Annotated in this window: 108 protein-coding genes and 1 other annotated feature (2 of these 109 cut by a window edge); of the genes, 17 read left to right on the forward strand and 91 right to left on the reverse strand. The window is 41.1% G+C overall.

Going from position 1 to position 115,343, the window contains the following annotated elements; genetic code table 11:
• The 5 genes from DWX96_RS02895 to DWX96_RS02915 form a co-directional block, all read right to left on the reverse strand.
• Window positions 1-471, reverse strand: partial view of an ABC transporter ATP-binding protein gene (locus DWX96_RS02895; RefSeq protein WP_117840987.1) — the 5' portion only. 471 nt of this gene lie to the left of the window's left edge; only the first 471 of its 942 coding nucleotides appear in the window; it begins with the start codon at window positions 469-471; the stop codon falls past the left edge of the window.
• A 113-nt stretch (window positions 472-584) separates the two neighbouring features.
• Window positions 585-1,232, reverse strand: a complete 648-nt coding sequence (locus tag DWX96_RS02900) for an HAD family hydrolase (protein ID WP_118056748.1) — start codon at window positions 1,230-1,232, stop codon at window positions 585-587.
• Window positions 1,233-1,242: 10 nt separating this feature from the next.
• Window positions 1,243-3,012, reverse strand: a complete 1,770-nt coding sequence (argS, locus tag DWX96_RS02905) for an arginine--tRNA ligase (protein ID WP_022242603.1) — start codon at window positions 3,010-3,012, stop codon at window positions 1,243-1,245.
• Between the two features lie 67 nt (window positions 3,013-3,079).
• Window positions 3,080-3,928, reverse strand: coding sequence for a diaminopimelate epimerase (gene dapF, locus DWX96_RS02910; RefSeq protein WP_118056749.1), 849 nt, complete (start codon window positions 3,926-3,928; stop codon window positions 3,080-3,082).
• 65 nt (window positions 3,929-3,993) lie between these two features.
• Entirely contained in the window at window positions 3,994-4,443 is a 450-nt protein-coding gene (locus DWX96_RS02915; RefSeq protein ID WP_118540617.1) for a hypothetical protein, read from the reverse strand.
• Window positions 4,444-4,617: 174 nt separating this feature from the next.
• Between DWX96_RS02915 and sigG the strand changes: the two genes are divergently transcribed.
• Window positions 4,618-5,403: an RNA polymerase sporulation sigma factor SigG gene (sigG, locus tag DWX96_RS02920; protein WP_022242606.1), complete on the forward strand. Its 786-nt coding sequence runs from the start codon at window positions 4,618-4,620 to the stop codon at window positions 5,401-5,403.
• Here the strand turns inward: sigG and DWX96_RS02925 are convergent.
• Complete coding sequence (locus tag DWX96_RS02925; RefSeq protein ID WP_117840983.1) at window positions 5,382-5,921, reverse strand: biotin transporter BioY; 540 nt, start codon at window positions 5,919-5,921, stop codon at window positions 5,382-5,384. The two genes, sigG and DWX96_RS02925, sit on opposite strands and share 22 nt — an antisense overlap.
• A 211-nt stretch (window positions 5,922-6,132) precedes the next feature.
• On the opposite strand from DWX96_RS02925, the gene DWX96_RS14170 reads away from it, so the two are divergent.
• Window positions 6,133-6,327, forward strand: a complete 195-nt coding sequence (locus tag DWX96_RS14170) for a hypothetical protein (RefSeq protein ID WP_147337963.1) — start codon at window positions 6,133-6,135, stop codon at window positions 6,325-6,327.
• A gap of 258 nt (window positions 6,328-6,585) precedes the next feature.
• On the opposite strand, the gene trpD is transcribed toward DWX96_RS14170, so the two are convergent.
• The 7 genes from trpD to trpE are packed head-to-tail and all read right to left on the reverse strand — an operon-like array spanning window position 6,586 to window position 13,007.
• A complete protein-coding gene (gene trpD / locus DWX96_RS02930; RefSeq protein WP_118056750.1) occupies window positions 6,586-7,599 on the reverse strand; it encodes an anthranilate phosphoribosyltransferase in 1,014 nt (337 codons plus the stop codon).
• 14 nt (window positions 7,600-7,613) lie between these two features.
• The gene (gene trpA, locus DWX96_RS02935) at window positions 7,614-8,405 is read right to left on the reverse strand and encodes a tryptophan synthase subunit alpha (protein ID WP_118056751.1); all 792 of its coding nucleotides are present in this window, start codon (window positions 8,403-8,405) and stop codon (window positions 7,614-7,616) included.
• A 10-nt stretch (window positions 8,406-8,415) separates the two neighbouring features.
• Window positions 8,416-9,603: a tryptophan synthase subunit beta gene (gene trpB / locus DWX96_RS02940; protein ID WP_118056752.1), complete on the reverse strand. Its 1,188-nt coding sequence runs from the start codon at window positions 9,601-9,603 to the stop codon at window positions 8,416-8,418.
• Window positions 9,596-10,207: a phosphoribosylanthranilate isomerase gene (locus tag DWX96_RS02945; RefSeq protein ID WP_118056753.1), complete on the reverse strand. Its 612-nt coding sequence runs from the start codon at window positions 10,205-10,207 to the stop codon at window positions 9,596-9,598. The genes trpB and DWX96_RS02945 overlap by 8 nt, the downstream gene beginning before the upstream one ends.
• An 11-nt stretch (window positions 10,208-10,218) precedes the next feature.
• On the reverse strand, window positions 10,219-11,031 hold the full coding sequence (gene trpC / locus DWX96_RS02950; protein WP_118056754.1) for an indole-3-glycerol phosphate synthase TrpC: 813 nt from the start codon (window positions 11,029-11,031) through the stop codon (window positions 10,219-10,221).
• Between the two features lie 3 nt (window positions 11,032-11,034).
• Window positions 11,035-11,604: an anthranilate synthase component II gene (locus DWX96_RS02955; protein ID WP_118056755.1), complete on the reverse strand. Its 570-nt coding sequence runs from the start codon at window positions 11,602-11,604 to the stop codon at window positions 11,035-11,037.
• On the reverse strand, window positions 11,601-13,007 hold the full coding sequence (trpE, locus tag DWX96_RS02960; RefSeq protein ID WP_118056756.1) for an anthranilate synthase component I: 1,407 nt from the start codon (window positions 13,005-13,007) through the stop codon (window positions 11,601-11,603). The genes DWX96_RS02955 and trpE overlap by 4 nt, the downstream gene beginning before the upstream one ends.
• A gap of 79 nt (window positions 13,008-13,086) precedes the next feature.
• Window positions 13,087-13,389, reverse strand: a binding site (T-box leader).
• A gap of 183 nt (window positions 13,390-13,572) precedes the next feature.
• On the opposite strand from trpE, the gene DWX96_RS02965 reads away from it, so the two are divergent.
• Entirely contained in the window at window positions 13,573-14,997 is a 1,425-nt protein-coding gene (locus DWX96_RS02965; RefSeq protein ID WP_118056757.1) for a hypothetical protein, read from the forward strand.
• Window positions 14,998-15,121: 124 nt separating this feature from the next.
• On the opposite strand, the gene DWX96_RS02970 is transcribed toward DWX96_RS02965, so the two are convergent.
• The 7 genes from DWX96_RS02970 to DWX96_RS03000 form a co-directional block, all read right to left on the reverse strand.
• Complete coding sequence (locus tag DWX96_RS02970; RefSeq protein WP_117697112.1) at window positions 15,122-15,379, reverse strand: HPr family phosphocarrier protein; 258 nt, start codon at window positions 15,377-15,379, stop codon at window positions 15,122-15,124.
• A gap of 111 nt (window positions 15,380-15,490) precedes the next feature.
• The gene (locus DWX96_RS02975; RefSeq protein WP_118056758.1) at window positions 15,491-17,401 is read right to left on the reverse strand and encodes a PTS fructose transporter subunit IIABC; all 1,911 of its coding nucleotides are present in this window, start codon (window positions 17,399-17,401) and stop codon (window positions 15,491-15,493) included.
• Window positions 17,402-17,419: 18 nt separating this feature from the next.
• The gene (gene pfkB / locus DWX96_RS02980; RefSeq protein ID WP_118056759.1) at window positions 17,420-18,334 is read right to left on the reverse strand and encodes a 1-phosphofructokinase; all 915 of its coding nucleotides are present in this window, start codon (window positions 18,332-18,334) and stop codon (window positions 17,420-17,422) included.
• On the reverse strand, window positions 18,331-19,080 hold the full coding sequence (locus tag DWX96_RS02985; RefSeq protein WP_118056760.1) for a DeoR/GlpR family DNA-binding transcription regulator: 750 nt from the start codon (window positions 19,078-19,080) through the stop codon (window positions 18,331-18,333). The genes pfkB and DWX96_RS02985 overlap by 4 nt, the downstream gene beginning before the upstream one ends.
• A 284-nt stretch (window positions 19,081-19,364) precedes the next feature.
• Complete coding sequence (locus tag DWX96_RS02990) at window positions 19,365-19,865, reverse strand: GreA/GreB family elongation factor (protein WP_022242620.1); 501 nt, start codon at window positions 19,863-19,865, stop codon at window positions 19,365-19,367.
• Window positions 19,866-19,890: 25 nt separating this feature from the next.
• Window positions 19,891-20,874 carry a phosphate acetyltransferase gene (gene pta / locus DWX96_RS02995; protein ID WP_117697104.1) on the reverse strand — a complete coding sequence of 328 codons (984 nt, stop codon included), beginning with the start codon at window positions 20,872-20,874 and terminating at the stop codon, window positions 19,891-19,893.
• 115 nt (window positions 20,875-20,989) lie between these two features.
• Window positions 20,990-21,664, reverse strand: coding sequence for a Crp/Fnr family transcriptional regulator (locus DWX96_RS03000; protein WP_118056761.1), 675 nt, complete (start codon window positions 21,662-21,664; stop codon window positions 20,990-20,992).
• An 86-nt stretch (window positions 21,665-21,750) separates the two neighbouring features.
• Here DWX96_RS03000 and DWX96_RS03005 point away from each other — a divergent pair, with 86 nt between their 5' ends.
• Entirely contained in the window at window positions 21,751-22,530 is a 780-nt protein-coding gene (locus tag DWX96_RS03005) for an ATP-binding protein (RefSeq protein ID WP_118056762.1), read from the forward strand.
• Between the two features lie 29 nt (window positions 22,531-22,559).
• Here the strand turns inward: DWX96_RS03005 and DWX96_RS03010 are convergent, their stop codons facing one another.
• Complete coding sequence (locus DWX96_RS03010; RefSeq protein WP_118056763.1) at window positions 22,560-24,257, reverse strand: alpha-glucosidase; 1,698 nt, start codon at window positions 24,255-24,257, stop codon at window positions 22,560-22,562.
• A 78-nt stretch (window positions 24,258-24,335) separates the two neighbouring features.
• Window positions 24,336-24,638 (reverse strand): hypothetical protein, encoded by a 303-nt coding sequence (locus DWX96_RS03015; protein WP_117840969.1) that lies wholly within the window; start codon window positions 24,636-24,638, stop codon window positions 24,336-24,338.
• 300 nt (window positions 24,639-24,938) lie between these two features.
• Here DWX96_RS03015 and DWX96_RS03020 point away from each other — a divergent pair, with 300 nt between their 5' ends.
• Window positions 24,939-25,880, forward strand: a complete 942-nt coding sequence (locus DWX96_RS03020) for an AraC family transcriptional regulator (protein WP_117840968.1) — start codon at window positions 24,939-24,941, stop codon at window positions 25,878-25,880.
• 85 nt (window positions 25,881-25,965) lie between these two features.
• Here DWX96_RS03020 and DWX96_RS03025 read toward each other — a convergent pair whose 3' ends face one another.
• The 3 genes from DWX96_RS03025 to DWX96_RS03035 form a co-directional block, all read right to left on the reverse strand.
• Window positions 25,966-26,718, reverse strand: a complete 753-nt coding sequence (locus DWX96_RS03025) for a DUF6033 family protein (protein WP_118056764.1) — start codon at window positions 26,716-26,718, stop codon at window positions 25,966-25,968.
• Window positions 26,719-26,819: 101 nt separating this feature from the next.
• Window positions 26,820-27,650 carry an undecaprenyl-diphosphate phosphatase gene (locus tag DWX96_RS03030; protein ID WP_117946872.1) on the reverse strand — a complete coding sequence of 277 codons (831 nt, stop codon included), beginning with the start codon at window positions 27,648-27,650 and terminating at the stop codon, window positions 26,820-26,822.
• Between the two features lie 90 nt (window positions 27,651-27,740).
• Window positions 27,741-27,998, reverse strand: coding sequence for a heavy-metal-associated domain-containing protein (locus DWX96_RS03035; protein WP_118056765.1), 258 nt, complete (start codon window positions 27,996-27,998; stop codon window positions 27,741-27,743).
• Between the two features lie 168 nt (window positions 27,999-28,166).
• On the opposite strand from DWX96_RS03035, the gene DWX96_RS03040 reads away from it, so the two are divergent.
• Genes DWX96_RS03040 through DWX96_RS03050 form a run of 3 tightly spaced genes read left to right on the forward strand, consistent with a single transcriptional unit; the run spans window position 28,167 to window position 30,589 of the window.
• Window positions 28,167-29,138: a TAXI family TRAP transporter solute-binding subunit gene (locus DWX96_RS03040; RefSeq protein ID WP_118056766.1), complete on the forward strand. Its 972-nt coding sequence runs from the start codon at window positions 28,167-28,169 to the stop codon at window positions 29,136-29,138.
• Window positions 29,139-29,149: 11 nt separating this feature from the next.
• Window positions 29,150-30,340: a sodium/glutamate symporter gene (gene gltS / locus DWX96_RS03045; RefSeq protein WP_118056767.1), complete on the forward strand. Its 1,191-nt coding sequence runs from the start codon at window positions 29,150-29,152 to the stop codon at window positions 30,338-30,340.
• A 15-nt stretch (window positions 30,341-30,355) separates the two neighbouring features.
• Window positions 30,356-30,589, forward strand: coding sequence for a hypothetical protein (locus tag DWX96_RS03050; protein ID WP_117697081.1), 234 nt, complete (start codon window positions 30,356-30,358; stop codon window positions 30,587-30,589).
• Between the two features lie 152 nt (window positions 30,590-30,741).
• Here the strand turns inward: DWX96_RS03050 and DWX96_RS03055 are convergent, their stop codons facing one another.
• The 18 genes from DWX96_RS03055 to leuB all read right to left on the reverse strand — a co-directional run bounded on the left by DWX96_RS03055 (window position 30,742) and on the right by leuB (window position 53,762).
• Window positions 30,742-32,100: a DUF5808 domain-containing protein gene (locus tag DWX96_RS03055; protein ID WP_158561811.1), complete on the reverse strand. Its 1,359-nt coding sequence runs from the start codon at window positions 32,098-32,100 to the stop codon at window positions 30,742-30,744.
• A gap of 5 nt (window positions 32,101-32,105) precedes the next feature.
• Window positions 32,106-32,471 (reverse strand): GntR family transcriptional regulator, encoded by a 366-nt coding sequence (locus DWX96_RS03060; protein WP_117697075.1) that lies wholly within the window; start codon window positions 32,469-32,471, stop codon window positions 32,106-32,108.
• Window positions 32,472-32,611: 140 nt separating this feature from the next.
• Window positions 32,612-33,427, reverse strand: coding sequence for a hypothetical protein (locus DWX96_RS03065; protein ID WP_117840962.1), 816 nt, complete (start codon window positions 33,425-33,427; stop codon window positions 32,612-32,614).
• 896 nt (window positions 33,428-34,323) lie between these two features.
• On the reverse strand, window positions 34,324-36,960 hold the full coding sequence (gene ppdK / locus DWX96_RS03070) for a pyruvate, phosphate dikinase (RefSeq protein ID WP_117840960.1): 2,637 nt from the start codon (window positions 36,958-36,960) through the stop codon (window positions 34,324-34,326).
• Window positions 36,961-37,165: 205 nt separating this feature from the next.
• Window positions 37,166-38,563 (reverse strand): glycine--tRNA ligase, encoded by a 1,398-nt coding sequence (locus DWX96_RS03075; protein WP_022243038.1) that lies wholly within the window; start codon window positions 38,561-38,563, stop codon window positions 37,166-37,168.
• An 18-nt stretch (window positions 38,564-38,581) separates the two neighbouring features.
• Entirely contained in the window at window positions 38,582-39,193 is a 612-nt protein-coding gene (locus tag DWX96_RS03080; RefSeq protein WP_118056769.1) for a hypothetical protein, read from the reverse strand.
• A 103-nt stretch (window positions 39,194-39,296) separates the two neighbouring features.
• Window positions 39,297-40,037, reverse strand: a complete 741-nt coding sequence (gene recO / locus DWX96_RS03085; protein ID WP_022243040.1) for a DNA repair protein RecO — start codon at window positions 40,035-40,037, stop codon at window positions 39,297-39,299.
• Complete coding sequence (locus DWX96_RS03090) at window positions 39,982-40,227, reverse strand: YqzL family protein (RefSeq protein WP_199535182.1); 246 nt, start codon at window positions 40,225-40,227, stop codon at window positions 39,982-39,984. Before DWX96_RS03090 ends, recO begins: the two co-directional genes overlap by 56 nt.
• Window positions 40,228-40,248: 21 nt before the next feature.
• Complete coding sequence (gene era, locus DWX96_RS03095) at window positions 40,249-41,160, reverse strand: GTPase Era (RefSeq protein ID WP_022243042.1); 912 nt, start codon at window positions 41,158-41,160, stop codon at window positions 40,249-40,251.
• A 45-nt stretch (window positions 41,161-41,205) separates the two neighbouring features.
• Window positions 41,206-44,124 (reverse strand): insulinase family protein, encoded by a 2,919-nt coding sequence (locus tag DWX96_RS03100; protein WP_330416137.1) that lies wholly within the window; start codon window positions 44,122-44,124, stop codon window positions 41,206-41,208.
• Between the two features lie 151 nt (window positions 44,125-44,275).
• Window positions 44,276-44,476, reverse strand: a complete 201-nt coding sequence (locus DWX96_RS03105) for a cold shock domain-containing protein (RefSeq protein WP_022243044.1) — start codon at window positions 44,474-44,476, stop codon at window positions 44,276-44,278.
• A 120-nt stretch (window positions 44,477-44,596) separates the two neighbouring features.
• Window positions 44,597-45,508 carry a mechanosensitive ion channel family protein gene (locus DWX96_RS03110; protein ID WP_118056771.1) on the reverse strand — a complete coding sequence of 304 codons (912 nt, stop codon included), beginning with the start codon at window positions 45,506-45,508 and terminating at the stop codon, window positions 44,597-44,599.
• Between the two features lie 31 nt (window positions 45,509-45,539).
• Window positions 45,540-46,778, reverse strand: coding sequence for a DUF1015 domain-containing protein (locus DWX96_RS03115; RefSeq protein ID WP_118056772.1), 1,239 nt, complete (start codon window positions 46,776-46,778; stop codon window positions 45,540-45,542).
• A gap of 120 nt (window positions 46,779-46,898) precedes the next feature.
• Entirely contained in the window at window positions 46,899-48,062 is a 1,164-nt protein-coding gene (locus DWX96_RS03120) for a phosphoglycerate dehydrogenase (protein WP_022243047.1), read from the reverse strand.
• Window positions 48,062-49,144, reverse strand: coding sequence for a 3-phosphoserine/phosphohydroxythreonine transaminase (gene serC, locus DWX96_RS03125; protein WP_022243048.1), 1,083 nt, complete (start codon window positions 49,142-49,144; stop codon window positions 48,062-48,064). Before serC ends, DWX96_RS03120 begins: the two co-directional genes overlap by 1 nt.
• Window positions 49,145-49,196: 52 nt before the next feature.
• Window positions 49,197-50,870, reverse strand: a complete 1,674-nt coding sequence (gene ilvB, locus DWX96_RS03130) for a biosynthetic-type acetolactate synthase large subunit (protein ID WP_117840957.1) — start codon at window positions 50,868-50,870, stop codon at window positions 49,197-49,199.
• A gap of 58 nt (window positions 50,871-50,928) precedes the next feature.
• Window positions 50,929-52,611 carry a dihydroxy-acid dehydratase gene (ilvD, locus tag DWX96_RS03135; protein WP_117697041.1) on the reverse strand — a complete coding sequence of 561 codons (1,683 nt, stop codon included), beginning with the start codon at window positions 52,609-52,611 and terminating at the stop codon, window positions 50,929-50,931.
• A gap of 50 nt (window positions 52,612-52,661) precedes the next feature.
• A complete protein-coding gene (gene leuB / locus DWX96_RS03140; RefSeq protein ID WP_022243051.1) occupies window positions 52,662-53,762 on the reverse strand; it encodes a 3-isopropylmalate dehydrogenase in 1,101 nt (366 codons plus the stop codon).
• 545 nt (window positions 53,763-54,307) lie between these two features.
• Here leuB and DWX96_RS03145 point away from each other — a divergent pair.
• Window positions 54,308-54,649, forward strand: a complete 342-nt coding sequence (locus tag DWX96_RS03145) for a phenylpyruvate tautomerase MIF-related protein (protein WP_022243052.1) — start codon at window positions 54,308-54,310, stop codon at window positions 54,647-54,649.
• An 86-nt stretch (window positions 54,650-54,735) separates the two neighbouring features.
• Here DWX96_RS03145 and DWX96_RS14495 read toward each other — a convergent pair whose 3' ends face one another.
• The gene (locus tag DWX96_RS14495; protein WP_118056773.1) at window positions 54,736-55,113 is read right to left on the reverse strand and encodes a hypothetical protein; all 378 of its coding nucleotides are present in this window, start codon (window positions 55,111-55,113) and stop codon (window positions 54,736-54,738) included.
• 28 nt (window positions 55,114-55,141) lie between these two features.
• On the opposite strand from DWX96_RS14495, the gene DWX96_RS14865 reads away from it, so the two are divergent.
• A complete protein-coding gene (locus DWX96_RS14865) occupies window positions 55,142-55,264 on the forward strand; it encodes a helix-turn-helix domain-containing protein (RefSeq protein WP_334294266.1) in 123 nt (40 codons plus the stop codon).
• A gap of 70 nt (window positions 55,265-55,334) precedes the next feature.
• On the opposite strand, the gene DWX96_RS03160 is transcribed toward DWX96_RS14865, so the two are convergent.
• The 4 genes from DWX96_RS03160 to tgt all read right to left on the reverse strand — a co-directional run bounded on the left by DWX96_RS03160 (window position 55,335) and on the right by tgt (window position 57,646).
• Window positions 55,335-55,718, reverse strand: a complete 384-nt coding sequence (locus DWX96_RS03160; RefSeq protein ID WP_118056775.1) for a PAS domain-containing protein — start codon at window positions 55,716-55,718, stop codon at window positions 55,335-55,337.
• Between the two features lie 46 nt (window positions 55,719-55,764).
• The gene (locus DWX96_RS03165; protein WP_118056776.1) at window positions 55,765-55,983 is read right to left on the reverse strand and encodes an aspartate dehydrogenase; all 219 of its coding nucleotides are present in this window, start codon (window positions 55,981-55,983) and stop codon (window positions 55,765-55,767) included.
• A 78-nt stretch (window positions 55,984-56,061) separates the two neighbouring features.
• Window positions 56,062-56,397 carry a preprotein translocase subunit YajC gene (gene yajC, locus DWX96_RS03170; RefSeq protein WP_022243061.1) on the reverse strand — a complete coding sequence of 112 codons (336 nt, stop codon included), beginning with the start codon at window positions 56,395-56,397 and terminating at the stop codon, window positions 56,062-56,064.
• A 97-nt stretch (window positions 56,398-56,494) separates the two neighbouring features.
• A complete protein-coding gene (tgt, locus tag DWX96_RS03175; protein ID WP_117697028.1) occupies window positions 56,495-57,646 on the reverse strand; it encodes a tRNA guanosine(34) transglycosylase Tgt in 1,152 nt (383 codons plus the stop codon).
• A gap of 145 nt (window positions 57,647-57,791) precedes the next feature.
• Between tgt and aroC the strand changes: the two genes are divergently transcribed.
• Window positions 57,792-58,895 (forward strand): chorismate synthase, encoded by a 1,104-nt coding sequence (gene aroC, locus DWX96_RS03180; protein ID WP_118056777.1) that lies wholly within the window; start codon window positions 57,792-57,794, stop codon window positions 58,893-58,895.
• A 96-nt stretch (window positions 58,896-58,991) separates the two neighbouring features.
• Here the strand turns inward: aroC and coaBC are convergent, their stop codons facing one another.
• The 12 genes from coaBC to mtaB form a co-directional block, all read right to left on the reverse strand.
• Window positions 58,992-60,185 carry a bifunctional phosphopantothenoylcysteine decarboxylase/phosphopantothenate--cysteine ligase CoaBC gene (coaBC, locus tag DWX96_RS03185; protein ID WP_118056778.1) on the reverse strand — a complete coding sequence of 398 codons (1,194 nt, stop codon included), beginning with the start codon at window positions 60,183-60,185 and terminating at the stop codon, window positions 58,992-58,994.
• Window positions 60,186-60,190: 5 nt separating this feature from the next.
• Window positions 60,191-61,036, reverse strand: a complete 846-nt coding sequence (locus DWX96_RS03190) for an ECF transporter S component (RefSeq protein WP_022243065.1) — start codon at window positions 61,034-61,036, stop codon at window positions 60,191-60,193.
• Between the two features lie 235 nt (window positions 61,037-61,271).
• Window positions 61,272-62,324, reverse strand: a complete 1,053-nt coding sequence (locus tag DWX96_RS03195) for a lactonase family protein (protein WP_118056779.1) — start codon at window positions 62,322-62,324, stop codon at window positions 61,272-61,274.
• A gap of 3 nt (window positions 62,325-62,327) precedes the next feature.
• A complete protein-coding gene (locus DWX96_RS03200; protein WP_022243067.1) occupies window positions 62,328-63,554 on the reverse strand; it encodes a peptidase U32 family protein in 1,227 nt (408 codons plus the stop codon).
• A 35-nt stretch (window positions 63,555-63,589) separates the two neighbouring features.
• Window positions 63,590-64,231 carry an O-methyltransferase gene (locus tag DWX96_RS03205; protein ID WP_118056780.1) on the reverse strand — a complete coding sequence of 214 codons (642 nt, stop codon included), beginning with the start codon at window positions 64,229-64,231 and terminating at the stop codon, window positions 63,590-63,592.
• Window positions 64,228-64,617 carry an endolytic transglycosylase MltG gene (locus tag DWX96_RS03210; protein WP_118056781.1) on the reverse strand — a complete coding sequence of 130 codons (390 nt, stop codon included), beginning with the start codon at window positions 64,615-64,617 and terminating at the stop codon, window positions 64,228-64,230. The genes DWX96_RS03205 and DWX96_RS03210 overlap by 4 nt, the downstream gene beginning before the upstream one ends.
• A gap of 15 nt (window positions 64,618-64,632) precedes the next feature.
• Window positions 64,633-64,977, reverse strand: coding sequence for a YlbF family regulator (locus DWX96_RS03215; protein ID WP_022243070.1), 345 nt, complete (start codon window positions 64,975-64,977; stop codon window positions 64,633-64,635).
• Window positions 64,978-64,992: 15 nt separating this feature from the next.
• Window positions 64,993-66,657: a ribonuclease J gene (locus DWX96_RS03220; RefSeq protein ID WP_022243071.1), complete on the reverse strand. Its 1,665-nt coding sequence runs from the start codon at window positions 66,655-66,657 to the stop codon at window positions 64,993-64,995.
• A gap of 66 nt (window positions 66,658-66,723) precedes the next feature.
• Window positions 66,724-66,984, reverse strand: coding sequence for a DUF1292 domain-containing protein (locus DWX96_RS03225; protein ID WP_022243072.1), 261 nt, complete (start codon window positions 66,982-66,984; stop codon window positions 66,724-66,726).
• Between the two features lie 8 nt (window positions 66,985-66,992).
• Window positions 66,993-67,424: a Holliday junction resolvase RuvX gene (gene ruvX, locus DWX96_RS03230; RefSeq protein ID WP_118056782.1), complete on the reverse strand. Its 432-nt coding sequence runs from the start codon at window positions 67,422-67,424 to the stop codon at window positions 66,993-66,995.
• 10 nt (window positions 67,425-67,434) lie between these two features.
• Window positions 67,435-67,698, reverse strand: a complete 264-nt coding sequence (locus DWX96_RS03235) for an IreB family regulatory phosphoprotein (RefSeq protein WP_022243074.1) — start codon at window positions 67,696-67,698, stop codon at window positions 67,435-67,437.
• A gap of 136 nt (window positions 67,699-67,834) precedes the next feature.
• A complete protein-coding gene (gene mtaB, locus DWX96_RS03240) occupies window positions 67,835-69,187 on the reverse strand; it encodes a tRNA (N(6)-L-threonylcarbamoyladenosine(37)-C(2))-methylthiotransferase MtaB (RefSeq protein ID WP_118056783.1) in 1,353 nt (450 codons plus the stop codon).
• An 89-nt stretch (window positions 69,188-69,276) separates the two neighbouring features.
• On the opposite strand from mtaB, the gene DWX96_RS03245 reads away from it, so the two are divergent.
• Window positions 69,277-69,507 carry an HPr family phosphocarrier protein gene (locus tag DWX96_RS03245; RefSeq protein WP_022243076.1) on the forward strand — a complete coding sequence of 77 codons (231 nt, stop codon included), beginning with the start codon at window positions 69,277-69,279 and terminating at the stop codon, window positions 69,505-69,507.
• Between the two features lie 182 nt (window positions 69,508-69,689).
• Here the strand turns inward: DWX96_RS03245 and thiI are convergent, their stop codons facing one another.
• From thiI to gpr, 15 genes are all read right to left on the reverse strand, one after another.
• Window positions 69,690-70,877 carry a tRNA uracil 4-sulfurtransferase ThiI gene (gene thiI, locus DWX96_RS03250; protein WP_118056784.1) on the reverse strand — a complete coding sequence of 396 codons (1,188 nt, stop codon included), beginning with the start codon at window positions 70,875-70,877 and terminating at the stop codon, window positions 69,690-69,692.
• Window positions 70,878-70,894: 17 nt separating this feature from the next.
• Window positions 70,895-72,061 carry a cysteine desulfurase family protein gene (locus DWX96_RS03255; RefSeq protein WP_118056785.1) on the reverse strand — a complete coding sequence of 389 codons (1,167 nt, stop codon included), beginning with the start codon at window positions 72,059-72,061 and terminating at the stop codon, window positions 70,895-70,897.
• Window positions 72,062-72,091: 30 nt separating this feature from the next.
• A complete protein-coding gene (locus DWX96_RS03260) occupies window positions 72,092-72,832 on the reverse strand; it encodes a 16S rRNA (uracil(1498)-N(3))-methyltransferase (RefSeq protein ID WP_118056786.1) in 741 nt (246 codons plus the stop codon).
• 5 nt (window positions 72,833-72,837) lie between these two features.
• The gene (prmA, locus tag DWX96_RS03265) at window positions 72,838-73,794 is read right to left on the reverse strand and encodes a 50S ribosomal protein L11 methyltransferase (protein WP_117840942.1); all 957 of its coding nucleotides are present in this window, start codon (window positions 73,792-73,794) and stop codon (window positions 72,838-72,840) included.
• A 240-nt stretch (window positions 73,795-74,034) separates the two neighbouring features.
• Window positions 74,035-74,565, reverse strand: a complete 531-nt coding sequence (locus tag DWX96_RS03270) for a molecular chaperone DnaJ (RefSeq protein ID WP_242986051.1) — start codon at window positions 74,563-74,565, stop codon at window positions 74,035-74,037.
• A gap of 280 nt (window positions 74,566-74,845) precedes the next feature.
• Window positions 74,846-76,021 carry a molecular chaperone DnaJ gene (gene dnaJ, locus DWX96_RS03275; protein ID WP_117697001.1) on the reverse strand — a complete coding sequence of 392 codons (1,176 nt, stop codon included), beginning with the start codon at window positions 76,019-76,021 and terminating at the stop codon, window positions 74,846-74,848.
• A gap of 77 nt (window positions 76,022-76,098) precedes the next feature.
• Entirely contained in the window at window positions 76,099-77,979 is a 1,881-nt protein-coding gene (gene dnaK / locus DWX96_RS03280; RefSeq protein WP_118056787.1) for a molecular chaperone DnaK, read from the reverse strand.
• A gap of 18 nt (window positions 77,980-77,997) precedes the next feature.
• Window positions 77,998-78,651, reverse strand: a complete 654-nt coding sequence (gene grpE / locus DWX96_RS03285) for a nucleotide exchange factor GrpE (RefSeq protein WP_022243084.1) — start codon at window positions 78,649-78,651, stop codon at window positions 77,998-78,000.
• Between the two features lie 20 nt (window positions 78,652-78,671).
• Window positions 78,672-79,715: a heat-inducible transcriptional repressor HrcA gene (gene hrcA / locus DWX96_RS03290; RefSeq protein ID WP_022243085.1), complete on the reverse strand. Its 1,044-nt coding sequence runs from the start codon at window positions 79,713-79,715 to the stop codon at window positions 78,672-78,674.
• Window positions 79,716-79,921: 206 nt separating this feature from the next.
• A complete protein-coding gene (gene hemW / locus DWX96_RS03295) occupies window positions 79,922-81,109 on the reverse strand; it encodes a radical SAM family heme chaperone HemW (RefSeq protein WP_118056788.1) in 1,188 nt (395 codons plus the stop codon).
• Between the two features lie 17 nt (window positions 81,110-81,126).
• A complete protein-coding gene (gene lepA / locus DWX96_RS03300; protein WP_022243087.1) occupies window positions 81,127-82,938 on the reverse strand; it encodes a translation elongation factor 4 in 1,812 nt (603 codons plus the stop codon).
• A 4-nt stretch (window positions 82,939-82,942) separates the two neighbouring features.
• Window positions 82,943-83,830 carry a GDSL-type esterase/lipase family protein gene (locus DWX96_RS03305; RefSeq protein WP_118056789.1) on the reverse strand — a complete coding sequence of 296 codons (888 nt, stop codon included), beginning with the start codon at window positions 83,828-83,830 and terminating at the stop codon, window positions 82,943-82,945.
• Between the two features lie 12 nt (window positions 83,831-83,842).
• Complete coding sequence (locus DWX96_RS03310; protein ID WP_117696991.1) at window positions 83,843-85,177, reverse strand: MBOAT family O-acyltransferase; 1,335 nt, start codon at window positions 85,175-85,177, stop codon at window positions 83,843-83,845.
• A gap of 116 nt (window positions 85,178-85,293) precedes the next feature.
• A complete protein-coding gene (locus DWX96_RS03315; RefSeq protein WP_242988716.1) occupies window positions 85,294-86,607 on the reverse strand; it encodes a stage II sporulation protein P in 1,314 nt (437 codons plus the stop codon).
• A gap of 60 nt (window positions 86,608-86,667) precedes the next feature.
• Window positions 86,668-87,615 (reverse strand): GPR endopeptidase, encoded by a 948-nt coding sequence (gpr, locus tag DWX96_RS03320; RefSeq protein ID WP_117696988.1) that lies wholly within the window; start codon window positions 87,613-87,615, stop codon window positions 86,668-86,670.
• Window positions 87,616-87,807: 192 nt separating this feature from the next.
• Between gpr and rpsT the strand changes: the two genes are divergently transcribed.
• The gene (gene rpsT / locus DWX96_RS03325; RefSeq protein ID WP_022243092.1) at window positions 87,808-88,071 is read left to right on the forward strand and encodes a 30S ribosomal protein S20; all 264 of its coding nucleotides are present in this window, start codon (window positions 87,808-87,810) and stop codon (window positions 88,069-88,071) included.
• Window positions 88,072-88,144: 73 nt separating this feature from the next.
• Here the strand turns inward: rpsT and holA are convergent, their stop codons facing one another.
• The 12 genes from holA to argC form a co-directional block, all read right to left on the reverse strand.
• Window positions 88,145-89,122, reverse strand: a complete 978-nt coding sequence (gene holA / locus DWX96_RS03330; RefSeq protein ID WP_118056790.1) for a DNA polymerase III subunit delta — start codon at window positions 89,120-89,122, stop codon at window positions 88,145-88,147.
• Window positions 89,123-89,165: 43 nt separating this feature from the next.
• Window positions 89,166-91,544, reverse strand: coding sequence for a DNA internalization-related competence protein ComEC/Rec2 (locus DWX96_RS03335; protein WP_158561812.1), 2,379 nt, complete (start codon window positions 91,542-91,544; stop codon window positions 89,166-89,168).
• 218 nt (window positions 91,545-91,762) lie between these two features.
• Window positions 91,763-92,725, reverse strand: a complete 963-nt coding sequence (locus DWX96_RS03340; protein WP_117696980.1) for a GerMN domain-containing protein — start codon at window positions 92,723-92,725, stop codon at window positions 91,763-91,765.
• Window positions 92,726-92,735: 10 nt separating this feature from the next.
• Window positions 92,736-94,184 (reverse strand): sensor histidine kinase, encoded by a 1,449-nt coding sequence (locus DWX96_RS03345; RefSeq protein WP_118056792.1) that lies wholly within the window; start codon window positions 94,182-94,184, stop codon window positions 92,736-92,738.
• A gap of 33 nt (window positions 94,185-94,217) precedes the next feature.
• On the reverse strand, window positions 94,218-94,907 hold the full coding sequence (locus DWX96_RS03350) for a response regulator transcription factor (protein WP_118056793.1): 690 nt from the start codon (window positions 94,905-94,907) through the stop codon (window positions 94,218-94,220).
• Window positions 94,908-94,915: 8 nt separating this feature from the next.
• Complete coding sequence (locus DWX96_RS03355) at window positions 94,916-95,491, reverse strand: ComEA family DNA-binding protein (protein ID WP_118056794.1); 576 nt, start codon at window positions 95,489-95,491, stop codon at window positions 94,916-94,918.
• Window positions 95,492-95,597: 106 nt separating this feature from the next.
• Window positions 95,598-96,743 carry a hypothetical protein gene (locus DWX96_RS03360; RefSeq protein WP_117947637.1) on the reverse strand — a complete coding sequence of 382 codons (1,146 nt, stop codon included), beginning with the start codon at window positions 96,741-96,743 and terminating at the stop codon, window positions 95,598-95,600.
• Window positions 96,744-96,752: 9 nt separating this feature from the next.
• Window positions 96,753-97,946 carry an aspartate aminotransferase family protein gene (locus tag DWX96_RS03365; RefSeq protein WP_118056795.1) on the reverse strand — a complete coding sequence of 398 codons (1,194 nt, stop codon included), beginning with the start codon at window positions 97,944-97,946 and terminating at the stop codon, window positions 96,753-96,755.
• On the reverse strand, window positions 97,939-98,838 hold the full coding sequence (gene argB, locus DWX96_RS03370; protein ID WP_022243101.1) for an acetylglutamate kinase: 900 nt from the start codon (window positions 98,836-98,838) through the stop codon (window positions 97,939-97,941). Before argB ends, DWX96_RS03365 begins: the two co-directional genes overlap by 8 nt.
• A gap of 65 nt (window positions 98,839-98,903) precedes the next feature.
• Window positions 98,904-100,127, reverse strand: a complete 1,224-nt coding sequence (gene argJ / locus DWX96_RS03375) for a bifunctional glutamate N-acetyltransferase/amino-acid acetyltransferase ArgJ (RefSeq protein WP_118056796.1) — start codon at window positions 100,125-100,127, stop codon at window positions 98,904-98,906.
• A 63-nt stretch (window positions 100,128-100,190) separates the two neighbouring features.
• The gene (locus DWX96_RS03380; RefSeq protein WP_117696967.1) at window positions 100,191-100,652 is read right to left on the reverse strand and encodes a GNAT family N-acetyltransferase; all 462 of its coding nucleotides are present in this window, start codon (window positions 100,650-100,652) and stop codon (window positions 100,191-100,193) included.
• 12 nt (window positions 100,653-100,664) lie between these two features.
• Window positions 100,665-101,720, reverse strand: a complete 1,056-nt coding sequence (gene argC, locus DWX96_RS03385) for an N-acetyl-gamma-glutamyl-phosphate reductase (protein ID WP_118056944.1) — start codon at window positions 101,718-101,720, stop codon at window positions 100,665-100,667.
• A 315-nt stretch (window positions 101,721-102,035) separates the two neighbouring features.
• Between argC and DWX96_RS03390 the strand changes: the two genes are divergently transcribed.
• Window positions 102,036-103,262 carry an argininosuccinate synthase gene (locus tag DWX96_RS03390; RefSeq protein ID WP_118056797.1) on the forward strand — a complete coding sequence of 409 codons (1,227 nt, stop codon included), beginning with the start codon at window positions 102,036-102,038 and terminating at the stop codon, window positions 103,260-103,262.
• A 70-nt stretch (window positions 103,263-103,332) separates the two neighbouring features.
• Here DWX96_RS03390 and pdxR read toward each other — a convergent pair whose 3' ends face one another.
• The 4 genes from pdxR to DWX96_RS03410 form a co-directional block, all read right to left on the reverse strand.
• Window positions 103,333-104,742 (reverse strand): MocR-like pyridoxine biosynthesis transcription factor PdxR, encoded by a 1,410-nt coding sequence (gene pdxR, locus DWX96_RS03395; RefSeq protein WP_118056798.1) that lies wholly within the window; start codon window positions 104,740-104,742, stop codon window positions 103,333-103,335.
• A 12-nt stretch (window positions 104,743-104,754) separates the two neighbouring features.
• The gene (locus DWX96_RS03400) at window positions 104,755-105,606 is read right to left on the reverse strand and encodes a DUF2225 domain-containing protein (RefSeq protein WP_118056799.1); all 852 of its coding nucleotides are present in this window, start codon (window positions 105,604-105,606) and stop codon (window positions 104,755-104,757) included.
• A 15-nt stretch (window positions 105,607-105,621) separates the two neighbouring features.
• The gene (locus DWX96_RS03405; protein ID WP_022243108.1) at window positions 105,622-107,292 is read right to left on the reverse strand and encodes a glutamine--tRNA ligase/YqeY domain fusion protein; all 1,671 of its coding nucleotides are present in this window, start codon (window positions 107,290-107,292) and stop codon (window positions 105,622-105,624) included.
• Window positions 107,293-107,412: 120 nt separating this feature from the next.
• Window positions 107,413-108,273: a hypothetical protein gene (locus tag DWX96_RS03410; protein ID WP_117699271.1), complete on the reverse strand. Its 861-nt coding sequence runs from the start codon at window positions 108,271-108,273 to the stop codon at window positions 107,413-107,415.
• A 250-nt stretch (window positions 108,274-108,523) separates the two neighbouring features.
• Here DWX96_RS03410 and DWX96_RS03415 point away from each other — a divergent pair, with 250 nt between their 5' ends.
• From DWX96_RS03415 to htpG, 3 genes are all read left to right on the forward strand, one after another.
• Window positions 108,524-112,771: a 2-hydroxyacyl-CoA dehydratase gene (locus DWX96_RS03415; RefSeq protein ID WP_118056800.1), complete on the forward strand. Its 4,248-nt coding sequence runs from the start codon at window positions 108,524-108,526 to the stop codon at window positions 112,769-112,771.
• Window positions 112,772-112,778: 7 nt separating this feature from the next.
• Window positions 112,779-113,735: a glycosyltransferase family 2 protein gene (locus DWX96_RS03420; RefSeq protein ID WP_118056801.1), complete on the forward strand. Its 957-nt coding sequence runs from the start codon at window positions 112,779-112,781 to the stop codon at window positions 113,733-113,735.
• Window positions 113,736-113,952: 217 nt separating this feature from the next.
• Window positions 113,953-115,343: the 5' portion of a molecular chaperone HtpG gene (htpG, locus tag DWX96_RS03425; protein ID WP_118056802.1), read on the forward strand. Its footprint extends 721 nt past the window's final position; only the first 1,391 of its 2,112 coding nucleotides appear in the window; its start codon is at window positions 113,953-113,955; its stop codon lies off the right edge, out of view.

Genomic DNA, 115,343 nt, shown 5'->3' on the forward strand with positions numbered 1-115,343 from the left:
ATCTAAGATAATAACTTCCGGATAACCTAAAATTGCCTGTGCCAGTCCGACTCTCTGCCGGTATCCTTTGGACAGATTTTTAATCAGTCTGCCTTTCATATCAGTAATCTTTGTGGTTGCCATGGCATCTTCTACATATGGTTTCCGGTTCTCCTTTGGAATCTTCTTAAGTTCTGCTGCAAACAAAAGATATTCTTCTACCGTCATATCCATGTATAAAGGTGGCAGCTCTGGCAAATAGCCAATACATTTCTTTGCTTCCTCCGGCTGTGCCAAAATATCAAATCCATTGATTTTAATGGTTCCCTCTGTTGCCCCCAGATATCCGGTAATCATGTTCATTGTAGTTGATTTGCCTGCGCCATTCGGTCCTAAGAAGCCATAAATTCTTCCCGGCTCAATAGTAAGATTCAAATCATCTACCGCTACATGCGTCCCGTATTTTTTCGTCAAATGACTAATCTCTATCACGTTTCTTCCTCCTTATAACATCTTACCTCAGAAAGTTTATGAGAAAGTTGTGTTAAAAAGACGATGTTTTTGTGATAAAAATGCAGTCAAACTGTGTTTTTTGTGTGACGGAATTAATCTAATAATTCTTCAAAGCTTAGGATATAGCGGTCGGACAGCTGCATGATTTCATTTTTCTCATAGGAGGAATGGATATCTTCCACACCTACCACATAGAAATCATCCATCTTTGCACCTTCCACACCTTTTAAAATATCTTCATATACCACACACTGCTCCGGTTTCAAAGAAAGCTTTTCTGCTGCAAGCTGGTACACATCCGGGAATCCCTTTCCCCGCTTCACTTCCTGCGTCACTGTAAATGCATCAAAATATTTCATGATGCCGCAATGGGTAAGACAGGGACGAAACAGCCTCTCATCGGAAGAAGTTGCTGCTGCAATCTTAATTCCTTCTGCCTTTAATTGCTTCAGGTAATCTATAACACCGGCTTTCAACTTTACTTCATTGGTATAAGATTCAATCGCCATATCAAACCATTCTTTGATAATCTCTTCTTCGGACTCCGGCAGATTAAAACGCTCTTTGGTATATTCTGCTGCCGCATCAAAGTTCTTTGAAGTAATTGCTACCAGATAATCATCCGGCACAATAAATCCTCTTTTGCCAAGAAAATCCTCATCAATTTTCCGCCATACTCCCATGGAGTCTAAAAGAGTGCCATCTAAATCAAAGATGGCACCCATTCTATTGTCAATCATATATTTTCCTTTACATTCTGTCTGGTGCAGAGAAACCTAATACATCGATACAAACCTCTAATGTCCGCCTGGTCAGTGTTAATAAACGAACATAGGAAGCCTGCACTGCCTCGTCTTCTTCTGCCATAATCTTTGTCTCATGATAAAAATGATTCAATGCATTTGCCAGGTCATAGATATAAGAACATACCTTATGTGGTGCTGTCTCTTCGTAGGCATTTTCCATCATGGCATTGAAACGGGTCAGCTCTAACATCAATGCCTTCTCGCTTTCGGAATGTGCCGGAAGAATTGCTGCTGTTCCTGCTTCTTTTCCTGCTTCTTTATATTTGTTCAGAATGGATTTGATTCGGACAATCGTATAAAGAATATATGGGCCTGTGTTTCCTTCAAATGAAGTAAAACGGTCGATATCAAAAATATAATCCTTGGAAGCCTGATTGGAAAGGTCTCCGTATTTTACTGCTGAAAGTGCAACTACTTTTGCGGTTGCCTTTGCTTCCGCTTCTTCTACCGTACGATTCTCTGTAATCTTGCGGTACATCTCATCATTGATGCTGGAAAGCAGTGTCTCTAACCGCATGACACCACCCTCTCTGGTCTTAAATGGTTTTCCGTCTTTTCCATTCATGGTACCAAAACCTAAAAACTGAAGCTCTGTATCATCATCCACAAGATGTGTCTTTCTGGCACAACGGAACACCTGTGTAAAATACAGCTCCTGACGTTTATCCACTACATAGATAATTTTATCCGGATGATAGTCTTTCATACGCCATACAATCGTCGCAAGGTCTGTTGTGTTATAAAGAGAGGCCCCATCGGATTTTAAAATCATACATGGCGGGATCTCTTTCGTATCAGTCTCTTCTTTGACATCTACTACCAGTGCACCATCACTGATATATGCATAACCGTCATCCTTCATCTTCTGTACCATGTCCGGGATATATGGCTGTGCGTCAGACTCACCCTTCCATAATTCAAAAGATACATTTAAATTAGCATAATTCTTCTTTAAATCCGTTACAGATACATTTAAAATATGGGAAAGTAATGCCTGATAGCCTCTTCTTCCATGCTGCAGTTCATAGGTTGCCTGCATGGCAGCTTCTTTATAAGCTGCATCCTCTTTGGATTTTCCGCTGGCTGTCGGATAAATTTCTTCCAGCTCGGAAATGGTAAATGGAGGCTCAACCGGATATTCTCCCTCATAATTTTCATCAAAATAGCAAAGTTCCGGTTTACGGAGCTTTAACTCAGTAATAATCAGTCCCATCTGAAGACCCCAGTCTCCCAGATGCACATCACCAATCATATTGTGTCCCATGAATTTACCAATACGTTTGATGCTTTCACCGATAATAGCAGAACGTAAATGTCCTACATGAAGTGGTTTTGCAACGTTTGGTCCGCCATAGTCAATCATGATGGTCTTTGGATTTTCCACCTTATCACAGCCTAAACGCTCTGTATCCTCCTGCATCTTACTGATATAGGAAGCCACAAATTCATTATTCAGCTTTAAGTTAAGGAAGCCAGGTTTTACAGCTTCTACGGATTCAAACATTGCGTTATCCTTAAGCTGTGCTACTACTTCCTCCGCAATCATAATCGGTGCTTTCTTATATTCTTTTGCAGCAGCCATAGCGCCGTTGCACTGATATTCACATAAGTCCGGTCTGTTTGAAACAGTTACTTTTGCATATTTTGCATCAAGTCCGGCTGCTTCAAATGCTTTCACCATCTCATCTGTTATTAAATCCAGTATCTTTCTCATTCTTTCTCATGTTCCTTTCTGAGCATTCTATTTTTCCATTTTATACTCAAAGACAAGCAGTTGTCAACTACGCCAGAAAGTGTTCTGCCATCAGAATTGTTCCGATTTTCTGCACCTCTCCAGTAAGGAACACGCTGCCATCCTCTCCGATTTCTATCAGTAACTGCCCACCCGGCATCGTGACTTCAATTCTGTCATCCACCAGTCCCAGCTTATGGGATGCTACCGCTGCTGCACAGGCTCCGGTTCCGGAAGCTAAGGTATATCCGGCTCCCCGCTCATAGATTTCCACCCGGATATGACCTCTATCCATTACTTTACAAAGCTGCATATTAATCCGGTTTGGAAAATAAGATGCATTTTCCACATAAGGTCCTAATTCCATTGCCTTTTCTTTACTGATTTCATCTAAATGAATCACGCAGTTCGGATTTCCCATGGAAACACAGGTTGCCCGGTAAGGATGGTCATGAAAAACCAGAGGCCTGTTTATAATTTCCGGAGGCGTACCTACATAAGCAAGTACCCCTCCGGTAAATTGTGGTATTCCCATATTTACTTTCATAAGACTTCCGTCTTCATTTAAAAAATCAATCCTTACTTCGCCTGCCTTGGTATAAAGGCTAAACGGTCTGTGTCTGATATATCCGGCATCTAATAAATATTTTGCAAAAATCCGAACACCATTTCCGCTGCGCTCTGCTTCACTTCCATCCGGGTTAAATATCTTTACATAAAGCTTCTCATCCTGCCATACCGGTCCATATAAAATGCCATCAGCTCCTGCACCAATATTTCTTCTGCATAGCTTTACAATATGACGTTCCAATAAATGTATCTTATTCTTATTCGGGTCGAGTACAAGATAATCATTTCCTAATCCATGATACTTCTGTAACAGCAAGGCATCATCCATACTTATGCTCCAGTTTTACTTCTTATTACAATATATGAATGAGATATTGTCCGTTAGAACCCGACTTATTCCTGTTCTGTTTCAACGGTCGCTTCTATGACCTCAGGCACTTGTTCTCCACTGTCTGTCTGTTTCTCCACCACCTGCGGTGTTTCCACCTCCTGTGACACTTCCGCTGCCTGCGGTGTTTCTTTTCGTTCAGGACTCTTTTCTCCTAAAATAGCAGATAACTTATCATCTGAAATCGTTCCATCTGCTTCTTCTTTCTGTAAACGTGCTCTTTCTTCCTCAATCTGCTGCCTTACTGCCGCATCAATCTCACGCTGCTTTTTTTCTTCTTCCTCTGCAGCCACTCTTGCAAGACGATCAAGAATCTCCTGTGCCCGCTGTTCATCCTGCTGTTTCTTGCGTGCGGCTAAAATCTCTTCTTCCGACATGTAATGAACATTCCAGCGTTTCACAATACTATGAGCAATTCGATCTCTTTCATTTCTCTTATCTATTGCATCCTGCATATTATTCCACTTCCATTTTTTCTCTTTATATATATCATAGCTTTCACTCATTCGTTTTTCAAGATGAAAAATTATTAAATTTTTATTGTTTCCGGCATATTTTTATGTAAATAAGGACATCCTTTCTGTATCAGCCAATGGCTGCAAAAACATTTTAACCCGGAGGTACGCATCATGTCCGTCTACAAAGTTGAAATCTGCGGCGTAAATACCGCAAAGCTTCCAATCCTAAAGGAAGAAGAAAAGGCTGCTCTATTTGCCAGAATCAAACAGGGGGATATGACTGCAAGGGAAACATATATCAAAGGGAATCTTCGTCTGGTCTTAAGTGTGATTAAACGTTTTTCCGGAAATCAGGAAAATATTGATGACCTCTTTCAGATTGGATGTATCGGACTGATTAAGTCCATTGACAATTTTGATGATACACTGGGGGTAAAATTTTCCACCTATGCCGTTCCTATGATTATTGGCGAAATCCGCCGCTATCTGCGGGATAACAACAGCATCCGTGTCAGCCGTTCCCTGCGGGATACTGCCTATAAAGCCATTCATGCCAAAGAAATCCTGATGAAAAATTCCATGCAGGAGCCTACTTTACAGGAAATTGCAAAAGAAGCCGGACTTACCAAAGAGGAAATCGTCTATGCCCTAGATGCCATTCAAAGTCCGGTCAGTCTTTATGACCCGGTCTATACGGATGGTGGTGATACACTCTATGTGATGGATCAGATTAGTGATAAAAAGAATAAAGAAGATAACTGGGTGGAAGGGCTTGCCCTTTCCGATGCAATGAACCGGCTCAACGACAGAGAAAATCATATCGTTAAGCTACGGTTCTTTGAAGGCAAAACCCAGATGGAGATTGCTGATGAGATTCATATTTCCCAGGCTCAGGTCAGCCGTCTGGAAAAAACTGCTCTTAAGACTATGAAAAATTATCTTGCCCTGCATACCTGAGCTCTGATTTTTGGTGCAATTAAAATTGCCAGTGCCATTTTTACCAGGTCACCAGGAATAAAAGGAATTACACCAGCCCATAATGCTGCCATCATGTCCATCTTTGCTTCATAAGCAAGCCATGCTGTTCCTAACGCATAGCAGACAATCGTTCCAATAATCATTGCCAGCAGACATAAAAGCCATTTCTCAGTATATTTATCAATTACAATACCGGCAATGATTGCCATTGGAATAAATCCGATTAAATATCCACCGGTTGGGCCAAAAAGTTTCGCCGGTCCTGCGGTAAATCCTGAAAATACCGGTACACCAACCAGTCCAATCAGAAGGTAAATGACGTAGCTTAACGTTCCAAGCTTCCAACCCAGTAAATACAATGAGAAGTAAATAACCAGATTGGTAAGGGAAATTGGTACCGGACCAATTGGCAATGAAAATGGTGCCAGGATACAGGTCAGTGCTGTCATGATTGCTACCAGTGCCATCTGCTGTGTTGTTATTTTTCTTTTTTCCATAATAATGCTCCTATCATTGTGTTTTTTTCAGGCGATTATGAAAGGAAATACCCTATCATTCACTAAAATTTCAGCTATTCAAAGGACATATCTTTTAAGCCACCAGATGCCGCAATTCTAAACAGCATGTTTTCCTTTTTGCTATGAAAACAGTCTTTCCAATGTTTGACAAGATAGCGGCACTGTCCGTTGAAGGTACGGATGCATTAGAATGACTGTTAGGGGCACTTGGAATTTCGTCTGTCACCCGGCAACGCTGGCACAGGGATGTGCCAGCGAGGCGCATCTGAACATGGATGTGAATATGCGCCGGTTGCCAGACGAATCCATATATGTTCCGAAATTCTTAGTGCCCCTTGCAGACGTTCGGCTGCATCCGTATTCAACGGACAGTGCCGCTATCTAAGTCAAAGCAACGGAAAGACAGTCTGCATTCAAGGAAAACATGCCGCTAAGAATTGCTGACATCTGGTGCCGTATAAAATATAGTCCTTTGAATATCTGAATATTTTATTGGTAATATTGGTATTTCTTTTCACAATCGCCTAAAAATACCCTATAGATTTTATCCATAGGGTATTATATGGTATTCTGGCTTATATTGTCAACCTATATTTGTAAAAGGTTAACATTCCGTTTTTACGGTGCAGATTTATTTCTGTTTTTACGCTTCGTTTGATACCTTCACCAGCTCCGCTAACTTCCCTGCTGCTTTTCCACTGTCGATTGCTTCTTTTGCAAGGGTGATTCCATCTTCAATGGTGGATGCTGCTCCACCAACATACAGGGTTGCACCGGCATTCAGTAATACGATGTCACGTTTTGCGCCTTTTTCTTCTCCGGAGAGAATTTTCTTTGTGATAACGGCGTTTTCTGTTCCATCACCACCACACAGTTCTTCTAAGGAAGCACGTTTTAAACCAAACTGCTCCGGTGTTATGGTAAATGTATTTACTTTCCCGTCCTTGATTTCAGATATTACGGTCTCGGTTGTGGTTGTGATTTCATCCATATTGTCTTTGCCGCTTACTACAAAGGCACGTTCAACGCCAAGCCTGCTCATGGCAAGGGCAATTTTTTCTGTCAGGGCTGCATCATAGACACCTACCACCATATTTTTTGCTCTGGAAGGATTGGCAAGAGGTCCTAAAATATTGAACACAGTACGCACACCCATTTCCTTTCTTGCCTGGCCTACATATTTCATGGATTTGTTAAAGAGCTGTGCAAACATAAATCCGATTCCGGCTTTCTCCACGCAGGCTTCTACTTTTGCAGGCTCTGCCATAATATTTACGCCCAGTGCCTCTAATACATCACCGGCTCCGCTCTTTGAAGAAATGGAACGATTGCCATGCTTTGCTACCGGGAGTCCGGCTGCTGCAACGACAAATGCAGAAGTGGTAGACACATTAAAAGTATAAGTACAGTCTCCACCGGTTCCAACCAGATCCACATAATTAGAAACCTTCGGTGAAATAGTATCTGCCTTATCCCGGAGTACTCCTGCAAACCCGGTTAATTCATCTAAGGTCTCACCTTTCATACGAAGTCCCATTAAAAAAGCACCAATCTGAGCCTGGGATGCTTCCCCGCTTAATAAGATTTCCATTGCTGCTTTTGCCTGTTCTTCTGTTAAATCTTTTCCTTCTGCAACCAGTTCAATATATTCTTTCATCGCAAATTCCTCCTTTACTGATTCAGTTCTTTTTTAAATGTGCCACAATAAGTTTCGATTGCCTGTAAATCATAATTATTTTCTTCCATCAGCTTGATGAAATGTGAGCCTACAATTGCTCCGTCGATAATATTTTTCATCGGTGCAACATCCTCTGCAGTGCGGATACCAAATCCCATCATGACAGGAATTTTTGATACCGCTTTCACACTGCCAAGATAATCTATTACACTCTTATGGAAGGTTGCTTTCTGTCCGGTTACACCCATGGAAGATACGCAGTAAACAAATCCTCTTGCATCCTTTAAAATCTCAGGGATTCTGTCTTTCGAAACCGGAGATACCAGTTGGATAAGAATCGGTGCATTTTCCTTCTGTAAAAATTCCTTTATCTCATCCTGTTCCTCTAATGGCAGATCCGGAATAATCAGTCCGTCTACTCCACTTTCGATACATGCATCCACAAAGGCTTCCACACCATAGTGAAGTATGGTATTGTAATACATCATAAATACGATTGGAATCTCAATTTTTGCACTGCGAAGCTTTTTCATGGCTTCTAATACTTTCTTTAAATTCACACCTTTTAAGATGGCATGATAGGAAGCATCCTGAATAACCGGACCGTCTGCTACCGGGTCTGAAAATGGAATTCCAAGCTCGATGATGTCTGTCCCCGCCTGCTCCTGTGTGCGGATAATCTCCTGCATTTTATCAAAGTCCGGCATTCCTGCTGTCATATATGTAATAAATGCTTTTTTGTTCTGTTCTTTTAACTGTGCTAATTTTTCTTCGATTCTGTTCATGCTGCACCTCCTAGTTTAAATAACCCTTTCCTGCAAGATAATCTGCAATTGTATTTACATCCTTGTCGCCTCTTCCGGAAAGGCAAACCACCATAATATCATCCGGCTTCATTTTCTTCGCCTGCTTCTTTGCATATGCCACTGCATGGGCACTTTCGATTGCCGGTATGATACCCTCTAATTTACAAAGCTCCATTAATGCATCCATAGCTTCATCATCCTTGATTGCAACATATTCTGCTCTGCCGCTGTCCTTAAGATAGGCATGCTCCGGTCCAACCCCCGGATAATCCAGTCCTGCGGAAATGGAATGGGCAAGCTGCACATTTCCATCCTCATCCTGTAATAAATAGGAACGCATACCATGTAATACGCCAGGCTCGCCCAATGCCATGGCACTGGCATGCTCCCCTGTCTCAATTCCCTTTCCGGCAGCTTCTACACCAATCAGTTTTACATCCTTTTCTTCAATAAAATCTGCAAACATTCCGATAGAATTAGAACCTCCGCCAACACATGCCATAACCACATCCGGCAGTCTTCCTTCCTGCTCTAAAATCTGTTTCTTTGCTTCTTTGCTGATGACGCTCTGGAAATATTTTACCATCTTCGGATAAGGATAGGGTCCTACTGCAGAACCGATAACATAGAAGGTATCTTCTGCTGTTTTTGCCCAGGTACGGATTGCTTCATTGGTAGCATCCTTTAAAGTATTGCTTCCGGAAGTAACCGGTACTACTTTGGCACCAAGCATTTCCATACGCATTACGTTAAGCGCCTGACGTTTCATATCCTCTGCACCCATATATACGGTACATTCCATATTAAAAAGAGCTGCTCCGGTTGCAGTTGCCACGCCATGCTGTCCTGCTCCGGTCTCTGCGATTACTTTGGTCTTTCCCATTCTCTTAGCCAGAAGAATCTGACCGATTACATTGTTAATCTTGTGGGCTCCGGTATGGTTTAAATCTTCTCTCTTTAAATATATCTTTGTTCCGTATGCTTCACTTAAGCGGCTTGCAAAGTAAAGCGGTGTCTCTCTGCCTACATATTGTTTCAGATAATAGTCCACTTCCTTTAAAAATTCTTCATCTTTTGTATACTTTTCAAAAGTATCATCCAACTCTTTTAAAGTATTCATCAATGATTCTGCTACATACTGTCCACCAAATGCTCCATAATAACTCTTCTTATTCATGTTCTCTCACCTTTCTTACAAATGCTTCTACTTTTTTATAATCTTTTCCATGTTCTCCTTCTACCGAAGAACTGACATCTACTACATCAGGTTCAAATAACCGGATACCTTCTTCTACATTTTCACTGCTTAAGCCGCCGGCTAAAATAAATGGTATCCTTCTTTCCTGCCATTCCCTTCTTTTTTTCATCGGAAAATCCTGCCAGGAAAAAGTCTTTCCACTGCCATATTCCGGTGCGTCTAATAAAATGCCGGAAGTACCATCCGGAACATTTATTTCTTCTGCTTCTTTCCTGCTTCGCACCTGATATGCTACCCAGACCGGAATTTTAAGATTTTCAGGGAATTCCTGCATCTTATGAATCTGCAGAATATCAAAACCTGCTTCTATGATTTCATCTATCAAATCCAGTGCCGGATTTACAGTAACTGCCACAGTTTTAATAGAAGGCTTCAAATGTTTCTTAATTTCTTTTGCCTGCTCTATCGAAACGTTTCGTTTGCTTTTTTCAAAGAATACAAAGCCTGCATAATCTACCTGCATCCGGTTCAGCACTTCTGTCTCAGATTCTCTTGTGATGCCACAAATCTTAATCTTTGTCATGCCATTTCTCCTTACTTTGCGGCTTCCTTATAAACCTGTTTCCAGTGGGCTGCCAGTGCCTTGGGATTTTCATGTTCCATAAATGCTCTTCCGATTAAGAATCCGCTGACACCGCAATCTGCAAGATATGCCACATCATCATCTCTTACAATTCCGCTTTCTGCGATTAAGAGTTTATCCTTTGGCACCATCTTAGAAAGTGTTTTGGTTCGTTCCAGCGAAATGGTAAAATCTTTAAGATTACGGTTGTTGATTCCAATGATGTCTGCATCCAGCTTCAATGCCCGTTCCATTTCCCATTCATCATGGGTTTCCACCAGTACATCTAACTTTAATTCCTTTGCAAGCTGATAAAAGTCATACATTTCCTTGTCATCTAAGATTGCTGCTATCAGTAATACCGCATCTGCATCAATGGCTTTTGCTTCATAAAACTGATATTCTTCAATCATGAAATCTTTCCGTAACATTGGAAGCGGAGTCAGATTTCTTACTTTCCGGAAATAATCAGTATTTCCAAGGAAATGCTTCTCTTCTGTCAGGCAGGATACCGCATCCACAGAAGCGGTATAATCTTCCATCCGCTCTTCCAATGTAATCCTGCTTTCTATCTTTCCAAGGCTTGGAGATGCATTTTTAAATTCTCCGATAATGGAAAGTCCATCTTTGGCAAGATTCTGATAAAAGCTTCTTACCTTTTCTTTCTTTGCTGCTTCTTCCCTTAACTTCTCTTCTGCCAAAGTCCGCATCACGGTCAGATCTGTTTTCTGCTTATCCCGAAATAGCTGCTCTCTTTTATCTGCAACAATTTCATCTAATATCATGTTCTATATCCTCCCATTCAAGAAATTCTCTATCATACGCTTTCCATGCTGTGTATAAATGGATTCCGGATGGAACTGTAATCCAGCTACCGGATAATCTTTATGGCGCATTGCCATGATTTCTCCATCCTCTGTCTCCGCCGTTACCACAAGGCACTCTGGAAGACTATCTTTCTGAACAGCCAGGGAATGATATCTTGCCACCTGAATCGGGCTTTCAATTCCCTGAAAGATTCCTGTGCCGTCATGGACAATCAGGGACTGTTTTCCATGATATAATTCCTGTGCATAGCTCACTACGCCGCCAAAGGCTTCCCCGATACACTGATGTCCTAAGCAGATGCCAAGGATTGGAATTGTCTTATAAAATTCCTTCACCACATCCATACAGATGCCGGCATCCTTCGGTGCTTTTGGTCCCGGAGAAAGAATGATGCGTTCCGGGTTTATGGTGCGGATTTCTTCTATTGTAATCTTGTCATTCCGTTTTACGATAATGTCCTTCGTAAAAGTTCCTATATACTGATACAGGTTATAGGTAAATGAATCGTAGTTATCAATCAGCAGTATCATAAGTTCTCCTCCTCAACCAAAGTCTTTGCCAATGCCATTACTTTATTGCAGCATTCATAATATTCATTTTCCGGTACGGAATCTGCTACGATTCCGGCTCCTGCCTGAAGGTATACCTCATTTCCTTTCTTTACCATGGTCCGGATTGTAATACAGAAATCCATGTCTCCACCGAAATCAATATATCCGGTTGCTCCACCATATAAGCCTCTTCGTACACTTTCTAATTCATCAATGATTTCCATGGCTCGAATCTTTGGTGCTCCGCTTAAGGTTCCTGCCGGAAGGAAGGATGCCACCAAATCTAATGGATGGGATTCTCCTTTCTTGCGTCCCTCTACCTGGGAAACAATATGCATTACATGGGAATAATTCTGTACTTCCATAAACTGTGTTACCTTTACGGTTCCAAATTCACTGATTCTTCCCATATCATTTCTTGCAAGGTCTACTAACATAACATGTTCTGCCCGCTCTTTTTCATCGGAAAGTAGTTCATCCCGTAGCCGTTTGTCTTCTGCTTCATCTTTTCCTCTCTTCCGGGTTCCTGCAATCGGACAGGTGAACACTTTATTTCCCTGCTTCTTTACAATCATCTCCGGTGAACTTCCGATTACTTCAAAGGTTCCATAATTAAAATAATAAAGATATGGAGAAGGATTTAATTCTCTTAATTCCTTATATAATTCAAAACCGGTCTGTCTGGTTTCAATCGTCCAGCGCTGTGACAATACGGTCTGGAACACATGGCCTTCTCTGATATAATGTTTGATTTTCTCTACCTTTTTGCCATATTCTTCGATACTGTCTGACTTCTTAATAATTTTTCCATCGTGGTAGAAGTTCCGTTTGCATTCCTTCTTCTCCATGGCTTTCTTTATCATCTGTCCTGCCTTTTCCATTGCCTGCTCTCTTCCTTCTTCCGAAGGCTCTTCTAATACTACAGCAGTCAGTGTTTCTGCTACATGGTCTACCATAAGGAAAGAAGTCATCAACATCATCTGTATGGTTTCGATTCCGATTTCATCCGGGTTATTGTCCGGAAGCACTTCAGAATATCTTACGAAATCATATCCAAGATTTCCAACCAGTCCACCGAAGAAGGACAGCTCCTCATCTTCTTTTTCGATATGAAATTCACTGTAATATTCTTTCAGACGCTCCAGCGGATTTCCTTCTCTTACTTTCTCTGTGCCATCTGCTTTTGTAATCACCAGTGCATTTCCTCTTGATGTTACAATTTCTTCCGGCTCCATGCCAAAGAAAGTATAGCGGTCATAATTCTTATCGTAACTTTCTAACAGGAAGCCTTTTTTATCTCCTACCAGACTTTCGTACATGTCTGTTGATTTTTCATTGACAATGCTCACTGTTTTTTTGAATACTTTTCTGTTTCTTACCATAATCATCCTCCTATAAACCGGCTTTATAAATGCTGCTCGTGCAAAGAAAAAGTCCCTGACCGGAAAATGTTCTTTTCCAGTCAGGGACGCTTATCGCGTGGTGCCACCCATCTTCGCTATGTCTGCTTTTTACCTGTAAGTAACTAAAAAAGCGGATATTTTCAATCAGAAAATATCCGCCACTAATTCAAACATAACCTCTTGGATACAGAAGTCTCCTTCGATATCCTCGTCCCTGTAACGTGGGAAAACGGCATCCGCTACTATTGTTCACTTTGCATCTGACAAATCCATTCCGAATAAACTATCTTACCGGCTTCCACCAACGCCGGCTCTCTGTAAAGAAATCATTTACCGTACTACTTTTGCTCACTGATTTTATTTATTCAGTTCATTAATTGAGCATAGTTTATCACTGTAAAGTGATGATGTCAATGTATTTTTATAAATGTTTTGATTTTTTTCTGCAAAAAAAGCAAAAAAAGAAAAACATTGTCAAGCTGACTTTAATATGATACCTTAATAGAGTACAACCATTCACGTAATATATGAAAAGGAGAAAGTTATGTATAATTTAAATGGAGAAAATGTAAACGACAATCCAAATGGTTTTTCCGGAAATGAACCTGCCGGAACTCCAAACCCAGACAACAATGCTCAGATGAACTATGGTCAGCCGACTCCTGAGCAGCAGGCATTCAACCCGACCGATTATAATCCAAACAGCTTTAATCAGAACGCTTATAATCAGTCGGCTTACAATCAGCCAGATTACGGACAGCAGGCATTTAACAATGGAAGCACCTATAATGGAAACAGCTACAATGCAGCACCTTCCTACAATATCAACGGTGATGCGCCGAAAAAATCCTGTGTTTTTGGTGTCCTTGGTCTGATTCTTGGTATCGCAGCTTTACCTTTCGGATGGTTTGTTCCAATTATCGGAATCATTCTTGGTATTGCTGCTATCATTCTTTCCATTCTTGGAATGGGTAAGAACCGTGACCTTCGTGGTGCAGCAATTGCCGGATTAATCATTTCCATTCTGGCAACCATCTTTTCTATCGGTGTTATTGTATATGCAGTTATCAATGTTTCTAAAACCTTAAGCAATGCTGGAAAAGAACTTTTTGACAACAGTGGTATCACATCTGATCTTGATGACTTTGATTTTGATTCCGATTCAGATGATAGTGATGACTATGATGACAGTGATTACAGCTATGGCGATGACAAAGAAGTTCCTTTAGATAATGTTGTATTATACTCAGCTAATGATGTTACCATTACAGCTACCAGTATTGTATACAGCTACTATGATGATTCTGTAATTCCGGAAATTAAAGTTACTGTTGAAAACAATACTTCTAACGACCTTGGAATCAATGTTGATTATTGTGCAATCAATGGTGTAACCATGTATGGTTATATTTCAGGTGACGTCGCTGCCGGCAAAAAAAGCAACGAAGAACTTAGCATTTCTACTGATGATTTCACTTTAACCGGTTTTGACAGCATTGATAATATTAAACTTCAGGTAAGCTTCTATGATTCTGATACTTATGATACTTTGATTGATGATGGTGTTGTACAGGATATCAATCTTTCCGATTCCTATACCCCATTCTCTATTTCCTCTGTTCCGGGTGCAGTTGCATTAGATTCCTCTAATGGCATCAATGCATATTATGTCGGCACAACAACCGGTTGGGATGATACACTTGTATTTGTATTCTATATTGAGAACACTACAGATAAAACCTGTGTTGCTGAATCCGATGATTTCTCAATCAATGACTTTATGCAGGATGATTACGGATATGGATATCTTCTTCCTGGAACCGGTACCTTTATGTCAATTGAAGCAAATGATGATATTACATCTATTGATGATGTAACCAATGCTTCTATTAAATTTGAAGTACGTGATTATGATTCTTATGAGACATTCTATTCCTCTGATGAATTAACATTTATCTCAAATAACTAAGGAATTTTAAAATAATACAAATCATCATAAAAGGACCTGCCACTTATCATAAGTGACAGGTCCCTTTTCATCGCTGTGAACACCTTTTCCGAAATGCACTTCAGCTTAAATATTCTTCCTGGCTTTACAGATTCTCCTGTAAGAATGCACTTAATTTTTCAATTGCTGCATCTTCATCTTCACCTTCAGCACGAAGTGTGATTTCTGCACCTTTCTTAGCACCCAGCCCCATAACGCCAAGGATTCTCTTTGCATCTACTTTCTTACCATCCTTTTCAATGGTAATTGCACTTGCAAATCCTGCAGCTTCCTTTACCAGTAATCCTGCCGGTCTTGCATGGATTCCCTGCTCATCTGTGATTGTGTAAGTAAATTCCTTCATGTTCTTCCTCCTAAAAAGTTATATTTTTTCCCGTTTTTTATACCATAGTTTTAATTTGCAAGTATGTTGACTCGCTTATGCTCACTATTCGTGAGTACATCACTTATTATATCATACAATCTTCTTTTTTAACAATCCCAAAAGCAGACAAGATACTGCTGAACCTGCAATCAATGATAAAAGATACCAGATTGCATTACCCATTACTAAGAATACGAAGATTCCACCATGTGGTGCCATCAGTGTACAGTTAAATGCCATAGACATTGCTCCTGCAATTGCAGAACCTACCACACAGGCTGGAATCACGCGCAGCGGATCCGCTGCTGCAAACGGTATTGCACCTTCTGTAATAAAGGATAATCCCATAATAAAGTTTGTCGGTCCGGCTTTTCTTTCTTCTGCTGTAAATTTATTTTTGAAAAATAAGGTTCCAAGTGCAATGGCAATTGGTGGTACCATACCTCCAATCATAACGGCTGCCATAATATTATAGTTTCCAGCGGCAATGGATGCAGTTCCAAATACATATGCTGCCTTATTTAAAGGACCACCCATATCCACAGCCATCATTCCAGCTACCAATGCTCCCAGTAATACCGAGCTTACACCATTCATATGTGCCAGTCCTGTATTAATTGCAATATTCAAAGCTCCGACCGGTGGTTCGATGATAAAGGTCATCAATGCACCTATTAACAATACACCAAGCAGCGGATACAGTAGAACCGGTTTCAATCCATCCAGGCCTTTTGGCAGTTTGTCAAAGATTTTCTTTAATAACTGGATGATAAGACCTGCGGCAAATCCGGCTACTAAGGCTCCAAGGAAACCTGATTTTCCATTTGCTGCAATTGCTCCTCCAACGAAACCTACTACCAGTCCCGGACGGTCTGCAATACTCATGGCAATATAGCCAGCCAGTACAGGAAGCATAAAGCCAAATGCCAGTCCTCCAATGGACTTAAAGAATGCTGCTGCCGGAAGAATTGTACCAAAATTAGCACGCTCATCCGTAGGAAGTGATGCAAGGTCTACACCAAAGCTGTCGATTAAAAATGCAATGGCAATCATAATACCACCACCGACAACAAACGGAAGCATATGGGAAACACCATTCATCAGATGCTTGTAAACTTTGTGTCCAAAACTTTCTCCGCCCATGCTTTCACTTTCTGATGCTTCGCCGCTGCCTTTATAAATTGGTGCATCCTTTGCCATAGCGCGCTGTATTAATTTATCTGCTTTACTGATTCCATCGGAAACCTGACAGATGATAACCGGTTTTCCGGCAAAACGATCCATCGGGACTTTGGTATCGGCTGCTACAATAATACAATCTGCCTCTTCAATTTCTTTTGCAGTAAGCACATTTTTTGCTCCGCCGGAGCCTCTTGTTTCCACCTTAATAAAGCAACCTAATTCTGCTGCCTTCTTTTCCAGACTTTCTGCTGCCATGTATGTATGGGCAATTCCAGTCGGACATCCGGTTACTGCAAGAATCTTTTTCTGATTTTCTTCCGGTTCCTTTATTTCTGTTTCCTTCTGTTCTTCCTTTTCTTCCTTCTCAGACTCTGCTTCATCAATGACTTTTAAGAATTCTTCAACCGAAGTAGCCTGTTTTAATCCGTTGGTGAAATTCTCATCCATCAGAAGAACAGACAGACGGCTTAATACGTCAAGATGTACATTATCTTCTGTATCCGGTGCTGCAATTAAGAAGATTAAATGAACCTTCTCTCCATCTAAGGCATCAAAATCTACCCCATTCTTTAATACCATTGCACTTAATCCCGGTTTCTTTACGGCTGCTGATTTGCAATGAGGAATTGCAATGCCCTCTCCAATTCCTGTGGTACTCTCTTCCTCTCTTGCAAAGACTCCTTTCCGGTAAGTCTCTTCATCTGCTATTTTTCCACTCTTTACCATCAGGGAAACCATCTGGTTTAATACATCTTCCTTTCCGGTTGCTGAACCATTCAACTGAATGCTTTCCGGTGCCAGCAAATCTCTGATTCTCATATACCTTCCTCCTTTTTCTTAAAATGAAAATGCATGATTCTTTAATAATTGTTCTACTTCTTCTTTCGTTGCAAGTTCTTCTGAAAATGCACTGGCGCTTCCGGTACAGACTCCCATCTTAAACGCCTGCGCATAATCCTTATTCTTTAAATATCCTGCCAGGAAACCTGCCACCATGGAGTCTCCTGCTCCTACGGAATTCTTTACTTTACCCTTCGGAGCTTCGCTCTCAAAAGCTTTTCCCTCTTCTGTCAAAAGCACAGCCCCGTCACCTGCCATGGAAACAAGTACATTTCTTGCACCCTGCTCCTGCAGCTTCGCTGCGTATTTCTTTACATCCTCTTTGCTGCTGATTGTCACACCAAATAACTGTCCTAATTCATGATTATTCGGTTTAATCAGGAATGGATGAAGCGGAAGTACATTTGCCAGAAGTTCTCTGGTTGCATCTACAGCAATCATGACATCCTTTCCTTCCAGGTATTTCATGATATCCATATATATGGACTGCGGCATAATATCCGGTATACTTCCTGCCAGTACCAGCACATCTCCGGTTTTTAAGGTATCTAATTTAGCATAAAGCTTCCCGATATCTGTGCTGCGGATCATCGGCCCCTGGCCATTGATTTCTGTTTCTTCTGTGGACCGAAGCTTCACATTAATTCTGGATATTCCTTCCTCTACCTGAATGAAATCGGTATTTACACCTTCTTCATCCAGACGCTTGCTAATTTCTTCTCCGGTAAAGCCAGCTAAAAAGCCCCATGCGGTACTCTTTAATCCCAGATGATTCAGTACGATGGATACGTTGATTCCCTTTCCTCCCGGGAACATTTTCTCCTGTTCCGTCCGATTTACCTGACCGGTTTTGAAGGTTTTTACATCCACCACATAATCCAGTGACGGATTAAAAGTTACGGTATAAATCATTCTTCCACCTCCTTTATATTTTTATACTTCCGATAAGACTCCAAGGTAAGACCTGTTGTAATCACATCTGCTGAAGCAAATGGTGCAAATGTCACACTGGATATCTGTGCAAATTTACTCTTATCTCCCAGGATATAACACTGTCTGCAATTTGCCATTGCTTTCTTCTTTACCATAGCCTCTTTCACATCCGGTGTGGTATATCCTTTTTCTACATTAATTCCATTGGTTCCGAAGAAACCTTTTGTAAAGTTATATTTATCCAAGGACTCCACTGCCTCAGCACCTACCACAGCTTCTGTGGATGCCTTGAACTCTCCGCCGATGATATAAACCTCACATCCCAGTTCAGAGAGCCGTTTTGCATGGGCTACTGCGTTGGTTACCACACAAGATGGCTTCACATCCATAAAATCAATCATGCAGTCTGTTGTAGTTCCTGCATCCAGATAAATAAAATCATCTGCTGTAATTAAGGATGCTGCATACTTCGCTATGACTGCCTTCTCATCACGATGCATGTTTCTTCGAAGTGGCACATCATCATCCTGTGTATGAAAAACTGTTCCTCTTAAAATTGCACCGCCATGAACCTTCAAAAGCTTTCCATTTTCGTCTAAAGTATTCAAATCTCTTCGTACTGTTGACTCGGAAGCATCGAAAAGCTGCATCAGCTCAGTTACTTTAACACTGCCCTGTTCTTCCAGCAGGGAAAGGATTTTTCCGTATCTTTCCTCTGTCAGCATATCATCCCTCCCATTCCTATTTTCTTCCTTCTATGGTTTTATTATACGTTCAAAATCCGTCATAGTCAATCATATTCCGTCATTTTCATTCACAAAAATCCATTTCACAATTTGTGCAAAATATACAAAACAGGATACACCTTGGTACATCCTCGCGGAGCGTTTTTTACGTTACAGGAAAGCAATTTCCTGTAACGTAAAAAAGAAGCCTGCAAAAGCATCACCTTTTACAGACCTCTTCTCGCCTTTTTAAACCGTTTTGCGGTTTTAATTCTTATTATCTTTTAGAAGCTTCGGATTTTCTCGTTCTCTTCTCCGGTATTTTCAATTTTACGGATTATAACATCATAACTGTAATCGTCATTTACCTTCACACTGACACGGTCTCCTACCTTATGACCAAGCACTGCTTTCCCCATAGGAGATTCAATACTGATTAATCCTTTCAGCGAATTTCCACGCATGGTAGTCACCAATTTGAAGGATTCTTCCATGTCATCTTCTTCAATATAAACCGTCACCGTATTATTGATACCTGCCTCGTCTTCCTTAGAGTCATCTGACACCACGACTGCAGTACGAATCATGCGCTCTAAATAACGAATTCTGCTTTCGTTTTTATTCTTATCTTTCTTGGCAGCATAATACTCGAAGTTTTCACTTAAGTCACCCTGTTCTCTTGCTTCCTGTACAGCACGGATTGCATTCTTTCGTACCACTAATTTCCGATATTCAATTTCTTCTTCCATCTTCTTGATATCACTTTGTGTTAATTCGTTATGCATACCGTCACCTTTTCATTCTAACAGCTTACGCTAATGCAGCTGTAATAATTGCCATGGAATATACTTCTGATGCATTACATCCACGGGATAAGTCATTGATTGGTGCATTTAATCCAAGAAGAATCGGACCATATGCATCAAAGTTACCAAGACGCTGCGCAATCTTATATCCAATATTTCCTGCATTGATATCCGGGAAAATAAATGTATTTGCATGTCCTGCCACTTTGGATTCCGGACATTTGGTACGTGCAACTCTTGGAGATACGGCTGCATCAAACTGAAGCTCTCCCTCGATTGGAAGCTCCGGATATTTTTCTCTTGTCTTGTTTGCAGCATTACGCATCTTATCTACATCCTCGCCCTTTCCGGAGCCTAATGTAGAATAGCTTAAGAATGCCACCTTTGGATCTACACCGAATATCTTTGCACACTCTGCTGCTTCTCCGGCAATTTCAACCAGTTCATCTTCTGTCGGATGAATGTTGATTGCACAGTCAGCCATTGCCAGTACTTCATTCTCGCCGGTTGCAGAAGGACGTACCAGAATAAAGCAGGATGATACAATGCTGTTACCCGGTTTTGTCTTAATTAACTGTAATGCTGGACGAACAGTATCTGCTGTAGAATAGGTTGCTCCACCTAACAGTGCATCAGCATATCCCATTTTTACTAACATGGTTCCGAAATAATTAGCCTGTGAAAGAATTCCTTTTGCCTGCTCCGGTGTTACGCCTTTGCTCTTTCTTAAATCACAGAACATGGTAACCATTTCATCAAATTTTTCAAAATGTAATGGATCGATAATTTTGGCTCCACGAATATTAAATCCGCTCTCCTCTGCTGCTTTCTGAATCTCAGCCTCATTTCCAACCAGAATCGGGCTTAAGAAATTACTTGCCAGCAGGCGGGATGCTGCCTCTAAAATTCTTGGGTCATTTCCCTCTGTAAACACAATTTTCTTTGGGCTTTTCTTTAAAATATCAATCAGTTGACCAAAACCAAACATATCTTTCTCTCCTCTTTTTCTATGTATTATTTTAACTGCATATTATTGTACCCTCTTTTAAATAAAAATCAAGTTTTGAATTCAGTACAATTTCTCAAGAGTGCATTTTCTTCTATTACAAATATGCATCTCTGTTCAGGCAAAAATGATTCTTCCGGAAAGAAAGCCGTCCCTCATCTCTTAATTTTCCAAGCTCCGTTGACATCGCACTCCGTTCCACAGAAAGATAATCTGCTAACTGCTGTCTGGAAAATGGAATATCAAACTCTGATGTTCCATGCTTCTGTGCCTCTGCTGACAGATAGGACAATAACTTTTCCCTGGTATTGCGTTTTCCCATATGGGTTAATTTTTCATTAAAGCGAAGATTCTTTTCTGCCATATTCTCTAATAAATTCCGAAGCAGAACCAGCTTCCAGCCTTCCGTTTCTCCATCTGCATCCAATATATTCTGAACGTTCAGCCACAGCACATCTGCCGCCTCTTCTGCAATCACATTTACATTAATATTCCGCCTCTGCATACAGGCAAAGGTCTCTGCAAAAACATCCCCTGGACCTATCTTTGCAACCAGATTCCGGTTTCCCCAGAAATCCTCCTGCACAATCAAAAGTCCGCCAGAAACCAGCAGCCCCATTTCTTTTACCTGCTCTCCGCAGTGCAGAATATAATTTTCTTTATCATAAGTCATCTCATGGGCATCTAATCCCTTTAAGACTTTCTCCTCTTCTGTTTCCTCAATTCCTTCAAAAAAAGGTGAATTTTTCATTTCTGCAGGAAATTTTTTCATTTTATAACCTCCGTTGTTTTTCCAACCGATTATTTATTGCTATTATAGTATACTGACCATACAAAATCAACGAGGAGGAATCTAAAATGATTCGTAAAATAATTCATATTGATAAAGAAAAATGCAATGGATGCGGTTTATGTGCATCCGCCTGCCACGAAGGTGCCATCGGCATGGTCGATGGAAAAGCCCAGCTTTTAAGAGAGGATTACTGCGATGGGTTAGGTGACTGTCTTCCGGCATGTCCTACCGGTGCTATTACCTTTGTACAGAGGGAAGCCGCAGCTTATGACGAAGCCGCTGTAAAAGAGCACTTAAAGAACCGTGAAGCGGCTTCGGTAAAACCTGCAGTTTCAGCCAATCACGCAGCTCCGGTTTTCAGCGGATGTCCGGGCAGCCGGATGCGCTCCATGCAGCGTAAAAACACGGAAAATACTTCTGCAGGCTCTAATACCGCATCCGGTACTGCATCCAACGCAGTCACAGCAGGAAACGCACCGGAAAGCCAGCTTACCCAGTGGCCGGTTCAGATTAAATTAGCACCTACAAATGCTCCGTATTTTGACAATGCAAGACTGCTGATTGTTGCAGACTGTACAGCTTTTGCCTATGGCAATTTCCATGAAAAATTCATAAAAAACCACATCACCCTGATTGGATGTCCCAAACTGGATGATGTGGATTACAGTGAAAAGCTTACTGAAATTATCCGTAATAACAATATCAGAGATATCAGTATTGTGCGCATGGAGGTTCCGTGCTGCGGCGGCATTGTAATGGCTGTCCAGAATGCCTTAAAGCAAAGCGGGAAAATGATTCCATGGCAGGTTGTTACCATCTCTGTTGATGGCAAGATTATGGAATAAATTTCCAGATTAAATTGCTTCCACAAATCTTACTTTTCTAATTCTAAGACAACGGTTTCACAGCTGTCTAATGTAATTGTTCCATTTAAGGCTGCCTCAGCATTGATTGCTTCCTGGCGGCCTTCATTGGTTAACAATACCTTGGCAATTCTTTTCTCTAATGTGATGGTATGCTCTTCTGTTCCAAAGTTTGCAAGAATCAAAAGCTTCTGACCGCTTTCTTCATTTACCCGTTCAAAAGCAAATATGTCATCTGCATTTTCATACTTTGGTTTAAAAATACCATAAGTGAAAGTATCTTTGTATTCTTTTGCCTTACGCAGTGCAATTAATTTCCTATAATAAGCCAATACAGAATCTGCCTTATGTTCCTGGGCTGCTACATTGATTTCCATGTAATTCGGATTCATGGCAAGCCATGGAGTTCCATCGGTAAATCCGCCATTTTTTCCATCGGACCACTGCATTGGTGTTCTGGCATTATCACGGCTGTTCTCATAACAGCATTTCAGTGCTTCTTCTTCACTGAGTCCTGCACGCAACGCCTCCTGATACTGGTCGATGGTGCTGATGTCATCATATTCTGAAATATCATTTCGTTTGCAGTTGGTCATCCCGATTTCCTGTCCCTGATAGATAAATGGAATTCCACGCAAAAGAACGGATACGGTTCCAAGCATCTTCTTTCCTGCATCATTTCTGGCATGCTCCGGCAGATAATGAGTTGCTCCTCTTGGTTCATCATGATTTTCAATAATGTTTGCCTTAAAGCATTTTCCCTGTAATTCCTGCTGGGAATCGAAAATTACTTTCCGCCATTCCTCAAAACGTAATGGTTTCTGGTCGTACCAGCCATGCTCACCAAAAGTAAGCACATGGGCGCTGAAATCAAACATCGTAGAGAAATGTCCATCCTCTCCGATAAATTCCAAGAGTTCATCTTCCTTCATATTAAAGACTTCTCCTACTGTAAAGGCATCATACTTTTCAAAAGTCTCATGTTTTAATTCTTCGAGAAAATCTCCTACTCCATTTACCTCTTCTACCATCCTGATGCAGGTTACAAGTCCGTCCGGTCCATCCGGCTCAAAGGACGGGAAGTTAATATCTTTCTTGATATTGATAATTGCATCTATACGGAATCCTGCCACGCCTTTGTCTAACCACCAGTTCACCATTTCATAGATTTTCTGACGTACTACCGGATTCTCCCAGTTTAAATCCGGCTGCTCTTTGGCGAACATATGAAGATAGTATTTATCACTGTTTGGCACCTTCTCCCAGGTACTTCCGCCAAAATAGGAACGGTAATTACTTGGAGCCTTGCCATCTTTTCCTTTCACAAAATAGAAATAATCTGCATACTCTCCATCCGGGTCTGCCAGTGCTTTCCGGAACCACTCATGCTGGTCGGAGCAATGATTTACCACCAGATCCATTACGATATACATATCACGTTTCTTTGCTTCCGCAAGCAGCTCATCAAACTCTTCCATGGTTCCGAATTCTTCAGCAATATTATAATAATCTGAAATATCATATCCCTGGTCTACAAATGGGGATTTATAAATCGGTGAAAGCCATACGATATCGATACCCAGTTCCTTTAAATAATCCAGTCTGGATATGATTCCTCTCAAATCACCGATTCCATCTCCGTTGCTGTCCTGAAAGCTCTTTGGATAAATCTGATATGCCACCTTGTCATGCCACCATTTTTTCTTCATGTTCTCATCCTCCATATTTCCATTATTCCTGTATTTACACTTCGTTCTTTGTATGATACTGTTATTATATACGAAGTTTTAGGAAGTTTCTTCCGTGATATTTGCGTTTTTATTGCACAATCCTGCTCTTTTATGTAAAACAAAATAAACGATATGATTATGGATTTCAGATGCAGACGGTGGAAGGTAGGTTATAGGATACAAAATAGCAGCATTTCTTAGATACATTTTTTCTTGATTATAAACTGTCTTTCCGCTTGCTTTGACGAGGATATCTGCACCGTCTGTCGAGTGTGGATGCTGCATAAAGATAGTAAGGCGCACTAAGAATTTCAGTATTAATATTATTTTATCTGCCAACCGGCGCAAATTCACATCCATGTTCATATGCGCCTCGCCGGCACGTCCCTGTGCCAGCGTTGGCTATTGCTGTATGAAATTCTAAGTGCGCCTAACAATCCTTATCATGCATCCATACTTCGGCGAACGGTACAGATATCTTGTCAAACATTGGAAAGACTGTTTTTATCATAGAAAGAAAAAATGTATTTTAGAAATGCACTGTTTTGCATCAGACCTACCTTCCATCGTCTGCATCCAAAATTCCATTTCTTTCATTTTGTTTGTATAAAAAATCAGGATAAATGCTGTTTAAATAAGCAACATTAAAAGGAGATTCCCATGAAAGATAAAAAACAACTCCCTCTGGAACAAAAAGAAAAGGCCGTTCATGGCGAACGAATTTTTCCATTAAAGAAATATCTTACTACGTTGCAGGAACGGTATCCCATTGTTACGCCACACTGGCATGAAGAGGCTGAATTTACCCTGATTACCAGCGGTGTCTGTACGTATCAGGTTGACCTTGAAAGCTTTCAGGCTATGCCTGGAGATTTCGTTTTCATTCCTCCTCTGGCTCTGCATTCCATTGCCATATTACCTGCCGGGCATATGCATTCGGAAACATATGTCTTTCACCTTGATTTCCTTGGTGCATCCTCTGCAGATATCTGTGCCATGCGATATCTGATGCCCCTTGCCAAGCAGCAGCTGATTCCCCCTTTTCATATAGTAAAAGAGCACCCGGTCTACCCGGATGCCCTCGCATTGTTCTATGAAATCAGCAGCTGTTATTCCGCTGCCCAGCCGGGATATGAACTAATGTTAAAATCCCTGCTGTTAAAGCTTCTTACCCTTCTACTTCCGTACTGCAGCAAAAGTTCTGAGCAGCCACAGCTTCAAAGCGAACATACCCAGAAGATTAAGGGTGTCTTAGAATATATCGGATTACATTATACCGAAAATATTTCTATTGAAAGCCTGGCATCCTCCTGCTATTTCAGCGAATACCATTTCATGCGCTTTTTTAAGAAATATGTCGGAATGTCATGCTTAGATTATATCAAGAGCCTGCGCCTGCAAAAGGCTGCCGACCTCTTAGAACAGCAGGAGCTTTCCATTACAGATGCCGCCATGACTGCCGGTTTCAGCAGCCTTTCCTACTTCTACCGGGAATTTAAAAAACGCTATGGCATGACACCACGCCAGTTTATCCATTCCCTTCCGGAACGTCAGCATACGAATCGTACCTCTACTCCAGGCAGTCCTTTTTCTCCACTTTGATTTCCCAGTGGATTAAGAAAGTCAGGTCTGCCCGGAGTGCAATATATAGGGGTTCTTTTCCATATTGTATCCTGCCTTTTATTAATTATCCACGAAAATCTACATTCCAGCCAACCTGTTTTTCCTGTGGTGTAAATACATAATCGCTCATGCTGTCATATAACATATCCTGGATTTTCTTTTCCAGTTCTTCCAACGAACCAGCAGTAACCGTTACAAGCTCTTCACTCTTACCAGTTTTATCCGTGCTGTCAGTCCTGTCCGATTTCTTAACGGAAGATGTATCTTCATCCTCCTTATTCATTCGTTTCTCATAAGCTTCCTTCTGAGCTTTCTTACGTTCTGCACGGTTTTCTTCCTGTTTCTTTTCGATACGTTTCTTCTGAAGAGATAAAGACTTATCTACAACTGCAAAAAATGATGCATTGCCGCCATCATTTACCTGAATGCCATATGCCTTCACACCACTCTGTCCATTAGCAAACCGACTCTGCATGGTTGCAAGCTGACTGGATGCATTGGCTATGATTCCCTCGTACTGTTTCCGGTAAGACTCATCTTCTGCCATCCGCTCAATCTTCTCTTCATCAATCAGGACCACCATTTTGTTGGCATTGGCATACTGTCCTGCATTGGCTTTTGCTGTCTCTTTCATATCCTTGGATACCAGAATGAAATCCATCGTGCTAAATTTCTTTTTCAGCTTCTCATAATACTCTTTCGCCTTATCCGAAAGCTTTGGCTCTCCAATGGTTTTTCCGGAGACTTTGCTGCTCTTTTCCGATTCCGTATAACCAGAAACGTTTTCTGCCACCTGATTTACTGCGTTTGTGTTCATAAAAATTCCTCCTTGAAAATATCTATAAGCAAATCCTTTTGCTTAAAACAATCTGTTCCATTCTTTATATCGGAAGAATCTCTCATTTTCTTAAGCGGTTCCTATAGTGCAAAATAGCCTAAAACAATGGCTCCAAGAATAATCCGGTACCAGCCAAATACTTTAAAATCGTGTTTTTTGATATAGCCCATCAGAAAACGAATGACTACTACAGATACCGCAAATGCTACCACGCAACCTAAGCCTAAGACACAAAGTTCCTGAGCAGAAAACGCAAAGCCGAACTTAATAAGTTTGATCAGGCTCCAGCCAAACATAACCGGCACAGCCAGGAAAAATGTAAACTCTGCTGCAGCCACACGGGATACTCCGATTAAAAGTGCTCCGATAATGGTTGCACCGGAACGGGAGGTTCCCGGAATAATTGCAAGTACCTGAAAAAGTCCGATAAAAAATGCTGTCTGATAAGTAATATCATTTAAGCTTTCCACCCTTACTTTCCGCTTTTTATTCCAGTTTTCAATCAGAATAAACGCAAAACCATAGAAAATCAATGCAGCAGCAATCACAAGCGGTGTATGAAAATGTGCATCCACATAATCATCAAACAAAAGCGTTACCACAGCTCCCGGTATGCAGGCAGCTACAACCTTAAACCATAAAGAAAAAATATCTTTCCGGATGACCGGCTGTGTCTTGTCTTTAAACTGAAACGGGAACATTTTCTTCCAGAACAAAAGCACTACCGCAAGAATAGCTCCCAACTGTATCACCACGAAAAACATCTCTTTGAATGAATCTGTCATATCAAGCCTGATAAATTCATCCACTAAAAGCATATGTCCTGTGCTGCTGATTGGAAGCCATTCTGTAATTCCTTCTACAATTCCAAGAAAAATAACCTTCAGCATTTCTACAAAATCCAATAACATTTCGTTGTCCTCTTTTCCTATTATTTCCGATTCCTCATTTTAACATACTATGCCGATAATATATATATTATTTTTCTTAAGATATTCTGTTTACTTGCGGAATGCTGAAAATAATCCCTTCTTCTCATATGGTTCTTTTGTTACTTCTAACGCATCATATCCACTGTTTTTAATCACTTCTTTGATTTTTTTCTCTGGAATATCGGTATCGGTAATAATTACGGTCTCTTTTTTACTGTGGGATGAAGTTACTTTCTTTACCGGAAATGCTGCCCGCACTGCATCATTTACATGTGCCTCACACATTCCACACTGCATACCATCTACTTTTACTGTTATTTTCTGCATAAATCCTTCCTCCTTCATTTCATTCCATCACATTATAATCTCTTTTTTTCTAAAAAAATATAGGATTAACGATATTTTTTCTCACTAATTTTTCGCTCTTCCTTTTCTGAAAAAATTATTGTAAAATACTTTACTGGGATTAAATTTTAAAAAGAAAGGATTTTATATATGAAAAAACCATTCCGTCTTCTTCTATGTCTTGCGCTGCTTTTTGTGAGTGGATGCAGTGGTTATCAGAAAACCATCCGCTTTGGTGCCGCTGACATAGGTGGAATCTACTATACCTTTGCCAATACCTTTACCGGGCTTGCCTCCTCGGAGGATGATACCTATCAGTTTGAAGTTAAGACAACCGCAGGCTCTGCTGCCAATCTAAGGCTGCTCTCCGGTGGATATATCGAACTTGGATTAGCCCAGTCTGACCTGATTGCCTCCGCCTATGAAGGCAGTGGAATTTTTGAGGGAGAGCCTTGTCAGGGATATTCCGCTATTGCCGGGCTTTATACGGAAGCCTGTCAGATTGTCGTCCGTGCAGACTCCAATATTCAGACGCTGGATGATTTACAGGGCAAAATCGTCAGCATCGGTGCGGAGGATTCCGGTACTGAACAGAACGCTAACCAGATTCTGACCATGAGCGGACTTACCACTGAGCTGGTGAAAACAGTAAACCTCGATTATACCGATGCTGCTGACCAGCTTATCAATGGAAAAATCGATGCATTTTTCTGTACTGCCGGTATCCAGACAACTGTAATCGAAGAATTAGCCAAAGAATGTGATATCCGTCTTTTGGATATTGATGAGAAATGCAGGAATAAATTGCTGTCTGCTTATCCATCCTATAGTGAATATACCATTCCTGCCAATACTTACACCGGACAGACGGAAGATATCCATACCCTTGGTGTCAAAGCGGTTCTCCTTGCTTCCGACAAGCTCTCTTCCGATACGGTAGAGCACTTGACGGAATGGCTTTTTTCCCATGCGAAGGATTTACAGTATGCAACTTCTTTAAACCTGCAATTAGATGAAACTTATGCTACTGATGGCATACCGATTCCATTCCATCCGGGTGCTGTTGCCTATTATGAGAAACAGGGCATTACGCTTTCTTCCGAAAGCAATACACCAAACTAGAAAGGAACACTATGAATATACATTTAGATATGTACCAGACCTTAGCTGTTGCTGTGCTGGTACTCATGCTAGGGAGTTTTTTACGAAAGAAAATACATTTTCTGGAAAAATTCTGTATTCCGGCACCCGTTATCGGCGGTCTGCTCTTTGCGATTTTCACCTGTATCTGTTACAGCACCGGAGTTGCAGAATTTTCCTTTGATGATACCCTGCGGGAAGTATGTATGGTATTCTTCTTTACTTCCGTAGGATTTCAGGCTAACTTAAAAGTCTTAAAAAGTGGTGGGAAATCCATGGCAGTATTTTTAGGACTGGTCATTACCCTTATTATTACCCAGAACTTTCTTGCCGTTGGATTATCCAAACTATTAGGATTAAATCCATTAATCGGTATGTGTACCGGTTCCATTCCAATGGTGGGCGGACATGGTACAGCAGGTGCTTTTGGACCGGTACTGGAGGATTTCAATATCCATGGTGCCACTACCATCTGTACCGCTGCTGCTACCTTCGGTCTGATTACAGGAAGCCTGATTGGCGGTCCTTTAGGAAAACGCCTGGTAGAAAAGAAAAATCTTCTCTCTACTGTTGCTTCCGAAGATGACAGCCTCTTAGTGGAAGATGAGAAAAAACACGAACGCCATACCAACATGTATGCTTCCGCTGTTTTCCAGCTTATCCTTGCCATTGGACTTGGTACTATTTTCTCCTATTTTCTGACAAAAACAGGACTGACTTTTCCAATTTATATTGGTGCCATGTTAGCAGCCGCACTGATTCGTAATATTGTGGAATACTCCCATGGCAATGCCACGATCCATATGGGAGAAATTAATGACCTGGGTGGTATTTCCCTGTCATTATTTCTTGGTATGGCTATGATTACTTTAAAATTATGGGAACTGGCTTCTCTGGCACTTCCGCTTATCATTTTATTAAGCTCACAGGTCATTCTGATTGCTGTATTTACTTACTTTATTGAGTTCAATATTATGGGGCGGGATTATGATGCAGCAGTCCTTGTTGCAGGTACCTGCGGATTCGGTATGGGTGCCACACCAAATGCCATGGCAAATATGCAGGCTCTCTGCGACCGCTATGTTCCATCCGTCAAAGCATACCTTCTGATTCCACTGGTGGGAAGTCTGTTTGCCGATTTCATCAACAGCCTTGTAATTACATTTTTTATTAATATTTTGTAAATAAAGGAGCACCTTATGTTTCATTTTAAAAATAAAATCAAGAATGCAAGAAAAGAACGTGAAAAGAAAAATTATGATCTGACTTATGATAATGTTGCCATTCCAGAGGTGCACAAGACATCTTCCACTCCGGATACAGCAGAAAATACCACTGCTGCCTTTCCATCTGAATCTTCCGATGAACAGACTTCCAGTGTCAGCTTTGATAATGTTGCGATTCCGGAAATTCATATACGAAAGAAAAACTAATTTCACTTTTGAATACAGACCGCCGGCAGGAAAAACACATTCCTTTCTTATGTGTTTTTCCTGCCGGCCGTTTTCAATCTTTCCTATTTTTTCAATTTTTCTGTTTCTTTCAATTTTTCTGTTTCTTCAATTTTTCTATTTTCAATCTCTTTCTATCTGCTCAGAATTTCCTTATAAATTTCTTCTGTCTGTGCATCATCCACTCCGCTCATATAATATTGTTTTCCATTTGCCGAAAAATGCAAAAATTTCTTATTCTGCGGATTTAAAAACTCCTGACATTCTCCCTGCTCATAAATCTTAAATGTTCCTTTCTCAAGATTATCCATTCCTGTTCCATTTATCTTAGACCTGCGCGGAAGTTCTGTCACCATTTCCACCTCTTCTATGGTATCCAGCGGAAGCTCATAATCGGTGCGGATATGCTCTGCACAAAGATTGCCATTTTCTATTTCCAGATGAATCGGTGTAAACTCTTCTGCAATCACCCAGGCACATAAAATTGGAATAGTAAGAAATACCAGTGCTGTAAATAGCATTGTTGCTTTTCCAGCTTTTGACGCCATATTTACAGTTGTTCCAATGCCGACTTTTTTATCTACCATCGTATGCGGATCATTAGGATTATAATAAAGAACACCGCCTATCCAGTTTCTATCATCTTCTGTTCCATTGCTTAAATCATGTTTGCCTGCATAAGCCTTTTCCACTTTTCCCAGTCTGATAAATACCGGAATGCATATCACCAGCAGGAGAACTGCATACACTATCATGGCAATAAGCATTATGCTTTCTACCTTCTTATCTACGAATGAAATTGCCAGAAGAAATAATATCAATATGGTATTCATCCAGATACAGCAAAGCCAGAAATTTTTCCAGATATTTTTCTTTGCCCTGCTATAATTGATATTAATGTCACTATCTGAACTGATGACCTGTATCGGCTGTCTGTCCATAATAACTGCGACTAGAAAATAAATGAATCCACAGGCAGCTCCAATCAGACAGGATATTCCAACCATTTTATAAACCGGCAGCGCTAAAGCTGCGCCTATAATGCCTATGGCAAGCGGAAGAAAGAATTGGAAAAAATGTATGCACCGAATGGCTCCCGCATTCTTTAGTTCCACATATCGCTCTGTTGACTGTGTCTCATAGTATCCCTTTTGCCGCTTCCATTCTTTCAGCCGGCTATTGGCAAAGACCAATAGCAGCATCAGTAATATAATTGCTCCAAACATCCATACCAGCCAGATCGTCATCTGGATGGAAAAATACGGTGTCAAAAGACTGCTAAAAGGAATTACCGCAAGCAGCAGCCCATACCATCTCATTTCTCTTTTAAACCGCTTCTGAATTGCCTTTACTTCATCCTCTTCGAACCATTCCGGTTTCATATTTACACCAAAAATACTTCCATTCTTCTGTCCGCTTTGCAGCGCCATTACCACATATACAATAAATAATACCGGATACAATGTTGCAAAAAATATAATATTAAGAAACATCTTCATCACCCCTTATACATATTCCTGCATAATGCTAAAAATTCTTCCTGCGTTATGCCACATATCTTTGCCTCGGAAATCACCTGTTGTAATATTATTTTGGATTTCTCCTGCAGTTCCTTTGTCTCAGTAAATTCATTCCGCACATGAGCGCCATTCCGCCGGTCGGTATAAATATATCCTTCCTGCTTTAATAATGCATATGCCTTATTTACTGTCATAGAATTGATTCCTATCTCTCCTGCCAAAGCCCGGACCGTTGGAAGCTGCTCACCTGGCTTTAACCTGCCATCCGAAATTCCCAGTACAATCTGATTACGAATCTGCTGGTAAATCGGCACTTCCGCTGTCTCATCAATCGATATGACCATCTGAAAACTTCCTTTCTAAACTTCCTTTCTAAATTTTCTTTCTAAAATTTTCTTTGTCTCATTTGTGTTATTAATTATAATACAAATGAGACAAAGATGCAAGGAATATATTCACATCATATATCCAATCTGACAGCATATTATTCTGTTTCATCAATCATCATATGTATCATCTTCTTTACACCTGAAATATCAAATGGACTTTCCGAAGATTCATAAGTAAAAATAACATCCCGCCCCGGCATAAGATAATTTTCTATATATAAATTCTGCTTTCGGATAAAATTTCCTACATAAGATATATTATCCATCATTCCCGCATGTTCCCAATAAAGAATCCGCCCGGTTTCCTTATTTAAAATTGTAAAATCCGGATATATTTCTATCTCTTTTCCTTTCTTTTTTAACTTTAATGGGCGTTCATACTTATATAGCAGAATGTCTTTTTTCTGATGCAGCATATTAGCTATAAGCACTTCTGACTTGGAACGCACCAGTTCCCCATGCTCCGTCTCATATCGTAAATTCTCCGGATATTCTATATTCTGCTCATATTTTTCCTCTTCCCATTCCTTCAAAACAACTTCTTCCGGTTTTAGATATGGTGTGATCAGCTTCTTCCTCTGGTATTCCTGCTCCTCATAAATCTCTCTCATCCATCCTATATCATAATCAGCCTCCACCTGCTGAAGTATTTTTAAATTTCTCTCTGCTTTGGTCTTAAGCTTTTTGCAATAGCTCTTCTGTGCCAGAATACGAATAAAATTCATTTCTCTTAGTGGAAGATATTGTTGTATCATCTTCCCTTCTTCATCTTTCATCTGCCTGTAATAATACGTTTTTCCATTTTTATTATGAATTCTCAGCGTACCACTTGGTGCTTTCTCTTCAAAATGCTTTATATCATTGAGTATCTTCTGCAATTCATTTATTTCATTTTGTATCCAATTTTTCATAAGCATTATTCCTTTCTTTTATAAGATTTAAAGTTCTTATATTCTTTACAGTTCTTGTATTCTTCACAGTTCTTATAGCTTTTACAATTCTTGTATTCTTTACAGCTCTTATAGTTTTTATAGCTCTTATATTTTCATATTTAAACAATGATTCCTATTGTCACATACTTCGCATGATAGTCTGCCTTATGCCATAATCATACTTCTTTTTCTTGCAGCATATATCTAGTATGATTTTTTCAACACTTTTTCAGCTTTCTTCATACTAAAAAACTAGATTCTACTGTTTAGTATGATTTTTTTCATTTTTCAGGGATTTTTTTGATATAAATGGAGATTTTTTCATACTAGAAACTTTAAAAGAACTGAATTAGTATGATTAGACTAAACAATATGATTTGACTATATAATATGATTAAACCAAACAATATGATTTGACTATATAATATGATTAAACCAAACAATATGATTTGACCATATAATATGATTAAACTAAATAATATAATTAAACTAAATGATATGATTACTTTCAAAATATAATTACTTGAATATTATGCCTTAACTGAATTTTGTAATTAAATGGAATTTGATAAAGAAACTTAAGATTTTTCAACAAATAAGCGAATGGATTCGTAATAAGAATATTCTGTTATCATCCTGCCAGAAGAATAAGAACCTGGCAGCAAGCGAAATATAAGGTCATATAACAATCATGCTGCACAAGCTAAAAAGCACTATGCAATATAAAAATGCTATGCAATACAAAAATACTATACAATATAAGTACCATTTCACAAGATAGATAAGCCTCACCATACGGTGAGGCTTATCCTGCATATACAGCATTCCCACGATATATGAGATATGCTGTATATTATATTGTTCCTGTCCAATAATTATTTGTTAGCGATTGCTGCCTGAGCTGCTGCTAATCTAGCGATTGGTACACGGAATGGTGAACATGATACATAGTCAAGACCAATCTTGTGGCAGAATTCAACAGATGAAGGATCTCCACCGTGCTCTCCACAGATACCAACGTGAAGGTTCGGATTAACTGGCTTACCAAGTTTCAGTGCCATATCCATAAGTTTACCAACACCAGTCTGGTCTAACTTAGCAAATGGATCGTTCTCGAAAATCTTCTTGTCATAGTAAGCATCTAAGAACTTACCAGCATCGTCACGGGAGAATCCAAATGTCATCTGAGTTAAGTCGTTAGTACCGAAGCAGAAGAAGTCAGCTTCTTTAGCGATTTCATCAGCTGTAAGAGCAGCTCTAGGAATCTCGATCATAGTACCAACTTCGTACTCTAATTTAACGCCTGCAGCTGCGATCTCAGCGTCTGCTGTCTCAACAACTACTTTCTTAACGTATTTAAGCTCTTCAACTTCACATACTAATGGAATCATGATTTCAGGTTTCACATTCCAATCTGCATGCTCTTTCTGAACTTCGATTGCTGCACGGATAACAGCTTTTGTCTGCATCTTAGCAATTTCAGGATATGTTACAGCAAGACGGCATCCTCTGTGACCCATCATTGGGTTGAACTCATGAAGTCCATCGATGATTGTCTTAATCTGCTCAACAGTTTTGCCCTGAGCATCTGCTAATTTCTTAATATCAGCTTCCTCTGTAGGAACGAACTCATGAAGAGGTGGATCCAGGAAACGAATAGTAACCGGGCATCCTTCCAGTGCTTCATAAAGAGCTTTGAAGTCTCCCTGCTGATATGGAAGAATCTTCTCAAGAGCTGCTTCTCTTTCTTCTACAGTGTCAGAACAGATCATCTCACGGAATGCTGCAATTCTGTCTTCTTCGAAGAACATATGCTCTGTACGGCAAAGTCCGATACCTTCTGCTCCAAGCTCACGAGCTTTCTTAGCATCTGCAGGAGTATCTGCATTAGTACGAACTTTAAGTTTTCTATATTTGTCAGCCCAAGCCATAACACGGCCGAACTCACCAGCGATGGTAGCGTCAACTGTCTTGATTTCGCCATCGTAGATGTTACCTGTTGTACCATCGATAGAGATGAAATCTCCCTCATGGAATTCTTTTCCAGCAAGAGTGAATTTCTTATTCTCTTCGTCCATAGCGATATCACCACATCCGGATACACAGCATGTACCCATACCACGGGCAACTACAGCTGCGTGAGATGTCATACCACCACGAACAGTTAAGATACCCTGGGAAGCTTTCATACCTGTGATGTCTTCCGGAGATGTCTCAAGACGAACAAGTACAACTTTCTCTCCGCGAGCGTTCCAAGCTTCTGCATCTTCTGCTGTAAATACGATCTTACCACAAGCTGCTCCAGGAGAAGCTCCTAAACCTTTTCCGATTGGTGTAGCTGCTTTTAATGCTGCTGCATCAAACTGTGGATGAAGAAGTGTATCTAAGTTACGAGGATCGATCATAGCTACTGCTTCTTCTTCTGTCTTATGTCCTTCATCAACAAGGTCACATGCAATCTTAAGAGCTGCTGGAGCAGTTCTCTTACCATTACGGCACTGAAGCATGTATAACTTCTTGTTCTCTACTGTAAACTCCATATCCTGCATGTCATGGTAGTGATTCTCAAGAGTCTCACAAACCTTGATGAACTCAGCATATGCTTCTGGGAATTCCTGCTCCATCTGAGCGATTGGCATAGGTGTACGAACACCAGCAACTACGTCCTCACCCTGAGCATTGATTAAGAACTCACCCATTAATTTCTTCTCGCCTGTAGCAGGATCACGGGTAAATGCAACACCTGTACCAGACTCATCATTTAAGTTACCGAATACCATAGGCATTACGTTAACAGCTGTTCCCCAGGAATATGGGATATCGTTATCACGACGATATACGTTTGCACGTGGGTTATCCCATGAACGGAATACAGCTTCGATAGCTAATTTTAACTGCTCTACAGGATCAGATGGGAAATCGGTTCCTAACTGGTTCTTGTACTCAGCTTTGAACTGCTCTGCTAATTCTTTTAAGTCAGCGGCTGTAAGTTCAACGTCGAACTTAACTCCTCTGTCTGCTTTCATCTTATCGATGAGCTGCTCGAAATATTTCTTACCAACTTCCATAACAACGTCAGAGAACATCTGGATAAAACGTCTGTAAGAATCATATACGAAACGCTCGAATTTAGGATCTGGGTTTCCAGCGATCATTGCTGCAACTACTTCGTCATTCAGTCCAAGGTTTAAGATGGTGTCCATCATACCTGGCATAGATGCTCTGGCACCGGAACGAACAGAAACAAGTAATGGATTCTTGAGGTCTCCGAATTTCTTTCCATTGATCTCTTCCATTTTCTTAACGCCTTCCATAGCCTGTGCCATGATTTCGTCGTTAATCTTGCGGCCATCCTCATAATACTGAGTACAAGCCTCTGTTGTGATTGTGAATCCCTGTGGTACTGGAAGACCGATATCAGTCATCTCGGCAAGGTTAGCACCTTTTCCACCAAGGAGATTACGCATGGACATGTTTCCTTCACTGAACATGTAAACCCATTTGTTTGCCATTTTGAATTCCTCCTAATAAATTTACTTTGGTTTATTGATATGCGAACATCGTCTGTTATCAACAACAATTGATATCCACAATGTCACCCATTATGCGTGCCACTTGTCCACAAGCGCACATATTTATTTTATCATAATTTTATAGTTTCGCAACCATTTTTTCGAAATCAGACCATTCAGTCATGTAAAAAATAAAGTGTTTGATTTAGAAAGTGAATTTTTCTGCAAAATATGTATCTAAATCTTCGATTTTGATACGCTCCTGCTCCATGGTATCACGGTCACGTACCGTAACTGCTCCGTCTGTTTCTGATTCAAAATCGTAAGTTACACAGAATGGAGTTCCGATTTCATCCTGACGACGATAGCGCTTACCGATATTTCCTCTGTCATCAAATTCGCAGTTGTATTTCTTGGAAAGCTGTGTAAATACTTTCTCTGCACCTTCATTTAATTTCTTGGAAAGCGGAAGCACACCAATCTTAACCGGTGCAAGTGCCGGATGGAAATGAAGAACGGTTCTCATATCCGGTTTCTCTTCTGTTCCGATGTTCTCTTCGTCATATGCTGCACAAAGGAATGCAAGTACCACACGGTCTGCTCCAAGAGACGGTTCAATAACGTATGGAATGTATTTTTCATTCTTGGTATCATCAAAGTAAGACATATCCTGACCGGATGTATTCTGATGCTGTGTCAGGTCATAGTCGGTACGGTCTGCAATTCCCCACAGCTCGCCCCATCCGAACGGGAATAAGAATTCAAAGTCGGTAGTTGCTTTACTGTAAAATGCAAGCTCTGCAGGATCATGGTCACGAAGACGTAATTCTTCATCTTTCATGCCAAGGCTTAACAGCCAGTTATGGCAGAAGGTTCTCCAGTACTGGAACCACTCAAGGTCGGTACCCGGCTCACAGAAGAACTCCAGCTCCATCTGTTCAAACTCTCTGGTACGGAAAGTAAAGTTACCAGGAGTGATCTCGTTACGGAAAGATTTTCCAATCTGTGCAATGCCGAAAGGCACTTTCTTACGGGATGTTCTCTGCACGTTTTTGAAGTTAACAAAAATACCCTGTGCTGTTTCCGGTCTTAAGTATACCGTATTCTTTGCATCTTCAGTTACACCCTGGAAAGTCTTGAACATCAGGTTGAACTGACGGATATCTGTAAAGTTATGTTTTCCGCAGGATGGACATGGAACACTGTTATCTTTGATGAAGTTCATCATTTCTTCCTGACTCCAGCCATCTACAGAAGTCTCTAATGTAATGCCATGCTCTTCTGCATAATCTTCAATAATCTTATCTGCACGGAAACGTTCATGACACTCTTTACAGTCCATAAGAGGGTCTGAAAATCCGCCTAAATGTCCGGAAGCTACCCATGTCTGCGGGTTCATAAGAATGGCACAGTCTACACCAACATTGTATGGATTTTCCTGTACGAATTTCTGCCACCAGGCACGTTTCACATTATTCTTTAATTCTACACCAAGGTTACCGTAATCCCATGTATTTGCCAGTCCACCGTAAATCTCGGAACCCGGATATACAAAACCTCTTGCCTTTGCTAAAGCTACAATTTTTTCCATTGATTTTTCCATAAAATTCTTCCTCGCATTCTATTTATAAATAATATATCTTGCTTCTGCTGTCTCACCAGCAGGAATTTCATCCACAGTTGCAGTGTTCTTATCCTTGACGATTACCCCGGATGAAACATACTGCAGTGTTCCATCAACCGTAACATCTACACCCTTGCTTAATACGATAACATGATAGTCATCATTTTTCATGACATCTTTGCTGTCCGCTGCATCTCCGGCAGCTCCATCTGTTACCGCTACGAAATCTGTATTAAAATCATATCCGGCAGCAATTGCCTGTACCACCGTTCCGGTAAATACGGTATCTCCCACAAATGCAGAATATGCTGTGCTGTCACTGTAATGCATACCAAGCTTTGCGACTCCGTCTTTTACGGAAAGATTTTTTAATTTTACTGTCCCGGCGCCATCATTGTCTTCATATTCTTTGATGGAATCCTTTACATACTGTTCTAACTCATTCTCATCATAATTGTCTTTGTCAAAGTCGCCTACTGCAACTTCTGTGATTCCACCCTTTTTCTCCGGAAAGAGTGTCGTGGTATCTGCATCTTTTGTAGCACCGCAGCCGCCAAATATTCCACAGACTAACAGCATTACAAGGAGTGCACTTATCTTTTTCTTCATACGAACCTCCAAATCCCTATATCTCATAATCTCAACAATTATACTATTTTCGGTTTGGTATTTCAAGCGTTACCTCAGGCAAAATGCCCGGCTTCTCCATAAATCAGAAAAGCCCTTCTAAAAATTGCTCTGATTTAAATGTATGGGGTGCATATTTTTCCCGAAATTCCTTCACCGTCCGAATCAGTTCAAACAACACTTTTTCTGATACTGCAAAATGAAAAAGCTTTGCTGATTCCGTGGTAATAATATACTGCATCGTATAAATGGTAGATGCATCTAACCGTCTGCCATGCTCGGTTTCGCTGCAGGAATCACAAAGAAGCCCGGCGCGCTGCACACTGAAAAACTGCATCGGTTCCTTTCTTCCACATTTCTGGCAGGAAAAAAGATTCGGATATACTCCGTTTAGCACCATCATTTTCAGTTCATAAATCACACGGACCAGCCGGTTATCAAAATTCTTCTTTCCAAGTGCCTTTAAGGACTGGTAAAGAAGCTTTAGCATTTCCCGGTCATCACTGTTTTCCTGGGCATAATATTCTGCCATCTCAAGAAAATAAAATCCATAGTATGTATCATTCAAGTCTGTGGTGAGTTCGGTAAAATAATTTTTAATTTCTGCCCGCACCACATTGTAGGAGGTACGGCCCTCATAGACTTCAAACTGTCCGAAGGAAAAGGGATTGCAGGCTGCCAGCAGTGTACTGTTCGGTCTTCTTGCACCTCTGGCAAACGCCGTAATCTTTCCCCTCTCCAGGGTCAGTATCGTAATTCGTTTGTCATATTCACTGATTGGCATTGCGGTAAGCACCATACCCGTAACCATCACGTTTGTGCCCACGGTCCTGTTCACCTCTTACTTTCTCTTTCAGGCTGCCCAATCCATCCTGTTCTTCTTTTTCCTGTTCCTTAAACTTAAGATAATCATCTACACTTCCGGTCAAAGTAAAATGATTCCAGCTTGCTCTTACAATATGCTTCCTTCCTGCCCTTTCTTCATACTTGTATGAAATTAGGTTTTCCAGAAGCACTTAAGATAATACTGTCAATATTTAGAATTCCTCTTCCCGGTATCCGAAGTTCTTAATCATATAATCGCTGTCACGCCAGTCTTTTTTCACTTTTACCCAAAGTTTCAAATTAACCTTGGCATCTAAGAGGTGTTCAATTTCATATCTGGCATTGGTACCAATCTTCTTTAACATGGCTCCCTGCTTGCCGATAATAATTCCCTTGTGGGAATCCCGCTCACAGATAATCGTAGCATCAATATCAAACATTTTCCTGCCTTTGCGTTTCTTCATCTGGTCAATAGAAACGGCAATTCCATGAGGAATTTCTTCATTTAAAGCATGTAAGGCTTTTTCACGAATCAGCTCTGCCACAATCTGACGCTCCGGCTGGTCAGTAATGGTATCCTCATCATAGAACATCGGACCATACGGCAGATATTTAAAAATCAAATCAATGATAACATCCGTATTTTCTCCCCGCAGTGCAGATGCCGGTACGATTTCCGCAAAGTCATAGACTTTACGATAAGTGTCAATGTACTCCAGCATTTTATCCTTGTTATCCAAGGTATCTAATTTATTGATAACCAGAATAACCGGTGTCTTTACAGTTTTTAACTTTTCAATAATATGCTGCTCTCCTGCGCCGATAAAATCACTCGGTTCCACCAGCCATAAAATGACATCCACTTCATTTAATGTGTGTTCTGCCACATTTACCATAAATTCGCCCAGCTTATTCTTTGCCTTATGGATACCAGGTGTATCCACAAAAATAATCTGTCCTCTGTTTTCATCCGTATAAATAGTCTGGATACGGTTTCTGGTAGTCTGCGGTTTATTGGATGTAATTGCAATCTTCTGTCCAATCAGATGATTCATCAAGGTGGACTTTCCTACATTCGGCCGTCCAATCAGTGTTACAAAGCCTGATTTAAAATTTTCCGTCATACTTACTCCTTCTTATGTATGCTGCGGGACTATTACCCACAGCTTTTAATAAAGATTCTTTACTTCTAAGAACATATCTTTTTCTGCTTCTACATTTTCCTCTGCACCGATGACACACAAGGCATCCTGTGCGAGTACCGCTTCAATAAGCACTGCGAGATTTTTAATGTTTTCCGGCTGTGCATCTAAAACTTCATTTCTCTCACGCTGTAATTCCTCATAAGAAATATTGGTAAGATAAGCACTTACGGAACGCATGCCCTTGGCAGCCGGATTCAACGGGGTATCCATATCACTTACTGTTCCGATGATATATTTTGTCATATCACGTTCATCTGCATCAAAGGCTCTTAAATATGCCGGGATACCTTCGTAAATCTCATTGGTGCTCTTAAGGTTCGGGTCACGGTAAGAAGTGAAATATGCATCTCCATTCCGCATAAATCCGCTCATGCAACCATATGCACCACCCTTTACCCGGACATTAATCCAAAGGTAATCATAGCTTAAAATTACTTTTAAGATACGAAGTGCTCCGGTATAGGAATATCCTTTCGATAAATAATTTCCGGCTCTGGATACATACTGTACTTTGGATGCATCTAAGAAACCTTCATTCTTTTTCTCACAATGGAAGGTAACTGCTTCTCCCTCTTTTGCTCCATCCGGTAAAACAGTTAAGAACTGCGGGAATTTTTCTTCTAACAGCTGATATCCTTCTGCGTCTGCCGTCAGGGAAATCAACAGTCTGTTCTTTACAAATATTTTCTCTGTAAGGCTTCTTAATTTATCCATTAAGAACTGCTTCTTTTCTTCAAAATGTTCTTCTAATTCTGCAATCGTCCGGTACAGTGCAATTCCGCCAACCAGGTCATTGAATCGGGCTACCGGTGAGAAATAAGACATTGCCCGCATGGCAGATACGGAATGTCCGGCAGAGCTTAAGGACATCTGCAGTCTCGATTTGATACGCGCTAAAATCTCATAGAGACGTTTTTCATCTGTAATCTGTGTGCCCATCAGAATCTCAGAAAGAAGTCTAAGCCCCTCTTCTAAATTCTGATAAAGAATCTTGGAACGTACTTCGTATTTTGCATGGAAACTGTCTTTTTTCTTAGTATCCGCATAAATATTAATCTGGGAAGAGATACCGCCGGTCATAAGATTAATCTCATTTGCTAAGTCTGCATAATTATAATGCTCTGTATCCATATAACCAAGTACAGCTTTTAACACCCCAAGGTATGGCAGTTCTTCTTCTGTAATATCACTGATATCAAACATCAGATTCAGATAATGAATGCCATTGGAATAAATGTTGGTATGAATGGTTTCGATGCCATTGCAGCTTACCTTTTCATATACCAGCGGCTGCGCTTCACGCTTCATGTCCTGCCGTTTTAACATCGGAATCTTCATCAGGTCTTCCTTTGGTGACGGCTCTTCCTGATACTGTTTTAAATGCTTTGTATCCTCTACTAACTTATCAATCTCTTCTTCTGATAAGTCTCTCTTATAAGCAGCCAGTTTCTCTTCTAATTCTTTTTCCAGCCTGGCATTTAAGCCTTTTTCCGGTTCAATGGATACATAGGATTTATGGCTGTTATCCAAAAGATATTTCTGAATCAGTTCTTCAAAATATCCTGTTTCAATCTTTTCCTTTAATGCTGCAAATACGTCTAATATTTTAAGATATAAGAATGGTTCGTCATCATCATAAAGCCAGCTGTCCATACAGGATAATCCATAAATTAATCCCTTCGGGAAATTACCGTAATCTGCTTCACGGAATTTGAATTCTTCACTGTTGATTCCTGCTAACAGGGATTTTCTATTGAGACCGTCTTTGACGATTTTCTTTAAAGTATCTTCGATAATTCCTACAAACTTCTCTTCGTCTTCTTTATTGGCATTCTTTGCCACCACAGAAAAAATTGGCTGTAAGGTGCTGTTATCAAATCCGCCCATGATATCTTTTCCGATTCCTGCATCAATAAGTGCCTGCTTCAACGGTGCTCCCGGTGCACTTAATAGTGCATAATCCAAGACATCAAATGCCAGAGTCAGTTCACTCTCAAGATTCGTTCCGATTGCCACATTATAGGAAAGATATGCATTATCCTCTAAGCTTTCGGAAGATGCAATGGAATATGGCTTGCTGATGGTTACCGGCTTTTCAAAAGGAGCCTGCAGCTGAATTGCGGAATCTACTTCGATTTTATCATAATGGCTTAAATATTCTTTATCGAGAAACTCCAGTTTTTCGTCCATATCCATATTTCCATAAAGGTAAATATAAGAATTACATGGATGATAGAATTTCCGGTGGAAATCAAGGTACTGCTCATAAGTAAGCTCCGGAATTACTTCCGGGTCACCGCCGGACTCATTGCTGTATGTGGTATCCGGGAACAGGGAATTTAATACTACACGGTCTAAGACACCCTCCGGAGAAGAAAATGCGCCCTTCATCTCATTGTATACCACTCCATTGATGGTAACCGGTGCATCTTTATCCTCTAATTCATAGTGCCAGCCTTCCTGTTTGAAGATTTCTTCTTTCTTATAGATATTCGGATGGAACACAGCGTCTAAGTATACATCCATCAGATTAGCAAAATCTTTATCATTGCAGCTTGCCACCGGATAAACGGTCTTGTCCGGGTAAGTCATGGCATTTAAGAATGTATTTAAAGAACCCTTCACCAGTTCCACAAACGGATCCTTCACCGGAAACTTGTCCGAACCGCACAATACCGTATGCTCAATGATATGTGGTACGCCGGTGCTGTTCTCTACCGGAGTACGGAATCCAATATAAAAGACCTTATTTTCATCATCATTGGAAATAAGGCTGATTTTAGCTCCACTCTTTTTATGTCGAAGCAGATATCCCTTTGCATGGATGTCTGTCAGATTTTCTTCTTTGATTAATTCATATGCTGTTAACGCTGCTAAATTCAAATGTTTTATCCTCCATGTTCTCATAATCTGACTCACAGTCTTTATCAGTATAACACATTTTTTTTACATTTACACCTGATAAACCTAAAAACAGGAAGACGGATATCCATCTTCCTGCTCTGCGCTTATTTCATATTCAACTCTATACGAATTAACCTAAGCGAACTACGTTAGCTGCCTGAGGTCCTTTTTCTCCTTCTACTACCTCAAATTCAACTGCTTCTCCATCTTTAAGCTCTTTGAATCCATCCATATTTAATGCGGAGAAATGAACGAATACATCATTTCCTTCTGCATCTGAGATAAATCCATAACCCTTCTTTGCGTTAAACCATTTTACAGTTCCCTGCATTTCTTTTTCCTCCTAATACACAATAAATCTAAAAAGTTGCACAAAATTGTGCACGACTACATGGCTAACAGTAGCATATTTTCCAATATTTGTCAAACTTTTTCACTTTTTTGCCCGATTTTATACCGGATTCTTTACGTTGACATCAAGCTGCGGGAACGGAATTTCGATTCCATTTTCATCCAGAGCATTTTTCATCTCCTCAGTCAGTGCCCAGCGGATATCCCAGTATAAATCAGTCGGCACCCACACTCTTGCACCAATGGTAACACTGCTGTCTCCCAATTCCGATACAAAGACCTGCACCGCCTCGTCCTTAAGCCGGCGTTCTTCGGAAAGAAGCAACTGCTCTATCACAGCCTTCGTCTTCTTTAAATCCGCCGAATAGGACACCCCTACTTCCAGGTCAATCCTGCGTTTCTCACTGTAGGTTACATTGGTAAGGCTGCTGTTGGCTAAGATTCCATTTGGAATTACGATAATCTTATTGTCAACACTCTTTAACTTGGTGTAGAAAATCGAAATCTCTGTTACCGTTCCTTCGTTGCCATGGCTGTCTTCTACAATATAATCCCCCACTTTAAACGGTTTTAACATCAGTATTAATACGCCGCCGGCAAAGTTGGATAAGCTTCCCTGCAGTGCCAGGCCTACCGTCAGTCCTGCAGAACCTGCAATTGCCATTACAGATGTGGTTGCAATTCCAAAGAGCGAAAGAATGATTACAATCAAGAAGAAATATCCAATGCACTTGACCAGTGCATCCATAAACTGTTTTACACCCTTGTCAGCATCCTTTTTATCCAGCCATTTCCGGACGAGTTTCCGGAAAAGCTTGATTAACTTTACGCCAATGGCATATACCACGCAGGCAATCACCACCTGAAAGAGAAACGCCAGTAAATCCGGCACCAGCCCCTCCAGGTAAGTACGTACCACGCCCGGTTTCTTCATCTGTTCAATAGCATCGCTGACTTCTTCCGCTGTAATGCCCTCTGTGCTGGCTTCTAATGCGGTCAGATAAAATCCCATTTTAATATCCTCCAGTTATTTATGAAAGTTATTATGAAAGTGCATGAATAAATAATCCACTGCGAAGTTTTGGCTCAAACCAGGTGGATTTCGGCGGCATCAGTCTTCCGGCATCTGCTACTGCAAACAACTCTCCGATGCTGGTCGGATACATGGCAAATGCCACTTTACAGTCACTATGTACTCTGCGCTCCAATTCCTCCAGTCCACGAATTCCACCTACGAAATCAATCCGCTTATCGGTCTTCGGGTCTTCAATGCCAAGTACCGGATGCAGTAACACATTCTGTAAAATTGATACGTCCAGCCCATCTACCGGGTCACTGCTTAAATCCGCTTCTTTCATCCGGCAGGCATACCAGTTATCCCCAAGGTACATGCTGAAACTTCCTTTTTCAGCCGGATGAACCGCTTCCTTCTGTGGTGCTCCCACTTCAAACAGGTCGTTCATCTTTCCAAGGAATTCCTCTTCTGTCATTCCATTTAAGTCTTTTACCACACGGTTATAATCCATAATCATAAGCTGGTCATCCGGGAATAATACGGATAAGAAATAGTTAAATTCCTCAGTTCCGTCATAATCCGGATGCTCTGCTCTCCGCATCAGTCCTACCTTTACTGCGGATGCTGCACGGTGATGACCGTCTGCGATATAAATTTCTTTTATCTTTGCAAATGCTTCCTCGATAGCCGCAATATCTTCTGCCTCTGCAATTCTGTATACACGATGTCCGATTCCATCCTCTGCCACAAAATCATAAAGAGGTGCTGTCTTCTTTACCTTCTCTACCACTGCATTGATGGTATCATTGGAACGGTATGCTAAGAAAATCGGTCCGGTCTGTGCATCACAGATATTTACATGGTTGATTCTGTCCTGCTCTTTATCTGCTCTGGTATTCTCATGTTTTTTAATGACCTGATTCTGATAATCATCAATTGAAGCACAGGCTGTAATACCGGTCTGCACCCTTCCGTCCATGGTCAGTTCGTAAATATAATAGCACGGTTTCTCTTCTTTTACGAAATCACCTTCTGCTACCATATCCCAGAGCATGTCATGGGCTTTCTTATATACCTCCGGTGCATAAGTGTCTACGGAATCATCAAACTGTGTCTCGGCACGGTCAATGCGAAGAAAGCTTTTGTCATGTCCTTCTACCGCTTTCTTTGCTTCTTCTCTGTTATATACATCATACGGAAGTGCTGCAATCTCTGCCGCCTCATCCTCTCTTGGTCTGATACATAAAAATGGTCTGATATCTGCCATTATTTTCTCCTTCCTGCGTAATTGCGAAAAACACGCTTTGTGAGTTTCCTGCGTAAGAGAAATGGACTGTCGCGGCGTAACCGGGCAGTCCATATATTATCTTTTTCTCACCTGCATTTATTATTTTACAATACGAACCTTTAATACACCATCTAAGGTCTGAAGTTTCTCTTCTACTTCTTTGGTAACAGGTGCATCTACATCAAGCAATGTACATGCATAATCGCCACGGCTCTTATTGGTCATATCAGAAATGTTGATATTTGCATCTCCTAAAATAGAAGTATAGCTGCTGATCATTCCCTTTACGTTACGGTGTAACAGTAACAGTCTTCCTGCACTCTTGCACTCGCCCATATTGCAGTCCGGATAGTTTACAGAATGTGTAATATTTCCATTCTCTAAGAAATCACGAATCTCTTTTACTGCCATTACTGCACAGTTATCTTCGGATTCTTCGGTAGAAGCTCCAATATGAGGAGTTACGATACAGCCTTTCTTTCCAACTGTGGTTGGATTTGGGAAGTCGCTGACATATTTTGCAATCTTTCCTTCCTCTAATGCTGCTACCATTGCCTCTTCATCAACCAGTAAGTCTCTTGCAAAGTTCAATACTACAGTGGTAGGTTTCATCATTGCAATTGCTTCTGCATTAATCATTTTCTTGGTAGAATCTAAAAGCGGAACATGAATTGTGATATAATCACAGTTCTTGTAAATTTCTTCTACAGCATTTACATGATTTACATTGCGTGATAAGCTCCATGCAGCATTTACAGAAATGTATGGGTCATATCCGTATACTTCCATACCAAGATGTGTTGCAGCATTTGCTACTTTAACACCGATGGCACCAAGTCCGATAACGCCAAGCTTCTTTCCTGCAATTTCGCTTCCGGCAAAGTTCTTCTTCTGTTTCTCAGCAAGTTTTGCAACATCTGCATTGCCTTCCTCGCCTTTTACCCATTCGATTCCACCGACTACGTCACGGGCTGCCAATAACATTCCTGCAAATACCAGTTCCTTTACACCATTTGCGTTTGCACCCGGTGTATTGAATACTACGATACCTGCTTCTGCACATTTATCCAATGGGATATTATTTACACCTGCACCTGCTCTTGCAACAACTTCTAAAGTCTTTGGAAGTTCCATATCATGCATTGCTGCACTTCTTACCAGGACTGCCTGTGCATCTTTGATATCATCTACTTTGTTATATTCATCTGACAAAAGGTCTAAGCCTACACCAGCGATTGGATTTAAACATGTATAGTTAAACATTATGCGTTCTCCTCCTCAAACTTCTTCATAAATGCCACCAGCTTCTCAACGCCTTCTTTTGGCATTGCATTGTAAATGCTGGCACGCATACCGCCAACGGTTCTGTGTCCCTTTAAGTTTACAAAACCAGCTTCGGTTGCTTCTTTGACGAATTTTGCATCTAAGTCAGCATCACCGGTAACGAATGGTACGTTCATAAGAGAACGGTCTTTTGGAACTACAGTTCCCTTGAATAACTTGCTCTGATCTAAGAAATCATAAAGAATCTTAGCTTTCTCTTCGTTACGCTGTTTCATAACTTCAAGTCCGCCCATCTTCTTTAACCATTTGAATACTTTACCACAGATATAAATGCCGTAGCATGGTGGTGTATTGTAAAGAGAATCTGCATCTGCCTGAGTCTTGTATTTTAACATTGTAGGTGTTCCCGGAAGAACATCATCTGTAATTAAGTCTTCACGAATGATTACGATTACAACACCTGCAGGTCCAACGTTCTTCTGAACGCCGCCGTAGATTACTCCGTATTTGGTTACATCAACCGGTTCTGATAAGAAGCAGGAAGATACGTCTGCAACAAGTGTATGTCCTTTGGTATTTGGAAGTTCTTTGAACTTGGTTCCATAAATCGTATTGTTTTCACAGATATATACATAATCTGCATCTTCCGGAATATCCAGATCTGAACAATCCGGAATATAAGAGAAGGTCTTATCTGCTGAAGATGCTACTTCTACTGCATCCCCATACATTTTTGCTTCCTGGTAAGCTTTCTTAGCCCACTGTCCAGTTACAATATATGCAGCTTTCTTATTTTTCATCAGGTTCATTGGAATTGCAGCGAACTGCTGGGAAGCTCCACCCTGTAAGAATAATACCTTGTAATTATCCGGGATATTCATTAAGTCTCTTAAATCAGCTTCTGCCTCTTTGATGATGTTGTCATATACTTTGGAACGATGACTCATCTCCATTACGGACATTCCACATCCTCTGTAGTCTAACATCTCATCTGCTGCTTCCTGTAAAACTTCTTCCGGTAATACTGCCGGACCTGCAGAAAAATTATATACTCTGCTCATTTTCTAATTCCTCCTCACTTCTTACACATATCTTTCTATATGTAATGGCTTATTATTTTAAATCTTCCTCGGTAAACACCTCAGATATAGCTGCCCCCGGTGCTACCATTGGCCACACCTTATCATCACTATCAATTATACAGTCTATAACAACTGGTGTACTACTTGCAAGTGCTTTTTTCAAAATATCGACAAATTCTGCCTGACTGGTTGCCCGATATCCCGTTGCTCCCATGGCTTCTGCCAGTTTTACAAAATCTACTCCATCGTCTAAAACAGTTGCAGAATAATGCTTCTCATAGAAAAGTGTCTGCCACTGTCTTACCATTCCAAGCACATGGTTATTAATGATAACTTCGATTAACGGAAGCTTCTGACGGACTGCTGTTGCAATCTCATTCATATTCATACGGAAACATCCGTCACCGGCAATATTGATAACCTGTTTATCCGGATTTGCTATCTGCGCACCGATTGCTGCCCCCAGTCCATAACCCATGGTTCCAAGTCCGCCGGATGTCAGAAGTGTTCTCGGCTGTTTGTATTTATAATACTGTGCTGCCCACATCTGATGCTGTCCGACCTCCGTTACCATGATAGCATCTCCGTTGGTCTGACGATAGATTTCTTCGATTACGAACGGACCGCTTAATCCTTCCGGATGATAGCTCAATGGATATTCTTTCTTGTATTCCATGATGTGCTCCATCCACTCTTTATGCTCCATCGGAGATAACATCGGATTGATTCTTGCAAGAATCTTCTTTAAATCACCAATCACGCTGTTTGTTACCATGATATTTTTATTAATCTCTGCCGCATCCACATCAAACTGTAAGATTTTTGCATGATGGGCAAATTTCTTAGCATTTCCAAGCACACGGTCTGAGAAACGGACACCTACTGCAATCAGAAGATCGCACTCGCTGACTCCAAGATTGGAAGTCTTGGTTCCATGCATTCCAAGCATTCCGGTATAACGTTCATCCGTTCCGTTAAATGCACCTTTTCCCATCAGGGTATCACAAACCGGTGCATCCACCTTATCCACAAATTCTCTCAATTCATCCGAACAGTCGGAAATCACGGCACCGCCGCCCACAAAGATATATGGTTTTTTCGCTTTCTGAATCAAAGCAACTGCTTCTTCTAAATCTTCCTCCCGGATGGTTTCTGTCACACGCAGTACCGGTTCAATACGCTGTGCGTTATATTCTGCCCTGTTAGCAGTGACATCCTTTGGAATATCCACAAGAACAGGACCCGGTCTTCCTTTTTTTGCAATGCGGAATGCCCGGCGGATGGTATCTGCCAGATCATTGACATCTTTTACAATAAAGTTGTGCTTGGTAATCGGCATGGTAATTCCTGCAATATCAATTTCCTGGAAACTGTCTTTGCCAAGAAGCGGCACATTGACATTACAGGTAATTGCTACCATTGGAACAGAATCCATATATGCGGTTGCGATTCCGGTTACCAGATTAGTTGCACCCGGTCCGCTGGTGGCAAAGCACACACCAACTTTTCCGGTGCTTCTTGCATATCCGTCTGCCGCATGGGAAGCTCCCTGCTCATGGGAAGTTAAAATATGTTTTATTTCATTACTATGTTTATATAACTCATCATATACATTTAAAATTGCACCACCCGGATAACCAAATACCGTATCCACGCCCTGCTCTTTCAAACATTCTATTACGATTTCAGCACCTGTTAAGAGCATTGAAATTTCCTCTCTTTCCAACTTATCTTTCTGCTGTATATTTACAGATTACCGGTTCTTATTTTTCTTCCCCGGTACCTGGAATCTGTAAAATTGCACCGCGGTTTCCTGAAGTAACCATGGAAGCATAACGTGCCAGATATCCGGTTGTTACCTTCGGTTCTCTTGGCTGCCATTTTGCTTTACGGGCTGCCAGTTTTTCATCGGATACTGCAAGCTCTAACTTCATTTCCGGAATGTTAATCTTAATGATATCGCCTTCTTCTACCAATGCGATTGGTCCGCCTACGGCTGCTTCCGGTGAAACATGACCGATGGAAGCTCCACGGCTTGCGCCGGAGAAACGTCCGTCTGTAATCAATGCTACGGAAGAACCAAGTCCCATACCTGCGATTGCAGAAGTCGGATTTAACATCTCACGCATACCAGGGCCGCCTTTTGGTCCTTCGTAACGGATCACGACTACATCACCGGCAACAATTCTGCCACCCTTGATTGCTGCAATGGCATCTTCCTCACAGTCAAATACTCTTGCCGGTCCTTCATGAACCATCATCTCTTCTACGACTGCGGAACGTTTTACAACACCGCCGTCCGGAGCAAGATTTCCTTTTAATACGGCAAGACCACCGGTCTTACTATACGGATTATCCAGTGGACGGATAACTTCCGGATTCTTATTGACTGCATCTTTGATATTCTCGCCTACGGTCTTACCGGTTACGGTCATACAGTCTGTATGTAAAAGTCCTGCATCTGCTAATTCTTTCATGACAGCATAGACACCGCCGGCTTCATTTAAGTCTTCCATATAGGTCGGGCCTGCCGGTGCCAAATGGCAGAGGTTCGGAGTCTTCTCACTGATTGGATTTGCAAAGGAAATATCAAAATCAAATCCTACTTCATGTGCGATTGCAGGCAGGTGAAGCATACTGTTGGTAGAGCAGCCTAACGCCATATCTACGGTCAGTGCATTTAAAATAGCATCCTTTGTCATAATATCTCTTGGACGGATATCTTTCCGATACATATCCATAACTGCCATTCCGGCATGTTTTGCTAATTTGATACGCTCGGAATATACGGCAGGAATGGTTCCGTTTCCACGTAAGCCCATACCAAGTGCCTCGGTCAGACAGTTCATGGAGTTTGCGGTATACATACCGGAACAGGAACCACAGGTCGGACATACTTTCTCTTCGTATTCCCTTACTTCTTCCTCTGTCATTGTACCTGCTGCATAGGAGCCTACTGCCTCAAACATGGAAGATAAGCTTCTCTTACGTCCCTTTACATGACCTGCTAACATCGGACCACCGGAAACAAATACGGTAGGTACATTAATTCTTGCTGCTGCCATCAGAAGTCCCGGTACGTTCTTATCACAGTTTGGCACCATAACCAGTGCATCAAACTGATGGGCTAATGCCATACACTCTGTGGAATCTGCAATTAAGTCTCTTGTTACCAGGGAATATTTCATTCCGATATGTCCCATGGCAATTCCATCACAAACTGCAATTGCAGGGAATACAACCGGTACTCCACCTGCTTCTGCAACACCTAATTTTACAGCGTTTACAATTTTATCCAGATTCATATGGCCCGGTACGATTTCATTATAAGAACTTACGATACCAACCATTGGTTTCTTCATTTCTTCTTCGGTAAATCCCAAAGCGTTAAAAAGACTTCTGTGCGGAGCCTGCTGCATTCCGGCTTTTACATTATCACTCTTCATCTTCGTTCTTCCTCTCTTTTTTATTGTTCTGTCTGAAAATTTCTTATCTCTTACAGATTCTCTACGATTAAGTCACCCATTCTGGCTGTTCCTACCTGGGTTACGGTTGCTTTCTTTGCTTCTTCCTGTGGCATAATGTCAATGGTACGATAGCCTGCCTTTAATACCTTCTTTACGGCATTTTCAATGGCATCTGCTTCTTTATCGAGATCAAAGGAATATCTTAACATCATCGCTGCACTTAAAATGGTTGCAATCGGGTTTGCAATTCCTTTTCCTGCGATATCCGGTGCAGAACCACCGCTTGGCTCATAAAGACCGAATTTCGTATCATTTAAGCTTGCAGAGGATAACATTCCGATGGAACCAGTTACCATACTTGCTTCATCGGATAAAATATCTCCAAACATATTCTCAGTTAAAATTACATCGAACTGCTTCGGGTCTTTTACCAACTGCATGGCACAGTTATCTACCAGCATATGCTCATATGTTACTTCCGGATAATCCTTTGCTACTTCTTCTACAATCTTTCTCCAGAGTCTGGAGGAATCCAGTACGTTTGCCTTATCCACGCTGGTTACTTTCCTGCGGCGTTTCATGGCAATGTCAAATCCACGTTTTGCAATTCTGCGGATTTCATTTTCGTTATATGTCAAAGTATCGGTTGCCGTCATCACACCGTCCACTTCTTCTGTCTTTCTCTCGCCAAAATAAAGTCCGCCGGTCAGTTCACGCATAATCATCATGTCAAATCCGTCTCCGATAATATCATCACGCAGTGGACATGCTTCCTTTAATTCTTCATAAAGGTATGCCGGTCTTAAGTTAGCAAAAAGGTTCAATGCTTTTCTCAATTTCAAAAGGCCTGCCTCCGGGCGAAGGGATGGCTCTAATTTGTACCAAGGGGATGTTGCTGTATTTCCTCCGATGGAACCCATCAGAACTGCATCTGCCGCTTTTGCATGTGCAATGGCATCATCGGTCAGCGGTACACCGGTTGCATCGATAGAACAACCGCCCATCAGTATCTCGTCATATGTAAAGGTGTGTCCGAATTTTGCTCCAATGGCATCTAACACCTTTCTTGCTTCGCTTACAATCTCCGGTCCGATTCCGTCACCGGCAATTACTCCAACATTATAATTCATGGGTAAATCCTTCTTTCTTTTCCTATTGCATGCATCCCAATTTCATAACTACTGATTATGGTAATGCTCATTATCCTATATCATAGCTTATTTATCCGAAGAATTCAATAAATTTTACCATTATAGTTTCTCATAGTTTTTATAAACTGTGGTTATATTCTGTTCTTTTGATATGATTTGTTGTTATTATACAAATCTTTTTCTTGTCAGATGGGGACTGGTACAGTAGACTTGAGGTAGGTATTTTATAGGAATTGAGGAATACTCTATGATTCATCAGATATGGATGCGAGGCAAAACGGTAAGGGGCATCAGGCATTTCTACCGCAATACTAATACCGTACGGCAACCGGTGCAGATTCACATCCATGTTCAAGCTGCACCTCACCGTCACATCCATGTGCCGGTGTTGCCTGATATTGTACGAAATGCCAGGTGCCTCTAACCGTTTGCTTCAAGCATCCATATTCTGATGAATCATAGCTTTTTCACTCTCACCTATATAATGAACCAATTAACTTATCCATTTGTAAGGAGGACTAACAATGCCATTTATTAACATGAAAACTACTGCTACTTTAGATATTGCCAAAAAAGATGCCCTGTCCAAGGAGCTCTGCATCATCACCAGAGACTGTCTCGGCAAAGGTGAGAACTGGGTTATGACCGGGTTCGAGGGTAATGCTTCTCTTTGCTTTCTAGGAAGCACCAAAGACATTGCTTATGTAGAAGTGAAATGCTACGGCTATCCGACCAAGCCACAGATGAATCTTATGACAAGAAAAGTCTGTACGCTCTTAGAAAATGAGCTTGGCATTCCGAAGAAGCGAATCTATGTTGCTTACTTCCCGACCGAGGACTGGGGATGGAATGACAGTAATTTCTAGGGGACTAGAAAAGGCATATCACACTAATAGCTATACGTTGTGTGATATGCCTGTCTTTTTGTGTTTTATTCTATGGCAACCCTATCTTATGATTTCCAGTTCCAGTCCTCTAAAAAGCTCATCAGTTTATACCAGTTATCTACCGGTTCCCAGATTACAGAATCCTGATTATGAGGGTCTATACAACCTAAGCAAAACTCTTTTACTGGCTTTTCTTTCACTTTATAAAATTTCCATATGAGTCCATTTGTATAAATTACTTTTCCATAAGAATTAAGGTGTCCTTCTATCTGCTCTGTTATCTCCATATTATCATACGGTCGTTTTGCTTCTATGCACCCATATTTAGCTGCATCTCGACTTTTCTTCCTTTCCAGCACAACAAAATCAGGAAAACCTGCTTCCCCTTCTAAATTCTTTGATAATTTGCTGTCTGCTAATTTGTGGAATACTATGAAGTCCAAAAAGATATCCCAATACCAGCTTCTAAAGATGGGCATTGATAATAAAACTCTGGATGGATTAAAACACAACAAAAATATTACTGTACTCACCTTGGAAAAGCTCTGCACCATTATAGGCTGTACTCCAAATGATATTATTGAATTTAAATAGAGCGATACACCTTTGTCGATGTACCGCTCTATTTATGATATGAAACTATCTCATTTTCCTATATTTCATTTTACCACAAATCATATTTTTCCATGGTTTCTGCATTTCTGAATTCATGCTTCTCATAATAGCCAATCAGCTTTCCCTCGGCATCCCTTAAAGCAACCATATACACATCTTTATTCTGCTTCACGTTATGGGAGGTATAGATGAGATTGTGGCTTTCATCTGCAGAGAACCAGTCGATTACCTGCTGGATGCGTTTTTGCGATTCTTCATTATGGCAGTTTAAAAGGCTTCTTCCAACAAGGCTTTCACCGCCCCATTTCTCATAGCTTTTTACTGCAGTTGGATTCATATAAATGATTTCGTGCTTTAAATTGCATATCACAACGGAACAACGATCCTGGTCTATGATGCTTTTAAAATATGCTGCGTTAATGTCTGTCTGCATGGTTATGCTCCTTTTCCTTCTGTCTTGAATTTCTATTATGCTTTGCTTAATATTCCTTTTCTATTTTTCCCTCAATTCCATACATTTTCCGGAACGTATCAAGGTCTGCCTCATTTCTTATCAGCATTATTTCTTCTATCTTTCCTGTATGGATATCTTTAAAGCCTGCCACCTGTTCTCCATTGCAGATGCTGGCTTTAATAACAGGCTTCTTGTTCATTTTATCATAGGGCAATGGCGTGGATTTTTTCTTGAATATTCTCATATAACCTTACTCCCTCTTTTCAAAAAAATCCGTGGCTTGTACATTGCGCACACTCCACGGATTTTCTAAGGTCTTATCTTATTTCTTCTCTTTGGTTTCTTTTGCTTCTACTGCTTCTTCCGGTTTTTCGATTGCGGCAATTGCTGCTTTCTGCATTGGGATACGGCAGTTTCTGTTGCTGCCAAACTCAACGATAACAGTATCATCTTCAGATACATCAATTACGATTCCGTAGAAACCGCTGGTTGTCAGTACGGTATCACCTACTGCTAACTCCGACATCATCTGCTCTTTTTTCTTTGCTTCTTTCTTCTGTGGACGAATCATGAAGAAGTATACAAATACAACCATAATTACTACCCACATAATAATGCTTCCCCAGGCCTGTGCCTGCTGTGATGCTAAAATAGACATTTCTTTTCCTCCTGAATTACAAACTTAAGTTCATGAAAAACATTGTACACAAAAAGACTGCGTTTCACAAGTATTTTCCCGATATTTCATTCTTTTTTTAGATTTGTGCCTCTTTTTCCCTGTTTATCTGGTTCATACCATAGAGTTTTTCCTCTTTGTATGACTTATAATTGCCGGCATCAATGGCGTCTCTGATTTCTTCCATCATGGTATTGTAGAAATACAGATTGTGTAATACGCAAAGACGCATACCAAGCATTTCCTTTGCCTTTAATAAATGGCGGACATAGGCTCTGCTGTAGCGGCGGCAGGTCGGACACTGACAGCCTTCCTCGATTGGGCGCATATCCTTTTCATATTTCTTATTGAAAAGGTTAATCTTTCCCTGATTGGTATAAAGATGTCCGTGGCGGCCATTACGGGTCGGATATACACAGTCAAAGAAATCCACACCACGGTCTACTGCCTCTAAAATATTTGCCGGAGTTCCGACACCCATAAGATAGGTTGGTTTCTCAAGTGGCAGATATGGAACGGTCTGGTCTAAGATATCATACATCTCTTCGTGGGTCTCGCCTACTGCAAGTCCACCTACTGCATAGCCGTCTAAATCCAATTCACTGATTCGCTTTGCATGGTCAATCCGGATATCCGGATAAATGGCTCCCTGGTTAATTCCAAACAGCATCTGATTTTTATTAATGGTATCTTCCAACCCATTCAGTCTTGTCATTTCCGCCTTACAGCGTGCCAGCCAGCGGGTTGTTCTGGCTACGGATGCCTCTACATATCCACGGTCAGCCAGTGCCGGTGCACATTCATCAAATGCCATGGCAATGGTGGATGCCAGATTAGACTGTATCTGCATACTTTCTTCCGGTCCCATGAAAATTTTTGCTCCATCAATGTGGGAATGGAAATAGACTCCCTCTTCTTTGATTTTACGGAGTCCTGCCAGTGAAAATACCTGGAATCCACCGGAATCGGTAAGAATTGGTTTGTCCCACACCATGAACTTGTGCAGTCCGCCCAGCTCTTTGATTAATTTATCTCCCGGACGTACATGCAGATGATAGGTATTGGATAATTCCACCTGTGTCTTAATCTGCTCTAAGTCTTCGGTAGAAACAGCTCCCTTTATGGCAGCGACCGTTCCTACATTCATAAACACCGGGGTCTGTATATCACCATGTACGGTATGAAAAATGCCCCTCTTTGCTCTTCCATCCTGTTTTAATAATTCGTACATATAATCTCCTGTTTCTGTTCTTTTTACAAATACTATCCTAGCATACCTTGTTTTCGCACTTTTTGCAACTGTGGGATTGCCAGTATCTGAAAAATCTTCTATAATAGAGTCTGACTTTTTTACAAAAACAAATCAGGAGGATGCTATGGCAGGCTCAACTATTGGAACTAACTTTAAAATTACAACCTGGGGAGAATCACACGGAATAGGAATCGGTGTCGTAATTGACGGCTGTCCTGCCGGACTTTCCCTTTGTGAAGAAGATATACAGACCTATTTAAACCGGCGTAAACCGGGACAATCTGCTTTCTCTACCCCGCGAAAAGAGGATGATGCAGTACATATTCTTTCCGGTGTCTTTGAAGGCAGAACCACCGGAACTCCAATCTCACTGATTGTGGTAAATGAAAACCAGCATTCCAAAGACTACAGTGAGATTGCTTCCTACTATCGTCCGGGACATGCTGACTTTACCTTTGATGCCAAATACGGTTTCCGGGATTACCGTGGTGGCGGACGTTCTTCCGGTCGTGAAACTATCGGACGTGTGGCTGCCGGTGCGGTTGCCGCAAAGATTTTAAAGGAACTTGGCATTGAGATTCTCACCTACAGTAAGAGCATCGGTCCAGTTACCATTGACGAAACCAGATTTGATGCTGCAGAAATTACGAAGAATCCACTCTATATGCCGGATGCAGATGCTGCTGCAAAAGCTGCTTCCTATCTGGAAGAATGCAAAGCCATGCAGAACTCTGCCGGCGGTATTATCGAATGTGTTATTACCGGTGTTCCTGCCGGAATCGGTGACCCGGTATTCGAAAAAATCGATGCAAATTTAGCCAAAGCAATTTTCTCCATTGGTGCTGTAAAAGGCTTTGAAATCGGTGATGGATTTGCAGTTGCTGCTGCTACCGGACTTACCAACAACGATGCCTTTGTAACGGATGAAAACGGTTCTGTCACAAAAGAAACCAACCACGCCGGCGGTATCTTAGGCGGCATGAGTGATGGCTCGCCGATTGTATTCCGTGCTGCCATCAAGCCGACTCCTTCCGTTGCTTCCACCCAGAAGACCATAAATAAAAACGGCGAGGAAATCGAAATCAATATCAAGGGACGTCACGATCCGATTATCGTTCCAAGAGCTGTTGTGGTTGTCGAATCCATGGCTGCCATTACTATTTTCGATGCCATGCTTTCTAACATGAGTGCCCGGATGGATGGAATCAAAGATTTCTACAAGAAATAAAGGCTTCTATCAGAAATAGCAAAATCCCTGTCTGCTACAAGTCACAAACTCAGGTGACCTTCCGCTGACAGGGATTATTATTATTATTATTATTTTCTACGCCTGCATTTTGCTTAGAATCTCATCAAAGATAGCTGAGGCAACTTCATCCTTCGACATAATCGGAAACTCTTTTTCTTCTGATTCTGTAATCAAAGTTACCACATTGGTATCGGTACCAAATCCGGCTCCCGCTGTCTTAAGATTATTGGCAACAATCATATCAAGCTTCTTCTTTTCTAACTTGGCTTTGGAATTTTCTTTCAGATGCTGTGTCTCCATGGAAAATCCACACAGGAACTGGTTTTCCTTCCGGGCAGAAACTGTTCCTAAAATATCTTTCGTGCGTTCCATTTCCAACGTCAGTCCGCCATCGGCCTTTTTGATTTTTTCATCCGCAACGGTCTTTGGACGGTAGTCCGCTACTGCTGCCGCCATGACTACAATGTCCTGTTCTGCAAATGCATCTGTGACAGCCTGATACATTTCTTCTGCCGTAACAACCGGAATTGTATTTACAAAAAATGGCTCTTCAAGGCTGGTCGGTCCGGTGACCAGTGTTACCTCTGCCCCTCTTCTTGCCGCATTCTTTGCCAGTGCATAACCCATTTTTCCGGTGGAATGGTTGGTCACATAACGTACCGGGTCAATTGCCTCCCGGGTGGCTCCTGCTGTGATGAGAACCTTCTTTCCTGTCAGGTCTTTCTCACAGGCAGCTTCCTGCAGAATATATTCTAACAGTTCTTCCGGTTCCGGAAGTTTTCCCCTTCCGGTATCGCCACAGGCAAGATAGCCTGAGGATGGCTCAATAATGTGATAACCATATGTTCTTAGCTTCTTAAGATTATCCTGTGTTAACGGATTATCAAACATATGTGTATTCATTGCCGGGGCAAGATATATCGGAGCCTCACAGGCTAACATGGTAGAAGTGAGCATATCATCTGCAATTCCGTGTGCCAGCTTTGCAATGACATCTGCAGATGCCGGAGCAATCATCACCACATCTGCTTCCTGTGCCATAGCAATATGTGCCACATGATATCCGCTGTTGCGGTCAAAGGTGTCGTCAATTACCTTATTACCAGTCAGTGTCTCAAAGGTAACCGGTGATATAAACTGCTCTGCATTTTTCGTCATAATTACATGCACATCTGCGTGCTGCTTTACCAGCATACTGGCAAGTGATGCCGCCTTATATGCTGCAATGCTTCCTGTCACTGCCAGTAATATGTTCCTGCCCTTTAACATATGAATTACCTCCTGTGTACTTTATTCAATACCATTCCAATTGCTGCTACCAGAACGGCTGCTACAATTGCTTCTATAATTCCATTAAAGCTGATAACGCCAAGGATTACGCCCATAACTGCGCCCGGCTCAATGCTCAATGCATTGGCATATGCCTCTTTATAGAAAATATAAATCATCGGCATTACAAGCAGTGTATTGGTCAATGCACCAGTCACGCCGGCATAGACATAGCCCAAGAATCTGCCATCCTTCTTTCTCCCGGTCAGTTCCACTACAATAAAATAAATAACTGCTGCAGCTGCACCTGATATCCAGCCAATCATTTCCTTCGAATCTGTTGTCAGCATTTTAGCAAAGAACGCATGGATACCAACCAGTAAAAGTACACTGATTACAAGATTACTGATTACCTTTGCAGCCTTTGCATGGCTGGATGTGGTTAATTTTACAATTCCACGATATACGAAATATGGGATGATACCTACTAAAATTCGTGGTACAAAACAGATAATGGTACTCTTTACCACTCCTGCTGCGCCATCGATGCTGCTTGCCAGTATCGGTGAAAATACAAATGCTGACATAGAAGTTGGCATCAATGTATTTTTAATAAAACTGGTTAATCCAAATACAAATCCCAAAAAGGCACCTTTTTTCGGTCCGCAGAAAATTGCACCTAAAATAACCGGTATATGGATAATCGTTGCATTAATTACTACTAAAGGAATAAATCCTAACGGGGTAAAAGCCATTACGACGATAATGGCGGTAAATAAAGCTGTCAGAACCAGCTCATAAGATTTTGGGATACTTCTGTCCCTGGTAAAAGCTACGTTTTTTTCACTCATAGTCTCTTCCTCTTTTCTTAAATTTTCTTTTTTCTCCGCATTTTAAGGCTTTGCGGCCAAGCACTTCCATTGATAGCCTCCGGACCGGTAGGCTTCAACCGTGTTATTCTATCATAGTTTTTCCAAAAAAGAAAGATGTCGTCTGTTATTTTTTTAACAAATGACATCTTTTTTTACCCTTTTTACATGAATACCGAAAAATGCCTGGTTAAAGCATGTTTCCCGCAGTTCGCTTCTAACTTAGTTTATGGATGTAAATGCAATTCGGTTTATCTACCGGAATTGGTCTCTCTTCCATCAGAATGTATTTCTTCTCATAATCTACCTTAAACATGGTAATCTCATTGGTCTCATTATTAAGGCTCATGAAATGCATTCTGTCCGGACAGATACCAATCATTTTCGGATAATCACCACTGATTTTCGAATTACACATCATGGTAAGACATCCACTCTCTTTATCAATTTCATAAATCGATACGGAGTTTGCACCTGCATTACTGCAGAATAAATATTCACCATCCATTGTCACTTCCAGACCGGATGCAGCACAGACATCAGCTTCCTTCGGTATGGTCGTTGTAATGGTCTGAACCTTCTCGAAATGCGGCTGGTCATTTTCTAACGTATAGGAAAATACCTCTATCTGATTCAACAGCTCATAGAGAATATAAGCAAATCTTCCATCACGGCTGAAACGAATCATATGCGGTGCAGATTCCAACGGACAACGGATGATATCTGCAAGCTTCATCCTGCCATTCTCATAGTCAATCCGGTAAATCTTTACATGATCTAATCCATTATCCACTGCACACAAGAACTTCTCGTCCGGTGTCAGCTTCACGCAGTCTACATGTGGCTTGGAACTTCGCTCTGCAATGGTCCGTCCCATTCCCTTATGAAAGATACCGTCTGCGATTTCTCCGATGCTGCCATCTTCTTCCAACTTCATCATGGTCACTCTGCCATCATGATGACCGCCTACGAAAAGATAACGGTTCTTACTGTCCACTTCCACATAACAGCCACGCATACCGCCAATCCACTGCTTGTTCATTGGCTCAAGGTCTCCGTCCGGCAGAATGTGAAATGCTTCCACGCCTTCATCTGCGATGGAATATAAGAATCTGCCATCCTTCGATACCAGCAAATCGGAAGGATTATTGATGGGAACCACTTTCCGTTCCTTCATTTCTCCGCTTTTTGCATCCAAATCATATAAATGGATTCCGATACTGTTCTCATGGGTATACGTTCCGACATAAACAACATACTTTTCTTCCATAGGTCATTCCTCCTGTCTGCGTAAAATATCATACATCTCCAGTTCCTGTCCTAAATCAATGTAAAGCACCTGTTTTGGATGTGGTGCTGATTCCATTTCATTTCCATCTTCGTCCACAATCCGTTTTACGGTAACCGGAATATTTCTTCCATCCGGTTTCATGACTTCAATCTGTTCCCCTACGGAGAATTTATTTCTCTGTTCAATTTGATATAATCCCTCTTCGTTGCGTTCTCCTACAATTCCAAGGTAGGTATACTCTTTGATATAAGTGTTATTATCGTAAATCTGGCTCTCTTCCGAAGGCTTTCCAAAGAAAAAGCCGGTGGTAAACTGGCGATAAGTACAGTTAGAAATCTGTTCTAAATACCAGTCCATATTTTCTTTATATTTCTCCGGTGAGGTAAGATAATCATCAATGGCTTTCCGGTAAGTACGTGCTACAGTAGCAACATAAAGTGCTGTCTTCATACGTCCTTCTATCTTAAAGGAATCAATACCTGCCTCAATCAGTTCCGGGATGTGCTCAATCATGCACAAATCCTTGGAGTTAAAAATATAGGTACCACGTTCATTTTCATAAACCGGCAGATACTCTCCCGGACGTTTTTCCTCTACCACTGCATATTTCCAGCGGCACGGATGAGTGCAGGCTCCCTGGTTGGCATCTCTTCCGGTAAAATAATTACTTAAAAGACATCTTCCGGAATAGGAAATACACATTGCTCCATGCACAAATGTCTCGATTTCCATTTCATCCGGAATATTTTTGCGAATCTCAGCAATCTCATTTAAAGAAAGCTCTCTTGCTGTTACCACACGCTTTGCGCCCTGGTTCCACCAGAACTGATACGTTCCATAGTTGGTATTATTGGCCTGGGTACTGATATGACGCTCGATTTCCGGGCAGATTTCTTTTGCAATGGTATAAATACCCGGGTCGGAAATAATCAGGGCATCCGGCTTGATTTCCTTTAACTGGGTAAAGTACTCTCTTACACCTTCCAAATCCCCATTGTGAGCCAGTATATTTGCTGTTACATAAACTTTTACGCCATGCTCATGGGCAAACTGGATGCCCTCTGCCATATCCTCCATGGAAAAGTTTTTTGCCTTCGCACGAAGTCCAAATACTTCTCCGCCGATATATACGGCATCTGCTCCATAAATGACTGCAATTTTTAATACTTCCAGACTGCTGGCTGGAATCAGTAATTCTACCGGTCTCATTGATTTATTTCTCCTAATATTTCAATCTGTATCATCTATTTCTTAATGCTAATGGTAACACCGTCTCCAATCGGAAGCACCGATGTGGTAAGACTGTCATTGTGTGTCAGTTCATAAAGATATTCCCGCATTCTCTTATGAATGGTCCGGTTTCTTCTGGTTACTGCATAATGGGATTCGATAATATCTCCCTCCTGCAGCACATTGTCAGATACCAGTAATGCACCAGGCTTCATCAGCCGAAGAATATCCGGCAGGAAATTGATATACTGTCCCTTTGCCGCATCCATAAAAAGAAAATCATAAGGATCTTCTAACGTCTTTAACACCTCTGTGGCATCTCCCGGAATCAGTGTGATTTCTTTCTCTTTTCCGGCATGTTTGAAATTTTCCTGTGCAATAGGAATTCTTTTCTCGTAATTTTCTATAGTTGTAATCCGGCATGGCACCGGATTATATTCTTCCATCAGAAGTGCAGAAAATCCTACTGCAGTTCCCACTTCCAAAATCCGCTCCGGCCGCTTTAATGCCAGCATGGATTTTAAAAAACTCTGCATTTCCTTACGAATAACCGGCACATAATTCTTCTTTGCCTCTGCCTCAATTTCCTCTAAAAGCGGTGTATTTCCACTGTCTAAGGAATTGATATACGTTACTAATCGTTCCTCTACTATCACGTTGTACCCTCTGTATCTTTTTCCAAAACCGGTGACATGGCTTCCATCATTTCTTTCGCTGTCATGGAAGTATTCAGCGTATATATTCCCGGTTTGATTTTTTTAGAATACGCAGAAAGCTTTAACTGCACTGCAAAAAGCCTGGCATCACGGATAAGTCCTTTCTCCTCTAACATACTTCCAATATCACTACCGGACATTCCAGCCTCTATCTGAACCACAATATCCTTGCCATCACCGGATGACACCGGCTGCTCTGTATACACGCGATATCCGAAATCATATGCATAGCTTCCTGCCTTAAAAAGTACAAAAATCACCAGTACAACAACAAGAACAGAAAAACTGATTCGGACAATTTTCATCACAATCTTACTGGCACTCATCGCACAACCTCTCCATTATCTTTCGTTTACAAAACCTACTTCAAAATTCAGGCCGCCAACCAGTCTGAAATTAATTTTCTGCAGCAGACGGCAGAATGCAAGCTCTGCTGTCATAAATTCTTCTGCAACCGGATTCTTGCGGATATCTATATTTTCCCGCTCCAGCTGGTCTACTTCCCAGAACAGATCCACATTTTTACTGTTCTGGATCTGGTAATTCTTCTGGCGGAATGCAAATACAATCTGCTCTAATTCCGGATTCGCATGCAGCTTATTCTTTGCTTCCTGATAACGCTTATATTCATTGGTATCCTGAATTGCATTTACAAGTTCTGTTACCTTATCTTCTACTACGCTCATGTTCATCCACCCACATTAAACTTCCATAATAATTGGAATAATCATCGGTCTGCGCTTTGTCTCTTTCCAGACAAAATCACCTAAAGCATCTTTGATTTCTGTCTTAATCTTGCTCCAGTCTGTAATATTCTTATCCATGCAGTGTTCCATGGTTCCCTCTAATACATGACGAGCTTCCTCCATCAGGCTTTCTGCCCCACGTACATAGACAAATCCTCTGGATACGATGTCCGGTCCTGCCAGCACCATTCCGGAGCCACTTTCCAATGTCATTACAACAATAATGATTCCTTCTTCTGCCAGATGCTGTCTGTCACGCAATACAATATTTCCTACGTCACCAACACCAAGTCCGTCTACCATGACATCGCCTACCTGTACATGTCCGGTAACTGCTGCGCTTTCCTCATCCAGTTCTAATACATCACCGGAAGACAAGAGGAAAATATTTTCTTTATCAATGCCAAGTTCTTCTGCAATCTTAGCCTGGGCAACCAGATGACGGTATTCTCCATGAACCGGAATTGCATATTTCGGTTTTACCAGTGAGTAAATCAGTTTGATATCCTCCTGACAGGCATGACCGGAAACATGAACATCCTGGAAAATAACCTCTGCACCTTTCATGGTCAGTTCATTAATGACACCGGACACTGCTTTTTCATTACCCGGAATCGGGTTGGAACTAAAAATAATGGTATCCTTTGGTTTAATTGTTATCTTACGATGCATGCCGGATGCCATACGGGATAATGCCGCCATGGATTCTCCCTGGCTTCCTGTTGTAATGATAACCGTCTGCTCATCCGGATAATTCTTCAGCTGTTCAATATCAATCAGGGTCTGCTCCGGGATGGTAAGGTATCCCAGCTCAGACGCAATCGTAATGATATTTACCATGCTTCGTCCTTCAATCACTACTTTTCTGCCATACTTATTGGCAGAGTTCATAATCTGCTGTACACGGTCTACATTGGATGCAAAAGTTGCAATAATGATTCGTGTGTTCTTATGGTCAGCAAAAATATTATCAAAGGTCTTTCCTACGGTACGCTCCGACATGGTAAAGCCAGGACGCTCTGCATTGGTGGAGTCACACATCAATGCCAGTACACCCTTCTTACCAATCTCACCAAAACGCTGTAAATCGATAGCATCACCATATACCGGTGTATAATCCACTTTAAAGTCTCCGGTGTGGACAACTGTTCCTGCCGGTGAATAAATGGCAAGAGCTGCCGCATCCTGAATACTATGGTTGGTACGGATAAATTCCACGCGGAAGCAGCCTAAGTTAATATGCTGTCCGTATTTTACTACCTTACGTTTTACTTTCTTGAGCATATTATGCTCTTCTAACTTGTGTTCGATAATTGCAATCGTAAGCTTGGTTGCATAAATCGGCACATTGACTTCTTTTAAAATATAAGGGATTGCTCCGATATGGTCTTCGTGACCATGGGTAATAAAAAATCCCTTTACTTTGTCAATATTATCTTTTAAATAAGTCACATCCGGGATAACAAGGTCTACACCAAACATATCATCCTCCGGGAATGACAAACCGCAGTCCACAACAATAATACTGTCTTCGTATTCAAAGGCAGTTATGTTCATTCCAATCTGCTCTAATCCGCCTAATGGAATGATTTTCAATTTTGAGTTTGCTTCTTTTTTCAAAATATTACCTCCATAAATTCTTTCTTTTCGCGCTCATTGCATTTGTCCGCAATTACATAAGTTCTCCTAGAATTCAATGTCTACATCTTCCATTAATTCTGCGAAAATTTTTGCAAGTGCTTCTAACTCTTTATCATCTTCCACCATTTCATAGATGGTATTGTGATCATCTTCATTCTGTGTTTCTTTTAAAATAAATGCATCCGAATCACCCTCTTCGTCTACTGTGACAAGAAGGTAATTGATTCCCCGTATGGTTGTCTGCTCTAATACATAAAATTCTGCTGACTCATTGGTATCCGGGTCTGTAAAATTTACTTTTTCCATATTTACTCCTAATTCTTTTCATTCTGCAGATAGTCAAGGTATCCCTGTAAAATAAAGGATGCCGCTATCTGATCCACATATTCTTTGCGATTCTCTCTTCGGATTCCGGCTTCCATCATAAGATTATCCGCCGCAACAGTAGTAAGGCGTTCGTCCCACAGCTCTACTGTAAGTCCGGTACGCCTTTCTAACATTTCTTTAAATTCTAAGGTTTTTTCACAACGCTCGCCTTCACTATTATTCATATTTTTCGGAAAGCCGAGAACAATTTTCTCCACGTTATATTCTTTGATTAATTCTTCAATACGTGCCAATGTCTGACGCAGCTTATTTTCTGATTTTCTGCGCACAATCTCAATTCCCTGTGCAGTAATAAGCAGTTCATCGCTAACGGCAACTCCAACGGTTTTAGAACCGAAGTCAAGACCGATTATCCGCATCAACTGCCTCCTACTTCCATGAATTTGTATGGATATATTCCTTTAATATCTCTTCTACAAGTTCGTCACGTTCTACTTTCATAATCAGACTTCTTGCATTATTGTGACTGGTAATATAAGTCGGATCACCAGACATAATATATCCAACAATCTGATTGACCGGATTGTATCCTTTCTCGGATAATGCCTCGTATACAATCTTAAGTACATCATGTACCCTGATTTCCGGTTCTTTTTCAACTCTAAAATATTGTGTGTTATTCATGTTCTGCATTTTTTCACGCCCTTATTTTGCTCTTTTGTTCTTCCTAATGAAAAAGCATCGCTAAATCTATTCTAATATAAAGTACTGCAAAATTCAACCATTATTCAAAATACACTTCTCATACACTTATCTTTTCCCGATAATTCTACTCTGCTTTTTCAATATTTTCCATCCGGTATACATCTGCTGAAATCCGTCCGGTCACGATGCCTTTCACCAAAATATTTTCTTCCCCTTCTGCCTCCGGCACTGCTATCTTTACATATTCTTTGGTATATCCGGTAAAATATACATTTCCTGCGATTTCATCGGTTTCTTCTAATAATATTTCTTCCGGTCTGCCAACATAATACTCCCGGAATTCTTCTGACATTTCCTGTGCCAGTGCCAAAAGCACCTTACTGCGTTCTGTCTTCACCTGTTCTGGCACCTGATCCGGCATCACTGCTGCCTTCGTACCTTTGCGCTTGGAATACTTGAAAATATGCATCTCATAAAAATGAATCCGCTCTAAGAATTCCTTTGTTGCCTCAAATTCTTCCGCTGTTTCTCCCGGGAATCCTACGATAACATCTGTGGTAATTGCCGGATGGGTAAAATATTTCCGAATCAGCTTACAGCCTGCTTCATAAGTGGCTGTATCATATTTCCGGTTCATCCGCTTTAAGGTTGCATCGCATCCGCTCTGCAGGGACAGGTGAAAATGCGGACAGATTTTTTCTAATTTTGCCAGCTTTCTCACAAAATTCTCATCGATGATTCCAGGCTCCAAGGAACCCAGACGAATCCGGCGGATACCTTCTACTTTATGCACTTCCTGAATCAGATGTAAAAGATTATCTCCATGGTCTAATCCATAGGAACTTAAATGGATTCCGGTCAGTACCACTTCCTTACAGCCATTTGCTGCAAGTGTCTCCACTTCACGCACGACCTCTTCTGCCTTACGGCTTCTGATTCTACCTCTCGCATATGGAATAATACAATATGTGCAGAACTGGTTGCAGCCATCCTGCACCTTTAAGAAAGCTCTGGTATGTTCTTCCGTCCGGCTGATAGACAGTGCTTCATATGCTCTGCCTTTTTCATTAATATCGCAGATATTTTCCTTCCAGTCATCCACTCCTTCGGTTTCTTCGTTTGCATTTTTCTTCTGGTTCATACAGTTTTCAATAAGCTCCACCAGTTCATGTTTCTTGTCATTTCCGATAATGATATCCACGGATAAATCCCTTGCTGCTTCTTCCGATGAAGTCTGGACATAACAGCCGGCAGCGACAACGATACTGTCCGGATTTTCTTTTTTTGCTTTATGAAGCATCTGGCGGGATTTCCGGTCTGCCATGTTGGTTACCGAACAGGTGTTAATCACATAGACATCCGCCTGTTCCGTAAAAGGAACAATCTCATAACCTGCCTGTTCTAATAACTGCTGCATAGCCTCCGTCTCATATGCGTTCACCTTGCATCCCAAATTGTGCAATGCTGCTTTTTTCATTCGATTTTTTCCTCACTTCTAGTTGACTTTTACCTCCAAAGAAGTTACTATTAAGAAAAAGTATTTATAGCAACCAAGGAGGTCTTACTATGAAAACAGTTCAAATTTCATTAAACTCAATCGATAAGGTGAAATCCTTCGTAAACGCAATCACACAGTTCGAATTTGATTTCGACTTAATCTCTGGAAGATACGTTATCGATGCTAAATCTATCATGGGTATCTTCAGCTTAGATTTATCCAAACCAATCGACTTAGCAATTCATGCAGAGTCTAATCTGGATGAGATTATGGAAGCATTAAAACCTTATCTTGTATAATTGAATTGATGTAAATGAATTGGGGGGATTGCGAAAGCAATCCCTTTTTTTATTTGTGCAGGAACCCGCTACGCTGTGCGAGTCCCTTATTTAATTCCGTTTCTATATATTGCTCTGCTTTTATATATTATCTGTTTCTACGTAATATTCTGCTTCTAAACAGCATTCTATTTCTATTCACACTACTCTGCTTCTACGTGAATCACTTCTACCGTATCAATTGCAGTCTGCATCAGGTCATCAATCTTCTCTTCTAACTTTGTTTCAGATTTCTTGATGTATTCAATGTTCGGTTTGGTAACCGGATGCTTTGCCACAAAAATGGTACAGCAGTCTTCAAACGGCTGGATAGATGTCTCATAGGTATCAATTTTTTCTGACACTTCTACGATTTCCTGCTTGTCAAATCCAATCAATGGGCGGTATACCGGCATGGTACATACTTCATTGGTTGCCGCTAATGACTGCATAGTCTGGCTTGCAACCTGTCCGATACTCTCTCCGGTAATCAGTCCTAAACAGCGGTTTTCTTTAGCAAAATGCTCTGCCAGTTTCATCATATAGCGGCGCATGATAATGGTAAGCTCCTCATGTGGACATTTCTCATAAATATAAAGCTGGATATCGGTAAAATTCACTACATGAAGATTGATAGGTCCGCTGTATCTTGCTACCAGTTTTGCCAGATCCACTACCTTCTGTTTTGCACGTTCTGAAGTATATGGCGGTGCATGAAAATAAGTTGCGTCCAACGCTACTCCACGTTTTGCAATCATATAACCTGCTACCGGACTGTCGATTCCGCCGGATAATAATAACATGGCTTTTCCGTTAGAACCTACCGGCATTCCACCCGGTCCCGGAATTTCCTTGGAATAAATATTGATAAGGCTTCTGATTTCAATGCAGACCATAACCTCCGGGTTATGCACATCTACCTTGCTCTCCGGGAACGCATCTAAGATTTTTCCACCCAGTTCAGCATTGATTTCCATGGAATCAAGAGGATAATTCTTTCTTGCTCTCCTTGCATTTACTTTAAAGGTAAAGTTCTTTTCCGGATATTCTTTACCCAGATAATCTACCACTGTCTCCGCTAATTTATCGAAGCCTTCATCCTCTACCTGAAGTAATGGACAGAATCCTACAATACCAAATACACGGCTTAATGCTTCTACGGTCTCGTCATAATCATAGTCATCAGATACTACATTGACATAGATTCTTCCCTGCTCTTTGGTTACTTCAAACTCGCCCTCTGCTGTCTTTAACGCATGGCGGATCTGCTCCATTAACATATTTTCAAAAATGTAGCGGTTCTTTCCCTTTACTCCGATTTCTCCATATTTTACCAGAAATGATTTATACATATGATTTCCTTTCTCTTTTAATGTCTTGTATATTTCTTCAGTACCGGAAGCAGTTCTCCCAGTACTTCTAATGTGTAATCAATCTCTTCTTCCGTTGTATGCACACTGAAGGAAAAACGCAGTGTGGAATCCAGAAGATTTTCCTTTAAATGAATGTTTCTAAGTGTCTTACTGCCCTTCTGCTTACCTGCATGATTGTTCGAAGAACAGGCAGAACCGGAAGATACATAAATCCCCCTGTCTTCCAGTGAATGTAATAATACTTCACTTCGGATTCCTTCAAAGCTGACGCTGACGATATGTGGTGCAGAATCCTCTCCGATCTTTCCATTTACATGGGTTCCTTCCAGCCTTTCGATTCCGTTGATAAAACGCTGCTTTAATCCGTAAAGATGCGCTCTCTTTTCATCGAGATTCTCATAGATTTCTTCTGCTGCTTCTCCAAGACCTGCAATTGCCGGTACATTTTCCGTTCCGGAACGCATTCCCTTCTGCTGTCCACCGCCTAATATCAGCGGCTTTAATTTCGTCTTTTCCTTCACCCAGAGGAATCCGCTTCCCTTTGGCCCATGAATCTTATGTCCGCTGACGGAAAGCATGTCTATGCCAAGCTTCTTTGGATAGATATACATTTTTCCATAAGACTGGATTGCATCTACATGAATCAGTGTAGCCGGATTCTTTTTCTTAATAAGCTCTGCAGCTTCTGCAACCGGCTCGATGGCTCCGATTTCATTATTTACCTGCATCATGGAAACAAGAATAGTCTGTTCCGTTACTGCTTCTTCTAATTCTTCCAGTGAAATAATTCCATTCTCATCCACAGAAAGATAAGTAATGTCAAAGCCCTGCTCCTTTAAGAATTCCATTGGATTCTCTACGGATGCATGTTCAATGGATGTGGTTATAATATGATTTCCCGCTCTGCGGTTTGCCATTGCAGCACCGATAATCGCAAGGTTATTTGACTCCGTTCCACCGGATGTAAAGATGATTTCTTTTTCTGATACTCTTAATGTTTTTGCTATTTTCTTCTTTGCAGTCTCAACAAATCGTTCTGCCTCAATTCCTTTCATATGAAGGGAAGATGGATTGCCATAATCCTTCGTCAGAAGGTCTACCATTAACTGACACGCCCGGTCACTGCAGCGGGTGGTCGCAGAATTATCCAGATATGCTTCCATACTTTTCTACACTTTCTTACTGTTTTTTCGTTATATACGGCTCTCTAATTGCAGCATCAGCATGGACATCATGCAGATACCTGCTGTATCTGTCCGAAGTATTCTTCTTCCTAAGGAAATGGACTGCATGGTCTCTCTTGCTTTTGCAATCTCTTCCTCTGCAAATCCGCCTTCCGGTCCTATCATAATGCTGATACTCTTCCCCGGTTCGATTTGCTCTAATACTGTCCTGGTTCCTTCCATGCCATTTTCATTTTCATAAGGCACTAAGCGGATATCACAGTTTTCTGCCAGCTTTAAGGCTTCCTTGAAAGATACTACTTCATGAATCTTTGGAATGATACTGCGCTTTGACTGTTTTGCTGCAGTCTCTGCCTGCGCCTGCCATTTTTGTACCCGTTGTGCTGCCTTTTTTCCTTCCAGCTTTACCACACAGTATTTCATGTCTACCGGAATGATTTCATAGACACCAAGTTCTACTGCCTTTTCAATCACCGTTTCCATCCGATCTCCCTTCGGCAGTGCCTGAAATAAATAGATTTTAGACGGAAGCTCGGTTCCTTCTTCGTCCACAGATACTATGTCTGCCTGCACGAAATTTTCTCCGGTTTCTGCAATCTTACAAAAATAATTGCCACCTTCCCGGTCACTGATGCGAATCGTCTCTCCGATTTTCATACGCAGTACATTCCGGATATGATTTACATCGCTTCCGGTTATGGTAACATATTCTTTGCCCACCTGGCTTTTTTCAACAAAAAACTGATGCATCTATTTTACCTCTGATTTTTCCGTGCAGTTACATTGACCCATTCGCCCTGATGGTTGACTTCTAAGATTTCAAAGCCTGCCTGCTCTAAAGCTTCTTTTACTTCGTTTTCTTTAAAATCAATAATTCCGGAAGTAATAAGCACTCCCTGCTCTTTCGCACACTGATAAAGTGCCGGTGCCATCGGAATAATAATATCCGCTAAAATATTCGCTACGACCAGATCATAACCTGTGCCAATCTTTTCCTGAAATGCTTTATCGTCAATCAGGTTTCCAACATAAAATTCACCTGAATTTTCTGCCAGATGATTGACTGTCATATTTTCATGAGTTGATGTGATACAATCTCCATCCACATCCGTACCCACTACGCTGCCTGCACCAAGCTTTAATGCTGCAATGGATAAGATTCCGCTGCCGCATCCTACATCCAGAACACGCTCGCCCTCTTTTAAATATTTACGAATCTGGCGGATACAAAGCTGTGTTGTCTCATGCTTTCCGGTTCCAAAGGAAATACCCGGGTCAATCTCGATTAAGAATTTATTTTTATCCTCTTCCTTTAATGGTTCCCAGGTTGGTTTGATTAAAATATCATCGATATAAAAAGACTGAAAAAACTGTTTCCAGTTATTAATCCAGTCAATATCCTCGGTCTGGCTGGAGGTAATATCTCCGCTTCCGATTTCTACCATGCTTCTTAACTGCTCTAAACCAATGCGGACTGCCTTTAAAGTCTCGGTATGGTCTTCGCCTGCCTCTAAATAAAAGCTGACTTTGCTTTTTCCTTCGTCTGGTGGAAGCTCCGGCGGAAAATCAATAAACATTTCTCCTGTTTCTTCTTTCGTCAATGGTACATTATCTTCGATTTCAATTCCTTCAATGCCATTTTCTGATAACATCATGCTGATAAAATCCTCAGCTTCTGTTGTTGTATCTATTGTATATTTATCCCATTTCATAGTTTCTGCTCCTGTTCTTATCTTAACCTTCTATTATAAAAAGCAAACATTTTAATCTTAACATAGCTTTTTATTTTTCGCAACTGTAAGGGAATCAACGGCAACCAGCAGACAGCTTCTTTAGATACATAGCGACGCCTATGCATGTCTGGTAACACAAAAACAGCGGAACATATTTCTTCTGCCCGCTGATTTTCCTGTTTATTGCTATGTCATTGCTGTGCTATTATTGCAATCTTATTACTGATATTTTACTTCCAGTTTCTGCATCAGCACCTGATATTCCCGGTTAATTTCCTGAATGGTACCGGTGTCTCCATTGAGATTATCCGGATGATATATTTTAATCAAATCCTTATAACGCTTCCGCAATGATTTTTCATTGCCCACGCCCATAAAGAACATTTCTCCCTTCACCACATTGGATGATTGGTTTCTATTCTCCTGTTCAAATTCATGTACTCTGCTGTAAAAGTCTCTCTGACGCTCCATTTTCTGCTTTTCGGCAGCAAGTTTCTGAAGTTCACTTTCTAATATTTTCCACTTCATGTCAAAAAGATGCTGTTCCCGCTTCATCCGCTCCTGTTCAAGATTCTTCTCCATCTCGAATTTCCGCTTCTGACGTTCTAACTCCCTCTGATGGTGTTCCATCTCGCGTTTGGAATTTTCCAGTTCTCTCCTTGTATGTTCCAGTTCCACAGTCTGCTGAAAACACCATTTATCAAACTGTGCTGCATCCTTCTTAATCACAGCGCTGTTATGCTGCTTCATAAATCTCTCTCCTTGTCTCATAAACGGTTGCCTAAATCAACATATGGTTACAAAAAACTTATGAATCAGAAACAGTATACAATATGTTGTCACAAAATGCAACAACGAGAAACTCACTTTTGCAGTTTTCCCGAATTATCACAATACTCAACTACGAGAAACACGCTTTGCGAGTTTCTCGAGTTATCGCGGTGCTCGCCAAATCTGCAAGCATGCGATTTTTCTCGCTACTCGCGTAAAAAAAGCTGCCTCCATTTTTCAGGAAACAGCTTTATCATTTTTATAAATCATCGAAGGACTCTTTAATTTTTCCCATAAATCCCTTTTTCTTTTTCGTGCCTGCCGCACCATTCTGTGTCTTTAATGAATTACCGGTCTCTGCATCAAACTGGCGCAGTGCCTCTTTTGCAGCTTCATTTAATCCGGTCGGGACCTGAACCACAAGTGTAACATACTGGTCACCACGGACTGCCTTGTTACGCAGGGATGGGATTCCTTTTCCTTTCAGACGGATTCTGGTGTCGGTCTGTGTACCAGGTTTTACTTCGTAGACCACATCGCCGTCGATGGTTGTAATTCTTACTTCTCCGCCCAATGCTGCCTGTGCAAAACTGATTGGTGCTGTTGAATATACATCCATGCCCTGTCTCTGAAGGATTGGATGGCGGGATACTACTACTTCTACCAGAAGATCTCCTCTTGGTCCGCCATTTACCCCCGGCTCACCTTTTTCACGGATTCTTACACTCTGACCGTTATCAATTCCGGCAGGAATGCTGACCTTAATCTTCTTCCTGCTGGCAATGTAGCCGGTTCCACGACAGTCCGGACATTTGTCACGAACAATTTTACCGCTTCCGTTACATTCCGGACAGGTCTGTACATTCTGTACCATACCAAATAAGGACTGCTGGGTATATACCACTTTTCCTTTTCCCTGACATTTGCTACAGGTCTCCGGACTGGTTCCCGGCTTCGCTCCTGTACCATGACAGGTCTTACATTCATCCTTTAATACTAAATCAATTTCTTTCTCACAGCCAAATGCTGCCTCTTCAAATGTAATTCTGACACTGGCACGTACATTGGCTCCCTTCATCGGTCCGTTGCTGCTGCTGCGTCTTCCGCCGCCAAAGAAATCTCCGAAAATGTCTCCAAAGCTTCCAAAAATGTCTCCCATATCCATACCTGAGAAATCAAATCCGCCTGCTCCGCCGGCACCTCCATCAAAGGCTGCATGGCCAAACTGGTCATACTGTTTTCTCTTCTCCGGGTCGCTCAGTACTGCATATGCTTCAGATGCTTCCTTGAATTTCTTTTCTGCTTCTTTATCCCCCGGGTTCATATCCGGATGATATTTCTTGGCAAGGACACGATATGCTTTTTTTATTGCTGCGTCATCTGCGTTTTTATCAACGCCTAAGACCTCGTAATAGTCTCTTTTCTGTTCTGCCATAATCTATTCCCTCTTTACCGTTTGTAAGGGTTGACAGTAAAACTGCCAACCCTTTCTACTGCTTTTTATCTGTAGAATTATACTTCTTTGTAATCAGCATCTACCACATCATCATCTGCGGAACCTGCAGTTGCTCCACCGGCTGCACCTGCTCCCATATCAGGGCCTGCACCAGCGGCTCCCTGAGCTGCCTGAGCATTCTCATACATCTTAGCAAATACTTTCTGTGCACTTTCCATCAGTTTCTCTTTTGCTGCTTTCATCTCAGCAACCTGATCCTCTGTCATGTTTTCAGCCTGTGGATTTGCATCTACTAAAGCTTTCAGTGCATTTAAGTCAGCCTCTACTGCAGATTTATCTGCCGCATCAAGGTTATTTCCAACCTGGTCTAATGCCTGCTGTGTCTGGAATACGAAGGAATCTGCATCATTTCTGGTGTCAATTGCTTCTTTTCTCTTCTTGTCCTGTGCTTCAAATTCAGCTGCTTCTTTTACTGCTTTATCGATATCTGCATCAGACATGTTAGATCCGGCAGTAATTGTAATATGCTGTTCTTTTCCGGTTCCTAAGTCTTTTGCAGATACGTTTACAATACCGTTTGCATCGATATCGAAAGTAACTTCAATCTGAGGAACTCCACGACGTGCTGGTGGGATACCATCCAGACGGAACTGTCCAAGGGATTTGTTATCTCTTGCGAACTGACGCTCACCCTGCACTACGTTGATATCTACTGCTGTCTGGTTATCTGCTGCTGTTGAGAAAATCTGACTCTTTCTTGTAGGAATTGTTGTATTTCTCTCAATCAGTCTTGTTGCAACTCCACCCATGGTCTCGATAGACAGTGACAATGGAGTAACATCCAGAAGAAGGATATCACCTGCGCCGGCATCTCCTGCTAATTTACCACCCTGGATGCAGGCACCAAGTGCTACACACTCATCCGGGTTTAAGGATTTACTTGGCTCTTTGCCTGTTAACTGTCTTACTTTATCCTGAACAGCCGGGATACGTGTAGAACCACCAACCAATAATACCTGACCTAAGTCTGCATTGGTTACGCCTGCATCCTTCATAGCATTCTGTACCGGGATTGCTGTTCTTTCTACTAAGTCATGTGTCAACTCATCAAATTTTGCTCTTGTTAAGTTCATATCAAAATGCTTTGGTCCTTCTGCTGTTGCAGTAATGAATGGCAGGTTGATATTGGTTGTTGTTGCAGAAGATAACTCTTTCTTAGCTTTCTCTGCAGCTTCTTTTAATCTCTGAAGAGCCATCTTATCAGTAGATAAATCAACGCCTTCTGCTTTCTTGAATTCGTCAATCATCCACTGTGTAATCTTGTTATCGAAGTCATCTCCACCTAATCTGGTATCACCGTTTGTAGATAATACTTCGATGACTCCGTCACCAATTTCAATGATAGATACATCAAATGTACCACCACCTAAGTCGTATACCATAATTTTCTGTTCTTTTTCGTTGTCCAGTCCATAAGCAAGTGCTGCTGCTGTCGGCTCGTTGATGATACGTTTTACATCAAGTCCTGCAATCTTACCTGCATCCTTGGTTGCCTGACGCTGTGCATCATTGAAATATGCCGGTACAGTAATAACTGCTTCTGATACTTTCTCTCCTAAATATCCTTCTGCATCAGCTTTTAATTTCTGTAAAATCATTGCAGAAATCTGCTGTGGAGAATACTGTTTGTCATCAATGCTTACTTTGTAATCGGTTCCCATATGTCTCTTAATGGAAGAGATTGTTTTCTCTGCGTTGGTTACTGCCTGACGTTTTGCAGGTTCACCAATCAGACGCTCACCTGTTTTTGTAAATGCTACGATAGATGGTGTTGTTCTTGCACCTTCCTGGTTTGCTATAACGGTAGGTTTTCCACCTTCCATAACTGCCACACAACTGTTTGTTGTTCCTAAGTCAATACCAATAATTTTACTCATGTTCTTATCCTCCTATGCTTAATTCGCTACTTTTACCATGCTATGTCTGATTACATTTTCTTTGTACTTGTAACCTTTCTGTAACTCCTCGGCTACTACATTCTCACCGAGTTCTTCATCTTCCACATGCATTACTGCATTATGGAGATTCGGGTCAAACTCCTGACCGGCTGCTTCAATCGGTGTTACACCAACCTCTGTCAGCACTGTCATCATCTGCTTATAAATCTTATCCATACCTTCTACGAAGCCATTGTTTTTGTCTTCTTCCGGTACAGCTGCAAGCCCTCTTTCAAAATTGTCGATAACTGGAAGGATTTTCTCTAAGATTGCGCTGGCTCCCATGTCATACATCTGGCTCTTTTCCTTTTCCGTTCTCTTACGGAAGTTTTCAAATTCTGCCATCTGACGTTTCAGCCGGTCGGTTAAATCTTCAATCTGTTCGTCCTTCTTATCTTTCTTGTCTTTCTTTTTAAAGATACCTTTCTTTTTCTCCTCATCTTCTTTCTCTATTTCTTCCGGTTCAGATTCGGTATCTTCCGTTTTTTCTTCTGCCTCAACTTCTTTTTCTTCTGAGGCGGTATTCTGTGCTTCTTCCTGCTTTTTTGCATCCTCTGCTTCTAAGTCTTCTAATACTTCCTCAAGCACTTCTTCTTTCTTTTCTTCTGCCACTTCCTTACCACCTTTCTATGCTATTCTTTCTTCGGCTTATCAAATATGCCTTCTAGTTGTGATTTCAAATTTTTCAGATTATCCATGACGTTCTCATAATCCATACGCTTCGGTCCGATAATTCCTATCGTTCCCTTCACGCCTTTACCAAGTTCATAGGTAGCTGTTACCACACTGCAGTCCTTCATGGTCTGAATTGGAGATTCATCTCCTATATAAACCTGTATGCCGTTCTCCTCATTGCTGAGGTTATCCGTCACCAGACTTACTAACTGTTTCTTCTCTTCTAACGCATCTAAAAGCTCTCCTGCTTTCTGCGAATCCGATAACTCCGGATATTTTAAGATATTCGTTGCACCGCTGGTATATATCTCCAAATCCTCGTCTTCGCTGATTGCTTCTGCTACTGCATCCAATACATCACTGATGACTTTGGAATGGATACCGGCTTTCTCTTTCAACACTGCTATGGTGCCCAGATTAATCTGATCTAATGACAATCCATTTAAATGTGTATTCAAAAGCATGTTAAGTTTTAACATATGCTCATTATCTATCGGCTCTTCTATCGGAATCATCTTATTTTTCACAAGATTGCCTTCCAATACGACAACTGCCAGAATATGTTCATCATCCACATTGGATAACTGGATGAACTTCAGGCTGTTGTGGTGATACTGCGGTGCTGTTATCATGGTGGTGTAATTCGTGTTGTTCGCCAACAGCTTTGCCACCTGCTGCAATACCTGTTCCATCTTCTCCGTATGTTCAATTACGAACTCTTTCATATCGGATACTTCTTTGTCCTTCTCTGCAATCAGATTATCTACATAGAAGCGATATCCCTTATCGGATGGAATTCTTCCTGCCGATGTATGTGGCTGCAAAATATATCCCATCTCTTCCAAGTCCGACATCTCATTCCGGATTGTTGCGGAACTTAAGTTCAAATCCGTATACTTGGAAATGGTTCTTGAACCAACCGGCTCACCTGTTTCCAGATAGTTGCGAATGATTGCATTTAAGATTTTTGTTTTTCTTTCATCTAATTCGTTCTCGTTCATTCACGTTCTCCTGAAAATGAAACTTTTATAGGTATTTGAAAAAGCTTTTTGTACTGCTTTTTCTTAGTTGTTAGCACTCAACTTGAAAGAGTGCTAATTTCTATGTACTTAAGATAGCACCATTCGTTTTTTTTGTCAACAGCATTTTATAATTTTATATTTTCTTTAGATTTGTTCTGATTCAATGCGGTTCAACACCGCACTACTTAATCCAGTAAAAACTGGGCGAGTACATAGTTGCTGATGTCCATGCCATGGTCGCTGAGCTTTATTACACCGGCTTTTTTCTCGATTAAGTCCTCTTCCTGAAGCTGGTTTAAGACTTCGCCATATACTGCTTCTATTTCCACGCCAAAAGTCTCTTTGAATTCTGTTCTTGTAACTCCCTTTAACATACGCAGGCCTAAAAACATGAATTCTTCCATCTGGGCATGGCGGCTGATTGCATCTGCACTCTCATGGAGATTCAATGCCGGTACTCCATCTATTTCCTTCGCCGAAATATTACCACATGCTTTGATATACGCTTCAATCTCTCTTATATTACTGTAGCGTACTTCTCCAATCAGGGAAGCCGCCCCAAGTCCTACCCCAAGATACGGTACCCGCTTCCAGTATCCGATATTATGCCTTGCCTCTTTCCCCGGCTTTGCATAATTGGATACTTCATAATGCTCATAACCTGCCTCTGCAAGAATCTCCTGAGTCTTTTTATAAATTTCATACTCCGTCTCTTCAGATGGCAGATGTTCTGTCGGCTTTCCGGCTTCCCGGAGCACTGCCTCGAATTTATATTTCTCATAAAATGGTGTTCCCTTTTCGATAATCAGGGAATAGGCTGAAATATGCTCCGGTTTTAATGCTATGACACGCTTTAAGCTGGTGACAAATTTCTCCGTACTCTGATAAGGCAGGGCACTCATCAAATCAACGTTGATATTTTCAAATCCACATCTTCTGGCACATTCATAATTCTCCAAGAACTGCCGGTAAGTATGGATTCTTCCTAATATCTTTAATTCATCATCAAAGGCAGACTGTAACCCTATGCTGAGACGGTTAATGCCTGCTTCTTTATAGGTAAGAAGTTTTTCCTCATTTAAAGTTCCGGGATTACATTCTATGGTAATCTCTGCATCTGCTTCCACCTCAAAGCTTACCTGAATCTGTTTTAAAAGAAGTGCGATATATTCCGGTGCTAAAAGAGACGGTGTTCCGCCCCCTATATATATAGTAGAAAGAGCCGGACGTCCCATTGTCTGTCCGTAATATCTGATTTCATGCAAAAGAGCACCCACGTAGCGGTTTTGTAACCGCTCGTCCGCAGGTGCTGATAAGAAATCACAATATTCACATTTTCTTACACAAAAAGGAATATGCACATAAAGTTCCATCTATGTTCTCCTGTCATCTATTTCTCATCTAACTTCAGTACACTCATAAATGCTTCCTGTGGAATCTCTACATTTCCCACCTGACGCATACGTTTCTTACCTTCCTTCTGTTTCTCTAACAGTTTACGCTTACGGCTGATGTCACCGCCGTAACATTTTGCCAGCACATCTTTTCGCATTGCTTTTACTGTCTCACGGGCAATTACCTTGCTTCCAACGGCTGCCTGAATCGGGATTTCAAATAAATGTCTCGGAATCTCTTCCTTTAACTTCTCACACATCTTTCTTCCACGCTCATAGGCGGTATCCTTAAATACAATAAAGGAAAGAGCATCCACTTCTTCTTTATTAATAAGAATATCCAGCTTCACAAGCTCTGACTGCTCATAACCCTTCATCTCATAATCAAAGGACGCATATCCTTTAGAACGGGATTTCAATGCGTCAAAGAAATCATAAATAATTTCATTTAACGGAAGGTCATATTTAATAACTGCACGGGTCTGCTCAATATATTCCATACTCTTATAGATACCACGGCGTTCCTGGCACAAATCCATAATGGCACCTACATATTCGGATGTCACCATAATTTCTGCTGCAACCATCGGCTCTTCCATATATTCGATTTCGGATGGATCCGGAAGATTGGATGGGTTTGTCAATTCTATCATGGTACCATCAGTCTTATGTACCCGGTATACAACGCCTGGTGCTGTCGTTACTAAATCAAGATTAAATTCTCTCTCTAACCGCTCCTGAATTACCTCCAAATGAAGCAGTCCCAAGAAACCACAGCGGAAACCAAAGCCCAATGCAATGGAAGTCTCCGGTTCAAACTGTAAGGCTGCATCATTTAACTGTAATTTTTCCAAAGCGTCACGAAGATCCGGATATTTGGCTCCATCTGTTGGATATAATCCACAGTATACCATCGGATTAACTTTCTTATATCCCGGCAATGGTGCATCACAAGGACGCTTTGCTTCTGTTATGGTATCACCCACACGGGTTTCTTTCACATTCTTAAGGCTGGCAGTAATATAACCTACCATTCCGGCTTCTAACTCATCACATGGAATGAACTGTCCGGCTCCGAAATATCCTACTTCTACTACATCTGCTTCTGCTCCGGTTGCCATCATGCGGATGGTTGTCCCCGGTTTTACGGAACCTTCCCGGATTCTGCAGAATACAATAACACCTTTATAAGCATCATACACAGAATCAAAAATCAACGCCTGAAGAGGCGCTTTGGCGTCCCCTTTTGGTGCCGGTAATTTATGCACAATCTGCTCTAATACTTCTTCCACATTCAACCCTGTTTTGGCAGAAATCCGTGGTGCATCCTGTGCCTCAATTCCAATCACATCTTCAATTTCTTCTACTACTTCTTCCGGCCTTGCACTCGGCAGATCAATTTTATTAATGACTGGAATCACTTCCAGATCATGGTCTAATGCCAGATATACATTGGCAAGGGTCTGTGCCTCAATCCCCTGTGCCGCATCTACTACCAGCACTGCACCGTCACAGGCAGCAAGACTTCTTGATACTTCATAGGTAAAGTCCACATGTCCAGGTGTATCAATCAGATTGAAAATATATTCTTCTCCATCTTTGGCATGATATATAATACGGACTGCCTGGGACTTAATGGTAATTCCACGTTCCCGCTCCAAATCCATATTATCTAAAACCTGCGCCTGCATTTCGCGGCTGGTCAGAAGCCCTGTCATTTCGATAATACGGTCTGCAAGGGTTGATTTACCGTGGTCAATATGGGCAATGATACAAAAATTACGAATCTTACTCTGGTCGATTGACATATATTTACTCCTTCTTTATTCCATGTTTCAAAAGGAAATCCGTCCACAGGGAATAATATTTTCCCAGCAGGTGAATCTCATCATAAGTATATTCCGGATTCAGATTTCCTGTTTCGTCAGTCACTACTTCATTTACATCAATATAAAATATATCGTGATTATTTGCAAGCATTGCAATTCTGTCATTCCGTTCTTTGATTGCCGGATTGTTAAAAATCGGGTCGGTCTCTGACTTTTCCTGTTTTACATACATAATGCCCTGTAAGAAAATCAGTGCATCCGGCTGTAATTCCCGGATATGATTGACAGCTTCTTCATATTTTTTCATAAAGCTGTCTACTGTACCGGTTCCCATTTCGTTGATTCCAATCATCAGATAGACTTTACCAAACTGATGCTCGCTTAATGCTTCTTCAACGGTAATCTTCGCGCCGTTTTCCTCGACAATCGGCGTATCAAACATATCATAGACCGTAAGTCCGATACTGGCATAATAAGTTGCATTATCCCAGCCGCCATAATCCCTTAATCCAACGGTTCTGGAATCTCCGATAAATACCGCATCATCAAAATAATCCTGAGTTACATCGGTAAAAGTATAAGTCTTATCCTCTTCTGCCTCCGTATCTGCAACTGCTTCTGTTGCTTCTTCCGTTGCCAGCTCCTCTTTGTCAGCATATACGCTTTCCAAATCCTCCTCCGGTTCTGCCTTATCCCATGGCAGAATGCCCTCTTTGGATGCCTGCATCATGCCAGCCACCGCCGGAACCTTCGGCCAGTCCTTATTATATTCTTTATATGCGCCCTTTGTTCCGGCTAAGGCGACACCGCTTACCAGCAGCATACTGATTGCCGTAACAATAAGAAGCGGACATTTCTTCCATTTCTTCATGGCAGCCTCCCATTAAAAACTAAAATACATAAACGGATTGTTCAGTCCATTTGCAATCTGATAAATACAAATCCATAATACAACAAACAAAATTGCTTTCATCCACCACTTCTTCCAGCATTTTTTTAATATCTTATCCATAAAAGGAAGTGATACCACAAATGCCAATAGGAAAAACACTCCATAGGTTCTGCCGTATTTCAGATAATCGCCTGCATTGACTGCGATTCCGGTTCCAAAGAACGGGAACAGTCTTGCAAAATATACTTTCAAATCAGATAACTTCGTAATTGCAAACACGACCCAGGTCAGAGGGATTACAAACCAGATGTAAAGGTGTGCCAGCCATCCATGTTTCTCTAAAAAATTTCTGATTACAAATCGTTCCAACGCAATAAATACAAATAAAATCAAGCCCCATAATGGAAAATTAATGGTAGAACCATGCCACATTCCGGTTACAACCCAGACAATCAGCAGATTGAAAAATGTCCACGCATTTCCCTTCCGGTTGCCTCCCAAGGGAATATATAAATAATCACGGAACCATCTTCCCAGTGTAATGTGCCACCGGCGGTAAAACTCAGACACTGTCCTGGAACGATACGGATGGTCAAAGTTCTTCGGCAAATCAAATCCAAGCATCTCTCCGATTCCGATTGCCATCAGGGAATATCCCTGGAAATCAAAGAATAACTGTGCAGAATAACCGAATGCTCCCATCCACGCTAACGGTGTGGAAATACTCTCAAAGCCAATGCCCTGAATATCACGCCAGAGAATTGCCAGATGATTTGCAATAATTACTTTATATCCCAATCCTATGATAAAAAGAGTCAGACCATGTTCGATTTTCTCCAGACGGATTGGATGTTTCTTTAACTGCCCTGCCATATTGGCAAACTGGGCAATCGGTCCGGATATCAGCTTTGGGAACAAAAGGATATAAGTTCCATATTCCAGATAATCCCTCAACGCTGCAGTTTTCTTCTTATAGACATCCAGCACATAGGAAAGCATGGTAAAAGTATAAAAGCTGATTCCAAGCGGAAGCGACAATCTTGTATATTTAAATATACACAATAATCCGATATTATAGCAAAGCAAAATCACAAGCATGGTATTTCTGCTGCTCTTCCTACTTATATGATCCATCAGTAATACCAGAATGTAGTTCAGACTCATGGAAAACAATAAAAGAAGTGCATCCTTCCAGTTTCCCATGGCATAGAATACCAGACTGCCAAAGAAAAGTACCGGATTTTTATACTTTACCGGTACCAGATAATATATAATAAGAAAAATCGGCAAAAACCGAAATAAAAATTCTAAGCTTGAAAATTCCATGATAACTCCATATCTTTCGTTTTATTTTACGCATCTCTTTTATTATATAAGAAATGCAAGTGATTTCAATGTGTTTTTCCGAAAAAGTTATTACATTTTCATTACGAAATGTTTTTCTAATTTTCTCCATGCAGCACTCTGTTCAAAAGGTCTGCCAGTGGAACCATGGCATTGCGTGCCTCCTCCTGCGTGTTAGTATAGGAACCCATTTCGATCAAAAGATATTTCTCTTTAAAATGCATATTATACCGGTATCCTTTTAAATAAATCGGGCGGGTAAGATTCGGATAATACTCTGCCGCTGCAATCTGCATCTGCAGGGAAAAAGCAAGATTCCCGGTAAGGTTTGGATTATTGAGATAAGAAATATCTCCTAACGCCTTTGTCCGGCTCAGTCCGTTAAAGAACATAATCGGTGCCATCTGCACCCCGTTTACCTCCCGCACCATATGCTTATCCACTGCATCACGATGTAAATCTATTACCACTTCTATGCTCGGATTCTCTGCTAACAGCTGCTCAATGGGTCCCTCCGCATTGGCATAGGCGTGATCTCTGTCTCCCACATCATACTGTCCCATATGATGCATGACCTGAAATCCATATTTTTCCTGTAACAGGCTGGTAAGATATTCCCCTGTTCCCATAACGCCCGTCATTACATCATTTGGGTCGGAATCTGCAAACATTTCCTGGGAATGGGTATGGTAAATCAGAATCTGCGGCTGGTCTGCCGGCGTTTTTATGGTTAAATCCATATTTAACAATTCTTCTGCATTTAACTGACTGCTATTGATGGTTGTTGTATTGTCCACCTGATAAAAATTCTGAATCAGATAATCAAAATCATTTAATTTTTCTCTTGGAATCTCCACCAACGGCTGAGAGCTGACTGCTGTATTATCCGGGGCTGCCGGCTGCTCTGCCGCTTCTGCTGCCGCATCTGCTCCTGCCTGCGCATTTTCCTGCTCCATTTCTGCCACTATGCAGTCCTGATTCTCTCTGCTGGCTGCCTCCGCCATCTGCTTAGCCTCTACTTCCGCTTCATCCTTTCCTTCCAGTGCAACAATCTCTTCTTCTGAAAGGCTGCTCTCAATTGTCGTATCATAAGTCCTTATGGTATCTGCATATCCGATAAGTGGTATCTGGTCTGTCACTTTTTCCAGCAAAAAATCACTCAGTGTCTGTTCCTGCCTGCCCTCTGCCATATAGGCAACAGTCGGAATATACTGTCTGGTCATGGACATGGATATCTCATTTTGTATATAAGAAAAAAAACGTTTTGCCAGTGTTTCCCTTCCGGTTCCCGCTTTCACCATAAGAAAAAATGCATACAACAGAAAAAGTGCAATAGCAGACTGCCTGTACCATTTTTTTCGTTTCCTGACCAGTTCCGTTTTTCCCTGATATCTTTGCCCATAGACTCTCATGCTGCCAGCACCTCCTGTTCTGCCATAGCAAACACTATATTCTATGCAGCTTCTGTCCCTTTAGAACCGGGAGAATGCCAGATTCAGTCCCTCTGATATGGTATAGCTCAGCCTTTTTACCGCTTCATCAATATCTTTTGGGGTTACAAACATTGCATTCAAATGTGGAGATAAAAGTTCTCTTGCCAGCTCATGCTTTTCAATTTCATCCAGACCTGCCAGCCCATTTCCCACGCTTTTTAGCTGCGCTGACTCCCGCATGGCTCCGATTAAGTCACTCATGGTATCCGAAACTATCGTTGCGGCATCTACTACGGTAGGAATTCCTATGGCAATTACCGGAATTCCCATGCTTTCTTTATTAATGGCGTGCCTGTGATTGCCCACACCGGAACCGGGATTGATTCCGGTATCCGTAATCTGGATGGTACGGTTCAGACGCTTCACGCTGCGGGCCGCCAGTGCATCCACCACCATTACAATATCCGGTTTCGTCTCTTCAATGACTCCCCGGACAATCTCTCCTGATTCCATGCCGGTCTGTGCCATTACGCCCGGCACAATTCCGCTTATCTGGCTCGTCGCCTTATTTCCAAAGGCATATTGTCCATATTCCTTGATAATGTGCCTGGTAATCATCATATTATCTACTACATAAGGTCCTAATGCATCCGGTGTCACTTCCCGGTTGCCAAGACCCACTACCAATATCTTGAGTTCTTCTTTTTTCCCCGGCAGCATGGTTTCAATCACTTTTGCCAGCTGCCCGGACACTTCTCTGTGATAATCCTCATCTTCTTCCATCATGTCCGAAGCCTCAATGGTAATATATGTTCCCTTCGGTTTTTTCATTGCCTTTGCTCCGTTTTCTGTGTCAATAAATACCCTTGTAATCATGATTTCCGGTGAAATTCTTTCCTCATCCACCCGTACTCCCTTTACTTCAATATGATCTTCATCAAATTTTTCTCTCGTCTCTAACGCGAGGTCTGTTCTTACCTGAAACATAGCTTCACTTCCTGTAAATAATTTTTCCAAATAAATTTTCTTTATTATTTTTTACATTTTTTCTCCAAATATGTATTGACAGATGTAAATATGTGGGATAAACTATCATAGTATGTTTACATTAGAACGTCCGTGTCCGGCTTTAATGAAACAACCAAAAACAATAAAACAATCATATTGGAGGTGTACAGGTTGGCTAACATTAAATCTGCTAAGAAAAGAATTCTTGTAAATCAGACCAAAGCTGATAGAAACAAGGCTATTAGATCAAAAGTTAAAACATCTATTAAGAAAGTAGACGCTGCAATCGCTGCAAACGATAAAGAGGCTGCTGCTGCTGCATTAGTTGCTGCAACATCTGAAATCAACAAAGCTGCTACTAAGGGTGTTTATCACAAGAACACTTCTTCCAGAAAGATTTCACGTTTAAACAAAGCTGTGAACAAAATGGCATAATTGCCGGAAGAGCATAGATTATAAACGATTATAAAAAAGAACGTTTCGTACCGTCATTCGAAACGTTCTTTTTTTATGCACTGTATTTTACAATCAGAAGTTCTACGGCTAACTGGTCTGCCATTCTTCCCGTCTTGACATCCTCTTCTGCCTGTCCGCAGTCTTCAATTGCTTCCTTTAACTGATTTATTTTAAAAGCTCCTGCCTGCCGAAGATTCTTCTGCACTGCAAAGCTTGGCATCCCTGCAGTCTTTGCAATACTGACAGCAGGATATCCTTTTGCTGACATGCTTTTTATCAAAAGCAGATTCTGGAACTGTCTTGCAATCAGGAACAAAATCCGCATGGGTGCTTCCTTTAATGCCAGTAAATCGTAATATAAGTCCAAAGCCTTCTTCTGATTCTTAGCAGAGATGGCATCAATCATTTCAAAGATTTTATTTTCCGTCTGTCCGGTACAGATTGCCTCTACATCTGCCGCAGCAATTTCCGTCTCATCCAATGTATAACAGATAAGCTTTTCTAATTCCTTATCAATATTTTCCATATCGGAACCGGTCTTTGACAGGAAAAGCTGCATCACGGACTGGGTAATTTTCTTCCCTTCCCGCTGGATTCTGCCCAGTATCCAGCGAATCAGCATATCTTCCTTCGGGGTCTCAAATTCTACGGCACTTCCAGCCCTGGATGCTGCTTTAAATAATTTGGAACGCTTATCCACTTCTTCTTCCACAAAAACAAAGCAGGTGGATTCCGGCACCTGGCTCATATATTCTGCCAAATCATCACAGCTGTTTTTAAAGAAGCCACTGTTTTCCACCAGAATCATACGTTTTTCTTTAAAGAATGGCAGTGTCTCCGATAAATCAATCAGTTCCTTTGGATTAATATCCTTTCCCTCATATGCTGAAAAATTCATCGTATCATCCGGCTCTACCAGTGCATGTTTTAGCTTATCACGATACTGCCGTTTCAGATAGTCTTCCGTTCCATATAAAAGATATACGTTTTTTAATTGTCCCATTTTAATGTCATTATCTATTGTTTTCATAAAGGATATTATACTATATTTTTACTTCTTTATCAAAGCATACTTACCGAAAGCTTTGAATTGTGATCCTTCCCTTTTCCTCTTCCAGCGAAATCTGACCGCCTTCCATCGTATCAAAAATTTCTGCCGAAGCTTCTTTTAATCGATTTATGGTCTCCTGATGAGGGTGTCCATATCGGTTGTTTTCCCCACAGGAAATCAATGCCAGTTCCGGCGAAAGTGCTTTTAAAAATTTTTCTGTCGAGGAATACTTTGAGCCATGATGTCCTACTTTAAGAAAATCTACTTTCCACAACCGCTGCTTTTCTAAGAGCCAATTTTCTTCTGCTTCTCCAGCATCTCCGGTAAATATCCCGGAAATATATTTCGTCTGATAGAGCAATATCATGGATTTTCCATTCTCATCCTCTGCCTGATACTCTCCGTCCGGAAGGAGGCAGCTTATGGTATCCTCGCCACTTCTTATGCAATCTCCTTCTTTCATATATACGATGGGAATGTTTCTCCGCTCTGCCAGTGCACATATGCTCTGATAATTCTTTACATCCGGCTGTTTTCCAGGCAATATAATATTTTCAACAGAATACTCCGTCTCAAGAACTTCTAACAATCCGTTCACATGGTCTTCGTCATAATGGCTTATAAACCAATAATCTATCTTCGTGATTCCATTGCTTTTTAGAAATGGCAAAATCCGATACGTTCCCACCTTAGACACATCAGTGCTTCCGCCATCCAGAAAAAGATTGGTATCTTCCCCCAGTCGTACATAGATGCCATCTCCCTGCCCCACATCAAGAACTGCCATAAGATGATTACTCTTTACCGGACGAAGAACCAGAAGTAACACCACGCTTCCAATCAAAACAATCGGAAACTTTCTAAGGAGTATATTTGTATTTCTATTCCCATCTCTGTTTCCTCTTTTCTTTGTCCGGTTTTTTATCAGCAAGCAGGTGGCTGCAAGCATCAGATAATAGAATATGATGCGCTGTATCGGCCACTGTCCTACTATCTTCGTAGCTCCCGGGAGCCGGCTGCACCAGCTGACTCCAACATAAATTCCGTCCAGCAATAATTCCAACATCATGATTACCGGTCCCGCAAACAGCCTTCCTACAACAATTTTTCCCATACACATGAGCAATGTTGCAGCTATCCCGTTTATTAAAACTACACTCAACAAAGAAACTATCAACAGATTCAGAATCAAAGCATAGACCGGCACTTCATAATAATAGTATGCCACCAGTGGAAGTGTTGTAAGTTGAACGGAAAGCGAAACCAAAAAGTTCTGCCGTATTTGCCGTTTCCATATTTCCCGTATTTTATTTGCCGCCTTATCGCCTGTTTTCCGTTCCTGTGTTTGCTGTTTTTGCTCCCTCGGAAACAACTGTCCAATACATTTTGCCACTACTACCACACCAAGAATTGCAGCTACCGAAAACTGGAGTCCTGCATTTTCAACCAGATACGGGTTTTTCCATAAAAGCACCAGCACTGCCACAGAAAGAGCGGTTCTGCTATCATAGCTTCGCCCGGACAGCTTTGCTGCCATAAGAAGTGCAAACATAATCCATGCCCGGATAGCAGATATTCCCATCCCGGTCATTTTCACATAACAGAACAAAAATACAACCGCTGCCGTACAGGCACAAAGAGAATTTCCTTTTTTTCTAAGAAGTCCATAACAGAACAGTCCAATGCAGGAAATATGCATTCCACTGATTACCAGCACATGGCTGGCTCCTGCCTGTTGAAAGACTGTTGAAACCTCCTTTTCCAAAAGTTCTTTATCTCCTAAAAGCATTGTTCCAAGAATCCCAGCATTTCTTTCCGATAAATTATTTATATAATCTTCTTTTAATTTTTCTTTTATTATAAATAATTTCTCTGCCAGTACATCTTCTCTTCCATATTCGCCACAAATCCTTTCGGCATCAAAATGATAATCCATATTCAGACTGTGATAATATTGAAATTCATCATAATTACCATCATTGGCAGCGCGATTCAGTTGTCGGATATTTCCTTCTAATACAATGGTTGTTCCAATACGACACGATTGGTCAGATGGTTCCTGCTTCAGTCGAACCAGGACAGAATTGGTTTTATAGGTTTTATCTCCAATCCGTAAGAAAACATGATTAAGATATAATCTTGTCTGATTGTTTTTTCGTTCTTTTTTCTCTATCTTCCCCTGTAAAATTGTCTTTTCATTTTCCGTCTGCCAGCCTCTGGAAGCATCTGTTTCTACAGAAAGGCTGGTCTCCTGCTCTTTTAAAATCGTCTCAATGGTATAGCTTTGCTGCTGCATATACCAGATTCTTGCAATTCCCAGCAGAAAAAATCCTATTCCAAGTACTGCTGTAAACCGGTATACCCTCCGTTTTCTTTGCCGCAGGGCATACAGCAGATACATCTGACCCCCTGCCACAAAACTGATAATGATAACTTTTATGACCGCCGGAACAGACAGGCAGACAATAATACCACACAGGAACAATATTGTTCCATAGCATAAGGGGCGTTTTATAATTTCGATATAACCCCTCCTAAATATTTTTCTAAGATGTTTCTTCTTAATATGCTGCTTATAAGATATGTTACTTATAAGATACTTCTTCTTAAGACCTTCTACTAAGGTGTCTCTTCTGTTTGTGCTTCTGTAGATACCGTCTCGTTCTCATCTGCACTTACCACATAGTCAAGGTTCCGTTCATAAAGCTGGTCTAATGCAAAACTATCCCGGTAAACACCGCTGGTCTTTCCATTTACAGAAATCTGCACCTTACTAATGGTTGAAATCTCCGATAAAGAGTCTACAATAGAATAAATGACAATTGGCTCCTGTATTTCATAATTCTGATTCAGGAACGCCTCATCTAATGTAACATAGCAGATTCCATTGGTTGTCGTAACATTGACAAGATTTGTTCCTTCCGGAAGTGGTGCTTTCAAATTCTTATCATCCGGTCCCTTTAAAAGATTCTCCATAATCAGTTTTTCCAAGGAAATGTTACTGCTATACTGTACTTCTTTTTCGCATTCTACCAGTCCGTTTCCATCAGCATTTGCATAATATAAATGTAATGTTGTTGTCTGAATGGAATTAATCTGTTTTCCCGGATTCTCAACAAAGCTTTCTTCTGTCATCAGTCCGATTACATTATCCCGGCTGTCTGCCAACGGTGCATCTCCCACATAAAAAGATACATATTTTACATCCGGAAGCTGTACCAGTGTCTTTACCACTGCTGCCCGGCACAACACCTCATCCGTAGACTGCATTTTGGAATAATTATCATTAAAGTAAAGAAACAGCTGATTGCTTTCCAGTGACCAGTCTGTAATTGTAACATCACCAGGAACCGGTTTCTGATACTCCACGCTATCCGTATTGGTGCACAACGCATCTAAAAGAGTGGATATCATGTCCTCTGTCTTGCCCTCTTTTAAATCATATGGCTGCTCTACCACTTTTGTTTTTTCTTTATTCAGATAATAAATATAATACGCCGGGTCATCTGTCTCCTGTCTGCCACACCCTGTGAACAGCGATACCAGAAGGATAAAACTCAGCCATCCTGCAATTTTCTTCATGCCAGACCTCCTAGGCAATGTAATTCAGCGGAATCCGCACAGTAAAGAGCGTTCCCTCACCCTCTGTACTAAATACCTTAATTGCACCACGGTGCATTAATATTGCATTTCTTGTAATGGCAAGTCCAAGTCCGGTTCCACCTATTTCTCTGGAATGGGACTTGTCTACGCGATAGAATCTTTCATAAATATGCTCTAAGGAATCCTCCGGAATACCGATGCCGGAATCCTCTACCTTAAGATAGAAATACTGATAATCTGCATTCAGGGACACATGTACCCAACCGTCTTCCTTATTGTATTTGATTGCATTTTCCACCAGATTGGTAATGGCAAGCGTCAGCTTTACCTCATCAATTTCTGCTGTAACAGGCCGGAAACTTTCCAACACCAGATCTACATGCTGTTTTTCCGCAATCGGTTTTAATCTCTTTAAAATTAAATCCAGCATCTCATTGATGTTAACTGACGTGATATTCAAATCTGATGCAGACTTGTCCATCTTAACCAGCGAGAGCAAATCATTAATAATTTTATTTTCACGTTCAATTTCATTTCCAATGTCTAACATAAATTCACGATACAGTTCTACCGGAACATCTTCCTGTCCATTCAGTGAGTCTGCCAGTACCTTCATAGAAGTAAGCGGTGTTTTCAGCTCATGGGACACATTGGACACAAATTCCTGTCTGGAGTCATCCAGCATCTTCATTCTGCTATAAAGTTTATTAAATTTTTCCGAAATCTGAACTGTTTCAGAATAATCCTTAATCATCAGCTCCCCATCACTGGTTCCATATCCATTCTGAATCTCAGCAATAGAGGATGCCATATTCTTCAACGGGTTTGTCAGACGAACGGATAAAAATACGCTGACTGCAAACAGTAAAACTGCCCCGAAAATCTGAAGCACTAATGCAGCATTTCTCATATATTCCAGATTGGCAAGAATACTATCTGTCGAAACACTGATAAGAAGCACTCCGATAATACTCTTCTCCCCTGACTCTACGTTATCTGTAGTCAGCGGAATCGTCATTTCCACATAATGATTATCCACATCATAATTCATAGAATCCTCACCGCGGAATGACTTTATGACTTCTTCTGAAATAATTGTTTTATCGGTATCCAGATCATAAGTATCTTTTATAATATGAAAAGAAGAATCTATCAGAAGAATTCTTCCATCATAAATACGTGACATCTGCTGCAGCTGTGAAGTGATGCTTTCCGACTCCGCTCCATTGATATAATCTGTGGATACCATCTGGTTTGCAAGAATCTTTGCCTGACCAATTACATCTACACTCCGATTAGAAACTGCATGTTTCTCATACGCAGTTAAAATCCCGGTCCGGATTAAAATTCCGGCCAAAATACCAATCAGCATAAAAAGACAAATCAGCCGGAATTTCATGCTTTTCAAAAAATTGCGAATACCTTTTTTTCTATTCATAAGTCTGTACCTTCATCCTCTGCTATATCGCTGTTATTTCTGATAGAAATAACCTACACCCCATTTCGTATGCACATATTTTGGCTCACTCGGATTCGGTTCAATCTTCTCACGCAGTCTACGCACATGAACATCCACCGTTCTGACATCGCCCGGATATTCATAACCCCATACCAGATTCAGCAGATTCTCACGGCTGTATACCTTATTCGGATTCATAACAAGAAGCTCTAACAAGTCAAATTCCTTGGCTGTCAGATTAATCTCTCTTCCCTGGACAAACAGTCTGCGGCTCTCACAGTCTAATTTTAAATCGCCGCTCTCTATCACTTTGGAATTTTCTTCCTTCGGTTCACTGGCAGCAGTTCTTCGCATAATTGCTTTGATTCTGGCTTTCACCTCAAGAATATTAAACGGCTTGGTGATATAATCATCTGCACCATATTCCAGTCCTAAGATTTTATCCATATCATCGCCTTTTGCTGTCAGCATGACGATTGGCATATTAGAAAACTCCCGGATTGCCTGACACACTTCAAATCCATCCATCTTTGGAAGCATGATATCCAGTAAAATCATATCAAACTTATTCTCCTGTGCCAGACGCAGTGCCTCTTCACCATCATACGCACAGGTTACTTCCATTCCATCCTGTTCCAATGAAAAACGGATTCCTTTCACTATTAATTTTTCGTCGTCCACAACCAGAACTTTTTTTGCCATTTTACACCTCAGTTAACCCTTATATTATCTTTTATTTTTTCAAAAACGCCATTTTTAATTCCGGGAATATTCATTAAATCTTCAATGGACTGAAATGCACCATTCTTTTCCCGGTAAGAAATAATTGTCTCAGCTTTTGATTCTCCAATTCCGGAAAGTGTCATAAGCTGTTCCTTTGATGCAGTATTCAGATTAATTCTGCCATCCTCCGGCTCTGCTACCGAATCAGCACTCCCTGTCTGCTGCAAAAGGTAAGTTTCCTGATCCGGCACCTTTATCATCTGTCCGTCAACAACCGGTTCTGCCTGATTGAGTGCCTCTTTTGCTGCAGCATCCTTTAAGCCTCCTGCCAGTTCTAATACATCGCAGACCCTGGCTCCTTCTGCCACTTCATATACCCCCGGGTGCACTACCTCACCACAGACATATACATAACAAGAAGCCGGCGGGCATAAGACAGCTTCTGTAACCTCTTCACTCTCCATTTGCGTATCCGGCTCAAAATATACGGTATCTTCTTTTCCACATGCCGTATATATAATCCCACAATATAAAGCCAGAGCTAATAACCCGACTTTTTTCATCCGTATCACTCCCTTACATAAATTCTGTTATGCAAGAAAGTCCCCTAATGCTTACTGTTTTCTATTTTAACGAAAATTTGCCCTTTATACAAGTAGTATTTTCAAATTATTCCTGTGGCAGGCTTCCACCATTCCACAATGCCTTCATCTGCCTTGTAAATTCTGACCAGAACTCACCTGCATTTGCAGCATCCGGTACCAGCTGGCTGTTCTGATACTGCATAAAAGCTGCCTGTTCTGCTTCATCCCGGCTGGCACCTTCATCTGTAGAAATATGACCAGTCATTGCATGCAGGGTATCCACTTCTTCTTTTTCTATAAAAGCAGCAAAATCAGACGCCATATCTTTTTCCCCCGAAAATTCATTTACCAAAAGGATCCCCGTTCTGGCAACCCCCTGCATCGGTGTGGTATCGTCTAACATCGGCAGCCCGCAAACGCCATAATTTTCTGCTGTCATCTTATTTAAATCATCAGAATCAATGATTGCACACAAAGATGCTCCCTGATTAAAATTCTCCACCACCTGATTTCTGTCAATTTCATCCGTATCAATCCCCACAGTTTCTGAAAGGTTTTTAAAGAAAGTTAATTCATCATTATATTTTTCTCCATATGTCGTCAAAAGGGTATAGTCCGTCTCATTCCATTCCACTTCAGTCCCCACAAATGGATAATCATAAAATCCATCTGCCACATTCCATTCCAGCAGATTTCCTACACCTTCTCCTAAAAGGTTATTCTGTCCATAGTCTAAAATTTCCGAAATACTCTCCGGTGCTTCCAGGAAATTCTCTTTCTGATATACCATCACCAGTGTATCAAAAAACAATGGGTATTCTTCTTCCGTTGCAACACCATATAAATACGCCTTGTCTTTTGCATCATTCCAGGCAAGATACAAATCCGGATAGTCTTCTTCCGTCATCGTTGCATCATAAATCTGTTCAAGGTAAGATTCCTCATCTACATAACGGATCCCCACTGCGATACCGGTTTTGGCATAATAATCCACTGCACACTGTTCAAAATAATTCCTGCAGTCTGCATCGCTGTACCAAAAGGATAGCTCCTTTTGTGCTGCTTCATATGCTTCTTTTGTTTCCTGCTCAGATGTTATCTGCTCTTTTCTATCTGTTTTTAACTCTGTTTTGCCAGTTTCTTTGCTGCTGTAAAATGCAGCCGCTGACAGCAGGATAACTCCCACTGCCAGCGTTGTTGTTTCTATAATTTCCTTTGTTTTCTTTTTCATATACCCTGCCTATATACGATCCAGTACTTTTTTCAATTTCGATATCATTTCATCCACATGCTCTTTTTCAATCACAAGCGGCGGCACCATACGGATTACATCTGCGCCAGCGGTTATAATAATTAAGCCTTCTTTTAACGCATCTGTTGCGATGCTTCCAACCGGTTTTGTGCTTACGAGTCCCTGCATCAGTCCCATGCCACGGCGGGCTGTAATAAAATCATATTCTTCTACCAGCTTATCCAGTTCTGTCTCCAGATACTGTGCGATTTCTTTTACATGGTCTGTAAGCTTTAATTCTTCAAATAAGTCCATTACCTTACTGACCGCTGCTCCGACAAACGGATTACCTCCATATGTGGTTCCATGGTCACCCGGTGCCAAGGATTTCTCTACCACACGTTCTGTCATGGCAAAAGCTCCTACCGGCACTCCACAGCCCAATGCCTTGGCACTGGTCATAATATCCGGTTTGATTCCATAATGCTGCCATGCAAACATTTCTCCGGTTCTTCCCATTCCACACTGGATTTCATCTAAAATAAGAAGAATATCTTTTTCTTTACAGAGTGCTGAAATCTCTTTCATAAAGGATTCCTCTGCCGGATAAATTCCACCCTCTCCCTGCACGGTTTCAAAGATAATGGCACATGTTTTTTCTGTTACCTGTGCTTTTACACTTTCAATATCATTAAAATCTGCAAATTTCACACCACCGCAGAGTGGCTCAAACGGTTCTCTGTAATGGGCATTTCCGGTTACGGATAATGCACCCAGGGTTCTTCCATGGAAGGAATGGTTCATGGCTATAATCTCATGGTCTGCATGACCATCTCTGGTATAGGCATATTTTTTTGCTGCCTTAATTGCTCCCTCAATGGCTTCTGCTCCACTGTTGGTGAAGAAAACCCTGTCCATTTTGGAAACTTTTAAGAATTTCTCTGCAGCTTCCATAATCGGGACATTATAATAAAGATTTGAAGTATGTGTAATTTTATCAATCTGGTCTTTCAATGCCTGCTTATATGCTTCATTGCTGTATCCTAACGCTTCTACCGCAATACCTGCCGCAAAATCAAGATACTTCTTTCCATCGGTATCATAAAGATATACGCCCTCACCATGATCTAATACCAGAGGGAAACGATTATAAGTATGCAATAATGCTTTATCTTCACAATCCATATATTCCTGTTTATTCATGATAAAACTTTTCCTCCGCATCTCCTAAAATTGCTGTTCCGATTCCTCGGTTTGTAAAGATTTCCAGTAACAGACAATGTGCAATTCTACCATCTAAGATATGTACTCTGGACACACCATTTTCAATGGCATCGATACAGTTATTTAATTTTGGAAGCATTCCGCCGCCAATATAACCATCTTCAATCAGCTTGTGTGCATCTGAAATCTTAAGTTCGGAAATCAGTGTAGATTTATCATCCGGATCTTTGTATACACCTTCAATATCTGTAAGGAATGCAAGCTTTTCTGCCTGTACGGCACGGGCAATTGCACACGCTGCATCGTCCGCATTGATATTGTAAGTATCATAATTATCATCAAGACCTACCGGGCAGATAATCGGCAGGAAATCTTTTTCGAGAAGATCATATAAAATCTTTGGATTTACTTCCTTAACTTCACCCACATACCCGATATCCTGTCCATTGGATAATTTCTTATTTACCTTCAGCAGTCCACCATCTTTACCGCTGATACCTACTGCGTTCACGCCAAGCTTTTCTACCATCTGAACCAGTGATTTATTGACTTTTCCAAGAACCATCTCTGCAATTTCCATGGTAGGTGCATCGGTTTTACGAAGTCCATTGATAAATTCCGGCTCCATTCCGGCTTTTGCAACCCATTTGCTGATTTCCTTACCGCCACCATGAACGATAATCGGTTTGAAACCAACCAGTTTTAAAAGAGTTACATCCTGGATAACGCTCTGCTTTAACTCTTCATCTACCATTGCACTTCCGCCGTATTTTACTACGATAATTTTGCGGTTGAAACGCTGGATATATGGCAATGCCTCAATTAATACCTCAGCTTTTTTCAATATTTCCTGCATACTGTTTTCTTCCATCTGACCAATCCTCTTTCCTTTTCTTAAAAAATCTTTTTTCGTATATTTTTTCAATCAAATCTTTTTTAAGAACGATAATCTGCATTTATTTTAATATAATCATAGGTCAAATCACAGCCCCATGCTGTTGCACAGGCTTCACCCATCTTCATATCTGCAATGGCAGTTACTTCTTTTTCAGATAAAATCTTAGTTGCCTCTTCCTCGGAATAATCTACGGCAACACCATCTTTGATAATCATCAGCTTGCCGGCTGCACTTTCAAAGTAAAGGTCAACCTGCTCCGGATCAAATTCCACGCCGGAATAGCCCAATGCACATAGGATTCTTCCCCAGTTAGCATCATGTCCAAAGATTGCAGCCTTGGTAAGGCTTGATGTTACTACGGATTTGCTTAAAATAACCGCATCTTCTTTGGATGCCGCATGCACTACTTTTACTTCAAATAAAGCAGTTGCGCCTTCGCCATCTCCTGCCATCATCTTAGCCAGTGCTTCATTGACATAATAAAGTGCCTCACAGAATGTTTCGTAATCTTCATTCTTCTCTTTGATTTTTTCATTGCCTGCAAGGCCATTTGCCAGTACCAGGCAGGTGTCGTTGGTGGAAGTATCTCCATCTACGGAAATCATGTTATAAGTATCTGTTACGGTACTGCTCAGTGCTTCCTGCAACATTTCTTTTGAAATTGCCGCATCTGTTGTGATAAAGCTTAACATGGTACACATATTCGGATGAATCATGCCAGAGCCTTTACACATTCCACCGATGGTAACCTTCTTACCGGAAAGCTCTACCTCCACTGCAGCCTCTTTCTCATGGGTATCTGTTGTCATAATAGCAAGCGCCGCATTATGTCCACTAATTAAATCACTATTTAATTTCTTACTCATTTGTTCCACACCGGCACAGATACGGTCAATCGGAAGCTGTTTTCCAATTACTCCTGTGGATGCCACAAGAACTGCATCCTCCGGAATATCCATTAACTCTGAAGTTTTCTTTGCGGTATCTTTGCAATATCCTAATCCTTCTGTTCCGGTACATGCATTGGCAATTCCGGCATTTACTACAACTGCCTGTGCAAATGCACTGTTCTTTACAATGTCCTTATCCCATTTTACCGGTGCTGCCTTTACGACATTCGTGGTAAATGTTCCGGCAACTGCACATGGCTCTGCGGAATAAATCATTGCCATATCTGTTCTGTCTTTATACTTAATACCTGCTGCTGTGGATGCAGCCTGAAAACCTTCTGCTGCGGTAACGCCGCCTTCTACTTTTTTCATAATATGCCTCCTGTCCTGCTTTCCTCTGTCTTTTATCTTAAGCTGTCTGCTTTCCAAATTCATTTATGGATTAAATACAGTTACATTTTCCGGATTCAAATCAAATTCATAATAATTCATATCCTTCCGGAATGTCCAGCCCATATTCTTCCAGAATCCATTGCCCAGCTCATTACTGGTAAATGCCACCAGATTTACTTTGTTGATGCCTTCTTTTTTCAATGCTTCCATTGCCATCATTGCCATTGCTTTTCCAATACCATGTTTCCGGTAATCCTCATGGACGCATACATGATAAAAGCATCCTCTTCTTCCATCCTGTCCGCAAAGAATAGCTCCTACGATTTTTCCATCCATACATGCCACGATACTGGTGTCCGGATTTCTTCGGATAAAACGTTTCACATTTTCTTCCGAATCATCAATGCTCCGGATGCCAAATCCGTGAATGCTCATCCAGAGTGCATGGACTTCATTAAAATCGTCTTCTTTCATTGTTCTTAATATATATGTAGCTTCTGCCATATTCTCTCCTGCTTACGGGAACATCGGTACCAGTTCGAGACCTTCCGATTCCTTTAATCCAAATAATAAATTCATATTCTGAACCGCCTGACCGGCTGCTCCTTTTACCAGATTATCCAGTGCACCCATCATAATCACTCTTCCGGTACGCTCATCTACTACAAAGTTCACATCTACATAGTTGCTTCCTTCTACCCATTTGGTTTCCGGGCACACACCATCCTCTAATACCCTGACGAATTTCTCGTTCTTATAATATTTTTCATAAGCTGCACGAATCTCTTCTTTGGTTGGATAGCTTCCGTCTGCTTTCTTTACCAGTGATGCGTACTCTGTTGCTAAGATACCACGGTTCATCGGAACAAGATGTGGTGTAAAGCTGATGGTAATCTCTTTTCCGGCTGCATAACCTAACTGTTCTTCAATTTCCGGTGTGTGTCTGTGGGTTGCCACGCCATATGCCTTCATATTTTCATTTACTTCACAGAACAGATTATTGACCTTTGCTCCACGTCCTGCACCGGAAGTACCGCTCTTTGCATCCACAATCAATGTATTGGCATCAATCAGTCCCTCTTTTACCAACGGATATGCGGTTAAAATAGAACAGGTGGTATAGCATCCCGGGTTGGCTACCAGTCCTGCATTTTTCACCTTTTCACGATTGATTTCGCAAAGTCCGTAAACGGCTTCTTCAATAAACTGTGGACTCTTATGCTCAATTTTATACCATTTTTCATAAGTAGCCACATCTTTAATACGGTAATCTGCGCTCAAATCAATTACCTTTGTCTCGGATAAAATCTTCTCATTCAATACAGAGCCAAGGAAACCCTGCGGTGTTGCTGTAAAGATAACATCCACCTGCTTTGCCAGCTCTTCTATATTATCATCGAGGCAGGTATCCTCTACGATTTCAAACATATTACGGTAAACATCTGCATACTTCTTATCTATATAACTTCTGGAGCCATACCACTTAATCTCTACGGAAGGATGTCCCATAAGAATCCTTACCAGTTCTGCTCCTGCATATCCGGTTGCTCCGATAATTCCTGCTTTAATCATTTTTACATCTTCTTTCTTCTTAAGATTATGGCACACACGAAATCTGCATGCCATTTACAGTGCATAATTATACATTCGTTTTATACATTGTGCAAGTATTATTTTCTGTTTTCACGCTTTTTCAGTTAATTTGTGATTCTATAAGTCTTCTTTTATTAATATATTATCCGTTTTTTATACATAAATATGTACCCTTTGTATATAATTATGCATTTTTATAAGTATATTATGTATATTTTTTCGCTTGCGTATTTAATTTTTTTGTTGTATATTAGTCCTAGTTAAAAAACATCTGAAGAAAGGATACCTATTATTATGAAAGAAAAAGTTGTTTTAGCGTACTCTGGTGGACTTGATACAACCGCTATCATCCCATGGTTAAAAGAAAATTATGATTATGAAGTAATCTGCTGCTGTGTTGACTGCGGACAGGGTGAAGAGCTGGATGGTCTTGATGAAAGAGCAAAATTATCCGGTGCAGCCAAATTATATATTGAAGATATTACAGATGAATTCTGTGATGACTATATTGTTCCATGTGTTCAGGCAGATGCCGTATATGAGAACAAATATCTCTTAGGAACTTCTATGGCTCGTCCTGGTATTGCCAAGAAATTAGTTGAAATTGCACGAAAAGAAAATGCTGTTGCTATCTGCCACGGTGCAACCGGTAAGGGAAATGACCAGATTCGTTTCGAGCTTTCTATCAAAGCACTTGCTCCTGATATTAAAATTATTGCTCCTTGGCGTGATGACAAATGGAAAATGGATTCCCGTGAATCCGAAATTGAATACTGCAAAGCACATGGCATTCATCTTCCATTCTCTACTGACCAGAGTTACAGCCGTGACCGTAACTTATGGCACATCAGCCACGAAGGTCTTGAGTTAGAGGATCCTGCAAATGAGCCAAACTATGACCACCTTTTAGTTCTTGGTGTTTCTCCGGAAAAAGCTCCGGATGAGGGCGAATATGTAACCATGACCTTTGAAAAAGGTGTTCCTACTGCTGTTAATGGAAAGAAAATGAAAGTTTCCGATATCATCTGTGAATTAAACCGTTTAGGCGGCAAACATGGAATTGGTATCATCGATATCGTAGAAAACCGTGTTGTTGGTATGAAATCCCGTGGTGTATATGAAACTCCTGGCGGAACTATCCTGATGGAAGCACATCGTCAGTTAGAGGAACTCGTATTAGACCGTGCTACTATGGATGTTAAAAAAGATATGGGCAATCGTATGGCTCAGATTGTTTACGAAGGAAAATGGTTCACACCTTTACGTGAAGCAGTTCAGGCATTCGTTGAGTCTACCCAGGAATATGTAACCGGTGAAGTAAAATTCAAGCTCTACAAAGGAAACATCATCAAAGCCGGAACAACTTCTCCATACTCTCTCTACAGTGAGTCACTGGCAAGCTTTACAACCGGAGACCTTTATGATCACCATGATGCAGATGGATTCATCACACTGTTTGGTCTTCCATTAAAAGTTCGTGCTATGAAAATGCAGGAATTAGAAAAAAATAACCAGAAATAGAATTTTCTAACGCAATATAGAATGTAAAAAAGGCATTACATTCGACAGCCGCCGATATGTAATGTCTTTTTTATTTATCCAGAATCTCTCTTAATACAGCAAGACCCTGTTCCATTTCATCTTCTGTCAGATTACCATATCCAAGCACCAGTGTCGGAACTTTCTTTTCCTTTGGCTTTTGAATCACATATTCACCCAGTCCATGAATTTCAATATGCTGCTCTCTCGCCTGCTCTACCACTTCTTCTTCCTTCCACTTCACATCCAGTTCTACCAATACATGCAGGCCGGCATTATCACCGTAAATGCGGCAGACCCAGTCTTCCTGCTTTAAAAGACGCATAAAAGTATCATGCTTATTCTTATAGTTATTACGCATACGGTTCAGATGCCGTTCAAAATGCCCTTCTTCCATAAAATGGCACAATACTTCCTGACTGTTCCGCGGCACCGTACAGGCATAGAAACCACAGGAACTGTGGTACCGCTCCATCAGGGAATGGGGCAATACCATAAAACTGATTCGAAGAGAAGGTGCAATACTTTTTGAAAAAGTTCCTATATAAATCACATGCTCTCCGGTATCATTTCCCCACAAAGCCGGAATCGGCTTTCCTTTATAACGGAACTCACTATCGTGGTCATCTTCTATGATATAACGTTCTTCTCCTTCAGACGCCCACTGTAAAAGTTCCAGCCTTCTTCGCAGCGGCATGACATTTCCCAACGGGAACTGATGGGATGGCATGACATAAACCATATCCGGATTTTCTTTCCGGATAGCCTCCATACAAATTCCATCTTCATCAATTTCTTCTGCCAGCACCCGATATCCCATATTACAGAAAGTATAATATGCCTGCAAATAAGTATAATTCTCCATTGCCACTTTCTTATCCCGCCCCATAATCTGAGCTAACAATAACAGAAGATACTCATTACCGGCACCAATAAGAATCTGTTTTTCATCGCAGACTACCCCTCTCGCCTGATAGAGATAGCGGCTGATTGCCATTCTAAGATTCAGTTCTCCCTTTGGATTTCCCGAAAGCAATAAATCCGGGTTATCCTCCGGCACTACACTCTTATGCATCCGATACCATATTCCATAGGGAAAATGCTTCCGGTCAATCTCATAAGGAGAAAAACTGATTTCATACTGCTTTTTCTGCCGCTCCATGAGTCTTCCCTCTTCTGGCTTTTCCTGTCCACGGCTCAGTTGATACAGCATGCTGATATCGCATACAAAATAGCCTGCGCAGGGTTTTGGTTCAATATAACCCTCTGCTGTAAGCTGTTCATATGCCAGTTCCACGGTACTCCTGCTGATTTGCAGATTTTTGGCCATAAAACGAGTAGACGGTAATTTTTCCCCCGGGGAAATCTTACCGTCTGCTATATCCTTACGAATGTATTCGTAAATCTGCTCATAAAGTGCGCGTGGAGAATCCGGCTGTAAATCAATCCATAATTCCTTCATCCCGTTATCCACCTATCGATTTTTCTTAAGCTCTTTTAAAATAATTTCTTTTAATTCCAAGGATTTATCCTTAATCTTACGATTTGCACTTGCGGAACTCAAAACACGGCTTAAGCATTTTGATGTTACATCATACTGCTTATAATGGAATGCCATATTTGCAAGAAGATAATCCATCGTACTCTGATCCATTCCACAAATCGGGAACATCTCTGTACTTACTGCCTTCATCATGCCATCATAGGCCTCTTTATAGAAAGATTCCTCTTCCTGTCTGCAGGCTGCTGCCTCTTCTTTTTTACCGGCAGTCTCTAATTCCTCTGCTTTGGTGCGAAGCAACCATGCAAGAATCAGACAGTTATATGCTTTTTCACTGGTTCTCGCTTTCTTTACCATCGAATTAAACAAGGATAACTTATGCATTTCAATTGCCTTATCATAATCCCATGTTGCATCGTCAGATGGTGCCTGCGGATGAAAATTCCGGCTAATCTGTTCCTTAATCAATTTAATCTGACCCATGGTAATATGTTCAAAATAACGATTCAGAGAAGTATATCCGCAATTCGGGCAGGATGCCACATCATATTTCAAAGAATCCACATACTGCTGTCTCGGTCTCAAATCTGCATCCGGCTCCAATCGCTTCACCTTACCGGCTTTTACCATTTTCGTCTTAAATTCTTTATCACATACCGGGCAGCGCACGGTCTTATCTAAAAGGAAATCCTCTTCCTTTGGCTGTGCTACGGCTGTTTCTACTTTTTCTTTTGTTTTCTTTTCTGTTGCTTTCTCATCGGCATAAAGGTCTGTACTGTCAGTTGCCTTTATTCCGAATTTTTCCAATCCAGTAAATAAATTCATATCTATTCCTCCGCTCTACTGCTGAGCTGGCAGTTTATAAGAACTCTTTAGTGAAACGATGCGGTTAAATACCAGTGCATCTTCTTTTGAATCTTTCGCGTCTACACAGAAATATCCCTGTCGTACAAACTGGAAGCTGTCATATCCTTTTGCATCTGCAAGACCTGGCTCTACATAGCACTCTTTTAATACGGTAAGAGAATTCGGATTTAAGTTCAGGCTTCCGTCTTCGTTATATACGCCCAACTCTTCGTCCACAATATTCTCGTATAATCTTACTTCTGCTTTCACTGCGGTTGGTGCTGCTACCCAGTGAATGGTTCCTTTTACCTTTCTTCCATCCGGGCTGTTTCCGCCTCTGGATTCCGGGTCATAGGTACAGTGAATCTCTGTCACTTTTCCGTTCTCGTCTTTTACAAAGCTGTTGCATTTCACAAAATATGCATGCATCAGACGCACTTCGTTACCCGGGAACATACGGAAATATTTTCTCGGCGGTTCTTCCATGAAATCTTCTCTGTCAATGTAAAGTTCTCTTGCAAACGGAACCTTACGGCTGCCTAGAGCTTCATTTTCCATATTATTGACCACATCAAAGTATTCTATCTGATCTTCTGGATAATTGTCAATAATAACCTTAATTGGATCTAATACTGCCATCACGCGGGAACGTTTTAATTTCAAATCCTCACGGATACAATATTCTAACATTGCATAATCTACCGAACTGTTTGCCTTAGAAACGCCGCACAGCTCTACGAACATTTTAATAGACTCCGGTGTAAAGCCTCTTCTTCTCAAAGCGGCAATGGATACCAGACGCGGGTCATCCCATCCATCTACAATATGCTCCTCTACCAGCTTCTTAATGTAACGCTTACCGGTTACCACATTGGTAAGATATAATTTTGCAAACTCAATCTGCTTTGGTGGATTCTCATACTCTAACTCACGGACAACCCAGTCATATAAAGGTCTGTGGTCTTCGAATTCCAGCGTACAGATAGAATGTGTAATTCCTTCAATGGCATCCTCGATTGGATGTGCAAAATCATACATCGGATAAATGCACCATTTATCCCCTGTATTCTGATGAGTCATATGTGCCACACGGTAAATAACTGGGTCACGCATATTCATATTTGGAGAAGCCATATCAATTCTGGCACGCAATACCTTTTCACCGTCTGCATACCTGCCATCTTTCATTGCTTCAAACAGTTCTAAGTTCTCTTCTACACTTCTACCGGCTGACGGATCTTCTTTTCCCGGCTCCTTTAAGGTTCCGCGGTACTCGCGCATCTCTTCTGCGCTTAAGTCAGAAACATATGCTTTCCCTTTCTTAATCAGTTTTACAGCTGCTTCATACATCTGATCAAAATAATTGGATGCAAAAAACAATCTGTCGCCCCAATCCGCACCCAGCCATTTAATATCCTCTTTGATTGACTCTACGAATTCGCTTCGCTCTTTGGTCGGATTGGTATCGTCAAAACGCATATTAAATAAGCCGTTATATTCCTGTGCAAGTCCATAATTTAAAAGAATAGATTTGGCATGTCCGATATGCAAATAGCCATTTGGCTCCGGTGGAAATCTGGTATGCACCGTTTTGCAATGTCCTTCTGCTAAATCTTTGTCGATAATCTGCTCAATAAAATTCTTGGAGACAGCTTCGTTTTCCATTTTGTCTTCCTCCTGGGTTCGTTTCTTCGCTAATATATCTATTATAAAGTCAAACGTCTGCTAAATCAATAACGATTTTTGGAGTTCCGTCAAAATGTTGTCCGGTCGCATTTTCCTTTTCTAGCTGTGCTTAATATGCTGATGGGTAAACAGATGATCCTGACAATATTCGTAATTGCCATCGCACTTGGAGCAGAAACGGAATTCCAGGTTTGGATCATCCAGCTCGGTTCTTCCGCAGACTGCACATTTATGCTTTGTCACCATGCTGCCTCTCCTCGGTTCCTGCATCTGAGCCTTAAATACCTGCTTCCGGTGAATTTCCTTCGGGGATACCCTTCTGTAATTTCTGGTAGACAGGAAGAAAATCAGGAAGTTTAAAATAGACATAATGATAGCAATTCTTCCGCCCCAGCTGGTTAAAATCAGATTAATTGCAATCAATACTGCGTATACCACTGCCATCCACTTCATTTTTACCGGAATAATAAAGAACAGTAAAATCTGCATTTCCGGATACATGACCGCAAAGGCAAGGAATATGGTCAGATTGATATAATTCGTAGTGAAAGTAAGGCTTGAAATCAATGAAATTGTTTCTAAGCTTCCTGTTCCGGCTGCTGCATATATTCCATATAAAATAAACGCTCCGATTACGGTAAATAACATTCCGCCGAAAATATAAACATTAAAACGGAATGTGCCCCAGCTCCGTTCCAGTGCAGAACCAAGCTGATAATAAAGAAGCGCCATAATCAGCAGTGAGAATACTCTGGTGTCTGTCGGCATCAGAATCCAGGTAATCAGTCTCCATACCTGTCCATGCAGAATATGATAAGGGCTTAAGGTCAGCATCAACATAAAATTCGGATTTACCGTATAAATCACAAATCCGATGCAATATGCTGCAATCAGATAAATCATCAGATTCGGGATGGCGTATTTTCCAATTTTGCGCTCCATTTTATTCAAAAAATTCATATTACACCTCATATTTCATAAATTAGTTTATTGCAATCTGTCTACTATTATAGAAGTATCCCCAAAGATTTGTCAACGACACCGGGACTTCTTCATAAAAATTTCAGATTCCCCACTATTTCTAAACAATCCATAAATTCTTTTATTAGGAATTGTTTTTTGAAAAATACTGTCGTATAATGGATTTTGTTTTGGAATTTATGAAACACATTATTAATATGAAGTAACAGACTAATACAGGGTGATTATTATGGAAAACAAAAATCTTAACAAACTGGGAATAGACATCGGTTCCACAACCGTTAAAATTGCTGTTCTTGGAAAAAATAACGAGCTGCTGTTTGCAGACTATGAAAGACATTTTGCCAATATCCGTGAAACCTTAACGGATTTATTAAAAAAGGCATTTGATAAGCTTGGGAATTTAAAGCTGGCACCGATGATTACCGGTTCCGGCGGACTTACCCTTGCCAAGCATCTTGGCATTCCGTTTGTGCAGGAGGTTATTTCCGTATCTACTGCCTTACAGGACTATGCGCCACAGACTGACGTTGCCATTGAGCTTGGTGGTGAGGATGCCAAAATTATTTATTTTGAAGGTGGTAATGTTGAGCAGCGTATGAATGGTATCTGTGCCGGTGGTACCGGTTCCTTTATTGACCAGATGGCATCTTTGATCCAGACAGATGCATCCGGTCTGAATGAGTATGCCAAAAATTATGATGCCATCTATCCGATTGCTGCACGATGCGGTGTATTTGCAAAAACCGATATCCAGCCATTGATTAATGAAGGTGCTACCAGAGAGGACTTATCTGCTTCTATTTTCCAGGCAGTCGTAAACCAGACCATCAGTGGTCTTGCCTGTGGAAAACCAATCCGTGGTCACGTTGCTTTCTTAGGTGGACCACTGCACTTCCTTTCTGAATTAAAGGAAGCTTTCATCCGTACCTTAAAACTGGATGATGAACACATTATTGCACCGGAAAATTCCCACCTGTTTGCAGCCATTGGTTCTGCATTAAATTATAAAGAAGATGTCACTTACGATTTATCCGATATTTTAGACAAATTGTCTTCTGATATTAAAATGGAATTTGAAGTAGCCCGTATGGAGCCTCTTTTTGCAACCCAGGCTGACTATGACGCCTTTACTGCCCGTCATAACGGACACAATGTAAAGACAGCGGACCTTTCTACTTACAAAGGAAACTGCTATCTTGGAATTGATGCCGGTTCCACCACAACCAAAATTGCACTGGCAGGAGAAGACGGTTCTCTTCTCTATTCTTTCTATAGCAGCAACAACGGAAGTCCTCTGGCTACTGCAATCAAATCCATCAAGGAAATCTATTCCTTATTACCGGCGGATGCACATATTGTACACTCCTGCTCCACCGGTTATGGAGAGGCTTTATTAAAAGCTGCCCTTATGTTGGATGACGGTGAGGTAGAAACCGTTGCCCACTACTATGCAGCGGCATTCTTTGACCCGGATGTAGACTGTATCTTAGACATCGGTGGTCAGGATATGAAATGCATCAAGATTAAGAACCAGACCGTTGACAGTGTTCAGTTAAATGAAGCCTGCTCTTCCGGATGCGGTTCCTTTATCGAGACTTTTGCAAAATCATTAAATTACAGTGTGCAGGATTTTGCCAAAGAAGCTTTATTTGCTGAAAACCCAATTGACCTTGGAACCCGTTGTACCGTATTTATGAATTCCAAGGTAAAACAGGCTCAGAAGGAAGGTGCAAGTGTTGCTGATATTTCCGCCGGTCTTGCTTATTCCGTTATCAAGAATGCTCTTTTCAAGGTTATCAAGCTTTCCGATGCAAAGGATTTAGGTGAGCATATCGTAGTTCAGGGTGGAACCTTCTACAATGATGCGGTACTCCGGAGCTTTGAAAAAATTTCCGGCTGTGAAGCAGTAAGACCTGATATTGCAGGAATCATGGGTGCTTTTGGTGCTGCTTTAATTGCAAGGGAGCGTCATGAGGAAGGTTACCAGACTTCCATGCTTTCCATTGATGAAATCAATGCACTGACCTTTGATACCAAGCTGACCCGCTGTCAGGGATGTACCAACCACTGTCTTTTAACCATCAACCGTTTCTCCGGCAACCGTTCCTACATTACCGGTAACCGTTGTGAACGTGGACTTGGCAAAGAAAAGAATAAAGAAAATATTCCAAACCTTTTTGAATATAAGAATGAACGGCTTTTTGCTTATCCTCCACTGAAGAAAGAAGAAGCCACCCGCGGAACCGTAGGACTTCCGAGAGTATTAAATATGTATGAGAATTACCCATTCTGGGCAACCTTCTTTGCAGCTTTAAAATTTGAAGTAGTACTCTCTCCACAGTCAACCAGAAAGATTTACGAGCTGGGTATTGATTCCATTCCAAGCGAGTCCGAATGTTATCCGGCCAAACTTGCCCACGGTCATGTATCCTGGCTGATTCAGCATCAGGTAGATTTCATTTTCTACCCATGTATTCCTTATGAAAGAAATGAATTCCCGGATTCTAACAATCACTACAACTGCCCAATTGTTACATCCTATGCCGAAAATATCAAGAATAATGTAGATGAAATTACTTCAGGTCAGGTTCGTTTCTTAAATCCGTTTATGGCATTTACCAACCTTGACGTTCTGACCGAGCAGTTAGTACATACCTTTACCGAAGAGTTCTCCATTCCGGCAGAAGAAATCAAAGCTGCCGCGAGAACTGCATGGCAGGAGCTTTCCAATGCCAGAGAGGATATCAAACGCAAGGGCGAAGAAACTTTAGCATATTTAAAAGAGACTGGGAAACGTGGTATTGTACTTGCCGGCCGTCCATATCATGTGGATCCGGAAATCAACCATGGTATTCCGGAACTGATTAATTCCTATGGTCTAGCTGTACTTACAGAGGATTCCGTAGCACATCTCCATGAAGTAGAGCGTCCGCTTATCGTTATGGATCAGTGGATGTATCACTCCAGACTGTATGCTGCAGCAAACTTTGTAAAGACACAGGATAACCTTGATTTAATCCAGTTGAATTCCTTCGGTTGTGGATTAGATGCCGTTACAACAGACTGCGTCAATGACATTCTAAGCAAATCCGGCAAGATTTATACCTGCCTGAAAATCGATGAGGTAAATAACTTAGGGGCTGCAAGAATCCGTATCCGTTCTCTTCTTGCTGCTATCCGTGTCAAAGAAAAACGTCATGAAAAACGTACCATCGTTCCCGCTAACTTTAACCGTGTAGTATTTACCGAAGAGATGCGTGACAGTTACACAATTCTCTGTCCGCAGATGTCACCGATTCATTTCGAACTCTTAGAGCCTGCTTTCCAGGCTGCCGGATATCATCTGGTTGTACTTGATAATGATAACCGCGACTCTGTGGATGTGGGATTAAAATATGTAAATAACGACGCCTGCTACCCTTCCCTTATGGTTGTCGGTCAGATTATGAGTGCTGTTATGTCCGGAAAATATGACATGACAAAGACTGCAATTTTAATCTCACAGACCGGTGGTGGATGTCGTGCCAGCAACTATATCGGATTTATCCGCCGTGCCTTGGAAAAAGCCGGTTATAAAGACGTTCCGGTTATTTCCATCAACTTAAGCGGCTTAGAGAAAAACCCTGGCTTTAAGTTCACACCACAGCTTATCCAGCATGGTCTTTATGCCCTGGAGTTTGGCGATATTTTCATGCGCTGTCTCTACCGCACCAGACCTTATGAGGAAGTACCTGGTTCTGCCAATGCACTTCATGAGAAATGGAAGGAACGTGTCATTGCATTTATTTCCAGGAAGGGCTTTGTCTCCCACCGGAAATACAAGAAGATGTGCCGTGAAATCATCCGTGACTTCGACCGTCTTCCGATGAGAGACATTAAGAAACCTAAGGTTGGTGTCGTCGGTGAGATTCTGGTTAAATTCCTTCCAGCCGCAAATAATTATCTGGTAGACTTACTGGAGTCCGAAGGTGCTGAGGCTGTTGTTCCTGACCTTACCGACTTCCTGCTCTACTGCTTCTATAACCAGAACTTTAAAGCAGAACACCTTGGCATGAGCAGGAAATCCGCAAGAGTCTCAAACCTCGGTATCAGATTCTTCGAATGGCTCCGTTCCGCTGCCCGTGATGAATTTGAAAAGAGTGAACACTTTGATCCGCCTGCCCACATTGAAACACTGGCAAAATATGCTTCTGAGATTGTATCCCAGGGTAACCAGACCGGTGAAGGCTGGTTCTTAACCGGCGAAATGTTAGAGCTGATTCATACCGGGACCAATAATATCGTATGTACACAGCCATTTGCCTGTCTGCCAAACCATGTGGTTGGTAAAGGTGTTATCAAGAAGCTGCGTCACCAGTACCCTCTTTCTAACATCGTGGCTATCGACTATGACCCGGGTGCCAGTGAAGTAAACCAGTTGAACCGTATCAAACTGATGCTCTCTACTGCCAACAAGAACCTTGCAAAGGATTGATTCTTTTATGCAAACAATGACGATTATTGTACCCTGCTATAACGAAGAAGAAGCACTTCCGTATTTTTACGAAGAGATTGCAAAAATCAGGCAACAGCTTACAGAGATTTCTCTTAAGCTGCTGTTTATCAATGATGGCTCAACGGACAATACCCTTGCCATTCTAAAAAAACTTGCTTCTTCCGATAACAGTGTATATTATATTTCCTTTTCCCGTAATTTTGGAAAAGAAGCGGCTATTTATGCCGGTCTGAAAAATTCAACCAGTGATTATACTGCCATTATGGATGCAGATTTACAGGATCCGCCTTCCCTGCTTCCTTCGATGCTTCACGCCATCCGGGAAGAAGGCTATGATTCGGTTGCCACACGACGGGTAAACCGCAAAGGAGAACCGCCTGTCCGCTCTTTCTTTGCCCGGATGTTCTATAAGCTTATCCGCAAAATGTCCGATACAGATATCGTAGATGGTGCCAGAGATTTCCGGTTGATGAACCGTCCTTTTGTGGATGCGTTGTTAGAATTAAATGAATACAACCGCTTTTCCAAGGGGTTATTTGGCTGGGTCGGTTTCCGTACCAAATGGATTGAATTTGAAAATACAGAGCGGATTGCCGGAGAAACCAAATGGTCTTTCTTCCAGTTGGTCCGCTACTCCTTAGACGGAATGATATCCTTCTCTACCGCTCCGTTAAAGCTTGCATCCTTTACCGGAATGTTTATGTGTATCATTTCCTTCCTTGCGATTATCTTTATTATTGTAAGGCAGCTTTTATTCGGCGGCTCCGCTTTCGGCTGGCCGTCCATGGCATGTATCGTTATCTTTATCGGAGGTATCCAGCTTCTGTGCATCGGAATCTTAGGTTCCTACCTTTCCCGCACTTATATGGAGGTCAAAAAACGGCCAATTTATGTCTGCCAGGAAAGCAATTTAAGCCCAGATAAAGCTGTTAAATCTGAATGAAAAAAATGATTAAACAGAAAGTTTATAAACTTTTAAGAAATCCGCAACGTCCAATAAATACTGGTGTTGCGGATTTTTGTTAGCACTCTTTTTTAAAGAGTGCTAATTTTCTATTGACTTTTAAATTTGCAAAGTATAATATTTCTATTAGGATTTGTAGTCTGACACTACAAAATAAAACAAGAAAGTATATAGAGAAAGAAAAGGAGTGTTTTAAATGAGTAATAAACATGGAAATTTATCAATTAGCAGCGATAACATTTTTCCGATTATAAAGAAATGGATGTATTCCGATCATGACATTTTCTATCGTGAACTGATTTCCAATGGCTGTGATGCCATTACCAAATTAAAGAAGCTGGAAATGATGGGAGAATATACCCTTCCAGCCGATTATAAGCCTGAAATCCACGTTATTGTCAACCCGGACGATAAAACCCTTACCTTCATTGATAACGGTCTTGGAATGACCGCTGACGAGGTAGAAGAATATATCAACCAGATTGCCTTCTCCGGTGCTACTGATTTTCTGGAGAAATACAAAGATAAAGCCAATGAAGACCAGATTATCGGTCATTTCGGACTGGGCTTCTATTCCGCTTTCATGGTTGCAGATGAGGTTCACATTGATACCCTTTCTTATAAAGATGGTGCTACTGCTGTTCACTGGGAATGCGATGGCGGCACAGAATTTGATATGAAAGACAGTGACCGTACCGAAGTCGGCACCAAAATTACTCTTTTCTTAAACGAAGATGCTTTGGAATTTGCCAACGAATATCGTGCAAGAGAAGTCATTGAGAAGTACTGCTCTTTCATGCCGGTACCAATCTATCTGACCAAGGCAAATGCCGAGCCACAGTATGAGACTATCCAACCGGAAGATAAATTAGATACCGATACTGTCATTGAAACAATCGTGGAAGAAGCAAAAACTGAAGAAAAAGAAAATGAAAATGGCGAAAAAGAAGTCGTAGAAGTATCTCCAAGAACCGAAAAGCTTAAGATTTTAAAACGTCCGGTTCCATTGAATGATACGAACCCACTGTGGACTAAGACTCCGAGCGAATGTACCGATGAAGAATACAAAGCTTTCTACCGTAAAGTATTTATGGATTATAAAGAGCCTTTATTCTGGATTCACCTGAATATGGACTATCCATTTAACTTAAAAGGTATTCTGTACTTCCCGAAGATTAATACGGAATACGATTCCATCGAAGGAACTATTAAATTATATAATAATCAGGTATTTATCGCAGATAATATTAAGGAAGTGATTCCGGAATTCTTAATGCTCTTAAAGGGCGTGATTGACTGTCCTGACCTTCCGCTTAATGTTTCCCGTAGTGCTCTGCAGAACGATGGCTTTGTAAAGAAGATTTCCGATTACATCAGCAAAAAAGTTGCAGATAAATTAATCGGTATGTGCAAGACCGAAAAAGAAAGCTACGAAAAATACTGGGATGACATCAGCCCATTTATCAAATTCGGCTGCTTAAAAGATACCAAGTTCTGTGACAAGATGAATGATTACATTCTCTTTAAGAACTTAGACGATAAGTACCTTACTCTTCCGGAGCTTCTGAAAGAAGACGAAAAAGCAGA

The sequence above is a fragment of the Roseburia sp. AF22-2LB genome, assembly GCF_003461125.1.
GTDB lineage: Bacteria > Bacillota > Clostridia > Lachnospirales > Lachnospiraceae > Roseburia_C > Roseburia_C amylophila.

Coding starts and splice junctions, on each gene's coding strand:
- trpB (WP_118056752.1), bottom strand. CDS start 9,603: ATGAATAAGAAGAGTTATTATGGAGCATTTGGTGGACAGTATGTAGCA.
- hemW (WP_118056788.1), bottom strand. CDS start 81,109: ATGGAACTTTATGTGCATATTCCTTTTTGTGTAAGAAAATGTGAATAT.
- pta (WP_117697104.1), bottom strand. CDS start 20,874: ATGTTTGGTTTTGGTCAACTGATTGATATTTTAAAGAAAAGCCCAAAG.
- DWX96_RS03145 (WP_022243052.1), top strand. CDS start 54,308: ATGCCATTTATTAACATGAAAACTACTGCTACTTTAGATATTGCCAAA.
- argB (WP_022243101.1), bottom strand. CDS start 98,838: ATGGAAGAAAACAGTATGCAGGAAATATTGAAAAAAGCTGAGGTATTA.
- DWX96_RS03120 (WP_022243047.1), bottom strand. CDS start 48,062: ATGTTTAACTATACATGTTTAAATCCAATCGCTGGTGTAGGCTTAGAC.
- DWX96_RS02965 (WP_118056757.1), top strand. CDS start 13,573: ATGTATAATTTAAATGGAGAAAATGTAAACGACAATCCAAATGGTTTT.
- DWX96_RS03340 (WP_117696980.1), bottom strand. CDS start 92,725: ATGAAGAAAATTGCAGGATGGCTGAGTTTTATCCTTCTGGTATCGCTG.
- DWX96_RS03050 (WP_117697081.1), top strand. CDS start 30,356: ATGTTTCATTTTAAAAATAAAATCAAGAATGCAAGAAAAGAACGTGAA.
- DWX96_RS03255 (WP_118056785.1), bottom strand. CDS start 72,061: ATGGAAGCATATCTGGATAATTCTGCGACCACCCGCTGCAGTGACCGG.
- DWX96_RS02955 (WP_118056755.1), bottom strand. CDS start 11,604: ATGATACTGCTGATTGATAACTACGATTCATTTACCTATAACCTGTAT.
- DWX96_RS03005 (WP_118056762.1), top strand. CDS start 21,751: ATGATTCGTAAAATAATTCATATTGATAAAGAAAAATGCAATGGATGC.
- DWX96_RS14865 (WP_334294266.1), top strand. CDS start 55,142: ATGGGCATTGATAATAAAACTCTGGATGGATTAAAACACAACAAAAAT.
- DWX96_RS03025 (WP_118056764.1), bottom strand. CDS start 26,718: ATGAACACAAACGCAGTAAATCAGGTGGCAGAAAACGTTTCTGGTTAT.
- DWX96_RS14170 (WP_147337963.1), top strand. CDS start 6,133: ATGACTGTTAGGGGCACTTGGAATTTCGTCTGTCACCCGGCAACGCTG.
- DWX96_RS03415 (WP_118056800.1), top strand. CDS start 108,524: ATGGAAAACAAAAATCTTAACAAACTGGGAATAGACATCGGTTCCACA.
- DWX96_RS03360 (WP_117947637.1), bottom strand. CDS start 96,743: ATGAAAAAGAAAACAAAGGAAATTATAGAAACAACAACGCTGGCAGTG.
- DWX96_RS03260 (WP_118056786.1), bottom strand. CDS start 72,832: ATGCATCAGTTTTTTGTTGAAAAAAGCCAGGTGGGCAAAGAATATGTT.
- tgt (WP_117697028.1), bottom strand. CDS start 57,646: ATGTACGAATTATTAAAACAGGATGGAAGAGCAAAGAGGGGCATTTTT.
- DWX96_RS03115 (WP_118056772.1), bottom strand. CDS start 46,778: ATGGCAGATATCAGACCATTTTTATGTATCAGACCAAGAGAGGATGAG.
- trpA (WP_118056751.1), bottom strand. CDS start 8,405: ATGAACAGAATCGAAGAAAAATTAGCACAGTTAAAAGAACAGAACAAA.
- DWX96_RS03080 (WP_118056769.1), bottom strand. CDS start 39,193: ATGAAGAAAAAGATAAGTGCACTCCTTGTAATGCTGTTAGTCTGTGGA.
- DWX96_RS03210 (WP_118056781.1), bottom strand. CDS start 64,617: ATGAGTGCCAGTAAGATTGTGATGAAAATTGTCCGAATCAGTTTTTCT.
- ppdK (WP_117840960.1), bottom strand. CDS start 36,960: ATGGCAAACAAATGGGTTTACATGTTCAGTGAAGGAAACATGTCCATG.
- prmA (WP_117840942.1), bottom strand. CDS start 73,794: ATGAAATGGGATAAATATACAATAGATACAACAACAGAAGCTGAGGAT.
- DWX96_RS03350 (WP_118056793.1), bottom strand. CDS start 94,907: ATGGCAAAAAAAGTTCTGGTTGTGGACGACGAAAAATTAATAGTGAAA.
- argC (WP_118056944.1), bottom strand. CDS start 101,720: ATGATTAAAGCAGGAATTATCGGAGCAACCGGATATGCAGGAGCAGAA.
- DWX96_RS03270 (WP_242986051.1), bottom strand. CDS start 74,565: ATGAAGCAGCATAACAGCGCTGTGATTAAGAAGGATGCAGCACAGTTT.
- DWX96_RS03245 (WP_022243076.1), top strand. CDS start 69,277: ATGAAAACAGTTCAAATTTCATTAAACTCAATCGATAAGGTGAAATCC.
- ruvX (WP_118056782.1), bottom strand. CDS start 67,424: ATGCGGATAATCGGTCTTGACTTCGGTTCTAAAACCGTTGGAGTTGCC.
- pdxR (WP_118056798.1), bottom strand. CDS start 104,742: ATGAAGGAATTATGGATTGATTTACAGCCGGATTCTCCACGCGCACTT.
- dapF (WP_118056749.1), bottom strand. CDS start 3,928: ATGGATGATGCCTTGCTGTTACAGAAGTATCATGGATTAGGAAATGAT.
- DWX96_RS03165 (WP_118056776.1), bottom strand. CDS start 55,983: ATGAGAATATTCAAGAAAAAATCCACGCCATTGCCCTATGATAAAATG.
- hrcA (WP_022243085.1), bottom strand. CDS start 79,715: ATGAACGAGAACGAATTAGATGAAAGAAAAACAAAAATCTTAAATGCA.
- trpE (WP_118056756.1), bottom strand. CDS start 13,007: ATGGTAAGAAACAGAAAAGTATTCAAAAAAACAGTGAGCATTGTCAAT.
- DWX96_RS03195 (WP_118056779.1), bottom strand. CDS start 62,324: ATGGAAGAAAAGTATGTTGTTTATGTCGGAACGTATACCCATGAGAAC.
- pfkB (WP_118056759.1), bottom strand. CDS start 18,334: ATGATTTATACCGTAACTTTTAATCCGTCACTGGATTATGTGGTGGAT.
- DWX96_RS03065 (WP_117840962.1), bottom strand. CDS start 33,427: ATGAAAAATTGGATACAAAATGAAATAAATGAATTGCAGAAGATACTC.
- DWX96_RS03420 (WP_118056801.1), top strand. CDS start 112,779: ATGCAAACAATGACGATTATTGTACCCTGCTATAACGAAGAAGAAGCA.
- DWX96_RS03075 (WP_022243038.1), bottom strand. CDS start 38,563: ATGGAAAAATCAATGGAAAAAATTGTAGCTTTAGCAAAGGCAAGAGGT.
- DWX96_RS02985 (WP_118056760.1), bottom strand. CDS start 19,080: ATGCTGACAGAGGAAAGATACGGAAAAATCCTTTCCCTGCTGGAAGAA.
- dnaK (WP_118056787.1), bottom strand. CDS start 77,979: ATGAGTAAAATTATTGGTATTGACTTAGGAACAACAAACAGTTGTGTG.
- DWX96_RS03365 (WP_118056795.1), bottom strand. CDS start 97,946: ATGAATAAACAGGAATATATGGATTGTGAAGATAAAGCATTATTGCAT.
- DWX96_RS03015 (WP_117840969.1), bottom strand. CDS start 24,638: ATGGATGTGAATTTGCGCCGGTTGGCAGATAAAATAATATTAATACTG.
- DWX96_RS02915 (WP_118540617.1), bottom strand. CDS start 4,443: ATGCAGGATGCAATAGATAAGAGAAATGAAAGAGATCGAATTGCTCAT.
- ilvD (WP_117697041.1), bottom strand. CDS start 52,611: ATGAAGAGTGATAATGTAAAAGCCGGAATGCAGCAGGCTCCGCACAGA.
- gpr (WP_117696988.1), bottom strand. CDS start 87,615: ATGTTTCAGGTAAGAACAGACCTCGCGTTAGAGACGAGAGAAAAATTT.
- coaBC (WP_118056778.1), bottom strand. CDS start 60,185: ATGTTAAAGGGCAGGAACATATTACTGGCAGTGACAGGAAGCATTGCA.
- DWX96_RS03410 (WP_117699271.1), bottom strand. CDS start 108,273: ATGAATTTTTTGAATAAAATGGAGCGCAAAATTGGAAAATACGCCATC.
- DWX96_RS03310 (WP_117696991.1), bottom strand. CDS start 85,177: ATGGAATTTTCAAGCTTAGAATTTTTATTTCGGTTTTTGCCGATTTTT.
- DWX96_RS03035 (WP_118056765.1), bottom strand. CDS start 27,998: ATGCAGAAAATAACAGTAAAAGTAGATGGTATGCAGTGTGGAATGTGT.
- DWX96_RS03040 (WP_118056766.1), top strand. CDS start 28,167: ATGAAAAAACCATTCCGTCTTCTTCTATGTCTTGCGCTGCTTTTTGTG.
- DWX96_RS03390 (WP_118056797.1), top strand. CDS start 102,036: ATGAAAGAAAAAGTTGTTTTAGCGTACTCTGGTGGACTTGATACAACC.
- DWX96_RS03110 (WP_118056771.1), bottom strand. CDS start 45,508: ATGGGATTTTATCTGACCGCATTAGAAGCCAGCACAGAGGGCATTACA.
- DWX96_RS02975 (WP_118056758.1), bottom strand. CDS start 17,401: ATGAGAATCAGAGATTTGCTGGCACCGGAAAGCATTCAGTTGAATGGT.
- DWX96_RS03405 (WP_022243108.1), bottom strand. CDS start 107,292: ATGGAAAACGAAGCTGTCTCCAAGAATTTTATTGAGCAGATTATCGAC.
- ilvB (WP_117840957.1), bottom strand. CDS start 50,870: ATGCTCTTAACAGGTGCTGAAATCGTAATAGAATGTTTGAAAGAGCAG.
- DWX96_RS03030 (WP_117946872.1), bottom strand. CDS start 27,650: ATGTTATTGGATTTTGTAGAAATGCTGAAGGTTATTTTTCTTGGAATT.
- trpD (WP_118056750.1), bottom strand. CDS start 7,599: ATGAAAGAATATATTGAACTGGTTGCAGAAGGAAAAGATTTAACAGAA.
- sigG (WP_022242606.1), top strand. CDS start 4,618: ATGTCCGTCTACAAAGTTGAAATCTGCGGCGTAAATACCGCAAAGCTT.
- mtaB (WP_118056783.1), bottom strand. CDS start 69,187: ATGAAAAAAGCAGCATTGCACAATTTGGGATGCAAGGTGAACGCATAT.
- DWX96_RS02990 (WP_022242620.1), bottom strand. CDS start 19,865: ATGCATAACGAATTAACACAAAGTGATATCAAGAAGATGGAAGAAGAA.
- DWX96_RS03190 (WP_022243065.1), bottom strand. CDS start 61,036: ATGAGTGAAAAAAACGTAGCTTTTACCAGGGACAGAAGTATCCCAAAA.
- DWX96_RS02925 (WP_117840983.1), bottom strand. CDS start 5,921: ATGGAAAAAAGAAAAATAACAACACAGCAGATGGCACTGGTAGCAATC.
- DWX96_RS03055 (WP_158561811.1), bottom strand. CDS start 32,100: ATGTTTCTTAATATTATATTTTTTGCAACATTGTATCCGGTATTATTT.
- DWX96_RS02945 (WP_118056753.1), bottom strand. CDS start 10,207: ATGACAAAGATTAAGATTTGTGGCATCACAAGAGAATCTGAGACAGAA.
- DWX96_RS03305 (WP_118056789.1), bottom strand. CDS start 83,830: ATGAAGAAATGGAAGAAATGTCCGCTTCTTATTGTTACGGCAATCAGT.
- DWX96_RS03200 (WP_022243067.1), bottom strand. CDS start 63,554: ATGAGACCGGTAGAATTACTGATTCCAGCCAGCAGTCTGGAAGTATTA.
- DWX96_RS03225 (WP_022243072.1), bottom strand. CDS start 66,984: ATGGAAAAAGTAAATTTTACAGACCCGGATACCAATGAGTCAGCAGAA.
- DWX96_RS03345 (WP_118056792.1), bottom strand. CDS start 94,184: ATGAATAGAAAAAAAGGTATTCGCAATTTTTTGAAAAGCATGAAATTC.
- DWX96_RS03335 (WP_158561812.1), bottom strand. CDS start 91,544: ATGTATCTGCTGTATGCCCTGCGGCAAAGAAAACGGAGGGTATACCGG.
- DWX96_RS03215 (WP_022243070.1), bottom strand. CDS start 64,977: ATGAGCGTAGTAGAAGATAAGGTAACAGAACTTGTAAATGCAATTCAG.
- gltS (WP_118056767.1), top strand. CDS start 29,150: ATGAATATACATTTAGATATGTACCAGACCTTAGCTGTTGCTGTGCTG.
- leuB (WP_022243051.1), bottom strand. CDS start 53,762: ATGAATTATAATGTTGGAGTAATTGCCGGTGACGGAATCGGACCGGAG.
- DWX96_RS03315 (WP_242988716.1), bottom strand. CDS start 86,607: ATGAGAGTCTATGGGCAAAGATATCAGGGAAAAACGGAACTGGTCAGG.
- DWX96_RS03020 (WP_117840968.1), top strand. CDS start 24,939: ATGAAAGATAAAAAACAACTCCCTCTGGAACAAAAAGAAAAGGCCGTT.
- serC (WP_022243048.1), bottom strand. CDS start 49,144: ATGAGCAGAGTATATAATTTTTCTGCAGGTCCGGCAGTATTACCGGAA.
- DWX96_RS03380 (WP_117696967.1), bottom strand. CDS start 100,652: ATGGCAGAAGCTACATATATATTAAGAACAATGAAAGAAGACGATTTT.
- DWX96_RS03400 (WP_118056799.1), bottom strand. CDS start 105,606: ATGAATTTATTTACTGGATTGGAAAAATTCGGAATAAAGGCAACTGAC.
- holA (WP_118056790.1), bottom strand. CDS start 89,122: ATGAAAACAATAGATAATGACATTAAAATGGGACAATTAAAAAACGTA.
- trpC (WP_118056754.1), bottom strand. CDS start 11,031: ATGATATTAGATGAAATTGTTGCAGATAAAAGAGAGCAGCTATTTCGG.
- DWX96_RS03010 (WP_118056763.1), bottom strand. CDS start 24,257: ATGAAGAAAAAATGGTGGCATGACAAGGTGGCATATCAGATTTATCCA.
- argS (WP_022242603.1), bottom strand. CDS start 3,012: ATGAGAAAGATACTGGATTTAATAACAGATGAGATGGTGAAAGCATTT.
- DWX96_RS03105 (WP_022243044.1), bottom strand. CDS start 44,476: ATGCAGGGAACTGTAAAATGGTTTAACGCAAAGAAGGGTTATGGATTT.
- yajC (WP_022243061.1), bottom strand. CDS start 56,397: ATGTCTATTTTAGCATCACAGCAGGCACAGGCCTGGGGAAGCATTATT.
- DWX96_RS02900 (WP_118056748.1), bottom strand. CDS start 1,232: ATGATTGACAATAGAATGGGTGCCATCTTTGATTTAGATGGCACTCTT.
- DWX96_RS03000 (WP_118056761.1), bottom strand. CDS start 21,664: ATGAAAAAATTTCCTGCAGAAATGAAAAATTCACCTTTTTTTGAAGGA.
- era (WP_022243042.1), bottom strand. CDS start 41,160: ATGACGGAAAATTTTAAATCAGGCTTTGTAACACTGATTGGACGGCCG.
- DWX96_RS02970 (WP_117697112.1), bottom strand. CDS start 15,379: ATGAAGGAATTTACTTACACAATCACAGATGAGCAGGGAATCCATGCA.
- DWX96_RS03160 (WP_118056775.1), bottom strand. CDS start 55,718: ATGCAGACAGACATTAACGCAGCATATTTTAAAAGCATCATAGACCAG.
- thiI (WP_118056784.1), bottom strand. CDS start 70,877: ATGTATAAATCATTTCTGGTAAAATATGGAGAAATCGGAGTAAAGGGA.
- DWX96_RS03235 (WP_022243074.1), bottom strand. CDS start 67,698: ATGCAGAACATGAATAACACACAATATTTTAGAGTTGAAAAAGAACCG.
- aroC (WP_118056777.1), top strand. CDS start 57,792: ATGGCAGGCTCAACTATTGGAACTAACTTTAAAATTACAACCTGGGGA.
- dnaJ (WP_117697001.1), bottom strand. CDS start 76,021: ATGGCAGAACAGAAAAGAGACTATTACGAGGTCTTAGGCGTTGATAAA.
- argJ (WP_118056796.1), bottom strand. CDS start 100,127: ATGAAAAAAGTAGAAGGCGGCGTTACCGCAGCAGAAGGTTTTCAGGCT.
- DWX96_RS03060 (WP_117697075.1), bottom strand. CDS start 32,471: ATGGTCATATCGATTGATGAGACAGCGGAAGTGCCGATTTACCAGCAG.
- lepA (WP_022243087.1), bottom strand. CDS start 82,938: ATGTCAATCGACCAGAGTAAGATTCGTAATTTTTGTATCATTGCCCAT.
- DWX96_RS03355 (WP_118056794.1), bottom strand. CDS start 95,491: ATGAAAAAAGTCGGGTTATTAGCTCTGGCTTTATATTGTGGGATTATA.